Annotated in this window: 102 protein-coding genes, 4 tRNA genes and 1 pseudogene (1 of these 107 cut by a window edge); 62 read left to right on the top strand and 45 right to left on the bottom strand. The window is 72.7% G+C overall.

What is annotated here, in order from left to right; all coding sequences use genetic code 11:
• Positions 1 to 12 precede the first annotated feature (12 nt).
• From ACA361_RS07970 to ACA361_RS07960, 3 genes are all read left to right on the top strand, one after another.
• Positions 13 to 1077, top strand: coding sequence for an MBL fold metallo-hydrolase (locus ACA361_RS07970; RefSeq protein WP_375011163.1), 1065 nt, complete (start codon positions 13 to 15; stop codon positions 1075 to 1077).
• Positions 1078 to 1277: 200 nt separating this feature from the next.
• Positions 1278 to 1694 (top strand): hypothetical protein, encoded by a 417-nt coding sequence (locus ACA361_RS07965; RefSeq protein WP_375011162.1) that lies wholly within the window; start codon positions 1278 to 1280, stop codon positions 1692 to 1694.
• Between the two features lie 75 nt (positions 1695 to 1769).
• On the top strand, positions 1770 to 2660 hold the full coding sequence (locus tag ACA361_RS07960; RefSeq protein ID WP_375011161.1) for a helix-turn-helix domain-containing protein: 891 nt from the start codon (positions 1770 to 1772) through the stop codon (positions 2658 to 2660).
• On the opposite strand, the gene ACA361_RS07955 is transcribed toward ACA361_RS07960, so the two are convergent.
• From ACA361_RS07955 to ACA361_RS07925, 7 genes are all read right to left on the bottom strand, one after another.
• Entirely contained in the window at positions 2657 to 3691 is a 1035-nt protein-coding gene (locus tag ACA361_RS07955; protein ID WP_375011160.1) for an aldo/keto reductase, read from the bottom strand. The two genes, ACA361_RS07960 and ACA361_RS07955, sit on opposite strands and share 4 nt — an antisense overlap.
• Positions 3692 to 3881: 190 nt before the next feature.
• The gene (locus tag ACA361_RS07950) at positions 3882 to 4814 is read right to left on the bottom strand and encodes an SMI1/KNR4 family protein (RefSeq protein ID WP_375011159.1); all 933 of its coding nucleotides are present in this window, start codon (positions 4812 to 4814) and stop codon (positions 3882 to 3884) included.
• A gap of 281 nt (positions 4815 to 5095) precedes the next feature.
• The gene (locus tag ACA361_RS07945) at positions 5096 to 6001 is read right to left on the bottom strand and encodes an MOSC domain-containing protein (RefSeq protein WP_375011158.1); all 906 of its coding nucleotides are present in this window, start codon (positions 5999 to 6001) and stop codon (positions 5096 to 5098) included.
• Positions 6002 to 6019: 18 nt separating this feature from the next.
• The gene (locus ACA361_RS07940; RefSeq protein WP_375011157.1) at positions 6020 to 6277 is read right to left on the bottom strand and encodes a hypothetical protein; all 258 of its coding nucleotides are present in this window, start codon (positions 6275 to 6277) and stop codon (positions 6020 to 6022) included.
• 408 nt (positions 6278 to 6685) lie between these two features.
• Positions 6686 to 7921: an epoxide hydrolase family protein gene (locus ACA361_RS07935; protein ID WP_375011156.1), complete on the bottom strand. Its 1236-nt coding sequence runs from the start codon at positions 7919 to 7921 to the stop codon at positions 6686 to 6688.
• 305 nt (positions 7922 to 8226) lie between these two features.
• Positions 8227 to 8757 (bottom strand): MarR family winged helix-turn-helix transcriptional regulator, encoded by a 531-nt coding sequence (locus ACA361_RS07930; RefSeq protein WP_375011155.1) that lies wholly within the window; start codon positions 8755 to 8757, stop codon positions 8227 to 8229.
• Positions 8747 to 9469 (bottom strand): SDR family NAD(P)-dependent oxidoreductase, encoded by a 723-nt coding sequence (locus tag ACA361_RS07925; protein ID WP_375011154.1) that lies wholly within the window; start codon positions 9467 to 9469, stop codon positions 8747 to 8749. Before ACA361_RS07925 ends, ACA361_RS07930 begins: the two co-directional genes overlap by 11 nt.
• Positions 9470 to 9675: 206 nt before the next feature.
• Here ACA361_RS07925 and ACA361_RS07920 point away from each other — a divergent pair, with 206 nt between their 5' ends.
• The 4 genes from ACA361_RS07920 (at position 9676) to ACA361_RS07905 (ending at position 14337) form a co-directional block, all read left to right on the top strand.
• Positions 9676 to 10779, top strand: a complete 1104-nt coding sequence (locus ACA361_RS07920) for an alpha/beta fold hydrolase (RefSeq protein ID WP_375011153.1) — start codon at positions 9676 to 9678, stop codon at positions 10777 to 10779.
• A 152-nt stretch (positions 10780 to 10931) separates the two neighbouring features.
• Complete coding sequence (locus ACA361_RS07915; protein WP_375011152.1) at positions 10932 to 11702, top strand: helix-turn-helix domain-containing protein; 771 nt, start codon at positions 10932 to 10934, stop codon at positions 11700 to 11702.
• A 423-nt stretch (positions 11703 to 12125) separates the two neighbouring features.
• A complete protein-coding gene (locus ACA361_RS07910; RefSeq protein ID WP_375011151.1) occupies positions 12126 to 13088 on the top strand; it encodes a hypothetical protein in 963 nt (320 codons plus the stop codon).
• Positions 13089 to 13752: 664 nt separating this feature from the next.
• Positions 13753 to 14337, top strand: coding sequence for a dihydrofolate reductase family protein (locus tag ACA361_RS07905; RefSeq protein WP_375011150.1), 585 nt, complete (start codon positions 13753 to 13755; stop codon positions 14335 to 14337).
• Positions 14338 to 14634: 297 nt separating this feature from the next.
• On the opposite strand, the gene ACA361_RS07900 is transcribed toward ACA361_RS07905, so the two are convergent.
• Positions 14635 to 15642 carry an RNA polymerase subunit sigma-70 gene (locus tag ACA361_RS07900; RefSeq protein ID WP_375011149.1) on the bottom strand — a complete coding sequence of 336 codons (1008 nt, stop codon included), beginning with the start codon at positions 15640 to 15642 and terminating at the stop codon, positions 14635 to 14637.
• A 691-nt stretch (positions 15643 to 16333) separates the two neighbouring features.
• Here ACA361_RS07900 and ACA361_RS07895 point away from each other — a divergent pair.
• From ACA361_RS07895 to ACA361_RS07880, 4 genes are all read left to right on the top strand, one after another.
• The gene (locus ACA361_RS07895; RefSeq protein ID WP_375011148.1) at positions 16334 to 16588 is read left to right on the top strand and encodes a hypothetical protein; all 255 of its coding nucleotides are present in this window, start codon (positions 16334 to 16336) and stop codon (positions 16586 to 16588) included.
• Positions 16589 to 17016: 428 nt separating this feature from the next.
• On the top strand, positions 17017 to 17484 hold the full coding sequence (locus ACA361_RS07890) for a CBS domain-containing protein (protein ID WP_375011147.1): 468 nt from the start codon (positions 17017 to 17019) through the stop codon (positions 17482 to 17484).
• A 325-nt stretch (positions 17485 to 17809) separates the two neighbouring features.
• Positions 17810 to 18769 (top strand): ABC transporter ATP-binding protein, encoded by a 960-nt coding sequence (locus ACA361_RS07885; protein ID WP_375011146.1) that lies wholly within the window; start codon positions 17810 to 17812, stop codon positions 18767 to 18769.
• Positions 18766 to 19566, top strand: coding sequence for an ABC transporter permease subunit (locus tag ACA361_RS07880; protein WP_375011145.1), 801 nt, complete (start codon positions 18766 to 18768; stop codon positions 19564 to 19566). Before ACA361_RS07885 ends, ACA361_RS07880 begins: the two co-directional genes overlap by 4 nt.
• A 34-nt stretch (positions 19567 to 19600) precedes the next feature.
• Here the strand turns inward: ACA361_RS07880 and ACA361_RS07875 are convergent, their stop codons facing one another.
• Positions 19601 to 20113 (bottom strand): Na+/H+ antiporter NhaA, encoded by a 513-nt coding sequence (locus ACA361_RS07875; protein ID WP_375011144.1) that lies wholly within the window; start codon positions 20111 to 20113, stop codon positions 19601 to 19603.
• Between the two features lie 195 nt (positions 20114 to 20308).
• Between ACA361_RS07875 and ACA361_RS07870 the strand changes: the two genes are divergently transcribed.
• From ACA361_RS07870 to ACA361_RS07845, 6 genes are all read left to right on the top strand, one after another.
• Positions 20309 to 21295: an ABC transporter substrate-binding protein gene (locus tag ACA361_RS07870; protein ID WP_375011143.1), complete on the top strand. Its 987-nt coding sequence runs from the start codon at positions 20309 to 20311 to the stop codon at positions 21293 to 21295.
• On the top strand, positions 21292 to 22362 hold the full coding sequence (locus ACA361_RS07865; RefSeq protein WP_375011142.1) for a FecCD family ABC transporter permease: 1071 nt from the start codon (positions 21292 to 21294) through the stop codon (positions 22360 to 22362). The genes ACA361_RS07870 and ACA361_RS07865 overlap by 4 nt, the downstream gene beginning before the upstream one ends.
• Before the next feature lie 77 nt (positions 22363 to 22439).
• A complete protein-coding gene (locus tag ACA361_RS07860; protein ID WP_375011141.1) occupies positions 22440 to 23441 on the top strand; it encodes a FecCD family ABC transporter permease in 1002 nt (333 codons plus the stop codon).
• A gap of 61 nt (positions 23442 to 23502) precedes the next feature.
• A complete protein-coding gene (locus ACA361_RS07855) occupies positions 23503 to 24426 on the top strand; it encodes an ABC transporter ATP-binding protein (protein WP_375011140.1) in 924 nt (307 codons plus the stop codon).
• A complete protein-coding gene (locus ACA361_RS07850) occupies positions 24410 to 26131 on the top strand; it encodes an ABC transporter ATP-binding protein/permease (protein WP_375011139.1) in 1722 nt (573 codons plus the stop codon). The genes ACA361_RS07855 and ACA361_RS07850 overlap by 17 nt, the downstream gene beginning before the upstream one ends.
• Positions 26132 to 26148: 17 nt before the next feature.
• On the top strand, positions 26149 to 27891 hold the full coding sequence (locus ACA361_RS07845) for an ABC transporter ATP-binding protein (protein ID WP_375011138.1): 1743 nt from the start codon (positions 26149 to 26151) through the stop codon (positions 27889 to 27891).
• A 290-nt stretch (positions 27892 to 28181) separates the two neighbouring features.
• On the opposite strand, the gene ACA361_RS07840 is transcribed toward ACA361_RS07845, so the two are convergent.
• Positions 28182 to 28601 carry a hypothetical protein gene (locus ACA361_RS07840; protein WP_375012016.1) on the bottom strand — a complete coding sequence of 140 codons (420 nt, stop codon included), beginning with the start codon at positions 28599 to 28601 and terminating at the stop codon, positions 28182 to 28184.
• Here ACA361_RS07840 and ACA361_RS07835 point away from each other — a divergent pair.
• Positions 28516 to 29499 carry an MFS transporter gene (locus ACA361_RS07835; protein ID WP_375011137.1) on the top strand — a complete coding sequence of 328 codons (984 nt, stop codon included), beginning with the start codon at positions 28516 to 28518 and terminating at the stop codon, positions 29497 to 29499. The genes ACA361_RS07840 and ACA361_RS07835 overlap by 86 nt on opposite strands.
• Positions 29500 to 29503: 4 nt before the next feature.
• On the opposite strand, the gene ACA361_RS07830 is transcribed toward ACA361_RS07835, so the two are convergent.
• The 5 genes from ACA361_RS07830 to rpmB form a co-directional block, all read right to left on the bottom strand.
• Positions 29504 to 29719 carry a hypothetical protein gene (locus ACA361_RS07830; protein WP_375011136.1) on the bottom strand — a complete coding sequence of 72 codons (216 nt, stop codon included), beginning with the start codon at positions 29717 to 29719 and terminating at the stop codon, positions 29504 to 29506.
• A gap of 96 nt (positions 29720 to 29815) precedes the next feature.
• Complete coding sequence (gene rpsR / locus ACA361_RS07825) at positions 29816 to 30079, bottom strand: 30S ribosomal protein S18 (protein WP_375011135.1); 264 nt, start codon at positions 30077 to 30079, stop codon at positions 29816 to 29818.
• A 52-nt stretch (positions 30080 to 30131) separates the two neighbouring features.
• Positions 30132 to 30296 (bottom strand): 50S ribosomal protein L32, encoded by a 165-nt coding sequence (gene rpmF / locus ACA361_RS07820; RefSeq protein ID WP_375011134.1) that lies wholly within the window; start codon positions 30294 to 30296, stop codon positions 30132 to 30134.
• A gap of 18 nt (positions 30297 to 30314) precedes the next feature.
• Positions 30315 to 30620: a 30S ribosomal protein S14 gene (gene rpsN, locus ACA361_RS07815; protein WP_375011133.1), complete on the bottom strand. Its 306-nt coding sequence runs from the start codon at positions 30618 to 30620 to the stop codon at positions 30315 to 30317.
• On the bottom strand, positions 30620 to 30856 hold the full coding sequence (gene rpmB, locus ACA361_RS07810; RefSeq protein ID WP_375011132.1) for a 50S ribosomal protein L28: 237 nt from the start codon (positions 30854 to 30856) through the stop codon (positions 30620 to 30622). The genes rpsN and rpmB overlap by 1 nt, the downstream gene beginning before the upstream one ends.
• A 77-nt stretch (positions 30857 to 30933) precedes the next feature.
• On the opposite strand from rpmB, the gene ACA361_RS07805 reads away from it, so the two are divergent.
• Positions 30934 to 32085 carry a CobW family GTP-binding protein gene (locus tag ACA361_RS07805; RefSeq protein WP_375011131.1) on the top strand — a complete coding sequence of 384 codons (1152 nt, stop codon included), beginning with the start codon at positions 30934 to 30936 and terminating at the stop codon, positions 32083 to 32085.
• Between the two features lie 37 nt (positions 32086 to 32122).
• Here the strand turns inward: ACA361_RS07805 and ACA361_RS07800 are convergent, their stop codons facing one another.
• A complete protein-coding gene (locus tag ACA361_RS07800; RefSeq protein ID WP_375011987.1) occupies positions 32123 to 32512 on the bottom strand; it encodes a Fur family transcriptional regulator in 390 nt (129 codons plus the stop codon).
• A 323-nt stretch (positions 32513 to 32835) separates the two neighbouring features.
• Between ACA361_RS07800 and ACA361_RS07795 the strand changes: the two genes are divergently transcribed.
• Positions 32836 to 33324, top strand: a complete 489-nt coding sequence (locus ACA361_RS07795) for a Fur family transcriptional regulator (protein ID WP_375011130.1) — start codon at positions 32836 to 32838, stop codon at positions 33322 to 33324.
• A gap of 69 nt (positions 33325 to 33393) precedes the next feature.
• On the opposite strand, the gene aztA is transcribed toward ACA361_RS07795, so the two are convergent.
• Positions 33394 to 34041 carry a zinc ABC transporter ATP-binding protein AztA gene (aztA, locus tag ACA361_RS07790; RefSeq protein WP_375011986.1) on the bottom strand — a complete coding sequence of 216 codons (648 nt, stop codon included), beginning with the start codon at positions 34039 to 34041 and terminating at the stop codon, positions 33394 to 33396.
• A 72-nt stretch (positions 34042 to 34113) separates the two neighbouring features.
• On the opposite strand from aztA, the gene aztB reads away from it, so the two are divergent.
• The 5 genes from aztB to ACA361_RS07765 all read left to right on the top strand — a co-directional run bounded on the left by aztB (position 34114) and on the right by ACA361_RS07765 (position 38975).
• Entirely contained in the window at positions 34114 to 35028 is a 915-nt protein-coding gene (aztB, locus tag ACA361_RS07785; RefSeq protein ID WP_375011985.1) for a zinc ABC transporter permease AztB, read from the top strand.
• Between the two features lie 38 nt (positions 35029 to 35066).
• Positions 35067 to 36242 carry a hypothetical protein gene (locus ACA361_RS07780; RefSeq protein WP_375011129.1) on the top strand — a complete coding sequence of 392 codons (1176 nt, stop codon included), beginning with the start codon at positions 35067 to 35069 and terminating at the stop codon, positions 36240 to 36242.
• Positions 36236 to 37183 carry a zinc ABC transporter substrate-binding protein AztC gene (gene aztC / locus ACA361_RS07775; RefSeq protein ID WP_375011128.1) on the top strand — a complete coding sequence of 316 codons (948 nt, stop codon included), beginning with the start codon at positions 36236 to 36238 and terminating at the stop codon, positions 37181 to 37183. Before ACA361_RS07780 ends, aztC begins: the two co-directional genes overlap by 7 nt.
• Positions 37184 to 37227: 44 nt before the next feature.
• Positions 37228 to 38415: a zinc metallochaperone AztD gene (aztD, locus tag ACA361_RS07770; protein ID WP_375011127.1), complete on the top strand. Its 1188-nt coding sequence runs from the start codon at positions 37228 to 37230 to the stop codon at positions 38413 to 38415.
• Positions 38416 to 38693: 278 nt separating this feature from the next.
• The gene (locus tag ACA361_RS07765) at positions 38694 to 38975 is read left to right on the top strand and encodes a hypothetical protein (protein WP_375011126.1); all 282 of its coding nucleotides are present in this window, start codon (positions 38694 to 38696) and stop codon (positions 38973 to 38975) included.
• On the opposite strand, the gene ACA361_RS07760 is transcribed toward ACA361_RS07765, so the two are convergent.
• Positions 38972 to 39718 (bottom strand): class I SAM-dependent methyltransferase, encoded by a 747-nt coding sequence (locus ACA361_RS07760; RefSeq protein WP_375011125.1) that lies wholly within the window; start codon positions 39716 to 39718, stop codon positions 38972 to 38974. The two genes, ACA361_RS07765 and ACA361_RS07760, sit on opposite strands and share 4 nt — an antisense overlap.
• A gap of 118 nt (positions 39719 to 39836) precedes the next feature.
• On the opposite strand from ACA361_RS07760, the gene ACA361_RS07755 reads away from it, so the two are divergent.
• Both ACA361_RS07755 and ACA361_RS07750 read left to right on the top strand, forming a co-directional pair.
• Positions 39837 to 40124, top strand: a complete 288-nt coding sequence (locus ACA361_RS07755) for an iron chelate uptake ABC transporter family permease subunit (RefSeq protein ID WP_375011124.1) — start codon at positions 39837 to 39839, stop codon at positions 40122 to 40124.
• 135 nt (positions 40125 to 40259) lie between these two features.
• Entirely contained in the window at positions 40260 to 40610 is a 351-nt protein-coding gene (locus ACA361_RS07750; RefSeq protein WP_375011984.1) for an ATP-binding cassette domain-containing protein, read from the top strand.
• Positions 40611 to 40974: 364 nt separating this feature from the next.
• On the opposite strand, the gene ACA361_RS07745 is transcribed toward ACA361_RS07750, so the two are convergent.
• On the bottom strand, positions 40975 to 42957 hold the full coding sequence (locus tag ACA361_RS07745) for a heavy metal translocating P-type ATPase (RefSeq protein ID WP_375011123.1): 1983 nt from the start codon (positions 42955 to 42957) through the stop codon (positions 40975 to 40977).
• 98 nt (positions 42958 to 43055) lie between these two features.
• Here ACA361_RS07745 and ACA361_RS07740 point away from each other — a divergent pair, with 98 nt between their 5' ends.
• A complete protein-coding gene (locus tag ACA361_RS07740; RefSeq protein WP_375011122.1) occupies positions 43056 to 43418 on the top strand; it encodes an ArsR/SmtB family transcription factor in 363 nt (120 codons plus the stop codon).
• A gap of 61 nt (positions 43419 to 43479) precedes the next feature.
• Here ACA361_RS07740 and ACA361_RS07735 read toward each other — a convergent pair whose 3' ends face one another.
• Positions 43480 to 44382, bottom strand: coding sequence for a TetR/AcrR family transcriptional regulator (locus tag ACA361_RS07735; protein ID WP_375011121.1), 903 nt, complete (start codon positions 44380 to 44382; stop codon positions 43480 to 43482).
• Between the two features lie 10 nt (positions 44383 to 44392).
• On the opposite strand from ACA361_RS07735, the gene ACA361_RS07730 reads away from it, so the two are divergent.
• The 7 genes from ACA361_RS07730 (at position 44393) to ACA361_RS07700 (ending at position 53199) form a co-directional block, all read left to right on the top strand.
• On the top strand, positions 44393 to 45745 hold the full coding sequence (locus ACA361_RS07730) for an ABC transporter substrate-binding protein (protein WP_375011120.1): 1353 nt from the start codon (positions 44393 to 44395) through the stop codon (positions 45743 to 45745).
• 20 nt (positions 45746 to 45765) lie between these two features.
• Positions 45766 to 46701, top strand: coding sequence for an ABC transporter permease (locus tag ACA361_RS07725; RefSeq protein WP_375011119.1), 936 nt, complete (start codon positions 45766 to 45768; stop codon positions 46699 to 46701).
• Positions 46698 to 47531, top strand: coding sequence for an ABC transporter permease (locus tag ACA361_RS07720; RefSeq protein ID WP_375011118.1), 834 nt, complete (start codon positions 46698 to 46700; stop codon positions 47529 to 47531). Before ACA361_RS07725 ends, ACA361_RS07720 begins: the two co-directional genes overlap by 4 nt.
• Complete coding sequence (locus ACA361_RS07715) at positions 47528 to 48928, top strand: ABC transporter ATP-binding protein (protein WP_375011117.1); 1401 nt, start codon at positions 47528 to 47530, stop codon at positions 48926 to 48928. The genes ACA361_RS07720 and ACA361_RS07715 overlap by 4 nt, the downstream gene beginning before the upstream one ends.
• Positions 48925 to 50625 (top strand): ABC transporter ATP-binding protein, encoded by a 1701-nt coding sequence (locus ACA361_RS07710; protein WP_375011116.1) that lies wholly within the window; start codon positions 48925 to 48927, stop codon positions 50623 to 50625. The genes ACA361_RS07715 and ACA361_RS07710 overlap by 4 nt, the downstream gene beginning before the upstream one ends.
• Positions 50625 to 52340 carry an ABC transporter ATP-binding protein gene (locus ACA361_RS07705; RefSeq protein WP_375011115.1) on the top strand — a complete coding sequence of 572 codons (1716 nt, stop codon included), beginning with the start codon at positions 50625 to 50627 and terminating at the stop codon, positions 52338 to 52340. The genes ACA361_RS07710 and ACA361_RS07705 overlap by 1 nt, the downstream gene beginning before the upstream one ends.
• Before the next feature lie 313 nt (positions 52341 to 52653).
• Entirely contained in the window at positions 52654 to 53199 is a 546-nt protein-coding gene (locus ACA361_RS07700) for a hypothetical protein (RefSeq protein WP_375011114.1), read from the top strand.
• 107 nt (positions 53200 to 53306) lie between these two features.
• On the opposite strand, the gene ACA361_RS07695 is transcribed toward ACA361_RS07700, so the two are convergent.
• From ACA361_RS07695 to ACA361_RS07685, 3 genes are all read right to left on the bottom strand, one after another.
• A tRNA-Val gene (locus ACA361_RS07695) sits at positions 53307 to 53381 on the bottom strand.
• 30 nt (positions 53382 to 53411) lie between these two features.
• Positions 53412 to 53482, bottom strand: a tRNA-Cys gene (locus ACA361_RS07690).
• 26 nt (positions 53483 to 53508) lie between these two features.
• Positions 53509 to 53580 (bottom strand) — tRNA-Gly (locus ACA361_RS07685).
• Positions 53581 to 53710: 130 nt separating this feature from the next.
• Here ACA361_RS07685 and ACA361_RS07680 point away from each other — a divergent pair.
• The 9 genes from ACA361_RS07680 (at position 53711) to ACA361_RS07640 (ending at position 64570) form a co-directional block, all read left to right on the top strand.
• Positions 53711 to 54391: an ArsR/SmtB family transcription factor gene (locus ACA361_RS07680; protein ID WP_375011113.1), complete on the top strand. Its 681-nt coding sequence runs from the start codon at positions 53711 to 53713 to the stop codon at positions 54389 to 54391.
• Positions 54388 to 55395: a chorismate-binding protein gene (locus ACA361_RS07675; RefSeq protein WP_375011112.1), complete on the top strand. Its 1008-nt coding sequence runs from the start codon at positions 54388 to 54390 to the stop codon at positions 55393 to 55395. Before ACA361_RS07680 ends, ACA361_RS07675 begins: the two co-directional genes overlap by 4 nt.
• Positions 55358 to 56182: an aminotransferase class IV gene (locus ACA361_RS07670; protein WP_375011111.1), complete on the top strand. Its 825-nt coding sequence runs from the start codon at positions 55358 to 55360 to the stop codon at positions 56180 to 56182. The genes ACA361_RS07675 and ACA361_RS07670 overlap by 38 nt, the downstream gene beginning before the upstream one ends.
• Before the next feature lie 69 nt (positions 56183 to 56251).
• Positions 56252 to 57661 (top strand): extracellular solute-binding protein, encoded by a 1410-nt coding sequence (locus ACA361_RS07665; RefSeq protein WP_375011110.1) that lies wholly within the window; start codon positions 56252 to 56254, stop codon positions 57659 to 57661.
• Positions 57633 to 58574 carry a carbohydrate ABC transporter permease gene (locus tag ACA361_RS07660; protein WP_375011109.1) on the top strand — a complete coding sequence of 314 codons (942 nt, stop codon included), beginning with the start codon at positions 57633 to 57635 and terminating at the stop codon, positions 58572 to 58574. The genes ACA361_RS07665 and ACA361_RS07660 overlap by 29 nt, the downstream gene beginning before the upstream one ends.
• Positions 58571 to 59395: a carbohydrate ABC transporter permease gene (locus ACA361_RS07655; protein ID WP_375011108.1), complete on the top strand. Its 825-nt coding sequence runs from the start codon at positions 58571 to 58573 to the stop codon at positions 59393 to 59395. The genes ACA361_RS07660 and ACA361_RS07655 overlap by 4 nt, the downstream gene beginning before the upstream one ends.
• Entirely contained in the window at positions 59395 to 60525 is a 1131-nt protein-coding gene (locus ACA361_RS07650) for an ABC transporter ATP-binding protein (RefSeq protein ID WP_375011107.1), read from the top strand. Before ACA361_RS07655 ends, ACA361_RS07650 begins: the two co-directional genes overlap by 1 nt.
• Complete coding sequence (locus ACA361_RS07645; RefSeq protein ID WP_375011106.1) at positions 60522 to 61781, top strand: CehA/McbA family metallohydrolase; 1260 nt, start codon at positions 60522 to 60524, stop codon at positions 61779 to 61781. The genes ACA361_RS07650 and ACA361_RS07645 overlap by 4 nt, the downstream gene beginning before the upstream one ends.
• Positions 61772 to 64570 carry an alpha-mannosidase gene (locus tag ACA361_RS07640; RefSeq protein ID WP_375011105.1) on the top strand — a complete coding sequence of 933 codons (2799 nt, stop codon included), beginning with the start codon at positions 61772 to 61774 and terminating at the stop codon, positions 64568 to 64570. The genes ACA361_RS07645 and ACA361_RS07640 overlap by 10 nt, the downstream gene beginning before the upstream one ends.
• On the opposite strand, the gene ACA361_RS07635 is transcribed toward ACA361_RS07640, so the two are convergent.
• Positions 64567 to 64884, bottom strand: coding sequence for a DMT family transporter (locus ACA361_RS07635; protein ID WP_375011104.1), 318 nt, complete (start codon positions 64882 to 64884; stop codon positions 64567 to 64569). The genes ACA361_RS07640 and ACA361_RS07635 overlap by 4 nt on opposite strands.
• Positions 64885 to 64887: 3 nt before the next feature.
• Positions 64888 to 65631, bottom strand: a complete 744-nt coding sequence (locus ACA361_RS07630; protein ID WP_375011103.1) for an SDR family oxidoreductase — start codon at positions 65629 to 65631, stop codon at positions 64888 to 64890.
• A gap of 100 nt (positions 65632 to 65731) precedes the next feature.
• Between ACA361_RS07630 and ACA361_RS07625 the strand changes: the two genes are divergently transcribed.
• Together ACA361_RS07625 and sthA are read left to right on the top strand one after the other, a co-directional pair.
• Complete coding sequence (locus ACA361_RS07625) at positions 65732 to 66349, top strand: TetR/AcrR family transcriptional regulator (protein WP_375011102.1); 618 nt, start codon at positions 65732 to 65734, stop codon at positions 66347 to 66349.
• A 31-nt stretch (positions 66350 to 66380) separates the two neighbouring features.
• On the top strand, positions 66381 to 67784 hold the full coding sequence (sthA, locus tag ACA361_RS07620) for a Si-specific NAD(P)(+) transhydrogenase (protein WP_375011101.1): 1404 nt from the start codon (positions 66381 to 66383) through the stop codon (positions 67782 to 67784).
• Here sthA and ACA361_RS07615 read toward each other — a convergent pair.
• The gene (locus ACA361_RS07615) at positions 67781 to 68197 is read right to left on the bottom strand and encodes an SsgA family sporulation/cell division regulator (RefSeq protein WP_375011100.1); all 417 of its coding nucleotides are present in this window, start codon (positions 68195 to 68197) and stop codon (positions 67781 to 67783) included. The genes sthA and ACA361_RS07615 overlap by 4 nt on opposite strands.
• 369 nt (positions 68198 to 68566) lie before the next feature.
• On the opposite strand from ACA361_RS07615, the gene ACA361_RS07610 reads away from it, so the two are divergent.
• Together ACA361_RS07610 and ACA361_RS07605 are read left to right on the top strand one after the other, a co-directional pair.
• Complete coding sequence (locus ACA361_RS07610; protein ID WP_375011099.1) at positions 68567 to 68941, top strand: PGPGW domain-containing protein; 375 nt, start codon at positions 68567 to 68569, stop codon at positions 68939 to 68941.
• 75 nt (positions 68942 to 69016) lie between these two features.
• Positions 69017 to 69088 (top strand) — tRNA-Val (locus ACA361_RS07605).
• Positions 69089 to 69156: 68 nt separating this feature from the next.
• On the opposite strand, the gene ACA361_RS07600 is transcribed toward ACA361_RS07605, so the two are convergent.
• The 4 genes from ACA361_RS07600 to ACA361_RS07585 form a co-directional block, all read right to left on the bottom strand.
• Complete coding sequence (locus ACA361_RS07600; RefSeq protein ID WP_375011098.1) at positions 69157 to 69330, bottom strand: hypothetical protein; 174 nt, start codon at positions 69328 to 69330, stop codon at positions 69157 to 69159.
• A gap of 250 nt (positions 69331 to 69580) precedes the next feature.
• The gene (locus ACA361_RS07595; protein WP_375011097.1) at positions 69581 to 69739 is read right to left on the bottom strand and encodes a hypothetical protein; all 159 of its coding nucleotides are present in this window, start codon (positions 69737 to 69739) and stop codon (positions 69581 to 69583) included.
• 190 nt (positions 69740 to 69929) lie between these two features.
• Positions 69930 to 70721, bottom strand: a complete 792-nt coding sequence (locus ACA361_RS07590) for an SDR family NAD(P)-dependent oxidoreductase (RefSeq protein ID WP_375011096.1) — start codon at positions 70719 to 70721, stop codon at positions 69930 to 69932.
• Positions 70722 to 71108: 387 nt separating this feature from the next.
• Complete coding sequence (locus ACA361_RS07585) at positions 71109 to 71576, bottom strand: DUF4383 domain-containing protein (RefSeq protein WP_375011095.1); 468 nt, start codon at positions 71574 to 71576, stop codon at positions 71109 to 71111.
• Between the two features lie 512 nt (positions 71577 to 72088).
• Between ACA361_RS07585 and ACA361_RS07580 the strand changes: the two genes are divergently transcribed.
• Together ACA361_RS07580 and ctaD are read left to right on the top strand one after the other, a co-directional pair.
• Positions 72089 to 72217: a DUF3040 domain-containing protein gene (locus ACA361_RS07580; protein ID WP_375011094.1), complete on the top strand. Its 129-nt coding sequence runs from the start codon at positions 72089 to 72091 to the stop codon at positions 72215 to 72217.
• Between the two features lie 166 nt (positions 72218 to 72383).
• Positions 72384 to 74078, top strand: coding sequence for a cytochrome c oxidase subunit I (gene ctaD, locus ACA361_RS07575; RefSeq protein WP_375011093.1), 1695 nt, complete (start codon positions 72384 to 72386; stop codon positions 74076 to 74078).
• A 108-nt stretch (positions 74079 to 74186) separates the two neighbouring features.
• Here ctaD and ACA361_RS07570 read toward each other — a convergent pair whose 3' ends face one another.
• Together ACA361_RS07570 and ACA361_RS07565 are read right to left on the bottom strand one after the other, a co-directional pair.
• Positions 74187 to 74777 carry an NADPH-dependent FMN reductase gene (locus tag ACA361_RS07570; protein ID WP_375011092.1) on the bottom strand — a complete coding sequence of 197 codons (591 nt, stop codon included), beginning with the start codon at positions 74775 to 74777 and terminating at the stop codon, positions 74187 to 74189.
• Positions 74770 to 76269: an MFS transporter gene (locus ACA361_RS07565; protein WP_375011091.1), complete on the bottom strand. Its 1500-nt coding sequence runs from the start codon at positions 76267 to 76269 to the stop codon at positions 74770 to 74772. Before ACA361_RS07565 ends, ACA361_RS07570 begins: the two co-directional genes overlap by 8 nt.
• A 107-nt stretch (positions 76270 to 76376) precedes the next feature.
• Here ACA361_RS07565 and ACA361_RS07560 point away from each other — a divergent pair, with 107 nt between their 5' ends.
• On the top strand, positions 76377 to 79550 hold the full coding sequence (locus ACA361_RS07560; RefSeq protein ID WP_375011090.1) for a BTAD domain-containing putative transcriptional regulator: 3174 nt from the start codon (positions 76377 to 76379) through the stop codon (positions 79548 to 79550).
• A gap of 22 nt (positions 79551 to 79572) precedes the next feature.
• On the opposite strand, the gene ACA361_RS07555 is transcribed toward ACA361_RS07560, so the two are convergent.
• Positions 79573 to 80772, bottom strand: coding sequence for an alpha/beta hydrolase fold domain-containing protein (locus tag ACA361_RS07555; protein WP_375011089.1), 1200 nt, complete (start codon positions 80770 to 80772; stop codon positions 79573 to 79575).
• A 65-nt stretch (positions 80773 to 80837) separates the two neighbouring features.
• On the opposite strand from ACA361_RS07555, the gene ACA361_RS07550 reads away from it, so the two are divergent.
• A complete protein-coding gene (locus ACA361_RS07550; protein WP_375011088.1) occupies positions 80838 to 81545 on the top strand; it encodes a TetR/AcrR family transcriptional regulator in 708 nt (235 codons plus the stop codon).
• Positions 81546 to 81620: 75 nt separating this feature from the next.
• On the opposite strand, the gene ACA361_RS07545 is transcribed toward ACA361_RS07550, so the two are convergent.
• From ACA361_RS07545 to ACA361_RS07535, 3 genes are all read right to left on the bottom strand, one after another.
• Positions 81621 to 83276 (bottom strand): serine/threonine-protein kinase, encoded by a 1656-nt coding sequence (locus ACA361_RS07545; RefSeq protein WP_375011087.1) that lies wholly within the window; start codon positions 83274 to 83276, stop codon positions 81621 to 81623.
• Between the two features lie 72 nt (positions 83277 to 83348).
• On the bottom strand, positions 83349 to 85268 hold the full coding sequence (locus tag ACA361_RS07540) for a serine/threonine-protein kinase (protein ID WP_375011086.1): 1920 nt from the start codon (positions 85266 to 85268) through the stop codon (positions 83349 to 83351).
• A 23-nt stretch (positions 85269 to 85291) separates the two neighbouring features.
• Positions 85292 to 86446 (bottom strand): pyridoxal phosphate-dependent aminotransferase, encoded by a 1155-nt coding sequence (locus ACA361_RS07535; RefSeq protein ID WP_375011983.1) that lies wholly within the window; start codon positions 86444 to 86446, stop codon positions 85292 to 85294.
• 65 nt (positions 86447 to 86511) lie between these two features.
• Between ACA361_RS07535 and ACA361_RS07530 the strand changes: the two genes are divergently transcribed.
• The gene (locus tag ACA361_RS07530) at positions 86512 to 87057 is read left to right on the top strand and encodes a helix-turn-helix domain-containing protein (RefSeq protein ID WP_375011085.1); all 546 of its coding nucleotides are present in this window, start codon (positions 86512 to 86514) and stop codon (positions 87055 to 87057) included.
• A 226-nt stretch (positions 87058 to 87283) separates the two neighbouring features.
• Here the strand turns inward: ACA361_RS07530 and ACA361_RS07525 are convergent, their stop codons facing one another.
• Together ACA361_RS07525 and ACA361_RS07520 are read right to left on the bottom strand one after the other, a co-directional pair.
• The gene (locus tag ACA361_RS07525) at positions 87284 to 87793 is read right to left on the bottom strand and encodes a DUF6789 family protein (RefSeq protein ID WP_375011084.1); all 510 of its coding nucleotides are present in this window, start codon (positions 87791 to 87793) and stop codon (positions 87284 to 87286) included.
• Between the two features lie 174 nt (positions 87794 to 87967).
• A pseudogene (locus ACA361_RS07520) lies at positions 87968 to 88746 on the bottom strand (YqjF family protein).
• A gap of 165 nt (positions 88747 to 88911) precedes the next feature.
• On the opposite strand from ACA361_RS07520, the gene ACA361_RS07515 reads away from it, so the two are divergent.
• The 3 genes from ACA361_RS07515 (at position 88912) to ACA361_RS07505 (ending at position 91080) form a co-directional block, all read left to right on the top strand.
• Complete coding sequence (locus ACA361_RS07515; RefSeq protein WP_375011083.1) at positions 88912 to 89361, top strand: hypothetical protein; 450 nt, start codon at positions 88912 to 88914, stop codon at positions 89359 to 89361.
• Positions 89358 to 90530, top strand: coding sequence for a zinc-dependent alcohol dehydrogenase (locus ACA361_RS07510; RefSeq protein ID WP_375011082.1), 1173 nt, complete (start codon positions 89358 to 89360; stop codon positions 90528 to 90530). The genes ACA361_RS07515 and ACA361_RS07510 overlap by 4 nt, the downstream gene beginning before the upstream one ends.
• A 142-nt stretch (positions 90531 to 90672) precedes the next feature.
• The gene (locus ACA361_RS07505; protein WP_375011081.1) at positions 90673 to 91080 is read left to right on the top strand and encodes a hypothetical protein; all 408 of its coding nucleotides are present in this window, start codon (positions 90673 to 90675) and stop codon (positions 91078 to 91080) included.
• Between the two features lie 82 nt (positions 91081 to 91162).
• Here the strand turns inward: ACA361_RS07505 and ACA361_RS07500 are convergent, their stop codons facing one another.
• Positions 91163 to 92317, bottom strand: a complete 1155-nt coding sequence (locus ACA361_RS07500) for a hypothetical protein (protein ID WP_375011080.1) — start codon at positions 92315 to 92317, stop codon at positions 91163 to 91165.
• A gap of 454 nt (positions 92318 to 92771) precedes the next feature.
• Between ACA361_RS07500 and ACA361_RS07495 the strand changes: the two genes are divergently transcribed.
• The 5 genes from ACA361_RS07495 to ACA361_RS07475 are packed head-to-tail and all read left to right on the top strand — an operon-like array spanning position 92772 to position 98659.
• The gene (locus ACA361_RS07495; protein WP_375011079.1) at positions 92772 to 94097 is read left to right on the top strand and encodes an NAD(P)/FAD-dependent oxidoreductase; all 1326 of its coding nucleotides are present in this window, start codon (positions 92772 to 92774) and stop codon (positions 94095 to 94097) included.
• Positions 94094 to 95215, top strand: coding sequence for a class I SAM-dependent methyltransferase (locus ACA361_RS07490; protein ID WP_375011078.1), 1122 nt, complete (start codon positions 94094 to 94096; stop codon positions 95213 to 95215). The genes ACA361_RS07495 and ACA361_RS07490 overlap by 4 nt, the downstream gene beginning before the upstream one ends.
• Positions 95212 to 97221, top strand: coding sequence for a phosphopantetheine-binding protein (locus tag ACA361_RS07485; RefSeq protein WP_375011077.1), 2010 nt, complete (start codon positions 95212 to 95214; stop codon positions 97219 to 97221). The genes ACA361_RS07490 and ACA361_RS07485 overlap by 4 nt, the downstream gene beginning before the upstream one ends.
• Positions 97218 to 98309 (top strand): saccharopine dehydrogenase NADP-binding domain-containing protein, encoded by a 1092-nt coding sequence (locus ACA361_RS07480; RefSeq protein WP_375011076.1) that lies wholly within the window; start codon positions 97218 to 97220, stop codon positions 98307 to 98309. The genes ACA361_RS07485 and ACA361_RS07480 overlap by 4 nt, the downstream gene beginning before the upstream one ends.
• Before the next feature lie 23 nt (positions 98310 to 98332).
• Positions 98333 to 98659, top strand: a complete 327-nt coding sequence (locus ACA361_RS07475; RefSeq protein ID WP_375011075.1) for a hypothetical protein — start codon at positions 98333 to 98335, stop codon at positions 98657 to 98659.
• A gap of 114 nt (positions 98660 to 98773) precedes the next feature.
• Here the strand turns inward: ACA361_RS07475 and ACA361_RS07470 are convergent, their stop codons facing one another.
• A complete protein-coding gene (locus ACA361_RS07470; protein ID WP_375011074.1) occupies positions 98774 to 99529 on the bottom strand; it encodes a thioesterase II family protein in 756 nt (251 codons plus the stop codon).
• Between the two features lie 50 nt (positions 99530 to 99579).
• Between ACA361_RS07470 and ACA361_RS07465 the strand changes: the two genes are divergently transcribed.
• On the top strand, positions 99580 to 100506 hold the full coding sequence (locus tag ACA361_RS07465; protein ID WP_375011073.1) for an NAD(P)/FAD-dependent oxidoreductase: 927 nt from the start codon (positions 99580 to 99582) through the stop codon (positions 100504 to 100506).
• 56 nt (positions 100507 to 100562) lie between these two features.
• Here the strand turns inward: ACA361_RS07465 and ACA361_RS07460 are convergent, their stop codons facing one another.
• The 5 genes from ACA361_RS07460 to ACA361_RS07440 all read right to left on the bottom strand — a co-directional run.
• A complete protein-coding gene (locus ACA361_RS07460; protein WP_375011072.1) occupies positions 100563 to 103049 on the bottom strand; it encodes a methyltransferase in 2487 nt (828 codons plus the stop codon).
• Entirely contained in the window at positions 103036 to 105363 is a 2328-nt protein-coding gene (locus ACA361_RS07455; RefSeq protein WP_375011071.1) for an ATP-binding cassette domain-containing protein, read from the bottom strand. Before ACA361_RS07455 ends, ACA361_RS07460 begins: the two co-directional genes overlap by 14 nt.
• Positions 105360 to 106307: an ABC transporter permease gene (locus ACA361_RS07450; RefSeq protein WP_375011982.1), complete on the bottom strand. Its 948-nt coding sequence runs from the start codon at positions 106305 to 106307 to the stop codon at positions 105360 to 105362. Before ACA361_RS07450 ends, ACA361_RS07455 begins: the two co-directional genes overlap by 4 nt.
• 68 nt (positions 106308 to 106375) lie before the next feature.
• The gene (locus tag ACA361_RS07445) at positions 106376 to 107893 is read right to left on the bottom strand and encodes an ABC transporter substrate-binding protein (protein ID WP_375011070.1); all 1518 of its coding nucleotides are present in this window, start codon (positions 107891 to 107893) and stop codon (positions 106376 to 106378) included.
• A gap of 46 nt (positions 107894 to 107939) precedes the next feature.
• Positions 107940 to 114002, bottom strand: the 3' portion of a protein-coding gene (locus ACA361_RS07440) for an SDR family NAD(P)-dependent oxidoreductase (RefSeq protein ID WP_375011069.1). 516 nt of this gene lie beyond the right edge of the window; only the last 6063 of its 6579 coding nucleotides appear in the window; its start codon lies off the right edge, out of view; it ends in the stop codon at positions 107940 to 107942.

The raw sequence follows: 114002 nt of genomic DNA, 5'->3' as shown, positions 1-114002 counted from the left end.
AAGGCGTTCATCGTGCACGAATGCGAAAGCGAGTCCCAGGTCCCTGCGGTCAGCCGGCGCTCCCTGCTGGGCGCCGCGGCCCTGCTCGGTGGCGCCGCGGGGGCCACCATGCTGCACGCCGAACCCGCCCATGCGGAGAGGCCCGAGCGGCACGGCACCCAGCTGGTACTACTGGGCACCGCGGGCGGCCCGCCGCCGTTCGGCAACCGGACCGGGATCGCCTCGGCCCTGGTCGTCAACGGCGACACCTACCTCATCGACTGCGGGCGAGGAGCCGTCACCCAATACCTGCGGGCAGGGCTGACGATGCCGTCGCTGAAGGCCGTCTTCATCACCCACCTGCACGCCGACCACATCGTGGACTACTTCTCCTTCCCGCTCCTATGCGCGGGCGTCCAGCCGCCCCAGCCCGGCCTGGGCGGCATGGTGGACGTCTACGGCCCCGGCCCCGGCGGCACCCCGAACGGCCCGATATCCCCCAAAGACCCCGCCCCCGGGCTGGCCGAGACCACCAGGCGCGCCAACGAGACCTTCGCCGCCTCCTCCAACGCCTTCATCACCAGCCGCTTCGGCATCGACCCGGCCTCGATGCTGCGCGTCCACGAGCTGCCCGCCTCCCCGGCCGCGTTCACCGTCATGGAGAACGACGACCTGAAGGTCACCGCGACGCTCGTTCCCCACGGCAACGTGCGCTCCTACGCCTACCGCTTCGACACCGACGCCGGCTCGGTGACCTTCTCCGGCGACACCGCCCTCAGCGAGGGGCTCAACCGGCTCGCCCACCGCACCGACGTGCTCGTTCACGAGGCGGTGGACGTGTCCTGGTTCCGCGCCCAGGGCATGGGCGAACCCCTCATCCAGCACATGACGAGCGTGCACGTCGATGTCGCCGATATCGGCGAGGTCGGGGCCGCCTCCGATGCCCGCGAGATCGTCCTGTCCCACCTGGCTCCGGGGGACCCCGCCGTCCGCGGCGACGCCGCCTGGGCCCGCGCCGCCCGTGCCGGCGCCCGCACCGCCGGCTACACCGGACGCATCATCGCCGGGCACGACCTCATGCGCATCCCAATCGGCTGACCTGACCAGCGGCCGTACCGGCCCCGCTTGGACGGACCGGCAGCCCCGCCTTCGCCGCCAGCGACGGCGGCTGTGACGACTGACCCCGCACCCGGCTCCCCTTGGGTGCGGGGGTTCTCAACCCCCGAGTCGGCCCGCGTCTCCGTGACTTGCTGGCGGTTGGCAGCCCAGACGGCCCTCTGGCGTGTCGTCTCCCGCGGATGGGACTGGCCGAAGTGGGACGTGGGGTTCTGCGCGAATGGATGAACGAGCACGATCTCCGTATGACTCCCAAACGCTGGATCGTCCTCGGTTGGTGCGCGCTGGCCGTTGCGGCTCTGCTGGCGCTGGTGGGTGCGCTGCAGGTCTTCGGCTCCGTCACCTCGCCTTCCTTCAGGACCCTTGAGATCGGGCGCGGCCAAGAGGCGCGGCTGCTCGACCCCGTCGCCTTCCTGCGAGGGCTGGTGTTGGCGGTCCTGGCGGGGGTGGCGTTCTTCTCTGGACTCGCCTGCTTCTTCTGGAGTGCTTCGCGGCGCCGCCAGGAACTGTTCGAGGAGATCCTTCAGCGCCTGCCTCCGCCTTCGCCGAGCGCTCACGAGGGTGCCCATGCTTCTTCGGGCCGTCCGGCCTCTGCTTGAGCCGGCCCAGAGCGGTCTTTATCCAGGCTTTCGCTTCGAGGGGATGGGGTGGCCGCAAGGGATCCGGGAGGTTCGATGGGCAGGCACCCGGCGGTCGTCCATGCGTACGGCGGGCGCGACCTGTGGCGGCGGTCGGCGGACTGGGACGGCCTGGGCGTCGACCACGTTCGCTGGCGGGTCTCCGATGGCACCGAGGGCCTCACCCGGCGCCCCGACCACCTGCTGTTCGTCACGCTGTCCTGCGACGGCGGCCACACCACGGCCGCCGTCGAGGGGGAGCGCCCGGTGGAGAGCGCCGACTTCCCCGGCGCGACGACGTTCATCCCCGCCGGCCGGGCTCGCCGCACCCTCTACCGGGACGCGACGATCACCTATGCCGCGCTGCGGCTCGCCCCGGATCTCCCGGAGGCCCTGGGAGCGCCCGGGGACCTTGCGCGGGTCGAGTTCGTTCCGCACACCAACCGTCCCGACCCGTTCCTCCACCAGATGGCCCTCGCCCTGGTAGAGGGAACGGCGCGGGGGACCGGCAACGGGCCTGCGGATCGGCTGTTCGCCGACAGCGTCGCCACGGCCGTGCTGCTCCACCTCGTGCGGCGCTACTCCGGCCGCGCCGCCCCTCCGGCGGCGACGCCACAGCCCGCGCGCCTGGACGGGCGGACGCTGCGCGCGGTCCTCGACCACATCGAGGACCGGCTCGGCGAGGACCTGCGGCTGGACGCGCTGGCCGGGGTCGCCGGGATGAACCGGTACGGCTTCGCCCGCGCGTTCCGCGCCGCGACCGGCGTACCGCCGCACCGGTACGTGACCGAACGGCGGCTGGAGCGGGCCGCCCGGCTGCTGCGCGAGCGCGCCGATCTGCCCATCGCCGGCATCGCGTACCAGGTCGGGCTGTCCAGCCAGAGCCATCTCACCACCGCGTTCCGCCGCCGGTACGGCGTGACCCCGGCCCGCTACCGCGCCGGCTAGAGCTTCACCTGCCCGCCCGTGAAGGTCTTGCCCGGATACCACGGCCGGCTGTCGATCTCAGCGAACCCGGGGATCGACTCCATGTGCCGCACCATCCGGGCGCGCGTTTCCACGTCGGGCAGCGGGCCGCGCATGGCCGCCGCGTTCTCCTCCGCGTGCGCGGGCACGGTCGTGGCCGGCAGCACGCACGTCACCGCCGGGTGCGACAGGACGTACTTGAGGAAGAACTGCGCCCACGTCGAGCAGCCGATCTCGCGAGCGAACCCGGGCAGTCGCCGCCCCCGGACGAGTTCGGGCAGCCGGGCCTTCTCCAGCGGCATGTTGACCATGACGGCGGTGCCGTGGTCCGCGGCCGCGGCCAGGATGCGCCGCTCCGCCTCCCGCATGAAGATCGAGTACCGGATCTGGACGACGTCCAGGTCGCCGGTCCGGATCCAGCGCTCGACCGCCGCCGCCTGCTCGGGGATCTCGTGGTGGGTGACGCCGAGATACCTGATGCGTCCCTCCTCCTTCAACTCGCGCAGGAACGGCAGCACCATCGCCGTGTTGGTGAGGCTGTGCACCTGGACGGCGTCCAGCCGCCGCCGGTGCAGGCGCCGCAACGACTGCTCGAACTGCCGGCGCGCGTGGGAGACGTCGTTCAGGTATTCGCCGCACACCCAGCTCTTGTCGGTCAGGAACAGCCGGTCGGTGATGCCCAGTTCCCGCGCGAACAGCCCCACGTTCGTCTCGGACATGCCGTAAAGGGCGGAGGTGTCGACGACCCGGCCGCCGGCGGCGTGGAACCGGCGCAGCACCTCGCGCAGGTGGCCGCGCGGAGTGTGCGGCAACCGGTCGAACGTCATGAACGTGCCCATGCCGACAGCCGGGACCCGCTCGCCGGTGCCCGGGAACGGCCGGGTGAGCAGGTCGCGCGCGCCGGCCGAGGCCGCGGCGCCGCTCGTCCCCGCCGCCGTCCAGCCGGCCGTCGCGAGCGCGACACCGCCGGCGCCCTTGATCACTGCCCGCCGCGATGGGTGGTCCGCCGCCATGATGTCTCCTCGCAGGTGAGAACGGCTCTCTTCCGCTCTTGATGCTGCCGAGGAGCCCTCCGGGCGTCTTTCACAACCGTGCGCGTTGCAGGATCGTGCCGCCGCGATGGCCGGTGGCGGACGCGGCGCCCCGCGGGCATGCTTCGCCGGTCACGGCCATCGGACGGCGCGACGGGCCGGCGTTCGAGATTCAGGGCTCGTCCGTGCGCCAGATCAACCGGCCGTCGAGGACGGCCGGACGCTCGGGATGGTCGTCCCAGGAGGGAAAGCCTTCCCGGAAGTGACCGCCCTGCTCCAGGCAGTCGGCCACCTCGGTCAGGAGGGCGCCGATGCTGGGCGCGCAGAGGTCGGATGCCACGTCGAATTCGATGCCGAAGACCGCATCATGCGTTCCGAGGCGCCCGAATCCCGCCCCCGGGGTGCAGTCGACCAGCAGCGCGTCAGCGCTCATGGCATTGGCTGCCAGCCCCACGCATTCCCTGGGCCAGTACCAGTCCTGTTCCGGATCTCCTGCGTCCGCGTCGAGCTTCCGCCGCCTCTCGGTGTACGCGGCCATCTCCTGCGCGCCCAGCAGGACGAAGCCGCGCGGCAGCGGGAGTCCTTGGCCGCCCCGCGCACCGCCGTGGCGGAGCAGCCAGGCGGTCAGGTCGGGCGGGAACTCCGATTCCAGCCTGCGGGCGACTGCGGCGACCTCTTCGGCCGCCGCGGGCGAGCCCAGCGAGGTGAAGGTGACCGGCGCGTTCGTTCGCAGCCACGCCTCGATGCGCCGCCCTGCCTCGTCCAGCGACTCGACGGCCGCCCGTTCCCAGTGCTGCCGCGGGGTCCGCCGTTGCGCGATCCATGTGGCGGCGGCCTCGGCGACGGAGGCGCGCCCGGCCTGGTCCGCGAGTTCGTGCTCTTGCCGAGCGAGGTCGCGGCGCTCGACCTCGAAGGTGTCCCCGTGCCGCAGGGAGATCACCATGTACCAGGACGGGTCGTCCTCGATCGGTTCGATGATCACAAAGGTGTTGTCGGTGGTGTCGAGACCGTCCATCAGTGCACGGATGGCGTCTCCGGCGGGGTTGTCGACGACCTCGCCGTTCTCGGTCGTGGCACGGAACGTGACGGTCTCTGGCCGGGTCATGGGCTGCCGCTCTCCTCATGTCGATCAGCGGTGCCAGCGTCGCATGGGACCCGGACGATTCTGGCCGGCGACCGCAACACATCGGGCTCGTACATCACGAGGCGACCATGGCAGGGCCCCGGCAGTCGGCGGCCGCCTGTGCCTTGTCGATGCGCGTGGCCGGGATGGGGTCGCTCTCGGCGAGAGGTTCGGCAAGGTGCCGCCCGGGGAGGTCAGGCGCGCCGGTCACTCCGCGTACTCAAGCAGCTCGCCCGTCGGCAACCTCCCGCCCGGCCGCCTGGTCAGGTCGGCCCGGGCGGGGCGTCGTGGACGGTAAGGGTGTCTCCGCGCTGGACGGTTCCTGGGCGGACGATGCGGGCGTAGACGCCGGCGTTGTGCGCGGCCTTGGTGTGCACGGTGCGCAGCAGGTGACGGTCGCGGGGACTGTCGGCGACGGGATGGCTGATCATCACGCAGCGAGGCGTCGCCGCGGTGACCTCCAGCAGAACCGTTCCTATGCGCAGTCGGCGTCCGATCCATTGATGCTCGGGGAACGGATCGGGAGCGTCGCCGGGGACGTTGACCAGCAGGTTGGGGCGGAACCGGCGCACGTCGGCGGGGGTGTCGTGGCCGGCGAGTACGCCGAGGGTGCGCAGGGTCCGGTCGGTGATGAGGTGGAGGGGGTAGGCGTCGAAGTAGGTGCCGGGGATGGTGGTGTACTTGGCGACCTCAGGGGGCAGCGCGGACAGGTCGGGGGCGTCGGCGGCGGTCTCGACGTCGAAGAACTCGCGCAGGTAGCGGTCCCAGTCGCCGTCGGCGGGAGGGCGGCGCCGGTAGTGGGCGGTCTGCTCGGCGGGCAGCCGCGGCCACAGCGTGACCGGACGGCCGATCATCTCGGAGAGGCCGCGGTGGACGTCGGAATCGGTGGAGGAGACCGGGGCCGCGCCGGGCGCGTTGATCCGGACCGGCGGGCTCAGCTCGCCGGGACCGGGCGGGACCGGGAAGCGGGCGGTCAGGTTCAGCAGAACGGGAAGCGCGCGGGCGTCGGCGATGACGTCGCGGGTCTGGTCGCGCAGCGCCCAGGCGCGGTCGCCGCGTATGCCGCCGGGGTCGAGATGCGCCCGGGGAAGGGGCTCGGCGGCCATGCTCTTGACCGGGTAGCGCCACAGGCCGACGATGGTCATGGCGGCCGCTGTCGTGGTGGTCATCGTGGTCGTCTCCTGGAGTCAGACGCCGGGGTCGTCGTCGCCAAGGCCGAATTCGGCCCCGCCCCCACCGCCGGCCTCCCGGTCCGAAGCTCCGAACAGCAACTGGACCAGGCCGCCGAGGGCGCCGAGGCCAAGGAAGAACCAGATGATTCCGCCCCAGACGCGTTCGACGGTGTCGCCCGCGTTCTCGTGACCAGTAATGATCATCCACTCTGCTCGGACGGCCAAGCCCAGGAAGGCGACGACGATGACGGCGCCGATCAGCTCGCCGACCACGGCCCCATGATCCGGCCGCCTTCCGCGTCCGCCCATTTCTACCGTCCAGATGCGAGCAGTAATCGACCCGGCGAAACGCTCACCGTCCCGATGATCCCCCACCCAGCAAGATCATCAAAGTCCGGGTTCGGCCAGGACCGCACGAAGCCTCCGCCAAGGGTTTGCCCCTCCAGCTGCACCCGCTCGGCCCAGCCCGGCACTTCGCCGCCCAAACCGCCGCCGCTGCATGCATACCGCCTGTCAATCAAGCCTGTCGAAAGCCAGTATGCGCGCTTTGGCAGGCAGTGGTCGGAGCCCCCGATCGGAGGCTCCGACCGGCCGACGCCCCAGGAGCACTTCAGGCCGGCGATCTACTCATACACACCCGGGGCCGACTGGGCCGATGTCGGACGAGGCGCGCAGGGCCGTTCAGGGCCTGCGATCGTGGAAGGTGCGGCGCAGGTCGTTCACCCAGGCGTCGGGGTTCTCCCAGGGGATGAAGTGGCCGCCGTGGTCATGGGCGTTGACGTTGACATGGTTGAACCAGTCGCCCTGCGGACCGTTCTTGAACGCTTGGACGCGCTCGGTGGCGGTGTGGATGCCGGGCGGGTTCTCGTAGGTGACGAAGGTGAGGCCGACCGGGGCCTGGACGACCGGGGTGCGGTCGTGGGCGGGGGCCCATGGGTAGCGGTTGGCGTTGGCGTAGTAACGCATCGACGTGGCGATGGAGTTGTTCACCCAGTAGATCGTGGCGTGGGTGAGCAGGTCGTCCTTGGTGAAGACGGACTCGACGTCACCGCCGTTGTCGCTCCAGGCCGTCCAGCGCTCCAGCAGCCAGGCGAGCAGTCCGGCGGGCGAGTCGCTCAGCCCGTGAGCCAGGGTGGCGCCGTCGAGCATGTGCACGGCGAGGTGGACCGCCGAGCGGTGGTCCAGTTCGATGATGCGGGCGCGGACGTCGGCGGGCTGGTCGTCGGTGAGAGGGCGGTTGCGGGCGAAGTCCCAGGCGCGGGGGCCGTTGAAGAAGTTCAGCGGCAGCCCGGAGCCGATGTGGATGCCGTACAGCTCGTCGGCGTACTTGTGGCCGAGCTGGCTGGAGACGATCCCACCGATGTCGCAGCCCCCGGCGGCGTACTTCTCGTAGCCCAGCGTCTCGGTCATCAGGGTGTGCCAGAGGTCGGAGACCTTCCAGAAGTTGACGTCCGGGAAGCCGGTGAGCGGGCCGGGGAAGCCGAAACCGGGCAGGGACGGCACGATGACGTCGAAGGCGTCGGCGGGGTCGCCGCCGAACGCGGCCGGGTCGGCGAGCGGGTCGATCACCTTCGACCAGTGCCAGAACGTCCACGGCCAGCCGTGGGTGAGGATCAGCGGGATCGGGCGGGGACCGCGGCCGGGCTTGCGCATGAAGTGCACCGGGACACCGGAGACGCTCACCTGGTAGTGCTCGTAGGTGTTGATGGCGGCCTCGGCCTTGCGCCAGTCGTAGCCGTCCCGCCAGTAGGCGACCAGCTCACGGAGATAGCCGCCGGGGACGCCGTACGACCAGTCCTCGTTCCCCTCGTCCAGCGGCGGACGGGTCAAAGCGAGGCGGGCGCGCAGGTCGTCGAGAACCTCGTCGGGCACATGGATCGGGGCGGGCTCTAGGGGAAAGGCGTGCGCGCTGGTCATGACGTTCCTTACTCGATAGGCGAGCTGGTCATTTTAGAGAGTGTGGGCCGCGGCGCGATGAGTGCCTGCCGGTCCTCCGGCGCCGCGTCGTTCAGGTCGTTCACGCGCACGAGCGGCCCGGCTGAGGTGTCGAACTCTGACATCCGCGACGGCGCCCTCGATGGCTATGAGGCCGCCTCGTAGCGCGGCCAGAGGCGCTCGCCCGGCCGTCCGTCCATGCCGCAGACGGATGTTCGGACGGGCCGGGCTGCCGCTGCTACGCAGACGGGTCCTGCTCATCGCCCAAAGAGGATGAAACGTCAGGGTCAGTCCCCGACCTGCCCGGTCAGGCTCGGACCGTCGAGTCCGGCTAGCAGGTCGCGCAGGAGGTCGGCGAGCTGCTCGCGGCGTTCGGGTCCGAGGTGGCCGATGAGGCGGTCCTCGGCCGCGAGCAGGTCGGCGACCACGCGGTCGAGCAGGGCGTTGCCCGCGTCGGTGAGGGTGACCGCGCGCGCGTGGTAGCCGGACCCGGCGGTGGTTCGTTCGACGAGCCCTGCCTTGACCGCCCGCTCCACACGCTGGGTGATCGCGCCGCGGGTCACCATGCACGCGTCGGCCAACTCGCCAGGGCTCATCCGGTACGGCGGGCCGGAGCGCCGCAGCGTGGACAGCAGGTCCAGGGTGGCCACGTCCACGCCGAGGTTCGCGAGGAGGCGGCGGCGCTGGTCGCCGAATACCTTGGCGGCCCACCAGATCCGGGTGATGACCCCGATCGATTCCACCGGGGCGCCCGGCAGCTCTCGGCGCCAGGCGTCCTGGATGGCGTCGGCGCTGTCGCGCCGCGGCTCAGCGGCCACGCTCGGCCCCGCCGTTCACCTGGACGATCTGCGCGGTGACGTGCCCGCCACCGGGCGAGGCGAGCCAGTGCACGGTCTCGGCGATGTCCTGCGGCGTCCCGGCCCGGCCGGTGTGGGTCTGCGCGACGAGCATCGCGCGGCGTTCGTCGTCCAAGGTGCCGCCGAAGAACTCGGTGTCCTCGATCAGCCCGGGGGCGACCACGTTCACCGTGATGCCGCGCGGCCCCAGGGCGGCGGCGAGGTCGAACGCGTAGGGGTGCAGGGCCGCCTTCATCGGGCCGTAGGAGGTGCCGCCCGAGCCGCGGAACGCCGCGATCGAGCTGATGAACACGATCCGCCCGGACGGGTTGATCAGATCACGGAATGCCTCGGTCGGCAGCACCGCGCTCAGCACGTTGGCCCGGAAGTTGCCCGTCCACCGGGCCGCGAGGTCGCCCGGCCCGCTGTGCCATTCGACGTTGCCGCCTGCGCCGTTGACCAGCACATCGATCGTGCCGAAGCGCTCGGCCAGGTCGGCGCGCGCACGCGCGACCTCGGCGGGCTCGCTCAGGTCGGCCGGCAGCGCCGTGCCGCCGATCTCCTTGGCCGCCTTCTCCAGCACGTCGGCGCGGCGGCCGATGATCAGCACCCGGTCCCCGTCGGCCGCAAAACGTGCCGCCACCGCCTTGCCGATACCGGTGCCGCCACCGCTGACCACGATCGTGCGTCCCATGCCGCCCCCCATTGACTTTAGGTCTAAAGTCAGGCTAGCAGGGGGATACCGGACGGCGTTGGTCCCGAGGGCGGCACTCGCCGCGACGTTCTCCGCGCGGTCGTCGAACGGTATCCACCCGCGGCGCTGTCGACCGCAGTGGCCACCGGTTTCGACACCAGGGGCCTGCACTACAGACCGAGCAGGCGGTCCGCCGGGCCCTGGCGATGCTGGGCGGCGGCCGCACGATCGTCGTCATCGCCCACCGGCTGGAGACGGTCGCCGCCGCCGACACCGTCGTGCTGCTGGAGGACGGAGCGATCGTCGAACGCGGCAGGCCCGCCGACCTGCTGACAGGAGGCGGAACGTTCGCCGCGTTCTGGCGATCCGCCAGGCCCGTGTTCCGGCCTTGGGGACCCTGGTACGGCCGTTATGGTGGCGGCCGCCGGTCTTCGACCCTGCGGGAACATTCGTCCAAGACGGGAGGCCGGCCGCCCGCGCATAGTCTCCTCATGAGTGAATCCGACATCGAACGCTCGCATGGAATGCACGTGGTCCATGACGGCCCGCGGCAGGCGCCGCCGTTGTTGCTCGTCCACGGGTCGGGGGCCTCGGGCGGTTTCTGGGGTCCGGTGGTTCCGGCGCTGGCCGGTCACCATCACGTCATCCGGGTCGACCTCCCGGGTCACGGCCAGTCCCCGCCCGCAGCGTCTTATGACGTGCCCGCGCAGGCGGGTCAGGTGGCGGCGCTGCTGGACGACCTCGGGCTTCGGCACGTCGCCGTGGCCGGGCACTCCAGCGGCGGCTACGTCGCCACCGCGCTGGCCGAGCAGCGTCCCGACCTCGTGGGCTCGCTCGCGTTGATCAGTAGTGGCCCGAGTCCGGATGCGCTCCTCCGGCAGCCGTTCATCCTTCGGGTGCTGCTGGCCCCGCCGTTGGGCCCGCTCATGTGGCCGAGGCGTTCGGATGCGCTGATCCGCAAGGGGATCGGCGCGATGGCCGTTCGCCCCGTGGACCTCCCGGACGACGTGATCGCCGACGTACGGGGAATCACCTACCGCGTGATGAGGACGGTGCTGCGCCGGAACACCGCGTACATCGCCGAGCGGAGCCTGCCTGACCGTCTGGCCGCCCTCGACGTCCCGGTGCAGGTGGTCTTCGGTGCTGCCGACCCCCGCTGGGAGCCGTCGTCGGCGCACCGGTACGACGCGGTGCCGGGCGCGCGGGTCGAGCTGCTGCCCGGCGTCGGGCACCTGCCCATGTTGGAGGCGCCCGAGACGGTCGGCGAACTGCTGCTGACTTTCACGGCGACGGTCGCCGACGACCGGTGATCCCCTGAGCCTAGACTGGCCATGTGTTGCCGACCGGGACGTCGCCTGACCAGGCGTGGGTAGACGTCGCGGTCCCACGTCCGGCGGTTCGGCTGCCGGGGGTCAGTATGGCCGGGTTCCGCCATCGTGCCCCGGCCTCGGTGGACATCTCCATGGTCGTCTACCCGTCCGTCACCCTGCTCGTCGATCTGGGCGAGGGAGCCGGCGTCGTCTACGAAACCCATGGCCGGCGCGAGCGCGGCAGTGTCGTCGCCGGGCTCCTGCCCGGCGATCTCCGGGCGACCGGCCGGGGAACCGGACGGTTGCTCCAGATCCGGCTGGATCCGGTCGCGGCGGCTGCGGTGCTGGGCGCGTCGGCCGAGCTCAGCGGGACGGTGGCGACTCTTGAGGACGTCTGGGGCCGCGACGCCGGGCGGGCCGAGGACAGGCTGCGTGCCGCCGCGTCGTGGGACGAACGCTTCGCGATCGCGGCGGACATCCTGGGCCGGCGGCTGGCCACCCATCCACCGGTCGACCCGCAGGTCGCCCACGTCTGGCGGCGGACGCTGTCCAGCCGGGGGCGGGTGCGGGTCGACGGGCTGGCGGACGAGGTCGGCTGGAGCCGCAAGCGTCTGTGGTCCCGTTTCCGTTCCCAACTCGGCATCACTCCCAAACGCGCCGCCCGGCTGGTGCGCTTCGACCACGCCGCCCACCTGCTCGCGGCGGGTCATGCCGCCGCCCACGTCGCGGCCGAGAGCGGCTACGTCGACCAGTCCCACCTGCACCGGGAGGTCGCGACGTTCGCCGGGCTCACGCCCACGGCGCTGGCCGCCGCGCCGTGGCTCGCGATCGATGGCGTCGCGTGGCCGGCTTCATCGCCCACCGGCGCAAGCGCACTTGGAGCGCCGGCTGGGCGGGAAGAGAGTTCAGTTCGCCGCTCCTGACCGGGCGTTCCTGGCGGCACTGCCGCACCGCTTGTCACCCGAGGTGTTGCGGCGGATGCGGTTGCTGCTGTGTGTGAACTCAGTATCCGGATGCAGGCTCGCAATGTCGTGTTCGATTGCCCTCCAGACCTCGTGCTTGAGCTGTGACCAAGTACTTCCTCCGGCGGACAGTCAGGTGGGACCTCCTCGTTGCTCGGCGTCAAGACCCTGTTCGATTGGAAGATCACGGGCTGGAGGCCAAGGGCATGAGCCTGTTGGGGCCAGTTATCCGATCAGGTCCAGGGCGCGCAGACCGGGGCGTTCCTCTGGGAGGCCGAGGACCTCTCATTCCGCGGCGGCTCAACGTGTCCAGTTGAGGCCTGCACGTGGCCGTCTCCATGAGCGACGCGCCACGATGGTCCTCCGGGTCGCGAGGAGAGCAGCATGGGCAGGGACGACAGGAAAATCGTCTTCTTCGCGGTCATCGTGCTGTTGGTGGTGGCCGTCCTGCCGGCTGGCCTGCTGCTCGGGCCGCTCCACCTCGGAGAGGGGCAGGCTGCGCGGCTTGCGGCCGTGCTCACGTTCATCGGTGTCCTCGTGACCGCATCCGTGTCGCTGATCGGCTTCATGGTGAGCCGCCAGACCGAGCACCGGCTGCAGACAGAGCAGGCCGAACAGAGCCGCCAGCTCAGGCTGGATTCTGCGATGCGCGCGGGGCAACTGATCGCTCCCACTGATGGGGGCTCGTCCGATCCGGCCGCGCTGGCCTCCGGTCTTCTCGCGCTCACCAAGCTCGACAACGCTGATCTCGCCGTGACCCTGCTGGTCGACCTGTGGTCCCTCGAAAATCCACGCGTCTCCCACGAGACCGCCGTGCTCGTCATCGACGCGGCACTACGTTCGCCATCGTCCAACGCACAGCTCATCGCCGCTGAACTGCTGTGCCGCCACGCGACCCGCCTCAACCCTTGTCAGTCCCTGCACTGGCCAAGTGCGGTGGAGGGCTGCTGGATACCAGATCTCAGCCCACGAGCCAAGCTATTGCTGGTCGAGGCGCTGGTGCACATGACACTGGCCGGACCGACCAACGAGAGTGCCCTGCGCGCAGTCGCGGTACGTCTCTACGGCATCTGGCGCGACGATTCCGACGACCGTGTACGGGGCTGCATCGGCAAGCTCGTCGACTCCCTGATCAGCAGGCTTGTCGACCTCGGCTACAAAGACTTCATGCAGGGCACCCAACAGGTCATGCTGAGTGAGTTGCAGACGGCCGCCCGGAGCCGGAACGACAACCCGGACGGCTATCTCGACCGGTTGTCGACTAGATTTGCCGACGACCTCCGCGACTGGGCACAGCGATGCGAAGGACTGCCCGCGGAACGCGGATGCCTCGCCACAGCCGATTGACCAAGTGACTGTAGGGCACCGCTTAACCCTCCAGTTGCACTTCGTTTATGCCGGATGTGTCGCCTGCTGAACTGCGGTTAGGAGTGGTGTGCTCCGATTAAAGCGGTTGCAGCCCGGTCCAGTACGGCCGCACTTCGGTGGACGAGACCAAGCGGGGTCATCGGTAGACAGGGCGGCGGACGCCGTTGTGGTAGGAGCAGGCGCCGCGTCGTCCGCCGGAGGTCTACTCCCAGGCACAGCATCAGCGTCAGCGTTGCGGGCAGTGCGAGTTTGGGGCTACGGGGTCGCGAGGTGCGTACTCGTGGTGTCGGTAAGAGCCTCTTCCAGCCGGGGGAGGTCTTCGGGACGGACGGGCGCAGGAGACTGCGGCTGGTGTGTGCTGTGGGAGGCGATGAGTGTGTCGAGGTGTGCGAGGAACCGCGCGTTCGCCGCGGTGTTCGGCCAGGCCGAGGGTGAAGGCGAAGCGGAAGCCGGCGACATCCGGTGGCGGGAGGGTCAGTCCGGAGGTGCGTTGCCGGTTGCTGACATTGATGAGGGTGCGCCGTGCTGAGTTCGGAACAGCGAGGACTGCCTGCGGACGCAGATCGCGCACCGATTAGGTTTCCGCGCCGCGCCCGTCTGTACGTGCTGTAGGTGCGAGATCGACTCACGGGAGGTTGGCACGATGCGGAAACTGACCTTCGGCATGAACGTGACCCTGGACGGCTACGTCGCCGCGCCTGGCGACGACCTCGGCTGGAGTGGTGGGGAGGGACCGGACTCGTCGTCGAGCGACGAGCTGTTCCAGTGGTGGTCCGACCGGGTGGGGGCGACGAGCCTGGCGCTGTACGGGCGCAAATTGTGGGAGTCGATGAGCTCCCACTGGCCGACCGCCGACAAGCAGCCCGGCGCCACCCCGGCGGAGATCGAGTTCGCACGCCGCTGGCGGGACATGCCGAAGGTGGTGTTCTCATCGACGATCGACAAGGTCGACTGGAACACCCGCCTGGTCACCGGCGACGCGGTCGCCGAGATCGCCCGGCTCAGGGCCGAGGAAGGCGGCCCGATGGACATCGTCGGTGCCACACTCGCCGCGGCGGCCATGCGGGCCGGGCTGATCGACGAGTACGCGATCGTCACCTATCCGGTCCTGGTGGGCGGCGGCACGCCGTTCTTCACCCCGCTGGACAGCTGGGTGAACCTGAACCTGGTCGAGACGCGGACATTTCCCGGCGGCGTGGTGCTGACCCGATACCAGACGAGGCGATGAGCACGGGCCGGACGATCCTGGCGCGCTCACCATGACCCTCGGCCATGACGGAACCTTCCCCGGGCCCGTCCTTGCGTTCCGAGTGAGCCGTTGACCGGCTCGCTGAAGACGAGGACGACGGCGTCGTCGGTCGTGACGATGTTCTTCGGGCATGAGGATGCCCCGCCGGGCAACGCCGGCGGGGCGGTGGTGTTCGCGTTGCCGCGTCGGTGTCAGCCGGTCGGGGTGCTCATTCCGCGGTGACTTCGGTGACGCCGGCCCGCGCGCTGGACTCGTCGACGATGGGGACTTGTCTGATCACAGCGTCGCGGGCAGGCCCAGCCATGGTTTGTCGGTGGCGTCGAATCCGGTGAGCTCGACGATCTTCCCGCCGACGATGTGCAGGACCGCGATGGTGTACAAACGGTGTTCCGGGTCGTCGGGGGCGCGGAGGTACAGCGCGGCGGCAGGCATGCGGTTGACCGTCGTGGCGATGCAGCGCCAGTCGTCGTGGCCGCGCTGGAAGAGCCCGCCGGAGACCCAGCCGTCCACCGCGTCCGTGGCCGTGACGATCAAGGTGCCCGGGTCGGGCAACATCGCGAAGCGCAGGTCGTCGCGCAGCAGGGCCATCAGCCCTTCGAGGTCGTTGCGCTCATGGGCGTCGATATACGACTTCACCACGCCGCGCTCGTCATCCGACAGCTCATGCGTGGCGGGGCTGCGCCAGTCGAGGCGGCGGGCGGGGAGCCGCTCGCGCATCGTCACGCGCGCCCGCTGCAGTGCGCTGGTCACCGATGCGACGGTCAGCTCGAGGGCGTCGGCGGCCTTGGACGCCGGCCAGCCGAGGATGTCGCGCAGGATGAACACCGCCCGCTGCCGCGGTGGCAGGTGCTGGACGGCGACGATGAACGCCAGCTCGATCGTCTCCCGCGCCACCACCGATTCCTGCGGGTCCTCCGGGAGCATCCGGTCCGGGTAGGGCTGCAGGTAGTGCAGTTCCGAGCCCGCGTCCGGCAGCTCGGCGGGCACGGGTGTGCGGTCGTTGCGCTTGTCCAGGAAGTCGAGGCAGGCGTTCGTCGCGATCCGGTACAGCCAGGTCCGCAGCGCAGCGTGGCCCTTGAACGACTCCCGCTTGTTCCACGCCCGCAGGAACGTCTCCTGCGTCATGTCCTGGGCGTCCTCGTAGTTCGCGAGCATCCGGTAGCAGTGCACCTGCAGCTCACGCCGGTAGCGCTCGGTGATGAGAGCGAACTGTGCTGCGTCGTTCGAGCGGGCCGCCGCGATGAACGCGGTCTTGTCGGCGCCTGGCGGTCTGGCGTCGGTCATGGTCGTCAATCCTTCCGCGGGTGGCGAGGGGCTACCAGAACCGACGACGTGGCGGAGGATTTCTGATCGGTGAAGCCGCTGACACCGGGCCGTTCGCCAGGCCGGATCGGCCGGGATCGATTCAGGGGACGTGTTCGGGTCGGGCACACCCTCGACGTTGAGCGCTGTGACCTGCGGCTGGTCGTCCCGCTCGGGTTCGGTCACCTTGGGTGACGGGCGAGAAGGGTAGCGGAGGGGCTCGGTAAGGCAACTCCTGTAGCGCCTCGGTCGGAGCGGGCTGTACTGGGGAGCATGATGCTCTGCGGGAGGCAGAGCCCCGCGCCAACGCGTTCAGAGTCGCCAGCGGCAACGGCGTCTGCCTTCTCGCCCACTGCTGGCTCTGGTTCCGCAATGCATCCGTTGTCAATGGTCCTCCTGCAGCAGGGCACATACGCGGTGTTCTTCGCCCCGCCCAGGCCCGTTCTCATGCTGGGCCCGTTGCCTCCGGAGGCTGGCGCAAACCCTCCGATCCGAGTACGGGAAGTCCAGCATCGCCTGTTCGGAAGCCTTGCCTGATGTGCAACGTCGCCTCGGGAGCCCAGTTGCCGCTGGTAGATGGCTGCGGCCAGTTCAATAGGCGTTTCACGTCATACGACGTTTGAGTGATCACGACGGTTGACGGCGATGGCCAAATGCAGTTGATCACGAGATCGTGATCAAGTCGTTCGCCAGAAATGCGCCGATGGGGATGGTGCCGGTAGTAGGAATATTCTCGTGCTGGGGGTTAGGTGGACTGTTGACGCACGTTGCATACAACTCTTTTGCAGAGTTCTTGGCAACGGCGCTCCTCGCTGGTTCCATAATTCCTATTTTCGTTATGGTGAAGCGTGACATTCGAGGCTATCTGGAACGCCTCAAGCTGGACTGGCTACGCCTTGCCGAGCAGCGTCGAAAGGCGGATCGGTAGTGCCATATTGTCAGCGACCCGACGTGACCTACGGTGAACCGTCAGCGCTGGCGGCGGGGGAGGAGGCCCGCGCATGATCAGCAGTAACGCCGGCAATAATTTGCGCAATGCCGCCGCCGGGATGGCAGCGCCTAGGAAGTAAAGAAGAACTGTAGGTCGTGTGAGGCGAGGGGTCGTTGGGTTGCTCCTGCGTTGAAGACATAGGCGCCGTGCGGGTGTTCACCCGGGAGTGAGGTTCGCGGCTGCGATGGTTGATGGTGAGATTGGTGGCCAGGTCCATTGTCCAATCGGGAAGCGCGGGGGTGGGTGTAGCAGAGAGTCGGTTGCGTAGGTGTCGGCGGATGCCTTCGCCGGGAGTCGAGCCGGAGTCTTGTAGTTGCACGCTCATCGAGCTTGATTTCTCCTGGACCGGATATATATTGGACATTGTGCGTGCTCGAGAACTCGCGGTCGATGTGCCCACGGTCACCCCTGATAGCAGCGCAATGGAGGCTGCTCGGCTGATGGTGGAACATCGGCTGCCGGGACTGATCGTGGTCGATGAACATCGACGTCTTCAGGCGGTGCTGCCAGGCGCCCAGCTCGTTCGATGTGCCATTCCTTACGCTGTCCAGGCCGACCCGATACTCGCGCGCGTGTACGACGAGACCCACGCCGACCGGCTCTGCGCTGAACTCGCAGGAAAGACCATCGCCGAACTGCTCACCACAAAACAGAATCTCAGCCCCATCGTGGACGGTGATGCGACCGCCATGGAGGTCGCCAGCGCCATGGTGCGTGCCAACAGTTCCTTCGCGGTCGTATGCAACAAGAGGCGGCATGAGGACGCCTTCTTCATCGGCGTGGTGACGGTAGCACGACTGTTCGATCGACTACTTCCCGTAGTGCGGGACTGAAGCTCGTACTGAACCGGGGGCCGGCTGTCGCGCTCTCGTGTGACCTTCTCTGATCCTCGGCGCCCCTGCTCCTTCTGGCACTTCAGCCGGACAGCCGCCGTGGGGGGCGTCGCATTCTGCGCACGTCGGCTGCGCGGCGCCGCTGCGGTCCACTTCGCAACCTGCAGGCGGCCCCGGCGGGTCACGGAGGACGAGCCCTTCGGTGCGGGCGATGGCGAACAGCGGTGTCCGCTGGCGGATCGGGTGGTGCGGGTGTACGTTCCAGTCAGGTGTGCCGGGAAGCCTGGTCGGCGGTTCTGACCGCGACGGCTTCCGGAGGACGGCCATGACCGCGCACGCGGCGATCTCCACGAACGCGCTGACGAAGCACTTCGGGCCGGTGCGGGCCCTGCAAGATCTGGATCTGGAAGTGGCCCGCGGGGAGATCTTCGGATATCTGGGGCCTAACGGTGCCGGGAAGACGACGACGATCCGGCTTCTGCTGGACTTCCTGCGTCCCACCGCAGGTCGATCCCAGGTTCTGGGCGGGTCCGGTGCCGATCCGGCGATCCGGGCACGCATCGGCTACCTGCCCGCAGACCTGCGTATCGACCCTGGCTACACCGCGGCCGACCTGATCACCTTCTACGGCCGGCTGCGCGGTGGGCACGAGCGGGGCTGGGTGGCGGGGCTCCTGGAGCGGTTCGGGCTGAATCCGGGGCGTCGGGTGGGCGAGTTGTCGACGGGAAACCGCCGCAAGGTCGGGATCGTCGCGGCGGTGGCGCATCGCCCCGAGCTGCTGATCCTGGACGAGCCGACCTCGGGGCTGGATCCGCTGCTGCAGCATGAGTTCCAGCTGCTGATCCGCGAGTTGGTCGCCGATGGGGCGACGGTGCTGTTGTCCAGCCACACCCTGCCGGAGGTGGAGGCGCTGGCGGACCGGGTCGCGATCCTGCGGAAGGGGAGGCTGGCGGCGGTCGCCACGGTCGGCGAGCTACGGCACCAGGCCCGCCAGCGCATCGATCTCTATGTGGCGCATCGGCCCCGGGGTGCGGATTTCGCGGACGTTCCGGGAATCGTTCAAGCACAGGTGGTTCCTGCCAGGGAGGCGTCCCCGCAGGCCGGGACGCTGCTGCGGTTGGTGGTGCAGGGGTCGGCGGCCGCCGCCATCAGCGCGGCCGCGCCCTTGCAGGTGCTCCGGGTCGTCAGCCACGAGCCCGACCTGGAAGAGGTGTTCCTGCGCTATTACCAGCCCTCCCCGCTGGAGGAGCGGGACGCGGTCACGGAAGCGGGTCCGCGGTCATGACCGTCGCGCTGCGACTGCTGACAGACCGCCGCCGGGCGTTGATGTGGTGGGCGATCGCGGTGACGGGGCTGGTGCTGTTCACGGTGTCGCTGTATCCGTCGTTGAAGCAGCAGGCGTCGATCGACGAGCTGGTGACCGGGCTGCCCGAGGCGTTCCAGACGATGGTGGGATATCAAGCAGGAGTGTCACTGACCTCACCGGCCGGGTTCCTGCATGCGCGGCTGTTCGCCACGGTGCTGCCGGTGCTGCTCCTTGCGCTGGGCATCGGCGCGGGGGCACGGGCGATCGGCGGCGCCGAGGAGGCGGGGACGCTGGAGCCGTTGCTGGCCAACCCGGTCAGCCGCCGCCGGGTCGCCCTGGAACGCTACGCCGCCGTCCTGGTCCAGCTGGTCGGAGTGGTGGGAGTCTTCGCCGCGGCGCTGATGGTCCTGGCGCCGAGGTTCGGTGCTCTGGGGAGCGTCGCGCCCGGGACGTTGGCGGTCGCGTGTACGGCGGTGTTCGGCCTGGTGCTGGTGCACGCCACGCTCGCGTTCGCGGTCGGCGCCGCGACCGGGCGGCACGGTCCTGCGGTCGCGGTGGCCGCCGCCGTCGCGGTCATCGGCTACCTGACGCAGAGTCTTCTCACGGCCGAGGGCGCGGGCGGTTGGGCGCGCGGGCTCAGCCCGTGGTCGTGGTACCTGGACGGCAACATCCTCATCGACGGCCCCAGTCCGGTCGCGTTGTGGGGGCCGATTCCGCTCTGCGCGGTCCTTCTCGCCGCCGGTGTCGCCCGGTTCTGCCGCCGTGACCTGCGCTGATCCACCTCCTCAGCGACCGGTGAGCGCCGAACGGTCACACGGCCGGTTCGGCGGGATGGGCTCCGGCCCGCCTCCGCAGCAGAAGGAGAGCGGCGATGGTGGCGGTGAGGGAGGCGGCCAGCACGGCGGTGGAGGTGTGCTGGGTGGCGGTGGGATCGTCGGTGGCGAGTCGGGCGACCAGGAGGCTGACGGTGTAGCCGATGCCGCCGAGCATGGCGACGGGGAGGACGTCGGCCCAGCCGACCCGGGCCGGCAAGGTGGCCAGGCCCAGCCGTACCGCCAGCCACGCTCCGCCGAAGATCCCGACGACCTTGCCGACCACCAGGCCCGCGTACACGCCTTGTGCGACCGGGTCGGCGGCCGCGTCGCCGACCGAACCGAGCTGGATACCAGCGGCGGCGAGCGCGAACAGCGGCACGATGAACCCGGCCGAGACCGGATGCAGCCGCCGTTCCAGCCGCTCGGCCGGGCACCGCTCCTCACCGGCGGCGCGGGCCACCGGGGTGAGCAGGCCCAGCAGGATGCCGGTGACGGTGGCGTGCACCATCGAGCTTGATGAGCGGACGCGGGGGTGCCGCGATGGATCGGGGTGCGTGACCTGATGTGGGAGGCCGGTGCAGGGGGACCGATCTTGCGTCGACAATGGAAACGGTTATCATCTTGTCTGCCTGGTGGACAGGGCATGCCCCCGGACCTTCGGTCTCTCCGTGTCTGCCCTGTCCCTGACGAGAGAGAACAGACCATGCCTCGCAAGACGAGCCGCCTTCTGCGGCGCACCGCTGCCATCGCCGTTGCCGGCGTACTGCTGGCCGGTTGTGGAGGGACCGCGGACGACGGTGCCCCCGCGGGCGGCGATTCCGCGACCGGCAGCATCGCGAAGCTCCCGCCGATCCAGCCGGTCGCCAACGCCGACAGCATCACCGATGCACGGGGGAAGAAGATCGCACCCAAGCGCAAGCCCGAGCGCGTGGTCTGCCTGGTGGCTCTGTGCGATGACATGCTGATGGAGCTCGGCATGGTGCCGACCGCCACCAATTCCTCGATCCTCGCTCACCGCGGGTTCCTCGGGCCGGAGAAGGCGAAGCAGGTTCCCGTCATCCCGGGCGGGTTCATCAGTCCCGAGGTGGAGGCGATCCTGTCCCACAAGCCCGACCTGGTCATCGGCCTTGAGGACACGCACGGCAAGCTCGCCCCGGCTCTCCAGGGCGCCACCACGTTCTGGGCCGTCCAGCCCAAGAGGTGGCAGGACAGCGTCTCCTACCTGCGCTCCTTCGCCGCGCTCACCCACCGCGGCGACCAGGCGGTGGCCGCCGAGCAGCGGTTGCGGGCCAAGCTGGCCGCCGCCGAGCAGGCCAAGAGCGACAAGACGGCGCTGATCATTTTCGGCAGCGACGAGAACTTCGGCGTGGCCACGCCGGGCATCGATGTGGTGGCCGGGATGTTCCCGCTGTTCAGCGACTACCCGTGGAAGAGCCGGGGCATCGAGGGCACCTACAGCCTGGAGGAGATCCTGGCCAGGGACGTCGACGTGCTGTTCGTGGAGACGATCGCGTTCGGCGCGCCCGGTGAGAAGCTCTCGCAGAAGATGGCGGACAACGCCCTGTGGTCGCAGATACCCGCAGTCAAGAACGGCAAGGTGATCGAGGTGGATGCGGAGGTCTGGGCCAAGGGCCGGGGCACCCGCTCCCTCGGCATCGTCCTGGACGAGGCGACGGCCGCGCTGCGATGAGCCGGGCGGCGGTCCTGGTGGCCGGACTACTGGCCATCGCCACGCTCTGCGCGCTGTGCCTGGGCACGCCCAACATCTCGCCGTCCAGACTCGTCGCTCTCCTGCCTGGTGGGCCGGCGGACGGTCTGGAGGCGGTGGTCGTCCGCGACGTGCGGCTACCGCGGCTGCTTCTGGCCTTGGTCGCCGGCGGCTGCCTGGGAGCCGCCGGGCTCGTCATGCAGGAGGCGCTGCGCAACCCGCTGGCCGTGCCGGAGATGCTCGGGGTCTCGTCCGGGGCCGCTCTGGGCGTGGCGGCCCCGCTGGTGCTCGCGCTCGCCCTTCCCGGCTGGTCGTACCCTCTGCTGGCCCTGCTGGGTGCCTGTCTGGGCGGAGTCGCGACGCTGGTCGCGGCGGGTTTCGGACGGAGCCCGTCCGCGGTGCTGCTCACCGGGGCCGCGGTGGCGGCCGCGCTCCAGGCCGCGCTGCTGGTGCTGATGGTGATGGCGGACCAGCTCGACCTCGCGGTGATCTTCCGCTACCTGCTGGGCAGCCTGTCCGGCCGTACGTGGGACGCGTGGCATGACGTCTGGCCATGGCTGGTGGCGACCGTGCCGCTGCTGGTGCTGTGCGCCCCGATGCTGGCGGTGCTCCGGCTCGGCGACGAGGACGCGGGCGCCCTCGGGCTGCGGGTGCGGCATGCCCGGCTGGGGGCGCTGGCAGTCGCCGTTCTGCTCATCGCGCCGGTCGTCGCGGTCTGCGGCCCGATCGCATGGGTGGGTTTCCTGGCCCCGCACCTGGCCCGGCGGCTGCGTCCGGAGGCCGACGTGCTGCGCTGGCTGCCCTGGACGGTCGCGTGCGGCGCGGTGCTCACCGTGTGGGCCGACCAGGCGGCGCGGCTGGCCCTCAAACCCGTGGAGACCCCGGTCGGCGCCTGGACCGCACTGATCGGCGTGCCCGCGGGGGTGGTGCTGCTGCGCAGCTTGCAGAGCCGGTCTTCGCGTCCCGGCGCCGGATCCCAGGAGGTCCGGGCCGGGGCGGAGACGGTCCGAGCCGGTGCCATGACCGGGCAGGGAGGCGGTGCTCGATGACGGTCACCGAGCGGGCGGAGCCCGTGCCCCGCGCCGTTCCCGACAGGGGCGGCCCGAACCGGCGACGGCGGCGACCCTTGCTCGTTCTCGGCACGCTGCTGCTGGCCGTGCCGCTGGTCGCCGTGCTCGACATGGTCGCGGGGCGTGCCCTGACGGTCGGCGAGGTCTGGCAGGCGCTCACCGGTGGCGCGGCGGACCCGACCGCCCACCACCTGGTGTGGCGGGTACGGATGCCCCGCGTACTCGTCGCGCTCGGCGCCGGAGCCGGGCTCGGGCTCGCCGGACTGATCCTGCAGGCGGCGCTGCGCAATCCGCTGGCGGCACCGGAGGTCACCGGCGTAACGCCAGGAGCGGTGCTCGGCGCGGTGGCCGCGACCGGGGCGGGCCTGGCCGACTGGTCGTCACCGGTCGCCGTCGTGGTCGCCGCGGTGGCCGGCGGGTGCGGGGGCGCGGGCCTGCTGTGGCTGCTGACCGGGCGGGCGCGCTCGGATCCGGCGTCGGTGGCGCTGCACGGCGTGCTGGTCTCCGCGGCGCTGGGCGGATTGACGGCGGTCCTCCTGCTGGTCAATCCGGGCGAGATCGGCAGTGTCGTGCAGTGGATGATCGGTACGACCGAGGCGCGGACGTGGCAGCACTGGACGCTGCTGTGGCCGTGGACGCTGGGCTGGGGCGTCCTGGCCTGCCTGACCGCGGGCGCGTTGATGCTGCTGCGCTGCGGCGAGCAGGTGGCCGAGACCGCGGGTCTTGCGCCGGCGCGGGCGCGCGGGTTCGCGCTGCTGTGCGCGGTCGCGCTGACCGCGGGCGCGGTGGCCTCGGTGGGGGCGCTCGGCTTCGTCGGCCTGGTGATCCCGCATGCCGCGCTCGCCCTCTTCGGTGCCGACCTGCGGATCGCGCTTCCGGGGGCCGCGCTGGCCGGCGGGGTCGCGGTGTGCGGAGCGGACGCCGCCGCGCAGCTGCTGTCGCGTGCGGTCACCGCGTGGGGAGCCGAGCATCTCAGCGTCCCGGTCGGCGCGGTGACCACCTGCGTCGGGGCGGCCGTGCTGCTGGCGGTCGCGCGCCGGCACGCCGTCGAGCCGTGATCCACGGCCCCCAGCGGCCCGCTCGAACCGCGAGCGGCCCGATGAACAAGGAGTGCGGAGCGTGTCCGAACTGATCGACGGCCCCGGTACGGCACCGGCGGACGCGGGGCCGTCACCGACGAAGGACGCCGCCGCCGAGCGCGGAGCCATGCTGAGCGTCGACCGGGTGTCCTTCGGCTATCCGGGGCGGCGCGTGCTCGACGACGTGAGCCTGCGGGTACGGTCCGGCGAACTCGTCGCCCTGGTGGGTCTGAACGGCTGCGGCAAGAGCACGCTGCTGCGTCTGGCGGCGGGCGTGCTGCGTCCCGAGGAGGGACGGGTGTCGGTGGACGGCGCCGACATGGCGCGCGTCTCCCGCCGTGACGCCGCCCGCAAGGTCGCCCTGCTGCACCAGGCCGCCCCGGCCGTCCCGGGCCTGACGGTACGTCAGCTGATCCGGCAGGGCCGCTACGCCACACGCGGCCCGCTGGGCATGCTTCGCGTCGGGGACGACGCGGTGACCATCAGGGCGATGCGGGACGTCGGTGTGCAGCAATGGGCGGACCGGCCCGTGGACGCGCTGTCCGGTGGCGAACGGCAGCGGGTCCGCCTCGCGCTGGCCCTGGCACAGGACGCCCCCGTCCTGCTGCTGGACGAACCGACCACCTACCTGGACCTGCGGCACCAGCTCGAAGTTCTGCAACTGGTGACCCGGCTGCGCGAGGAACGGGGGCTGACGGTGCTGATGGTGCTGCACGACCTCGACCTCGCCTCCCGGTTCGCCGAACGCCTGGTGGCTCTGCGGAACGGACGCGTCGCGGCGGAAGGGCCGCCCGCGCAGGTGGTCACCCGCGAGCTGCTGCGAGAGGTGTTCGGCGTCGACGGCAGGGTCGGCCGGGATCCCGAGCGCGGGTGGCCCGTCTGCTACCCCGACGAACCCGTCTCCGACACCTCGATGACAGCCGATGCGACCGCCGGAGTGGCCGCCGATGATGCTGCATCCTGAGCTGCTCCGCGCCGCTCGTACCGCACCGGGTCCGCTGCTCCGTGCCACGGCCCTGCTCACCGCGGTGACGGCCGGCCACATCGCCCAGGCCGGGCTGCTCGCCGTCGCGCTCGCCGACATCGCCGGCGGCCGCACGCACCGGCTGCCCGTGCTCCTCGGCGCGGTGGCCGGCGTGCTGCTGCTGCGAGCGCTCCTGACCTGGTCGCAGCGGGTCGTCGCCGCCGGCGCCGGAGCCCGGATCCGTGCGGGACTGCGCGATGAACTGATCGTCCAGCTGGGGCGGCTGGGCCCCGCGTACAGCACCACGGCAAGGGCCGGCGCCTTGCGCGCGACGATCGTGGACGGTGTCGAAGGCGTCAACACCTATCTGGCCCGCTACCTGCCGCAGTTCGCCGTGGTGGTCGTGGTCACCCCTGTTCTGCTGGTGTGGATCGCCGTACTGAACGTGTGGGTGGCCGCGCTTCTCACCGTCGCCGTCGTCCTGGCCCTGTTCCTCCCCCGGCTCTGGGATCGGGCACTGGCCGATCGTGGCAAACGACACTGGGACAGCTACGAGGATCTGGCCGCCGACTACCTCGAAGCGCTCCAGCAGATGCCCACCCTGCGCGCGAACGGTGCCGTCCGGCGTAAGCGGGCCGCGCTGGAAGACCGCTCCCACAATCTGCACCGGGCCATCGTCGCCAAACTCCGCGTGTCGCTGATCGACACCGCCCTGACCGATCTCGCCATCCAGGCGGGCACGCTCGGCGCAGTCCTGCTGGCCTGCGCGTCGGCCGCCACCGGGCGCGCGACCGGAACCGCGTCCTACCTGCTGCTGATGCTCGCCTCCGAGAGCTTCAGGCCGCTGCGGGACCTGTCCAGGGAGTGGCACGCTGGATATGTCGGGCTCTCGGCCGCCGACAGCATTACCGAGCTGCGCACCGCCCGCCCTGCCGTGGGCGACACCGGAACCCTCGCGCCCGCGTGGCCTGTCGCGCCCGCCCTCTCCTTCGCAGGCGTCCGCTTCTCCTACTCGGGCGCCGAACGGCCCGCGCTGGACGGCGTCGAGTTCGAATGCCCCGCTGGACGCACCACTGCCCTGGTGGGCCCGTCCGGAGCGGGCAAGTCCACGCTCTTGGCACTGCTGCAACGTCACCACGACCCTGACGCGGGCGCGGTGCTGATCGGCGGCGTCGACGTCCGCGAACTGTCACAGGCAGCCCTCCGCCGCACGATCGCCGTGGTCTCCCAGGACGTCTACCTCTTCGCCGCGTCCATCGCCGACAACCTGCGGCTGGCCGATCCCGACGCCACCGAGGACAGGCTCGTCACCGCCTGCCGGGACGCGGGCATTCACGACGAGATCGCCGCGCTGCCCGATGGCTACGCGACCGTCCTGGGGGAGCGCGGCGCCACCCTGTCCGGCGGTCAGCGGCAGCGGCTGGCACTGGCCCGCGCCCTGCTCTGTGACGCCCCCGTCCTGGTACTCGACGAGGTCACCAGCGCGGTGGACGAGAACCGCGAACACCTCATCACCCAGGCCCTGCGCCGCGCGGCACAGGGCCGGACCTGCCTGGTCATCGCCCATCGACTGGCCTCGGTCCGCCATGCCGACCAGATCGTCGTGCTGGACCGCGGCCGCGTCGACGCCGTCGGCGACCACGAGGCCCTGGCCGTCGCCGGCGGCGTCTATGCCGCGCTGGCCACCGCCGACCGATCCGACTGAATCCGCCGAGGAACGCCATGAGTCCCCGACCGCCGTCCCGGCGCGTCCTGCGCGGCCTGCTCCCCGCGCTGCGGCCGCACCGCCGCACCGTCGCCCGCACGATCGCCGCCTGCCTGACCGACCAGGCCTCGCTCGTCGTCCTGGTCACCTGGACGGCCCACGTCCTCGGACGCGCCGTGATCGACCACACCGCGCCCGGCCCCGCCACCGTCTGCGGGCTCGGCGGGCTGGTGCTGCTCCGGGCCCTGTCCACCTGGCGGCAGATGGATCTGTCGCACGACCTGGCCTACCGCGTCCTCGCCGAAATGCGCGTCCGGATCTACGACGGGCTGGCCCGCAGCGCCCCTGCCCGAATCGCGGGACGGCGCAGCGGCGACCTGGCCGCGACCGCGATGAACGACATCGAGGCGCTGGAGTTCTTCTACGCCCACACCATCGCCCAGTTGCTCGCCTCCGGCCTGGTCTTCACCGCCGGGACGGCCGCGCTCGGCATGCTCGACCCCTGGGCGGCGATCGCCGCCCTGTGCGCCGCCGCCGCACTGGTCACGCATCCGCTGCTCGGCGACCGGGGCCGCGCCGCCCGCGGGGAACGCGTCCGTGACGCCACCGCCCGGCTTTCCGCGGACGCCGTCGACACCACGGACGGGATCCGCGAACTCCTCGCCCACAACGCCCTCGACCGGCGCCGCCGGCACCTCGCCCAAGCCGCGCACCGGCTCGCCGTGGCCCAGCGTGCCGAGGCCCGTCACGACGGCGCCTTCACCGCCGTCCAGGACGCCCTGGTGGTACTGACCCTGATCGCCGTGGTCGCCGTCGTCGCAGGCGCCGGCGAGCGTCCGCCGGGCGCGTGGGCCCCGGCCGCCCTGGCGCTCGCCCTGTCGATCCTGGCCCCGGTGGCCGCGAGTGCCGACGCCCTCCGCCAGGCGGGGACCCTGCGCGCCGCCGCAGCCCGGGTAACGGCGGCGATCGAAGCCCCGCCGACCGCACCACCTCCATTTTCGCCCGCCCCGCTCCCGGCCGGTCCGCTCGGCGTCCGGTTCAGCGACGTCCACTTTTCCTACGGTCGCACCCCTGTCCTGCAGGGGCTGGATCTCTTCATCCCGGCGGGGCGGACCATCGCGCTGGTCGGAGCCTCCGGCGCGGGAAAGACGACCCTGGCCCATCTCCTGGCGCGCTTCTGGGACCCCACCGAGGGCACCATCGAACTGACCGCCGCCGGCCGAGCCGTCGACCTGCGGGCCCTCGCCGACGCGGACCTGCGCTCCGCCGTCGCGCTCGTCGGCCAGGACGCCGCCCTCTTCCACGGCACCCTGCGCGAGAACCTGCTCCTGGCCGCACCCGGCGCCGACGCCGAACGCCTGGACCGGACCATCAGGGAGTGCGGCGTGGATCGGATCGCCGCCACCCTACCCCAAGGCCTGGACAGCACCGTGGGCGAACGCGGTGCGACCCTCTCCGGCGGCCAGCGAGCTCGTGTGGCGCTCGCCCGTGCCCTCCTGGCCGGCGCCAGGATCCTGATCCTCGACGAGGCGACCGCCCACGTGGACGCGGCCGGCGACGCCGAACTGGCCCGTCTGCTCACCGGACGCGACACCACCACGATCGTCATCGCCCACCGCCCGGCCACCATCCGACGCGCCCACCACATCGCCGTCCTCCACGACGGCCGAGTCGCCGAACAAGGCACATGGGACACCCTCACGGCCGCCGGCGGCGCCCTGTCCCGACTACTGACCGTCCAAGAACGACAACTCCCGTAACGGAGGTCGTCCGGCGCAACTCTGATCAAAGAGTCACACTGAGGGCAAGCGAGGTGATGACCGGGGTCGTGGCGATCGAGTCCGGGGAGTCGTCCCATACGGTGGTCGAGGTAGAGCAGGAGCCACTTGGCCGACCGGCCGCCCAGGCCCGTGAGCAGGGTGTGAAGCCAACTGGGCAGGGCGGACCGCTGTAGTAGCTCTGGCCGACCGGGTACTGGAGCCGGCGCTGGAAGGCGAGGACGCCGTCTTCGCACCGCAGACGGCCCGCGATCGGCAGTGGTGCTGGCCGATCATCGCAGGTCTTCACCGCCGTTGGAGTCGTCGAGCCGCAGTTCGGTGAGCCTGGCCTCGATGCCGTCGAGGGTGCGTTCGACGGTGTAGGTGAAGATCTCTTCCCGTTTCCAGTCGCTGGTGAGCGCGGTGGCGAGTGCCGCCGCGCCCGGCCGGGCAGGGTCGTTGCGCAGTTCGGTGAGGCGCCGGCCGATGGTGTCGCGCAGTTTCGGTACGGCGTCGCGCTGGTTCTCGGCGGCGATCTGGTGGACGGCCGCGTTGATGAGGGTGATGTAGGCGGCGGGGGCCTCGTCGCCGAATCCGGCGGCCGAGAGCCTGCCGAGTCCCTCGTCCATGATGTCGGTCGCCGCCGGTACGGCCGGCGCGGCGACGCCCAGCCATCCGGCGACGCCCGGGTGGCGGGCGGTGATGCTGGTCAACGTCCCGATCGTGCTGTTCGGCCTGTACGCGGCCGGAAGGCTGCCCGGTGACCGGCGGCGCCGCGACGTCCGGCCTGACCTGCTCGGCTCCGTGCTGGTCACCGTGGGCATGAGCCTGCTGGTTCTCGGTGTCTCGATGGCCGACTCCGAGGGCTGGACGGCGCCGCTCACCCTGGGCCCGCTGGCCGTGGGGGGCGTGGTGCTCGCGGTGTTCGCGATCGTGGAACGGCGGGTGCCCGATCCGCTCGTCCGGCTCGGGCTTCTCGCGCACCGTGCGGTGCTGGCCGCCAACGTCTTCGGGTTCCTCATCACGGCGGGCCAGCTCGCGAGCTTCTTCTTCGTCTCACTGCACATGCAGCGGGTCCTGGGCTACGACGCCCTGGCCACGGGACTGGCGTTCCTGCCGTTCTGCCTGGGCTCGGTGGCCGGGATGGCGGTCGCGACCCGGACGCTGGCCCGCGTCGGCCCCCGCACGATCCTTGTCGCGGGCGGCCTGGTCGGGGCGCTGGGAATGGCGTGGTTCGGGCTCAGCGGTCCCGGTGGCACCTTCCTGTCCGACATGCTCGGGCCGTCGCTGGTCGCCAGCGTCGGGATCGGCGCGAGCTTCGTCGCGATGGGCTCGGCCGCCACGACCGGCGTTCCGGCCGAAGACGCGGGCATGGTCTCGGGGCTGCTCAACAGCTTCCGGCTTGTGGGCGGGGCGCTGGGGCTGGCCCTGCTGGGCACGCTCGCCTCGACCGTCACCGGCCGAGCGAACGACCCGTCCTCGATTGTGGCCGCCAGCGACGGTTTCAGCGCCGGCCTGCTGGCGGCGGCCGGGCTCCTGGCGGCCGGAGCACTGTTCTGCCTGACGATCCCGGCACGGCGGCCCGCCGGCGAGGTCAGGGACGATCGGTGATCGTTTAATTGAACGTCAGGACCCCGGCTTTCCTCAGCCCTTCCGCGACCGGCTGGGAAACGAGACGCGTGACGTGGTCATGATCGGCGGTGCCGCCGGACGCGGTGTTGCCCCGATATTCGGCCGCCAGCGCCGTACGCGTCGACGTGCTCCAGCGGACGATCGCGCCAGGCGTGGCATGGCCGGTGGCCGGGTCCGCGCACCCGGCCACCAGGGGCATCGCCTCTTGGGGAGCAGCAACCCGATCGGGCGGCGAGCGTACAGGTGATCGCGGGTGCGCCGGCCCCGATGCCCGTTCACGCGCTGCCCTGCTCGCCTACTCGCCCTTCCTGCGCGTCGGCCTTGCCGTTGGACGGGAGGCGTAGGGGAGGAGCGCCATTTCGCGCGCGTTCTTGATCGCTCGGGCGAGTTGTCTCTGCTGCTGGGACGTCACTCCGGTGACCCGGCGGCTGCGGATCTTGCCCCGGTCGGAGATGAACCGGCGCAGGAGGTCGGTGTCCTTGTAGTCGATGTAGGTCATGCCTTGCAGCGGGTCGGCCTTCCGGTGGCGATGGGGCCGCCGGGAAGGAGGCGCGGACATGCGGATCTCCTCGTCGCTGGTCTTCGGATTGCTGCGGGCCGGCTCAAGACGCCTAGGGGCGGAGGAGCCCGCGGCGGTAGGCGGGAACGAGATTGCGCGGCACCATGAGCTGCTGTCCCTCGATGGTGAGGGGCACCAGGTCGGGGCGCTTCGCCTTCCACTGGGCGCGGCGCTTTCGGGTGTTGCTGCGGGACTTCTTCCGCTTGGGGACGGCCATGAGTCTCCCTGCCTTCTCTTACCAGCTCGACTTGGTGACACCGGGCAGTTCGCCCCGGTGGGCGAGTTCACGGAAGCGGACCCGCGACAGGCCGAACTTCCGCAGGTGCCCGCGAGGGCGTCCGTCGACGGAGTCGCGGTTACGGACGCGGGTGGCGCTGGCGTCCCGGGGCTGGCGCCGCAGTTCGGCGACGGCGGCCGCGCGCGTCTCCTCGTCTGTGTGGGGGCTGCGGACGAGCCGCTTGAGTTCGGCCCGGCGCTCGGCGTAGCGGGCGGCGGTGGCCTTGCGCCTCTCGTTGGCGGCGATCTTGCTCTTCTTGGCCATCAGACCTTCTCTCCTCGGGCGCGGATGCGGGCGACGGCGGCCTCGATACCGATCTTGTCGATCGTCTTGATCGCACGGGCGGACAGCCGCAGGCGGACGTACCGGCCCTCGCTCGGCAGCCAGTACCGCTTGCGCTGGATGTTGGGGTCGAACCGGCGCGAGGTGCGCCGGTTCGAGTGCGACACCTTCTTCCCGAAGCCGGGCTCGGCGCCGGTGAGCTGACAACGCGCGGGCATCACCGCTCCTTTCTGTTCGCGACTCGTGGCAGGATATCGATAATCGTTCTCACTTGCATGGTGAAGGGGGCCCCTGGATGTCCGTTCCCGTTGTTCTGGTGGCCGGGCTGCACGGCGCCGCCCGGGCCGCCGTCGTCGACCGGCTGTTGCGCGAGCACTCCGGTGCCCTGGCGATCCACCACGACCTGCGCCAGATCACCGGCGGCCTGGTCGTGCGCACCGTCCGGGACGCCGGCGTGGTCCGCGAGCAGGTCGCCGTCCGGCTGGAGCATGGCTGCGTGACCTGCACCGTCCGCCTCGACCTGATCCCGCAGCTCCTGCGGTACGCAGGTCAGGCGTCCCTGCTGGTGGTGGACCTATGGGACGCCGTCGAGCCGCAGTCGGTCGCCGAAACGGTGGGCCACCCCGAGGCGGATCCCGATCTGCGGCTCACCGGCGTGCTGACCGCCCTGGACGCCGAGCTGATGCCCACCGACATCTGCCGGGGCGAGTTGCTGTCCGAGATCGGCAAGCAGGCCGCCGCCGGCGACGGCCGCTACCTGGCCGAGGTACTGGCCCACCAGATCGAGTACGCCACCGCGCTGGTCGTCCCGGAGACCATGCCGGCCCCGCTGCCCTCGGCCGACGAGGAGGACCTCGAACTGTGCCGTGAGGTGCTCGGGCACCTGGCCCCGATGACTCCGGTCGCCATGCCCGGCGACCCGCTGCCTGCCGTCACGGGGCCGGGGGTATGCGTCCATGAGCTGGCCGCACGCGTCGACCCGGCCAGTGCTCAACTGCCCTGCATGGCCCACACGCCCGCGGTCGACACCGTGGTGTGGCATCGCGCCCGGCCGCTGCATCCGGGGCGGTTCTTCGACGCCATGGACGACCTCGCGACCCGGTCGGTACGCAGCCGCGGGCGGTTCTGGCTGGCCAACCGTCCGGATCGGCTGCTGGCCTGGGATGCGGTCGCCGGCATCGTCAGCATCGAGGACACCGGGCCCTGGCTGGCCGCGCTCCCCGAAACGGCCTGGGAGGACGTCCCGCTCGCGCGCCGCCTGGCCGCCTCGCTGGACTGGACGCCCGAGCACGGCGATCGCGTCCAGCATCTCGTCCTGACCGGCCCCGGGCTCGACCAGGACGAGATTCACGCCCTACTGGACGGCTGCCTGCTGGCCCCTGACGAGCCGGTGACCGTGGTGGAGGACCCGTTCGCCGAACTCCTCGACCGTGATGCCGCCGGCTGAACGGGCGGAAGGCCGTGTGCGGAGTGCGGCGGCGAAATCAGTCGCGCCGGCGGGCGCAGGCGGGGCAGGTGCCGAAGATCTCCATGGTGTGGTCGATGTCGGTGAAGCCCGCCTCGGTGGCGACCTTTTCGGCCCAGCGCTCGATCACAGGTCCTTCGACCTCGACACTGGTGCCGCAGGAGCGGCAGGTCACGTGGTGGTGGTGGCCGCTGCTCTCGCAGCGGCGGTAGAGCGTCTCGCCGTTCTGGTCCTGGATGGCGTCGACCGTGCCGTCCTGCCGCAGGACCTGGAGGTGGCGGTAGACGGTGGCGAGACCGATGCGTTCACCGCGTTGCCGCAGTTCGCCGTGGATGTCCTGGGCGCTGCGGAACTCTGACAGCTCGGCCAGCACCTGACCGATGATCGCTCCCTGCCGGGTGCCCCGGATGCGGGTCCCGCCGCCCGCCGCAGACGTTCTCTGCTCGGAACCGTGGGTTGGACCTGCCGTCATGATGCGCGCCCCCTGGATCAGTCAGTAGCACGGTATCAATCCGCGGGACGCGGCTTCGCCGTCCCGCGCGGACGTCGGCGAGGCACAGCCCGGCGTGCGCCGCCCTGCTGCCCGGCGAGCGACATTACGACCACGCGCTGCATGGACATGGTAATCATTCTCATTCAGGGTGTGATGCGACCCGGTGCCGCGTATGGGGGTGATCCGCTGTGGGCTGCCGGACGACCCTGGAACTGTCCCGCGCTCTGCCCGCCGGCTGGATGACGCGCCAGCGCACGGCTGTCGTACACGTCCTCGCGGACTGCCGTGACTTCGTCTCCGCTCAGGAGTTGCACGCCCTGATGTCGGCGGCAGGGAGGCGGATCGGTCTGACGACCGTGTACCGGACGCTGCGGGAGCTTGAGACGTGGGGGCACGCGGACGTGGTGCGGGACGACACCGGTGAACGGCTGTACCGCCTCCGCATGGCCGAGGGGCACAGTCATTACCTGTTGCGCCGATCATGCGGACGCAGCCGGCCGGTGGACTCGGAGGTGGAGGCGTGGGCCGACCGGGTCGCGACGGAAGCCGGGTTCGCCGCGGTGGAGCACACCCCACTGGACGACTCCTGCATCGACGACCTGCTGACCTGGGTCGCCGCGGGCGGTCCCGGTGCCGCCGAGCCGCCACCGGCCCTGGAGTTGCAGGTCATCCGGCCGCCGGGCGAGGCAAGGCGGCAGGCGCGGCGGCGCGGCCGTGCGAGCCGTTGAGGTGAGCGGCACGGGCGCCGGGGCCGGCGCGCTGGACGACACGCAGGCACCGGCGGCCAAGGGGCTGCGCTAGTTCGGTGCCAGTGCCGCGTCCGGGGCGCCCTGGGCCAGGAGACGGCCTTCCTTGAGGAGGAGGCAGTGGTCGGCGCGCGCGGCGGCGTCGGTGTCGTGCGTCGCGTGGACGACGGTGATGCCGGTCCGGGTGAGCTCGTCGAAGATCTCCAGGATGCGGTCCTGGGCGTCCCGGTCCAGGCCGGCGGCGGGTTCGTCGAGCAGCAGGAGCTCGGACCGCTGGGCGAGGCCCTGGGCGATCAGAGTGCGCTGGTACTGGCCGCCGGACAACTCGGCGAGTTGCGCCCCGGCGAGATCGGCGATGCCGACGCGTTCCATGCACTCGGTGATCACGGCCTTGTCATGCGTGGTGAGGCGTTTCCACCAGCCGCGATGGGCCCAGCGGCCCATCGCCACGGTGTTCCGGACGGTCATGGGAAGCGAGCCCGGGACCGCGGTGCGCTGAAGCACCAGGGCGGGACGTTGTGAGAATGATCGCTCGACCGTACCGCCGGACGGGGCGTGCGTGCCGGCGAGCACGCCGAGCAGGGTCGACTTCCCCGAGCCGTTGTGTCCCACCAGGGCGCTCACGCGTGATCGCGGTATGCGGGCCGTGATGCCGTGCAGCACCGGCGTGGATCCGTATCCCGCCCGCACGTCGCACATCGTGATCGCCGTCTCGCTCACTGCTCTCCTCAACTTGTAAACGGTAACCGTTTTCATTATACGATGCCGGACATGGAGTGGCTTTTCGCCCCGTTTGGGGTGTCTTTTGTCGAGCGGGCGTTGTGGGGAGGGCTCCTGGTCTCGGGCATCTGCGCGCTCGCCGGCACCTGGGTGGTGCTGCGCGGCATGGCCTTCCTCGGCGACGCGATGTCGCACGGCATGCTGCCCGGTGTCGCGGTGGCGGCACTGCTGGACGGAAGCCTCTTCCTCGGCGCCGTGCTGAGCGCGGGCGCGATGGCGGGGGGCGTCACGGCGCTGTCGCGCTCGTCCCGGCTGTCGCAGGACACCAGCATCGGACTGCTGTTCGTCGGGATGCTCGCCACCGGCGTGATCCTGGTGTCGCACTCGCAGAGTTTCGCGGTCGACCTGACCGCCTTCCTGTTCGGTGACGTGCTGGCGGTACGTTCGGGCGACCTGGTGGTGCTCACGGTGGCGCTGTGCGTCGCGGCGGTCATCACGGTGCTGGCGCACCGCTCGTTCGTCGCACTCGCCTTCGACCCGCCCAAGGCGCGCACCCTGGGGATGCGGCCGCGGCTCGCGCACGCGCTGCTGCTGTGCCTGCTGACCCTGGCGATCACCGCGTCCTTCCACGTCGTGGGCACGCTGCTGGTGTTCGGGCTGCTGATCGCGCCGCCCGCGGCGGTGGTGCTGTGGGCCCGCAGCGTCCCCATGGTCATGGCGGGCGCGGCCCTGCTCGGCGCGCTCTCGACCGTCATCGGGCTGCTGGTGTCGTGGCACCTGGGCACCGCGGCCGGGGCGACGATCGCCGCCACCGCCGTGGCCTTCTTCTTCCTGTCCGCGCTGGCCGCCGAACTGCGCGGACGCCGAACACCCGGTGCGTCCCGGTCCACTGACGGCTCCGCTTCACACCGCCCCACACCAGTCCCACACGAATCCGCACGAAAGGAACCCGGGTACACCTCATGATCTGTGCCGGCACAGGACGCGCGCGGACGCGCGCATCGGTGGCCGCCGTCGCCGCGGGAGTCCTGCTCACCCTGCTCGCCGGTTGCGGTGCGTCCGAGGACGCGGGCGGTTCCGCGGGCGGCGACCAGACCCCGCACGGCTATGTCGAAGGAGCCGAGGAGACGGCCGAGGCGCAGTGGCGCCTGATCCTGGCCGACGCGCAGGGCGGCCGGATCCACTCCCTGGACCCCGCCACCGGCAAGAACGTTCCGGTCGCGCAGGCCGCCGGACTCACCGCGATGCGGACCGACGGGCGCCATGCCTACCTGACCATCGGCAACGCCGTGCGCGTCGTCGACACCGGGGTCTGGACGGTCGATCACGGTGATCACGTCCATTACTACCGAGCCCCGGCCCGCACGGTGGGCGACCTGGGCGGCACGGCGGCTCCCGAGGTGGCCGGCGACCTCGCCGTGACCACGTTGTCCGCGGCGGGTGCCGCGCGCGTGCTGGACAGGAAGGTTCTCGACGACGGGAAGATCCAGGAGCTGGCGCGGGTCGAGGCGCCTGTCGCGGTGCCGTACGCGGGGAACCTGCTCGTCGCCTCGAACGGAGCAGGGCATGTCGCCGTCCACGACCGCAAGGGACGCCGGATCTCGCAGTTGCCCGAGCCGTGTCCCGAGCCGAGAGGGCAGGCGATCACCCGGCGCGGCGCCGTTCTCGGCTGCTCGGACGGGGCCCTGCTCGTGACCGGCGAGCAGGGGAAGTTCGCGGCGGAGAAGATCCCCTACCCCGGCGGCGTGCCCGCGGCCGAACGGGCGCGGGACTTCCGCCACCGTCCCGGATCGAACATGCTGGCGGCGACGGCCGGCGACAAGGGCGCCTGGGTGCTCGACGTCGGAGCCAAGAAATGGAAGCGGGTCGGCGACTCGGTCCCCGCGCTCGCGGTGAACGTGGTCGGCGAGGACTCCCCGGTGCTCCTGCTCGGCCGGGACGGCGCCCTCCGCTCCTACGACCCGGCCACGGGGAAGGAGCAGGCCCGCACCGAACTGCTGAAGGACGCCGACGGGGCCCGTCGGCCCGGGCCGGTGATCGAAGTGGACACCGCTCGCGCCTACGTGAACGACCCCGCGGGCAACGCCGTCCACGAGATCGACTACAACGACGACCTGCGCCTGGCCCGCTCGTTCGAGCTGCCGTTCCCGCCCGCGCACATGGTGGAGACGGGATGGTGACCGCCGGTTCGTTCCGCCGGAGCCGGCGGTACATCACCGCGTTCGTGGTCGCGTTCTGCCTGGCCGCGACCGGGTGCTCGGTGCTGGAGTCCGAGCGGTCCGGCGTGGTCGTCACCACCAACATCCTCGGCGACATCACCCGCACCATCGTCGGTGACCAGGCCGGGGTGACGGTGCTGATGAAGCCCAACGCCGACCCGCACTCCTTCGGTGTCTCCGCCCAGCAGGCCGCCCGCATCGAGAACGCCGCGCTGCTCGTGCACAACGGACTGGGCCTGGAGGAAGGTGTGGCGCGCAACGTCCAGGCGGCCCGCGGCCAGGGAGTGCCCACACTCGCCGTAGGGGAGGGCGTCGACCCGATCACCTACACCGAGGGACGGACCGCGCGGCAACCCGACCCGCACTTCTGGACGGACCCCGTCCGGGTACTCAAGGCCATCGACCTCATCACCGCCCAGGTGATCGAGCATGTCGACGGAATCGACGCCGGAAGGGTCCGCGCCAACGCCGCCGGGTACCGCACCCAGGTCGCGGCGCTCGACACCAGGATGCGCGGCGAGTTCACCAAGATCCGGCCCGAGCGCCGCAAGCTGGTCACCAACCACCACGTCTTCGGCTACCTGGCCCAGCGCTACGGCTTCGAGGTGATCGGGGCCGTCATCCCCAGCGGCACCACGCTGGCGTCCCCGAGCGGCTCGGATCTGAAGTCGCTGGCCGACGCCGTGCGGCGGGCCGGAGTGCCGGCGGTGTTCGCCGACTCCTCCCAGCCGGACCGGCTCGCCCAGGTCATGGCCCAGGAGGCGGGGCTGCGCATCGACATCGTCCCGCTCTACTCCGAATCGCTCACCGGCGCCGACGGCGGCGCCCCCACCTACCTGCGGATGATGCGCGCCAACACCGACGCCATCAGCTCCGGCCTCGCCCCCCGGCGAACCCCCTGAGACAACCCCCGCATCTTGCTCCCCATCAGAAACAGAGAGTTGGAATGAGACACTCGACGCACCCGCGGTCGCGCAGCATGGCGGCGGTCCCCGCCGCGATGGTCGCGCTCGGCCTCATGCTCACCGCCTGCGGCCAGGGCGACTCCGAGCCCGGCACGCGGAACGCGGCCTCGGCGCCCGCCGCGGCCAAGGTCCAGGATCCGCTGGTGGCGACCTACGACGGCGGCCTGTACGTCATCGACAGCGCGACGCTCAAGGTCGTCCAGGACATTCCCCTGACCGGGTTCAACCGCGTCAACCCCGCCGGGAACGAACGCCACGTCATGGTCTCCACCTCCAGCGGGTTCCGCGTCCTGGACGCCGTCGGCGCACAGCTCACCAAGGACGAGTTCGCCGCGCCCAAACCCGGCCACGTCGTCCACCACGCGGGCAAGACCGTGCTGTTCTCCGACGGCACGGGCAAGGTCACGACCTTCGACCCCCGTCAGCTCGGCAACGGCCTTCCGGAGGCGTCCACCCACACCACCCAGCACGCCCACCACGGCGTGGCCATCGAACTCACCGACGGCTCCATGGTGGTCACCCTGGGAACCGAGGAGGAGCGCACCGGAGCCCAGGTCCTCGACAAGAACCGCAAGGAGATCGCCCGCAACGAGGACTGCCCGGGTGTGCACGGCGAGGCGACCGCCAAGGACGAGGCCGTCCTCATCGGCTGCGAGAACGGCGCCCTGCTCTACAAGGACGGCAAGTTCACCAAGGTCAAGGCGCCCGACGAGTACGGGCGCATCGGCAACCAGGCAGGCCACGAGGAGTCCCCGATCGTCCTCGGTGACTACAAGACCGACCCCGACGCCGAGTTGGAGCGTCCGGAGCGGGTCTCCCTGATCGACACCCGGACCGGCGGCCTCAAGCTCGTCGACCTGGGTACCAGCTACACCTTCCGGTCCCTGGGCCGTGGCCCGCACGGCGAGGCCCTCGTCCTGGGCACCGACGGCGCGCTGCACGTCATCGACCCCGAGCGCGGCGAGGTCACCAAGAAGGTCGAGATCATGGGCGAGTGGACCGAGCCGCTGGAATGGCAGCAGCCCCGCCCCGCCCTCCACGTTCGTGACCACACCGCCTACGTCACCGACCCCGGCAGCAAGACGCTGTACGCCGTCGACATCGGGTCCGGCGAGGTGAAGACCAAGGCCCAGCTACCGCAGACCCCCAACGAGCTGACCAGTGCCTGACCGTTCCGGCCGCCGGAGCCCGCGATGCGCGGACTCCGGCGGCCGGCCCGTTTCCATTCGTCCGGACGAGGGCCGATCAGTCCGGCCCTTCAGCCCTTCCCGGAATCGAACGGCAGAAGAGTGAGGACGGGGCGGATCGCGAAGGGGCGGACGGTCGCCCAGAGTCCTCAGGAACCGGGAATTCCACCGGCTACGAGCCGGACCGCGAGGTCCTGCACGACATCACCGCGACGTTCGAGCCGGGCAGCGTCACCGGCCACCCCGCGGGCGACCTCCTCATGGCACGGCTCGCGGCCGTCACCAAGCAGAGCCGACACGGCGTCCTTGTACGCACCGGCTGCCTGCTGGACGCGCCGCGCTGCCGGTCGGCCGGGACGCACGACAGCGGCACGTATCTGGCCGTACAGCCCTGCGACGCCAGGCGCAGGCCGGACGGCCCGGCCATCCGGGTCGGGCCGATCCTGTCCCGTGACGATGCCGAGGCCGTGGTGTCATGGCTGGCCGAGGGCGAGCTGGACGCCGGCGCCCTCGTCCCGCGCCTCCATCCCACCACCTACTAGATGCACCGCCGGTAGACGCGCAGACCTTCGGGAGCGTCCGGTACGGGCGCCAGGCCGGCGGCCGACAGCTCCTCGGTGAGCCGCTCGTCCGAGATGACGTGGCAGTCGAACTCGGCGGTCTCCTCGCGGACGAGGCGGTCGCCCTCCCACGTCCGGTAGGTGTTCACCCAGCGGACGATGCTTTCCGCGACCACGTCGGCTCGCGAGACCGTCTCGTAGCGGTGGTGGCCGAGGGTGCGGCCGGGCACCGTCGACGGCGGTACGGGCTCCGTGCGCTGTGGGTACTGGGCCTCCACGATCAGCAGGCCGCCTGTGGCGAGCCGCTCGGCCCAGGTTCGCCACAGCCGCTCGCGCTCGTCCGGGGCGAAGTGCATCACCAGGTTGAGCAGGACGACCGCGTCCAGATCGGTGCCGGGATCGGCGGTCGCGGCATCCTCGGGCAGGACCGTCACCCGCCGCTCCGCCTCCGGTAGCCGTGCCAGCCTCGTGACCAGCGCCGCCCGCATGACCCGCGCGGGCTCGATCGCGAAGATCTCCGCGTCCGGTGGCAGGAATCCCAGCATCGCCTCGGTGTAGTAGCCGGTCCCGGCGCCGATCTCGGCGACCGCGCGCGCGTCCTTGAGGAGCGGGCCCAGCGATTCGGCCACGCCAGCCCAGTGCTCGGCGGGGAGGATCAGCTCGTAGTAGGGCGCGTTGACGGCGTACCCCAGACCCGTGTCCGCCCTCGAAGCCTCGTCGGCCATCGATCCGCCTCTCCTTGTTCGGTCTCCGATGGCCGTGATGATAACGGATTTGAAAACCATTTTCAGTAGTGCCATGATCTGACCTGTTCCGTCCATCGATGTCCAGGCAGGTCACGTCGTGCAGAGCTCCGGCCGCATCCGATCGCGGTTCCGGCCGCTGCTGTTCGGTGCGCTGGCATGCGGGTTGCTGGGTGCTGTGTTCACCCTCGGGCTGGTGTACGCGATCGCCGCGTTCGGCGGGGCCCGCTCGATGGGCACCCTGCTGCTGGCCGGGGTCGCGCTCAACGCCCTCCTGGGAGCCGTGGTGTCGGCGCTGGTCGCCAACGTGCCGGACGAGCAGGCCGTTCGCGGCATCGTGTTCTGGCTGCAGGGCGACCTTGAGGCGCGCACTGGTCGCACGTGCTGATGGCGGCGCCGATCGTGCTGGTGACGGCCCTGCCGTGCCTGTTGGACGCGACCTGATCGCGCTGCTGCTCGGTGAGGAGCAGGCACGCGCGAGCGGGGTCGCGGTCGGGCCCGTCCGGCACCTGCGGACCATGCGATCGCCTCCGAGGCGATGAGCGCGGCCGGGGTCGCGCACCTGGCCGATCGCGCCGTTCCCACCCTGTCTGGTGGCGAGCGGCAGCTGGTGTACGTGGCCAAAGCCCTCGCCCAGCGGACGGACGTGCTGCTCGCCGACGAGCCGGTCTCCGCGCTCGACCTGCGCCACCAGCTCACCGTCCTGGAATTGCTCTGCGAACGGGCGAAGGAGGGCGCCGCGGTCGCGGTCGTCCTGGAAGCCCGACCTCGGCCTGCTCACCGCGCGGCACGAGGGCGAGCAGGACGCCTCGCGGCTGCTGGGGCAGGGCGGCGCTCCCCTGATCACCATTCGCAACGGCTGGGGAACCCTTGACGAGGTCGCCGCGAACCTCACCCTCATCGGCAAGGCGCTCGGCGCCGACGCCAAGGCCGCCGAGCTGGCCCAGTCGGTCCTGAAAAACCCGCCGTCAAGAACCTGGACGCGGTGAAGAACGACCGCGTGCGCCTGTTCCCCGCCGCCGAAGTCTATGGCGGCGGTCTCGGCCTCCTGGACGGCCTCGACAAGATCGCCGCCTGGCTGCACCCGTAGCCGAGCAGACCGCTGCCGGGCGGGCCCCGCTCGACGAGAGGAGGGACCCGCCCGGCGGTTCCGTGGTCGATCAGTTGAGGACGCTCGACGGCCGCCGCAGGGCGGCCGGGGGCGTAACACCGCAGGCGGACGCCCCCCGATCCGATGGTCACCGGTGGTCGACGGCTCGCCGCCAGGCGGAGCCGCTGAGCAGGCGTAGCCCGTTAAGGGCGACGAGGACGGTGGATCCTTCGTGGCCGGCGACGCCGAGGGGGAGCGGCAGGTGGCCGAACAGATCCCAGGCCACCAGCACGGTGATGAAGGAGCCGGCGATGGCCAGGTTGGCGGTGACCAAGCGCCGGGCCCGGCGCGACAGGGCCATGACGGCGGGCACGGCCGACAGTTCGTCCCGGACGATGACGGCGTCGGCGGTCTCCAGCGCCAGGTCGGACCCGACCCGTCCCATCGCCACTCCGGCGTGGGCGGTGGCCAGCGCGGGCGCGTCGTTGACGCCGTCGCCGACCAAGAGCACCTTCTCCCCGCCGGATTGCAGGTTCCGGACCACCGTGACCTTGTCCTGAGGGAGGAGTCCGGCGCGTACGTCTTCGATCCCGGCGTGTTCGGCGATACGGTCGGCGGCGCGAGGATTGTCGCCGGTCAGCAGAAGCGGCCCGGCTCCGGTGAGCGTGGTGATGGCCGCGACGGCGGCGGCCGCGTCGGGGCGCGGACGGTCGGCCAGGCCCAGCACCCCGGCCACCTGCCCGTCGACGCGCACGACCACCGCGGTCTGCCCGCCGCTCTCCAGTTCCTTCACCGCCGTGGCGGCGGCGCCGAGAGCCCGCTCGTCCAAGAGGCGCGCGGGGCTGCCGACCTGTACCCATCGGCCGCCGACGCGGGCGCCGACCCCCTGGCCGGGCGTCGAGGTGAATTCCTCGGCCTCCTCGATGGACAGCCCTGCCCGCCGTGCGCCGTCCACCACCGCGCGGGCGAGCGGATGCTCGGAGGGCGTCTCGGCCGCTGCGGCCAGTGCGAGCAGTTCCTCGGACCGGATGCCGGCCTCCTGCCCGCCCTTGAAGAGGGGCCGGACGGAGCCGAGCTGCGGGGTGCCCTCGGTGAGGGTGCCCGTCTTGTCGAAGGCCACACGGGTGGCCGTGCCGAGCTGTTCCATCGCGACGGCGGACTTGACCAGGACGCCGTGCCGCCCGGCGTTGGCGATGGCGGCCAGCAGCGGCGGCATGGTGGCCAGCACCACCGCGCACGGCGAGGCCACGATCATGAAGGTCATCGCGCGCAGCAGTGCCGCGGACACATCGGAGCCGAACAGCAGCGGCACGACGAAGACGGCGATCGTGGCGATCACCATGCCGGCCGAGTAGCGCTGCTCGATCCTCTCGACGAACAGCTGGGTGCGTGCCTTGGTGGCGCTGGCCTGCTCGACCATGGTGACGATCCGGGCGACGACCGTCTCGTCCGCGGGGCGTTCCACTCGCACCCGCAGGCCACCGGTGCCGTTGAGGGTTCCGGCGAACACCTCGTCTCCCGGCAGCTTGTCCGCGGGAAGCGGCTCGCCCGTGATGGTGGCCTGGTCCACCTCGCTCGCTCCGGCGATCACGCGCCCGTCCGCGCCGACGCGCTCCCCGGGACGGATGACGATCACGTCCCCGACCCGGAGGTCGCGGGTGTGCACCACCTGCTCGGTGCCGTCGGGCTCCAAGCGGGTGGCGGTCTCGGGTGCCAGGTCCAGGAGCCCGCGCACGGAGTCGGCGGTGCGCCGGGTGGCGTAGGCCTCCAGCGCGCCGGAGGTCGCGAAGATGACGATCAGCAGTGCGCCGTCGAAGACCTGCCCGATCGCGGCCGCCCCGATCGCGGCGGCCACCATCAGCAGGTCCACGTCCAGCTTGCGCTCGGCGAGCGCGCGCAGCCCGGCCAGGCCCGGCTCCCACCCTCCGGCCGCGTAACAGGCCAGGTACAGCGTCCACCAGGTCCACGACGGCAGCCCGGTCAACTGGGCGAGGGCTCCGGCCGCGAAGAGCGCCGTCGCGGCCGCCGCCCACCGCGCCTCGGCCAGGCTGAAGAAACCGGTCCGGTACGGCCGGCTCGACTCGCTGTCCGGTGGGTCGAGTCGGCCGGATGTCTGAGCTTCTATCTCCACTACCACCGCAGCAGCATATATGCGTAGTAACGCAGGTAGGCAAGCAAGCAGCAACGGGATACCATTGACGGATGCACGCTTCGATGCCGGATTTTCAGATGCCGAACGAGGAGCAAGTGCACCTGGCCGCGGAGACGTTCCGGCTGCTGGCGGACCCTACGCGGATGAAGATCCTGTGGGCGCTGCTGCAGGGCGAGTCCTCGGTGGCCTGCCTCGCCGAACTGGTCGGCGCCGCTCCCACCGCCGTGAGTCAGCACCTGGCCAAGCTGCGGCTGGCCAGGCTGGTCACCGGCCGCCGGGAGGGCACGTTCGTCTACTACTCCGCCGCCAACGTGCACGTCCGCGCGCTGCTCGGCGAGGCGCTGTTCCATGCCGAGCACACCGACCGCGACCTGCTCGACCATGCGGACGACGACGGCAGCGTCCACGCGGGGACGCCCCGCATGCCCGCGTCGACCTGATCGCGGCGCGATCGTCCGGCGGTTCTCCCGCTCGCTCCTCCGCCCCGGCGCCCTGCCGGCCTCATGTGCTCTCGATACCGGTGATGATCGCGTCGAGGCCGGCCTCGAAGATCTCCTCTCTGGGCAGGGTGAAGAAGCCCACCCCTATCCGTGCCGCCGTGGGATGACGGACCGGGTCGATCCCGGCCAGACCGGCCACGAACGCTTCTGAACGGCTGGGGTGCCGGGCCCGCCGCCGCCGTTCGGCGCCGTCCTCGATGGCCACGCGCGAGAAGGTCCAGCTCATGATGAGCGCGGTGCCGCGCGCGATCCCGGTGTCGTCGAGACCGGCGGCGGCCACCGCCGAGGCGAGCAGGTCGAGGTGCCGGTACGCCTCGGGTCCCGCGGGGCCGTTCTCCAGGAGCCAGGCCGCCACTCCGGGGTGCTGCCGCAGTACCTCGCGCTGAGTGCGGGCCCACGCGCGGACGCGTTCGTCCCACGGGTCCTCGGGCCCGTTCGACGGGCGCACGAGTGTGCCGACGCGGTCGGCGGCGAGGCGCACGAGCTCCTCCCGATCGGTGATGTGCCGGTAGAGGGCCATCGGTGTGACGTCGAAACGGGCGGCGACCGCGCGCATGGTGACCGCGTCGAGGCCGTCGGCGCGGGTGATGGCGAGGACGGCCTCGATGATGCTTTCGCGGTTCAGCGTCGGCGCGGACTTCACCCGGCGGATCCTATCGGTGGCGACCAAAGTGATAACGGTTATCGATCTCATGGTATACGTAGTAAACATCCGGGTCGCGCCGGTATCCGGCGATGGAAGGTGAAGGTGCTGAATGCTGTCCACGACAGGCCGCAGGGCGGGGAGATTGGCCGCAGGAGTGGCCGCGGCCACGCTGGTTACCGGGTGCGCGGCTTCAAGCGGGTCCCAGGGGAACGGGACGTCCGCGGGCGGGACGCTGCGGGCCGCGTTCTCAGGCGGCACGACGGAGACGTTGAACTACCTCCGAGGCCCGACGGCGCTGGACTACGTGCGGGCGAGGCTGGTGCACGCACCGCTGTGCGAGCTGGATCCGTCGTCGCCGGACCGGGTCTCGTACGGCGTGGTGGAATCGATCGAGGTCGCCGACGATCTGTCCGAGTACACCCTGCGCGTGCGCGACGGGGTGCGCTTCACCGACGGATCCGGGCTGACGAGCAAGGACGTGCTGTACTCGCTGCGGGCCCCGGCCCAATTGAACGGTCTCCCGTTCACACTGCTGGCGGCTCGGAGTTTCGACCTGGACGCGGCGTCGGCACCGGATGCGTCCACCGTGGTGCTGCCGACGCGGTCACCGGTCGCCGACGGCCGGGAACTGATCTGCCAGAGCATGCTCGCGATCAAGGACGGCACGAAGGAGTTCACGCCGAAGACCCCTTCGTCAGGGCCGTTCACGATCGCCGCGTTCGAGCCTGGCCGGACCACGCTGCTGAAGCGCAACCCCGGCTACTACGGCACCGCGCCATCCCTGGAGTCGATCGAGCTGCTCTCCATCCCCGACGGGACGGCGAGAGTGAACGCGCTGCGCCAGGGGCAGGTCGACTTCGCCGGCGGCATCGCGCCCACGCAGGCGCAGAGCCTCGGCAAGACCGGCGGGATCACGGTGACGACGAGTGAGCTGCCGTACGCCTCGTATCTGCAGTTCACGATGAACGCCGGGACGGAGCCGTTCGACGACCCGCGGGTACGGGAGGCCTTCAAGCTCGCCGTCGACCGGAAGCGGATCGTGGACAACGTCTACTACGGTCGCGCGTTCGCGGGCAACGACCTGCCCGCACTCGGGTTCCCGAATTACGCCAAGGCCATCGAGCAACGCCCACATGATCCGGAGCGGGCGCGGCGGCTGCTCGCCGACGCGGGTGCCGGCGGGATGAGCGTGGAGCTCACGGCGGGACCGGAACTGCCCGGCATGGTCGAGACGGCGACGCTCATCGTCGAGGACCTGAAGGCCATCGGGGTGAAGGCGGCACTGCGGGAACTGCCCGCGGGGCAGCTGTACGCCGACCACGCGGCCTACCTGAAGCTGCCGTTCAGGGCCGGGTACAACCCGCCCGCGCTGTTCGAGCCGAACCACGATCCCGGTACCTTCCCGAAGGCCGATGCGCTGGTGAAGACCGCGCGCAGTGCCGCCACGGCCGGGGAGAGGCTGGCCGCCTCGCACCAGGCGCAGCGGTTGCTGTGGGAGGAGGGCAATCAGATCGGGGCGGTCTTCGTACCGACGATCAGTGCCGCCCGCGACGGGGTCTCCGGGGTACGGGAGCTGCAGTTCCCCGACCTGTCGACGGCCAAGGTCACCGGCCGGAAATGAGGTCGGCAGGTTGGATCGCGGTGAGGGCGGCCACCTGCGTGGCGACCCTCGCCGCCCTCTCCGTCGTCGTGTTCTGGGCGACCGAGGTACTCCCCGGCGACGCGGTCGGCGTCGTCGCCGGGCCGGACGCGACGGACGCCGAACGGGAGGCGGTCCGGGCCGCACTCGGACTGGACCGGCCTCCGGTGCGGCGCTACGGGGAGTGGGTCGCGGGAATGCTGCACGGGAACCTCGGCGCGTCGCTGGTGTCGGGCCGGGACGTCGCCGGTATCGTCGCGGCCCGGCTCGGGGCGAGCCTTGCGGTGCTGGTGCCGGCCGCGGTGCTCATCCTCATCCTGGCCGGTGTCCTCGGCACCGCGGCCGGACTACGGCCGGGAAGCCGCCTGGACCGCGGCCTGTCCGCGACGACGCTCGGGCTGATCGGCATCCCGGACTTCCTCATCGCCACCGTGCTGCTCCTGGTGTTCACGCTCTGGTGGGCGGTGCTGCCCACCGTCGCGCTGATCCCGCCCGGGGAGACGCTGTGGCGGCATCCGGAGCTGGTCGCGCTACCGGCGCTGGCACTCACGCTGGGCGGGTTCGGATCCACGATGCGGCTGCTGCGCGCCTCGGTCGCGCAGACCACGGCGGCGCCGTTCGCGGAATTCGCCCGGCTGAACGGCGTCCGAGGGCCTCGCTACGTACGGACCATCGTCTCGAACGCGGCCGGCCCGGCGATCCATGCCTTCACGGTCATGATCGCCGGCCTGCTGGGCGGCGGCATCGTGGTGGAGACGCTCTTCAACGTGCCCGGTGTGGGCTACGAGCTCGCCCGCGCGGTCGAGAGCCGCGATGTGCCGCTGGTGCAGGGGTTGAGCCTGGTGCTGGGCGCGGCCACGCTGACCGTACTGCTCGTCGGCGACATCGCCGCCCGGGCGCTGGACCGGCGCACCGCCGATGCCGCGGTGACGTCATGACGGCCCGCCGCGTCAGAACGGGCCGGCGCTGGGTCGCCGTACCGGCGTTCCTCGTTCTCGCCGTCGCCGTGGCGGGACCGTGGCTGGCGGCCGGGAGCGTCACCGCCCCGGTCGGCGTGCCGTTCGAAGAGGCAGGCGCCGGCCGCCCGCTCGGCACGGACGTCCTCGGCCGGGACGTCCTGGCCCGGGTGCTCGCCGGCGGGCGCACGCTCATCCTCCAGGCCGTCGCGGCCACCGTGCTCGGAAGCATGGTCGGGCTCATCGTGGGGGTGTGGACCGGCGCGACCCGCCGTCGCCGGACGGCGCAGGCCGTGCTGCGGGCCGCCGACGCGGTCGCGGCCGTTCCCACCCTGCTGCTGTTGCTGCTGCTGGCCGGCGGGCTGCCCGGCGACGATGCCATCGTGGCCGCCGCGATCGCACTGGTCAGCGCTCCGTTCTCGGTGCGGGTGATCCGGGAGCGCACCGCGCGGCTCGCCACCGCCGAGTACGCCCGCGAGGCCGAGGCGCGCGGCGACCCGCTGCCCGCCCGGATCCGGTACGACATCCTGCCCGGGCTGATGCCGGTCGCCCTCGCCGAGGCGGGGATCCGGTTCGTCGCCGCCACCCAGCTCGCCGCCACCGCCGGGTTCCTCGGCCTCGGCGCCGGAGCCCCCGCCGCGAACTGGGGGAGGATGGTGCGAGAGAACAGCACCGGTATCGCCGCCAACCCGCTCCCGGTCCTCGTCCCGGCCGCACTGCTCGTCGTGCTGGCCGTCGGCGTCACCCTCCTGCTCGACCGGGCCGTCGGCGCACGGCCCGGCGGGCTCGAACCGGCGGGACGGCCGGCATGACGGCGACCGTGTCCGGCCTCACGATCACCACGTCCCGCGGCGCCGTCCTCGATGCGGTCGACCTCGACCTGCGTCCAGGGGAGGTGACCGCGATCGTCGGCGAGTCCGGCGCCGGCAAGACCACACTCGCCCATGCCGTGCTCGGCCACCTCGGAACCGGCCTGCGCCGCACCGCCGGGCGGGTCGAGGTGACCGGGCACGACCCGTTCACGCCGGAGGGACGGGCCGTGCTGCGGGGCCGGGTCACGGGCTACCTGCCCCAGGATCCGGCGAGCGCGCTGGATCCGCGCCGCAGAGTCCTCGCGCAACTGCGCACCGCGGCACGCATCGCCCATCCGGGCGAGTCCCGGCGCGACCACGATGCCCGTATCCGCGCCGCCGCGGACGCGGCGGCCCTCGACACCGCGCTGCTGCGCCGCCATCCCGCCCAACTCTCCGGCGGGCAGGCCCAGCGGGCCCTGCTGGCCTGGACCTTTCTCACCCGGCCCCGCCTGGTGATCCTCGACGAGCCCACCAGCGGGCTCGATCCCGACACCGCCCGGCGGGTGAGCGCCGCCTTCACCCGCCTGCCCTGGGAGCCGGCCGTGCTGCTCATCAGCCATGACCGCGCCCTCGTCGACCGTGCGGCCCACCAGGTGCTCGAACTCGCCGGGGGCCGGCTCCGGGCCGTGACCGCCTCGCCGCCCCCGGTTCCGCCGCCGCCCCGCCGCCGCAGCCCGGACGGGCCCACCGGGAAGAAGGTTCTGGCAGCGGACGGGCTGACGATCCGTCGCGGTGGCGTCCCGCTGCTGCGGAACGCGTCCCTGCACCTCGCGGCGGGGGAGTTCGTCGCCGTGCGAGGGGTGTCGGGCAGCGGCAAGACCTCCCTCGCCCGCGCCCTCTGCGGCCTTGCCCCGCCCGACACCGGACGCCTCCGCGTACGCGCCGCCCCGGTCGACTGGGACGCCGCCGCCCGAGCGCGCACAGGCGGTCCTTTCCTCGCCTATGTCGGGCAGGACGCCCGCGCCGCACTCAACCCGTACGAGACCGTCCGGCGCACGCTCGCCCGCGCCGTCGCCGCGGCGCAATGCCGGGGAATCCCGCCGGGCCCGGGGCCGGAGCCGCTCCTCCACAGCCTCGGGCTCACCGCGGACGTGCTCGATCGCACCCCGGACCGGCTCAGCGGCGGGCAACGCCACCGGGTCGTGCTCGCCCGCGCGCTCGCCGCCGTTCCGGACGTGCTCGTCTGCGACGAGACCCTCGCCGCCCTCGACCGCACCACCACCGGCCTCGTGCTCGGCGCGCTGGACGCCTGGCGCCGGGCCACCGGATCGGCGGTACTGCTGATCACCCACCACGACGAGGTCACCGCACACACCGACCGCGTCCTCACCCTGTCCGGAGAACGCCTCGTATGACCACCCTCGATCTGCTGCGCCCCGTCCGCGGACCCCTCACGGCGGCAGCGGCCCTGCAAGCGCTCGGCAGCCTGCTCGCGCTCCTGCCACTGCTGGTGCTCATCGCGTTCACCAGTGCCTTCGTCGACGGCGACCGCCTCCCCGGCACAATGCTCGTCGTGGTCGCGGCGCTCGGAACGGTCGGCGCCGCCCTCGCCGCCGCCGCCGCGACGTGGATCGCGCACCGCGCCGACGCGAACCTCACCTGGATCCTGCAACGGCGGCTCTCCGACACCATCCGCCACATCCCCGTGCCGACCGTCACCGGACTCGGAACCGGCCGGATCAAGAAGGTGGTGCACGACGACACCGCGGCCATGCACTACCTCGTCGCCCATACCCTGCTCGACGTGACCGCGCTGGTGGTCACGCCGCTGGCAGGGCTCATCGCGCTCGCCCTGGCCGACTGGCGGCTCGCCCTGTGCAGCCTGGTCCCGCTCGCCCTCGGGATCTGGTGGTACGGCCGGGCGATGCGCGGCTCCGGCGCGAACTTCGCCGAGTACGCCACCGCACAGCAGCGCATCAACACGACGATCGTCGACTACGTGAGCGGCCTGCCCACGGCGAAGGTCTACGGAGGCACCGGGAGCGCACGCGCCCGCTACACGGCCGCCGTGCACGCCTTCCACGATTTCTTCCGCGCCTGGTCGAGCGGCACCTCCGCCGTCACGACCGCCTCCTGGCTGGTCGTCGCGCCCGGCGCCACCTCCGCCTTCCTGGCACTGGTCGGCGGAGGCGGCCTCGCCCTGGGGTGGGTGAGCCCGGCCGGCCTCGCCGCCGGGGTGCTGCTCGGTCCGGCGATCAGCGCTCCCGTCGCCGTCGCCGGACCCCGGCTGCAAGCCCTCCGCGCCGGCCTGTCCGCCCTGGGATCCATCCGCGAGCTCCTCGACCGGCCCCGGCTGTCCTGGGGCACGGAGATCCCGGCACGCGGTGCCGTCCGCCTCGACCACGTCGGCCACCGATACGACGACCGGCATGTCCTGCACGATGTCACCTTCGAGCTACCGCACCGCGGGCTGGTCGCGCTCGTCGGCACCTCCGGCAGCGGCAAGAGCACCATCGCCGCCCTGCTCGCCCGCTTCACGGATCCCACCACCGGTCACGTCCTGCTCGGTGGCACCGACCTGCGAGAACTACCGGAGGCGGCGCTGTACGAACGGATCGGATTCGTGTTCCAGGACACCAGACTCCGCCGGGCCAGCGTCCGCGACAACCTGACCGGCGGGCACCCCGTTCCCGAGGAGCGGATCGTCGACGCCGCCCGGCAGGCGGCCGTCCACGACGTCATCCTCGACCTCCCGAGCGGCTACGACACCGTCCTGGGAGACGACACCGACCTGTCCGGCGGGCAGCGCCAGCGCATCGCGCTGGCGAGGGCGCTGCTGCGCGAGCCCGAACTGCTCGTCCTGGACGAGACGCTCTCCGCAGTGGACGCGGCCACCCGCACCGCCCTGCTCGCAAGCCTGCGCGCCCAGGCACGCCAACGCACCGTCCTGCTCATCACCCACCAGCTCCACCTCGTGCGAGACGCCGACCGCGTCCTCGTCCTCGACCACGGCCGCCTCGCCGGAGACGGCACCCACACCGAACTCCTCGCCGGCTGCTCCGCCTACCGCGCCCTCCAGGGGGCCGATACCGTCCCGGGGAAGAATTCCTGATGCTCCGCACACTCGCCCGCATCCTGCCCGCGCCCGACCGACGGCGCCTCGGCGCACTCACGGCCTGGCTCACCGCCGCCGCCATGCTCCACGGCATCGTGCTGGGCCTCGTCGGCCTGGTCGTCGCCTCCTGCCTCGACCCCGATTCCGAGACCACGCCGGCGATGGTCGCCCTCGCAGGGGCGGCGGTCGCGTTCGTCACCGTGCAATGGATCGCGCAGATGGTCGCGTTCCGCGTCGGCAGCACCACCGCCCGCGCCTTGCACGAACGCCTCGGTGAGCACCTGGCCGACCTGCCTCTGGGCTGGTTCACCCCGGCCCGGCAGGCGGACATCATCGACGCGGGCACGACCGGCGTGCCGCAGCTCATGTCCTACCCGGCCATCCTGCTGCGCCCCGCGATCACCGCGCTCATCACACCCCCGGCCGCCGCGTTCACCCTCATGCTCCTGGACTGGCGTTTCACGATCGCGGTGCTCGCCGCCACCGCCATCGCCTGGGCCGCCAGCCGCTACAGCGGCAGGCTGGCACGTGCCGTCGACGCCCGCCGCCACCGCACCACCGCGGAGGCGACCGACCGCGTCCTCGAATACGCCGACCGGCAGCCGCTCGTCCGCACCGACCAGCGTCCCGACGACGCCGAGGACCTCGACCGAGCTCTCCACGAGGTCCGCGCCGCCTCACTGCGCTCGGCCGGCACCGTCATCCCCGGTCTCCTGATGTTCGGCGTCACTCTCAACACCCTCTTCGCCGCCCTTATCGCCTTCGGCGCCGCCTGGATGGCTGGTGCCACCCTTACAGCCCCCGTTCTCGTCGGCGTTCTCGTCGTCATCGCGCGTCTCACCGCCGTGGCCTCCGCCGGCGCCGACCTGGCGGCAGGGTTGCGAATGCAGCAGGGCGTCCTCACCCGGCTCGTACAGACCCTCGATACGCCTGCCCTGCCCGTCCTCGACGAAGAGCCCGAGCAAGTCGTGCCGGCCGCCGCGGACATCGCCCGCGCCGAGCACCTCTCGTTCCGCTACGACGACCGGCCCGTGCTCGAGAACGTCTCCTTCGTCCTTCCCCGCCGAGGACTCACCGCACTGGTCGGTCCCTCGGGCGCCGGAAAGACCACTCTCCTTCGGCTGCTCGCGCGATTCTGGGACCCCACCAGTGGGCGGATCACCCTCGACGGCGCCGATCTCCGCACCCTGCGACCAGAGGATCTCTACGCACGCATCGGCACCGTGCTCCAGGACGACCACCTGCTCGACACCACCATCCGCGAGAACATCCGCACCGCACGCCCCGACGCATCCGACACCGACCTGGCCGCCGCCGTCCGCGCCGCCGGCCTCGAACGCACGATCGCCGCTCTGCCAGACGGAATCGACAGCCCCGTCGGCCCAGGCGGGAGCCGCCTCTCAGGCGGCGAGCGCCAACGTGTGTGCGTCGCCCGCGCCCTGCTCAAAGCCGCTCCGCTCACCCTGATGGACGAGGCCACCGCGGCCCTCGACCCCGAGAACGCCCGTCTCGTCGGCGAAGCCGCCCACCGCCTCGCCGCCGCCGGCAGCGTGCTCGTCATCGCCCACAACCTCGAGACCGTCCGCCGCGCAGACCACATCCTCGTCCTCGACCACGGCCGCATCGTTCAGCGCGGCACCCACGACCAGCTCGCTTCAGAGGACGGCCTGTACCAACAGCTCGTTCTTAGCCAGAAGGACCATGCGATCTGAAATACGCACGCCGTCGCAGAACCCACGTCCGTCCGCGCATGGCATCCAGATCCCTACGAGCGCCCAGGCACAATCCCCAGGGAAGCGCACTCTGTACCGACGTGTCTGGCAGGCTGGCCGGGGGTAGCCCGGGCGGCCGGCGATGGGCTGCGCCCACAGAGATCGCCTACGAGTGCGGCCAATCAGAGGGGTGTGGCGCCGTGACGCTAGACGGTCATCGCGTAGATCTGCGTATCGACCGAACCACAAGCGGTGCGGCGAGATCCTCTGGCAGCCTGGGCCGCTTCAGCAGCGCACGGGCCAGGACCATGTGATGGTGAAATCGCCCGTCAGTACGGCCACTGGCGCCGCTGGTGTCTGGGGTGGTGTCTGGCGAGCGAACATCGAGCAGCGCGACCTGGCAAAACGGCCCTTCAACACAGGGTGGGGCTACAACGAGTACGGCGAACCGACCGGGGAGGTCTACGCCAAGACGCCGGACTTCCCCAACGGCCGGACCGTCTTCCGCACCTATACCGACGGCACCGAAGACGCGCGCGCCGCGCGCCGCACGCCCCGCCATTCGGCCGCCATCAACGCCCGCGGCCGCGAACTCGCCCACCTGGTGGCGGAGCGCTTCCCGCGCTCGGCCGCACACCAGCGCGTACACGCAGAACACGCCTGGGCCCGCCGACCTGAGGCCCGGCGGAATGGGCGCCTGGACGTAGCGGCGGGAGAGAAGCGACCGCAGGTCTACGGCGGGTCAGCCGGTGGCGCGTTTCGAATTGATCATGGCGATCAGCCACGCGGAGCATGCGCCGACGCCAACGCCGCACCTGTAGTGAACGCCATGGCCAGTGACGCACGGGCCAAGGGATGATCTTCGCGCGGTAGCGCTCACCGGCGGATGATCTCCAATATCTCCCCAGTTACAAGATCAGGCCCTGTCTCGGTGGTGTGAGACAGGGCCTTGAACTGGGAAAACAGTGGTGGGCGATACTGGGATTGAACCAGTGACCTCTACCGTGTCAAGGTAGCGCTCTCCCACTGAGCTAATCGCCCGCGATCGAGCCCCGGGGGGCGCGTTCGTTGAGGTGGAGACGGGATTTGAACCCGTGTACACGGCTTTGCAGGCCGTTGCCTCGCCTCTCGGCCACTCCACCAGAGCGAGACTGTTGCCTCACCTCAGAGCGGAAGACGGGATTCGAACCCGCGACCCTCACCTTGGCAAGGTGATGCTCTACCACTGAGCCACTTCCGCTTGTGCTGCTCGGGGGCGTCCCCCCTTGCGGCGACGGGGAAAACATTAGCGCGTTCCGGCCGCTTCCCCAAACTGGGTTTCGCGGACGCTTCCATCGGGGGCGAAGCGTGGGGCGCATAGGGTCGGGGCTATGAGCGGGTTTCAGGCGGATATAGCGCCCGTAGCGGCCCTGATGGCGGACCGGGGGCGGGCGGCGATGCTGACGGCGCTGCTGGACGGGCGACCGCTGGCGGCCGGGGAACTCGCCAGGACGGCGGGCGTGAGCGCGCCGACGGCCAGCGCGCATCTGGGCCGGCTGCTGGACGGCGGGCTCGTGACGGTGGTCAAGCAGGGGCGGCACCGGTACTACCGGCTGGCGGGCGCGGACGTCGCCGAGGTCATCGAGGCGCTGAGCCGGATCAGCGCGCCGGTGGAGGTGCGGAGCCTGCGGCAGTCCCGGCAGGCCAGGAGGCTGCACCGGGCCAGGAGCTGCTACGACCATCTGGCCGGCGAGGCGGGCGTCGCCCTGTACGCGGCGCTGATGGACGGCGGATCGCTCGACGCGGACTTCCAGGCGACCGAGAAGGGCGCGGAGAGGTTCGCCCGGCTGGGGATCGACGTGGGATCGCTGCGGAAGGCGCGGCGGCGGTTCGCGGGGGAGTGCCTGGACTGGACGGAACGGCGCCCCCACCTCAACGGCGCGCTCGGCGCGGCCCTGCTGGCGCGGTTCATCGAGATCGGCTGGGTCGAGCGGGGCGGCGACCGGGAGCTACGGGTGACCGAGGCCGGGTGCGCGGGGCTGGCGGACTCGTTCGGGTGCGTCCTGCCGTGACGTTCGCGTACGCGGGCGGGCTGCTGGCGACCGGGCTGCGGGACGTCACCGGCGATCTCGGGGCGCTGGAGTCGCGGGGCTGGTGGGCCGTGGCCGTCACGTACGAGGGGAAGGTCACGTGCGCGCGGTTCGACCGGGTCCGGCGGGCGCCGCATCCGGGCGGGCGGTGGGTGCCGCCGGGGGAGTGGTCGTCGTCCCTGGACGAGGCGGCGTACGTGCGGGGCGTCGAGCGGATCCGGGCGGCCATCGGCGAGGGGACCGTGTACCAGGCCAACCTGTGCCGGATCCTGTCGGCGCCGCTGGCCCCCGAGGCGGAGATCGGCGGTCTCGGGGCGCGGCTGGCGCGGGGGAACCCGGCGCCGTACGCGATGACGCTGGACGTACCGGGGCTGCGGATCGCCAGCGCCTCCCCGGAGCTCTACCTGGCCAGGGACGGGGCCGCCGTCGAGTCCCGGCCGATCAAGGGGACGGGCCGGACGGAGCGGGACCTGCTGCCCAAGGACCGCGCCGAGAACGTGATGATCGTCGACCTGGTCCGGAACGATCTCGGCCGGGTCGCCGAGGTCGGATCGGTCGAGGTGCCGGAGCTGTGCGCGGTCGAGCGGCACCCGGGGCTGGTGCATCTCGTGTCCACCGTGCGGTCGCGCCTGGACGCGGGCCGCGGCTGGCCGGAGCTGATCGACGCGACGTTTCCTCCCGGTTCGGTGACCGGTGCGCCGAAGTCGAGCGCGCTGGCCTTGCTGGATGAGCTCGAACCGGTTCCCCGGGGCCCGTACTGTGGGGCCATCGGCTGGGTGGACGCGGACTCCCGGCGCGCGGCCCTCGCGGTCGGGATCCGGACGTTCTGGGCGGAGGAGGGCCTGCTCCGGTTCGGTACCGGGGCGGGGATCACCTGGGCGTCCGACCCGGCCGCGGAATGGCGCGAGACCGAGCTCAAGGCGGCTCGGCTATTGGAGGTGGCGTCCGGTGACGATCTGGCTGAACGGCGAGCTGCTCGATCCTGAGAAGGCGACGGTGTCGGTCCTCGACCACGGCATGCTGGTCGGGGACGGGGTCTTCGAGACGGTGAAGGCGACGAACGGGGAGCCGTTCGCGCTCACCCGGCACCTGGTCAGGCTGGCGCGTTCGGCGGCCGGGCTGGGCCTGCCCGAGCCCGACCAGGGCGCGCTGGCGCACGGGGTGCTGGAGGTGCTGGCGGCGGCGCCGAAGTGGCCGCTGGCGCGGATCCGGATCACCTACACCAGCGGTCCCGGCCCGCTCGGCTCCGACCGCGGGGACGCGGGCCCGACGGCGAGCATCATCGTCGCCGAGCAGAAGCCGTTCCCGGCCGCGGCGGACGTGACGGTGGTGCCGTGGCCGCGCAACGAGCGCGGCGCTCTGAGCGGGCTCAAGACGACGTCGTACGCGGAGAACGCCCTGTCGCTCGCCTACGCCAAGGAGCGCGGCGGCGGCGAGGCGATCTTCGGCAACCTGGCCGGCAACCTGTGCGAGGGCACCGGCACCAACATCTTCGTGGTGCGGGGCGGGCGGCTGGTCACGCCGCCGCTGTCGGCGGGCTGCCTGGCGGGCGTGACGCGCGCGCTGGTGCTGGAGTGGTTCGGCGCCGAGGAGGAGGACCTCCCGCTGGAGGACCTCTACCGCGCCGACGAGGCGTTCCTCACCTCGACGACCCGCGACGTCCAGCCGATCCGCGCGGTGGACGGCACCGTGCTGCCCGCAGCGCCGGGCCCGGTCACCGCCAAGGCCATGGAGGTCTTCGCGGCGCGCGGCGCCGAGCTGATGGATCCGTGACGCTCCGCCAGGGGGTCTTTACCTGATCGGCTTCTTGGGTCACGTTAGCGGTGACGCTAGGAGGTCATCGTGGACTTCTCCCGGAGGCGGATCGGGGTTCCGGCGGCGCTCGCGCTGGCGCTGGCGGCGAGCGGCTGCGGGGGCGGTGACGCCCCCGCGGATCCGGATCGGGGCGCGGGTGACAGGAGCTACACCCTGACGATCACCCGGAACGCGATCGAGGGCGGCAAGAACACCGAAGAGGCCGAGTGGATCACCAGGACGGTGATCCCGCGGTTCGTGGCGGCGCAGAAGGCCAAGGGCGTCACCGCCAAGGTGGTGTTCCAGGGGCAGGGCGTCGACGACGAGCCGTACAAGACCAAGCTCGCGCTCGACCTGAAGTCGCGGTCGGGGGCCGACGTCATCGACGTGGACGGGATCTGGGTCGGGGAGTTCGCGCAGGCCGGGTACCTGCGCCCGCTCGGCACGGTCGCCGGCGCGCGGGCCGACACCTGGGACGGCTGGGCGCAGATCCCGCAGTCGGTGCAGCGGCTGGCGACGTTCGAGGGCAAGCGGTACGGGATACCGCCCGCGACCGACGGCCGGGTGCTGTTCTACAACAAGCGGCTGTTCGAGCGGGCGGGCCTGCCCGCGAACTGGCAGCCGAAGAGCTGGGAGGAGATCCTGGCGGCGGGCCGCGCGCTCAAGAAGGTCCCCGGGGTGACGCCCATCCAGCTGAACGCGGGGACGGCCATGGGCGAGGCGACCACGATGCAGGGCGCGCTGCCGCTCCTGGCCGGCACCGGCACGGAGATCTACTCCGGCGGCAAGTGGGCCGGCGGCGGGGCGGCGGTCCAGCAGGTCCTGGGCCTGTACGAGACGATCTACCGGCGCGAGGGGCTGGGCGACCCGCGGCTCCAGCAGGAGGCGCAGGGGCGCGACAAGTCGTTCGCCGAGTTCGCCGCGGGAAGGATCGGCATCCTCGCCGAGGGCGACTACTTCTGGCGGGACGTCATCAACCCGGAGACGGGCGTGGCGAAGATGAAGGACCGCGACCGGGCGGTCGGCTACGCGCTGATCCCGGCGGTCGCGCCCGGGAAGGGCATCAGGGGCCAGTCGTACGTCAGCATGTCCGGCGGCTCGGTGAGCGTGCTCAACCCGAACACCGACCACCCGCAGCAGGCGTTCGAGCTGCTGGCGTTCATGAACTCGTCGGAGATGCACAAGGCGCGGACCGCCGGCACCCCGGAGATCACCGCCCGTACCGACGTCAACCGGGAGATCCTGGCGGGCGACCCGTTCCTGTCGTTCATCTCCGAGAAGGTCCTGCCGGTCACCGCGTACCGCCCCGGCCTGGCCGTCTACCCGCAGGTCTCGACGGCGCTGCAGGAGGCGACCGCGGCCGTGGTGTCGGGCCGGAGCCCGGCCGAGGCGGCCGCCGCGTACGGGAAGAAGGTCGAGGGGATCGTCGGTGGCGCCGGCAACGTCTCCACCGGCTGAGGCGCCGGGCCGGGCCCGCGCGCCGGCGGGCGACGCCGCCGGGCTCGGCCGGGCCCGCGCGGCGGCGTTCGTCGCCCCGGCGGTGGTGCTGGTCGCGGTCTTCCTCGTCTTCCCGGCACTCTGGACGCTCTACCTCGGAACCACCGATTACCGGCTGACCGGCGTCGCCGCGAGCGATCCCCGGTTCGTCGGCCTGGAGAACTACACGAGCGCGCTCGGCGATCCGGAGTTCCACCGGTCGCTGTGGCTGACGCTGCAGTTCGTGCTCGGCTCGGCGATCCTGGGGCAGACCGTGCTCGGCTTCGCGATCGCGTGGGTGATGCGCGACCGTGCCGGACCGGTCCGGCGGCTGGTGGAGGCGCTGGTGCTGCTGGCGTGGATCCTGCCCGCCTCGGTGATCGCGTTCCTGTGGCTGGCGCTGCTGGACCGCGACGCGGGCACGCTGAACGCCCTGCTCGGCACGCCGGGCACGGCCTGGCTGCTGGACCATCCGATGCTGTGCGTCATCGTGTTCAACATCTGGCGCGGCACGGCGTTCTCGATGATGCTGTACGGCGCGGCGCTCGGGAACGTCCCGCCGTCCCATCTGGAGACCGCGCGGCTGGCCGGGGCGTCGACCTGGCAGACGCTGCGGGACGCGGTGTTCCCGAAGATCCGCGGGCATGTGCTCACCAGCCTGCTGCTGGTCAGCCTGTGGACGTTCAACGACTTCACGCCGTTCCTGATCACCGCGGGCGGGCCGGACGGCCGGTCGGAGATCATGTCGGTGTACGTGTACCGGACGGCGCTGGACGACGGCCGGCTCGGCTTCGGCGCCGCGGTCTCGCTGCTGATGATCCTGGTCAATCTGGTGATCGCGCTGGTCTACCTGCGCGCGCTGCGCCGCCGCGCCGCCGAGCAGGCGGCGCGATGAGCGCCGCAGGGGAGGTGCTCCGGCGGATCGGGCTGGCGACGTTCGTGTCGGTGGTGCTCGGGTTCTTCTCGCTCCCACTGCTGTGGCTGGCGTTCGCGCCGTTCGACGCCGAGCCGGAGCTCGCGGCGTCGCTGCCGGAGTTCACGCTGCGCAACTTCGAGGTCCTGCTGGACAACCCCTACGCGCTGGCCTCGCTGCGCAACTCGGTGCTGCTGGCCGCCGGGACGGCCGCGCTGGTGGTGGCGAGCGCGGCGCTGGCGGCGTACGCGCTGAGCCGGGTGCGGGTGCCGGGGCGCGACGCGCTGCTGTACGCGCTGCTCCTGCTGTCGTCGATCATCACGGGCACCGCCGCGATGGTGCCGGTCTTCCTGCTGGCCTTCAACCTCAACCTGATCGACTCCCGGCTGGGGGTGATCCTGGTGCTGACCGGCGGGCTGCTGCCGACGGCGATCTTCATCCTGAAGGACTTCACCGACGCCACGCCGCCCTCGTACGAGGAGGCCGCCCGCGTGTTCGGCGCCTCGCCGTTCCAGGTCCTGCGGCACGTGGTCGCGCCCGTGATCCGGCCCGGCCTGGCGACCGTGACGGTGTGGACGGTGGCGCAGGTGTGGGGCGACTTCCTGATGCCGTTCCTGCTGCTGCGCAATCCGGACAAGGCGCCCGCCTCGGTGATCATGTACACGTTCTACACCGAGGGCGGCCAGCCGAACCTGCCGCTGATCTCGACGTTCTCCCTGCTGTACTCGCTGCCGGTGGTGGCCATGTACCTGCTCGTGAGCCGCCGGTACGGCTTCCGCTTCCACGGAGGGATCAAGCGCTGATGGCGGGCATCACCCTGCGCGGGCTCACCAAGGACTACCCCGGCGGCGTGCGCGCCCTGGACAGCCTCGCGCTGGACGTCGCGGACGGCGAGTTCTTCGCGCTCCTCGGCCCGTCCGGATGCGGCAAGACGACGCTGCTGCGCACGATCGCCGGCCTGGAGAACGCCACGCAGGGCTCCGTCCACATCGGCGGCGCCGACGTGACGCGCCTGCCGCCCGGGCGGCGCGACGTCGGCATGGTGTTCCAGGACTACGCGCTGTTCCCGCACATGACGGTCGCCGACAACATCGCCTACCCGCTCCGCATCAAGAAGCGGGGCCGGGCGGAACGGCACGAGGCGGCGGCGGGCGTCGCCTCCTCGCTCGGGCTCGACGGCCTGCTGCGGCGCCGTCCCGGCGAGCTGTCGGGAGGGCAGCAGCAGCGCGTCGCGCTCGCCCGCGCGATGGCGGCGCGGCCCCGCGTCTTCCTCCTGGACGAGCCGCTGTCCAACCTCGACGCCCGGCTGCGCCTGGAGGCGCGCACGTTCCTCAAGCGCCTCCAGCGGGAGCTCGGCGTCACGACCGTCTTCGTCACCCACGACCAGGCCGAGGCCCTCGCCATGGCCGACCGCATGGCGGTCATGGAGGCGGGACGCGTGCGCCAGGTGGGGACGCCGGCCGAGGTGTTCCGCAGGCCGGCGAGCCTCTTCGTCGCCTCCTTCATCGGCTCAACTCCCATGAACCTGCTTCCCGGACGCGTGCGCGGCGAGCACGCGGTCCTCGGCGACGAGACGGTCCTGCCCCTACCGGACGGAACGCGCGGCAGGGTCGGGGAGGGCGATGAGGTCGTGTACGGGATCCGCCCCGAATACCTGGACTTCCTCCAGGACACGGCCGGTGCGGGCAAAGGGACGTTCACCGGGCGGGTGGCCGTAGTAGAGAACCTGGGTAGCAGTTCGCTCGTGACCCTGGAGGCCGCGGGCGGGCTCGTCCACGTGGTGGTGGGGGAGGGGCGCGAGCCCGCGGCGGGCGACCGCGGCCGGGCCCGTCCCCGCGCCGACCGCGCCCTGCTCTTCAGGAACGGCGGGCTGGTGAACGGTGGCGGAGACGCTACGGCGGAAAGCGCGGCGATGGGGGAACGACCGGGATGAAGGCCGTCGTGCACCGAGGACGGTGGACCCTGGAGGACCGGGTGTCGGCACCACTGCGCGAGCTGCCCGTCGAGCTGCCGCCGGGATGCGCGGCGCTCAGCGTCGAGCTGTCGTACGAGGGCGGCGTCGTCGATCTGGGCTGCCACGGCCCGGACGGCTTCCGCGGCTGGTCGGGCGGCGCCCGGCGGACGTTCACGATCGCGGCCGGGCACGCGACGCCCGGGTACCTGCCCGGCGAGCCGGAGCCGGGCCTGTGGCACGTCTGGCTGGGCCTGCACCGCGTCCCGCCGGAGGGCGTCCCGTACGAGGTGGTCGCCACGCCGTCCGGCACCGCGCCGGCCGCGCCGCCGGAGCCGGCGCCCCCACCCGTACCGGAACGGCCGCCGCGGCCCCGGAGCGACCTGCCCGCGCCGGCCGGCATGCGCTGGCTGGCCGGTGACCTGCACGCCCACACCGTGCACAGCGACGGGACGCTGACCGTCACCGGGCTGGCGTGCCTGGCCGCCGCGCGCGGGCTGGACTTCCTGGCCGTCACCGACCACAACACCGTGAGCCACCACGCCGAGCTGCCGGCGGCCGCCGCGCACGCCGGGGTCGCGCTGCTGCCCGGGCAGGAGGTCACGACCGACCTCGGGCACGCCAACGTGTTCGGCGGCGAGGGGCGGCCGGCCTGGGTGGACTTCCGCCGTACGGCCGCGGAGTGGGCCGCGCTGGCCGCGGCGCGCGGGCAGCTGATGTCGATCAACCATCCGCTGGCCGGCGACTGCGCCTGGCGCCACCCGCTCGGCGGCCCCCCGGCAGGAACCGAGGCGGGTCCCGACGCGCCCGCGCGCCCGCGGCTCGCGGAGATCTGGCACCCGTCGTGGTGTGATCGGCGGTGGGGTGCGCCGCTGTCCTGGGCGCGGCTCTGGCGGCCCGACGCCGTCCCGCTGGGCGGCAGCGACTTCCACGACCCCGCGCAGGCGCAGCGGCTCGGCGAGCCGACCACCTGGGTGCTGGCCGAGGACGGCGACGTGCTCGGCGGCCTGGCGGCGGGCCGTACGGCGGTCGCGGCGGCGCCACCGCAGGAGGGCGCGCCCTTGCTGCTGCGCGTGGAGGACGACCTGTTCGCCCTGGGGGCCGGCGGCACGGTGCTCGTAGGGCCGGACGGGCGGCGCGAGGTCGTGCGCGGCGAACGGGTCCGGTTCCCTTCGGCGGACCCTGGAATGCACCACCTGGAATCCCATGAGAACGAGGTGATGGCGCTGTGCGGGTGACCGGCACCAACGAGTTCGCAGAGACCGGCGGGGCGGCCGATCCCATCGTCGTCGTCCCGCACACCCACTGGGACCGCGAGTGGTACCTGCCGTTCCAGCGCTTCCGGCTGCGCCTGGTGTCGCTCCTGGACGAGGTGCTCGAACGCATGGAGCGCGACCCGCGCTGGTGCTTCACCCTCGACGGCCAGATGGCGGCGGTGGACGACTACCTGGAGGTGCGGCCGGAGCACCGCGAGCGGCTGGCGGCCCTCGTGCGGGAGGGCCGGCTGGCCGTGGGCCCCTGGCAGATCCTGCACGACGAGTTCCTCTGCTCGGGGGAGAACATCGTCCGCAACCTGGAGATGGGCCTGCGCAGGGCGGCGGAGCTGGGCGCGGCCATGGAGGTCGGCTACCTGCCCGACCAGTTCGGCCACTGCGCGCAGATGCCGCAGATCCTGCGGCAGGCCGGGATCGAGCACGCCTGCCTATGGCGCGGCGTGCCGTCCGCTGTGAGCAGCCACGCCTTCGCGTGGGAGGCGCCGGACGGTTCCGTCATCCGCACCACGTACCTGCCAGAGGGCGGGTACGGGAACGCCGCCGGGATGTTCGAGGCGGCCGCCCCGCATGACGACGGCCGCTACCCGGCGCTCTACCGGAACGCGGCCGAGTTCATCGTCCGGATGCGGCCGTGGCGCCCCGAGGGCGGGGCGCTACTGGCGATGTACGGCGCCGACCACACCGCGCCGGCCGCCGACCTCGCCGACCAGATCGCGGCGGCCGGGATGGCGATGCGGCTGGACACCCTCGCGGGCTACTTCGCGCGCGAGGACGCCTCCGCCGACGGCCTGACCCGCGTCCGCGGCGAGCTGCGCTCGCACGCCCGCGCGAACATCCTGCCCGGCGTCATCTCGGCGCGCGTCCACCTCAAGCAGGCGATGAGCCGCGCCGAGCGGCTCGTGGAGCGGCACGCCGAGCCGCTGGCCGCGCTGTGGCACGCCGGGGCCTCCCGGCGCTTCCTGGACATGGCCTGGCGCCGCCTGATCGAGGTCAGCTGCCACGACTCCGTCACCGGCTGCGGCAGCGACGAGACCGCCGCGCAGGTCGCCGCGCGGATGGCCGAGGCCGAGCAGCTCGGCCGGGCCGTGTGCGACCTGGTGACGGCCGAGCGGGCCGCCGCCGTGCCGCTGGACGGGCACCTGATCTTCAACCCCAGTCCGGCGCCCCGCACCGGCCTGGTCACCCTGGACGTGCCCGTGGACGCCGGCGCGGTGGACGTCCGCGGCCATCCCGTCCTCCGCACCGCCGCGGGGCGCCGCATCCCGACCCAGACGCTGGAGACGGCCCCGACGGTGCTGGACGACGCCGTCCACCCCGCGTCCGAGTTGCCGATCGTCCTCGAACGCGTCTACGGGCGCGTGCTGTTCGGGCAGGAGATCCGCGACTGGTCGGTCTCGGAGGAGGACCGCACGCTCACCTTCCACGTCACGCGGCGCGCGGACACGCGCTTCTCCATAGCCGACGTCAAGGAGCGCCTGCGAGGGGCGGAGGGCGACTGGCGCGTACGGATCCTGGCCGATCCGCGCTGCACGGTGGCCGCGCTGGTGGAGACACCACCGCTCGGCTATACGACGGTGGGGCCCGCTGACAGCCTCTCGGACGACGTCGCCGTCCCGTTCGACATGCCCGTCCACGCCGAGACGGAGACCGTCGCCCTGGACAACGGCCTGCTCCGCGTGGAGGTACGGCCGGACGGGACGCTCACCCTGCGCACGCCCCACGGGGAGGTCTTCGAAGGTCTCGGCCGGCTCGTGGACGGCGGCGACCTGGGGGACACCTACAACTACGCGCCCCCGCGGCGCGACCGTCTCGTCGACACCCCGGCGTTCGTCCAGGTGGAGCCGGTATGGCCGGGCCCTCTCGTCGGCGCGTTCGACGTCGTCCGGACCTACCACTGGCCCGCCGCCGGAGACGCCGCCCAAGGGACGCGCTCCAAGGCCGAGGAGGAGGTCATCGTCACGACGCGGGCCGAGCTGAGGGCGGGCGAGCCGTTCCTGCGCCTCTGGGTGACCTTCGACAACCGCTGCGACGACCACCGCGTACGGCTCCATTTCCCGCTGCCGGAGGCCGCGCGGTCGTCGTTCGCGGAAGGGCAGTTCGCCATCGTGGAACGGGGCCTGACGGCGGAGGGCGGTTTCGGCGAGAAGCCGGTGCCGACCTTCCCCGCCACCGGGTTCGTCGCCGCCGGGGGCCTCGCCGTACTGCTGGAGCACGTCAGCGAGTACGAGCTCGCGTCCCAGGGGAGCGAGCTCGCGGTGACGCTGCTGCGCTCGGTCGGGTACCTGTCGCGCGACCGCAACGCCCACCGCGACCAGCCGGCCGGGCCGCAGCTGGCCACGCCGCAGGCCCAGTGCCGCGGCGAGCGCACCGCCGGCCTCGCGGTCATGCCGTACCGGTCGGCGGAGCCCGGCCACGACGTGCTCGCGGCGGCCGAGGCGTACCGCCACGACCTGCTGTCGGCGCCCGGCTACGGCCCCCGCACCGCGCCGCTGCCGCCCGCCCGGACGGGCATCGAGGCGGGCGGCCCCGGCGTGGTGATGACGAGCCTGCGCGAGCGGGACGGCTGGCTGGAGGTGCGGCTGGTGGCCGAGCAGTCCGCGCCGACCACCGCGTTCGTCCGGGGCGGCTTCACCGAGGCCGTCCGGACCGACCTGCGCGGACGGCCCGGGCCGGCGCTCAGCGTCGGCCCGGGCGGCACCGTGACGCTGCCGCTGCGCCCCTGGGAGATCGCCACGGTGCGGATCCGCCGCTAACCCTCGACGATCTTCAATCCGATCACCCCCGCCAGGATCAGGGCCAGGCAGGCCAGCCGCGCGGGCGAGGCGCTCTCGCCCAGCGCGGCGATCCCGGTGACCGCGACGCCGAGCGACCCGAGCCCCACCCACACCGCGTACGCGGTGCCGACCGGGAGATCGCGCAGCGCCACCGTCAGCACCACCACGCTCAGCAGGCAGACCGGGACCCCGATCAGCGTCGGCCACAGCTTCGTGAACCCGTCCGACTGCTTCAGCGCCGTCGCCCACACCAGCTCCATCAGCGCGGCCGCGACCAGCAGCACCCATGCCACGGCTCAGGCCCCGAATCCGCCGTCGACGGCGATCGCCGCCCCGGTCACGTAGGCGCCGCCCGGCCCGGCCAGATGGGCGGCCATCGCGGCGATCTCCTCGGGCCGCCCGTACCGGCCCAGCGCGGCGAAGCCCCGCTCGTGCTCGGCCTCGGGGGAGTCGGCCGGGTTCATCTCGGTGTCGACCGATCCCGGCTGGATCACGTTCGCGGTGATCCCGCGCGGGCCGAGATCGCGCGCCAGCCCGCGGGTGAGGCCCAGCAGCGCCGACTTGCTCATCGCGTACAGCGTCCACCCCGGGTACGGCACCCGCTCGGCCAGCGAGCTGCCGATGCTGATGATCCGCCCGCCTGGGCCGAGGTGCCGGGCCGCCGCGGCCTGGGACGCCACGAAGACCGCCCGGACGTGCACGGCCAGGGTGTGGTCGACCTCCTCCGGCCGGACGTCCTCCAGCGGGCCGTACGGGGCGATCCCGGCGTTGTTGACCAGGACGTCCAGCCGGCCCAGCTCGCCGGCCGCCCGGTCCACGGCGGCCACCACGGCGTCCGGGTCGGCCGCGTCGGCCCGGATCGCCAGCCCGCGCCGGCCCGCCTTCCCGATCTCGCCCACGACCTCCTCGGCCCGGTTTGCTGCCCGCGCGTACGTGATCGCCACGTCGGCGCCCTCGCGGGCCAGCCGCACCGCGATCGCCGCCCCGATGCCGCGGCCGCCTCCGGTCACGAGCGCGGTCCTGCCGTCCAGCTCTCCCATGGCCTGTCCCCTCTAAGTGGAAAATTCTCCGCTTACGTTAAGCGGAAAGTTTTCCGCTTGGCAACCGGGAATCCGGAGAGCACTCCGCTACGCTGGGATCATGAGCGGGAACCGGGAGCTGCCCCTCGCCGGCGGGCAGGCCGGCCCGCCCGCCGAGCGCGCCGACGCGGCCGAGAACCGCCGCCGCATCCTCGCCGCCGCGGCCGGGCTGATCGCCTCGCGCGGGGTCGAGGCGCTCTCCATGGACGAGGTCGCCCGCACGGCCGGAGTCGGCGTCGGCACCGTCTACCGGCGGTTCGGCGACCGGGCGGCCCTGGTCTACGCGGTCCTGGACGACCGCGAGCGCGAATTCCAGGCCGCGTTCCTGAAGGGCCCGCCGCCGCTGGGGCCCGGCGACGCGCCCCACGCGCGCGTCCGCGCGTTCCTGCACGCGCTCGCGGACCGCACGGAAGCCCAGTCGGAACTGCTGGAGATGGCGGAGATGGACTCTCCCGACGCGCGCTTCCGGGAAGGCTCGTACGCCCTCTACCAGCGCCACCTGGCGGCACTCCTGGAACGCATCCGGCCCGGCGCCGACACCGCGTACCTCGCGGACGCCCTCCTGGCGCCGTTCGCCGCCAACCTCTTCCGCTACCAGCGGCGCACCATGTCCCTCGACCGGATCAAATCCGGCCTCGACCACCTGATCGACGGATTGATTCCGCCCAGGGCCTTATGACGGACGCCCCGACACGGTCAGACTGGGCAGCGTGAACGATTTCGATCTTCTCGTGCTCGGCTCCGGGCCCGGCGGCCAGCGGGCGGCCATCGCCGCCGCCAAGCTCGGCCGGAAGGTGGCCATCGTCGACCGCCGCTCCATGATGGGCGGCGTCTGCATCAACACCGGGACGATCCCGTCCAAGACCCTGCGCGAGGCCGTCCTCTACCTGACCGGCCTCAACCAGCGCGAACTGTACGGCCAGAGCTATCGCGTCAAAGACGACATCACGGTCGCCGACCTGGGGATGCGCACCCAGCACGTGATCGGCCGCGAGGTCGACGTGATCCGCAGCCAGCTCGCCCGCAACCGGGTGACCGTCCTGTCCGGAACCGGCCGCTTCCTGGAGCCCAACGCCATCGGCGTGGGCAACGGCCAGGACCGCGAGCAGAAGATCACCGCCGACAAGATCGTCATCGCCACCGGGACGCGCCCGGCGCGTCCCGACACCGTCGAGTTCGACGACCGCACGGTGATCGACTCCGACGGCATCATCAACATGGAGAGCATCCCCGAGACCATGGTCGTCGTCGGCGCCGGCGTGATCGGCATCGAGTACGCGTCCATGTTCGCCGCCCTCGGCACCAAGGTCACGGTGGTCGAGCGCCGCGAGCGCATGCTCGACTTCTGTGACCTGGAGATCGTCGAGGCCCTCAAGTACCACCTGCGCGACCTCGCCGTCACCTTCCGGTTCCGCGAGACGGTGGCCTCCGTCGAACGCATGGCGCACGGCGCGATCACCGTCCTGGAGAGCGGCAAGCGCATCCCCGCCGACACCGTCATGTACTCCGCGGGCCGCCAGGGCATGACCGACGACCTGGGCCTGGAGGCCGCCGGCCTGGCCGCCGACCGGCGCGGCCGGATCAAGGTCGACGAGCACTACCGCACCGAGGTCCCGCACGTCTACGCCGTCGGCGACGTGATCGGCTTCCCCTCGCTCGCGGCCACGTCCATGGAGCAGGGCCGGCTCGCCGCCCACCACGCCTGCGGCGAACCCGTCCACGAGCTGCACGAACTCCAGCCGATCGGGATCTACACCATCCCCGAGATCAGCTTCGTGGGCCGTACCGAGGACGAGCTGACCGAGGCCAAGATCCCGTTCGAGGTCGGGATCTCCCGCTACCGCGAGCTCGCCCGCGGCCAGATCATCGGGGACTCCTACGGGATGCTCAAACTCCTGGTCTCACCCGAGGACCGCCGCCTCCTGGGGGTGCACGTCTTCGGCACGGGGGCCACCGAACTGGTCCACATCGGGCAGACCGTCATGGGCTGCGGCGGAACGGTCGACTACCTGGTCAACGCCGTCTTCAACTACCCCACACTCGCCGAGTCCTACAAGGTCGCGGCGCTGGACGCGATGAACAAGATGCGCCACATCGCCCGCCTGACCGGCTAGCTCTGCCAGAGGAGGTTCTGCAGCTCGGTGTCGATGTCGATGTACTCGGCCTCCCGCCCGGCCGGCACCAGCTCGTGCGTCCGGTGCAGGAACTCGGCCAGCGCCGTGAGGGGGGCCTCGAAGAGCGCGTTGCCGAACGGCGAGGAAAGCGCGAGGTTCAAGGTGTCGTCATCGGTCCCCGATGGCCACACCTCCACATCCCCGTCCCCGACCTTGCGCACGATCCCGACGGTGAGCAGCTCCCGAGCGAAGATCCACTCGACCGGCTCGTCCTCACCGACGTAGAACGCCATGCGGATGGCGTACGGGTCGTCCGCGGTGTACTCCACCCGGGCGAGCAGGGGGACGGTCGTGCGGTCGGGGACGACGAGACGAAGGCCCAGCTCGGCCGAGACGGTGGTGCTGCTGTTCATGCTCGATCCTTCGGTCGTCGGTCCCGCTTGCGCGCGGGCGTTCCGAGGAGCTCTCCCTCCAACGGATGTCCCCGCGATCTATGACGCCTAACTGACGCCGGCCGGACGAACATTCCGTCACCCCCCGTGTATGTGACCCAACTCACTCTCGCAAAAAGGTGATCTGACCTGGGCAAAAACGGATCAACCAGGACGCCACGCCGCCCCTGCCCCCGGACACGGGCCCCTGTCCTATGTGACGATCGGACCGGCCCCGTTGGTTGCCGCCAGGCCCGAAACGGCCACCTCGTGGCCTACAGTAAAGCCGTGGCGATTAAGCATGAAAATGAGTCCTCGCCTCCTCGGGAGGCGAAGGACCCGGGGGTCTTCGTGAGGTTCCGCGAGTACATCCGCCGGAACGCCCTGCTCAACACCACCTGGCGCATCGGCGTCTTCACCGTGGGGGCGACGGTCCTGGTCGGCGGCCTGATCATGATGATCGCCCCCGGCCCCGGCATCCTGGGCATCATCGTCGGCCTGGCCATCCTGGCCACCGAGTTCGCCTGGGCCCAGCGCGCGCTCCACCGCGCCCGCGCCGCCGCCGAGAAGGCCAAGGAGAAGGCCCTCGACCCGCGCACCAAGCGGCGCAACACCATCCTCGCCATCATCGGCGGCCTCCTGGCCGGCGCCGCCGTGATCGCGTACCTGGTCGTCTACGACTTCACGCTCCCCTGGGACGTCAGGGACTACACCCCCTGGAACTGAACACGTTCAATGCACGAACGCCCCCCAGAATGCGCTAGAGTCTTCCACGTCGGAACGCCGCGAGGCGGACCGCCGGGGCGATTAGCTCAGTGGGAGAGCGCTTCGTTCACACCGAAGAGGTCACTGGTTCGAACCCAGTATCGCCCACCCAGCTCAGAGGCCGGTTCCAGATACGGAACCGGCCTTTTTGATCTTCTGAGTGACCAACTGGGTGACTACCCATCGGGGAAGATCCGGTCCATCGCGGTCGCGCCTTCCTGCATGACCGGCCGTAGCTGCATGCGACAGACCTGCTCAGTGACGATCGTCCCGGCATGGCCGACCAGGCGGGAGATGTCCTCCAGCGGCATCCCCGAGTCCGACAGCAGCGACACGAAGCTGTGCCGCATCTCCCGAGGAGTCCACTCGGCCCGTCGGGGCTCAACGCGCTGGTGCGGTTGTGGAAGCGGGCCGCGGCCGCCGGCGGGGAAGCTGGTGCTGGTGGCGCCGCCGGTCCGGCTGGCAGCGGCGCTGAGGCGCATCGGGGTGGACCGCTTCCTGTGTGTCTGCGCCGCCGTCCCCGGCAACGGCGGGGCCGGTGCTTCACCGAACGCGCGGTGAGAGGCCCGGTGCCGCCGGGCGGCCGGGTCCGGGCGTGCGTTAGGTGGGTGCGCTGCGGGGCGGGTCGGTGTCCTGCTGTTGTGGGGAGGTTGTGCGGGGCTCGGTCAGCATGGCGGTGAGGGCCTCGGCCACGGGGATGTGGGCGTCCAGTTGCAGCAGGTCGAACACCCGCATCGCGCGGGGCTGCAGGGCGGCCACCCGCAAGGCGCTGTGGTGGTGGGCGGCGTAGGTGTGGCACGTTGACCAGCACGCCGATGCCGGCGCTGTCGATGAAGGGCACCTCGGCCAGGTTCAGCACCAGCCGGTCGGCGGGACTGCGGTGGGCGTGCTCGGCGCCCAAAGCGTCAAGACCCGGTCCACCGAAGTGAAGACAAGTGGGAGTAGCGCGTCAGCTCTGGTCCGTGTCAGGACGCGGCTCGGACAGTTTCCCGATCATTCTCGCTTTGGTGGTCTCGGGCGCGATCTTGGCGATGCCGGCCTGAACCCTGTTCCGGATCGAGCCCGTGACCACGTGATCCTTGCCGGCCATGAGCGCATCGAAGCCCTGCCGAGCGACGTCGGCGGGGTCGTCCTTGCTCTTCATCTGGCCTAGCCGGGTGTTCTCCAAGCCGGCCCGTTCGAAGAACCCGGTGTCGGTGGGGCCGGGCAGCAGTGCGGTGACGGTCACGCCCGTTCCACGCAGCTCATGCCTCAGCGCTTCGGAGAAGGAGAACAGGAATGCCTTGGAGGCGGCATAGGTGGCTTGGTACGGGCCGGGGCCGGTGGCGGCGATTGAAGAGGTGAACAGGATCCGGCCCCGGCCACGCTCGATCATGGCGGGCAGTATCCGCTTGGCCAGGTGGACCGCCGAGCGCACGTTCAGGTCGATCAGCCGGAGTTCGTCTTCCAGGTCGGTGGAACGGTCGAAGTCGCCGGAAACGCCGACACCGGCGTTGATCGCCAGCGCGTCCACCGGGCGGCGGAGTGCCTGGACCGCCGCGTACAGCGCATCCACGCCTGGGGCGGTCGCCAAGTCGGCCTGTACCGGCTTGGCGGTGCCGACGGTCTCGCCGCTGATCGCGCGTGCGACGCGGTCAACGGCGGCGTCCTCGGCCGCCATGACCACGTCGAACCCCTTACGGGCGAACTCGGCCGCCAGTTCGCGGCCGATGCCGCTGGACGCACCGGTCACCACGGCCATGGGCCGTACCTCATCACCTGGGCCGAGGGCATCGGCCATTCGACCACTCACCTTCCCCCGCACGGGATGCCAGCCCGGCGATGACCGGAGCCACTGGTCTTGCACAGACCTCGTGCCCATCCTCCTGGCTACAAACGTGTGAGCTTCAGGAGCCATGGCATCTGGCGCAGTGGGCGGGGTGCTTCGTCGGCATTGGTGCTTCTGCGCATCGCTCGCCGTGTCCTACGACCAGCGGGGTGACGATGTCACCGAGCCGTTCGGCATCCTGCAGCGCCGCGTGCAGAACCTGCCGGAGCTGACGCCAGGATCGCCCGCCGGCCGGGTCTGCAGCCCGGCCGGCGGGCCCCGCAGGTCATGGAAGGCTCGGTCCTGGCCTGCGCCGTGGTGTCAGGTTCGGGTGCTGCGGGGCCGGGGAGGGGCGAGCAGCCCGAGGGCGATCATGCCGGCGCCCAGGCCGAGGTGGAGCCAGTTGTCGGCGGTGTTGAGCGGGACGAAGTTGGCGCTGCTGTGGTGGTCGACGAGCAGTCCGTACAGCCACAGCAGCAGGTAGACGATGCCGCCGCCGACGAGGAAGCCGCGGGCGCCGGCCACCGTGCGGGCGAGCAGGAGGCCGGCGATCCCGAAGAGTCCGTGGACGAGGTTGTGCAGGATCGACACCTGGAACAGGCCGAGAAGCTTGGCCTCCGACTCGTGCCCGGCGAACTGCAGGGTGTCGTAGCCGGTGGTGATGCCCGGGATGAACCCCAGGACGGCGACCAGCAGGAACACGGCGCCGACCACCAGAGCGGTCAGCTGGACCGGGGTACGGGCGGTCCCGGCCGTACGGCCGAGGCCGGTGCGTGATCGTGCGGACATGGCTGCTCCCGCGTTGCCGTGGCCGCCGCCACGGTGGCGGCGGCGAGGTGCTCCCGCTGTACCCGTGTCGGTGAGGACTACACGAGCTTGGAGCACTGCATGCCTGATCCTGAATCCGGCTGATGGTCCGTCTTGCTGGACCGGACGGGCTGAGACGGTCGATTCCGATCGAGGTCTCCACGTGACGGCCGCACCGCCCTGGGGTAAGACCCCAACGGCAGTTGCATGTCCCCAGCATGCTGGTCCCGTCCGCGTGCCGGCCGGTTGGCTGAGGATCACTCCGGGCACGCCACGCCGAACCATCGCGATCTGGCGAAGGCGTCAGCCCGGTGCCGTTGCCGTGTCGGTCCGGGCGCCTGCTCCCGGCTTTGGTGTCTGCACAGTTTTCGGATGGGGTGCGGGGGTAGGGCCACCGCGGCCTGGGCGTTGAGGTGTCGTATCGCTGGTGAACGCGCAGGCGGGACAGGTCGGGTACAGGTCCGGTGCATGGGCGCCTGTGAGTGGGGGGTGGGATGACGCTGTCGGAGTACGGGCGGACGGTGCTGAGGCGGCTTGAGGCCGATCTCGATCGGCAGGATCCGCGGCTGGCGTGGCAGCTGGCCGGGTTCACTTCCCTGCGACCTGAGACGGAGGTTGCGTGACGGCCATCTCGGTCGGCGGTGGTCGTGCCGTGGTGATGGTGGCGGGGATGGTGTTCATGCTGGAGCCCGTTCGGTTGCGTCCAGCGTTCCCCGCTCGCCTTCACCTGCCACCTGCCGATGCAGCGCGCGTCCCTACGGCCGATCAGGTGACTCGAGGAGCGTTCCCGTGACCGATGTGCAGCGTCCGGCCACCGAGCCGGCGCCGTCGTTGACCGCGCCGGTGCGCGGTTCCCGCGGGCGGGTGGTGGTGGAGTGGCTGGCCACCACCGACCACAAGAAGGTCGGCTACCTGTACCTGATCGCCTCGTTCGGGTTCTTCTCGCTGGCCGGGCTGCTGGCGATGGTGGTCCGCGGCGAGCTGGCGCATCCGGGCCTGCAGGTGGTGAGCAACGAGCAGTACAACCAGGCGTTCACCATGCACGGCACCATCATGATGTTCTTCTTCGCCACGCCGCTGTTCGCGGGCTTCGCCAACGTCATCATGCCGTTGCAGATCGGCGCCCCCGACGTGGCCTTCCCGCGGCTGAACGCTCTGAGCTTCTGGCTGTTCCTGTTCGGTGCGCTGATCACCATCTCGGGCTTCTTGACCAGCGAGGGCGCCGCGAGTTTCGGCTGGACCGGCTACCCGCCGCTGTCGGATGAGGTCCGCTCACCCGAGCAGGGCGGCGACCTGTGGGTGATGGGGCTGATCATGTCCGGGTTCGGCACGATCCTGGGCGCGGTCAACTTCATCACGACCATCATCGCGATGCGCGCGCCCGGCATGACGATGTTCCGGCTGCCGATCTTCACCTGGAACGTGCTGTTCACCTCCGTCCTGGTGCTGCTGGCTTTCCCCGTCCTGGCCGCCGCGCTGGCCGCGCTGGCCGCCGACCGCACGCTCGACACCCACGTCTACGACCCCGCCCACGGCGGGGCGCTGCTGTGGCAGCACCTGTTCTGGTTCTTCGGCCACCCCGAGGTCTACATCGTCGCGCTGCCCTTCTTCGGCATCATCACCGAGGTCATCCCGGTCTTCTCCCGCAAGCCCCTGTTCGGCTATTTCGGCATGGTGGCGGCCAGCATCCTGATCACCGGCCTGTCGATGACGGTGTGGGCGCACCACATGTTCGCCACCGGCCGGGTGCTGCTGCCCTTCTTCTCCTTCCTGTCCTTCCTCATCGCCGTCCCGACCGGCATCAAGTTCTTCAACTGGGTCGGCACCATGTGGCGCGGCCAGATCATGCTGAAATCGCCGATGCTGTGGGCGATCGGGTTCCTGGTGACCTTCCTGTTCGGCGGCCTGACCGGCGTGATCCTGGCCTCGCCCCCGCTGGACTTCCACGTCCACGACTCCTACTTCGTCGTCGCCCACTTCCACTACGTGCTGTTCGGGACCGTGGTGTTCGCCATGTTCGCCGGCTTCTCGTTCTGGTGGCCCAAGATGACCGGCAGGATGCTCGACGAGCGCCTGTCGAAAATCCATTTCTGGATGCTGTTCATCGGCTTCCACACCACCTTCCTCGTCCAGCACCTTCTCGGCGCCGAAGGAATGCCGCGCCGCTACGCCGACTATCCCGACGAGTTCGCCGCCCTCAACCTGGTCTCCTCGGCCGGGGCCGCCCTGCTGGGGCTGTCGACGTTCCCGTTCCTGTTCAACGTCTGGCGCACCGCCCGAGAGGGCCAGGATGTCGACGCCGACGACCCGTGGGGCTCGGGCAACTCCCTGGAATGGGCCACCTCCTGCCCGCCCCCGCGCCACAACTTCGGCGCCATCCCCCGGATCCGGTCGGAACGGCCCGCCTTCGACCTCCACCACCCCTACGCCGAGCAGGTCAAGGTTCCAGCCGGCGACCGGGGGAAGGGCGACGCCGGCGGCTGACATCGCCGTCAGGCGACGGTAACCGCAGCGGCGAATCCCGTACGGGATTCGCCGCTGGTCAGAGCAGGAGTGCCGGCAGAGACTAGAACCCCCGGAATTAAGACGGGGTCAGGTGGTGTACGGCCGCTTGCTGCGGGCGTCCCGGAGGGCGTGGCCCCACCAGGCGAGCCGGTCCAGGAAGGTCTTGGCGGCCTTTTCCGCGCCGCTGGTGTCGACCGGCCGTCCGGTGTCGTCGAACCGGTCCCAGTAGTCGGCGAAGCTGAGGGCTTCGCGGATGGTGGTCGCATGGACCTCGCAGAACACCTGGCGGAGCTGTTCGACGGCGTGCAGGCCGCCGCCCATGCCGCCGTAGGAGACGAAGCCGACGGGCTTGGCGCTCCACTCGTCGAAGAACCAGTCGATGGCGTTCTTCAGCGCGGCCGGGTAGCCGTGGTTGTAGACGGGGGTGACGATCACGAAGGCGTCGGCGGAGGCCAGCCGGGGCGCCAGGGCCCGGACGGGTGCGGGCGGCGGGACGTCGGTGTCGTCGCCGTTGAGCACGTCGGGCAGCCGTTCGCCGGCCAGGTCGATGACGTCCACCTCGTAGCCGCCGTGTTCGCGGGCTCGGCCGGCGATCCAGCCGGCGGGAACGGGGCAGAAGCGGTCCTTGCGGGTGCTGCCGATGATGACGGCCAGGCGCAGGCGGCTCGGTTCAGACATGGTGGTCCTCCTTGCGGATCGTGCGGATCGTGCGGATGGCGAACGCCGCCAGGGCGAAGGCGATGGCGGCGCTGAGGTAGGCCACGGTGGTCAGGCCGGAGACGAACGCGGCGCGGGCGGCCTCCAGCAGGTCGGCGGGCGGTCCGCCGGCGATCGCGGCGGCGAGGCTGTCCCGGGCGGCGGCCGGGCCGCCGGCCATGCGGGTGCGGTAGACGAGCGCGGCCAGCGACCCCAGCACCGCGACGCCCAGTGCGGCGCCGGCCTGCAGGGAGGTCTCGGACATGGCGGCGGCCGATGCGCTGCGTTCCTTCGGCGCGATATCGATGACCAGGTTGTTGACGAGTACCAGCAGGGGGCTCATGCCGGCGTTGACGACGGCGGCCGCGGCGATGGCCGCGATCGTCGGGTGGCCGGCCGACACCTGGGCCAGGAGGGTGAATCCGGCTCCGGCGACCGCGAGCGTGCCCACGGTGGTGGCGCGGTCGCCGAACCGTGCGGCGGCCCGCGGGGTCGCCAGCATCGCCAGGACCGAGACCAGGGCGCCGGGGACCAGCCACGCCCCGGCCTGGGCGGGCGTCAAGCCCTTGACGAGCTGGAGGTACTGGGCGAGCAGCAGGGAGAAGGCGCCCATCGTCATGGACGCGGCCAGCAGCGTCCCCAGGACCGGGGCGAACGCGGGCAGCCGCAGCAGCCGGAGGTCGAGCAGCGGGGCGGCCAGCCGGGACTGGCGGCGGACGAAGAGGTACGCCGAGACGAGTCCGGCGAGCAGGGCGGTCAGCGTCGCGGCGTCCGGGCCGTGCCGCGCCGTCTCCTTGATCGCGTACACCAGCGGCAGCGTCGCCGCCAGGGACAGTGCCACGCTGAGCGGGTCGAGGCGCCCGGGCACCGGGTCGCGGTACTCGGGGAGCAGCGGGCCGGCCGCCAGGACCAGGAGCATGACCGGAACGGCCATCAGGAACACCGCGCCCCACCAGTAGCGGTCCAGCAGCAGGCCGCCGGTCGCCGGGCCGAGCGCCATGCCGCCCATCGTTCCGGCGGTCCAGAACGCGATGGCGAGCCGGCGCTGCCGGTCGTCGGCGAACATGTGCCGGATCAGCGACAGCGTCGCGGGCATGATCGTCGCTCCGGCGATGCCGAGCAGGGCGCGCAGCACGATGAGCATGCCCGGGCCGGTCGACCAGGCCGCCAGGGCCGACAGCAGGGCGAACGCCGCGGCGCTGGCCAGCAGGAGCCGGCGGCGGCCGATCCGGTCGCCGAGGGTGCCCATGGTGACCAGGAATCCGGCGATCATGAAGCCGTAGGCGTCCATGATCCACAACTGCTGGGCGGCGTCGGCGCCCAGCTCCGCCCCCAGTACGGGCAGGGCGAGGAACAGCACGGTGACGTCCATAGACAGCAGCAGCGTCGGCAGGACCAGGGCGGCCAGACCCGCCCACTCGCGCGTGCCCGCACGCGGGCCGGTGCGCTCGGCGGCGCGTGGGATCGCATGCATGCCGGCGCCTCCTTCCGTTCGGTCTCGGTCGGGCTCGTGGCCGTACCGTCGCGAACTCGGGTTCCGGAAAGGCTCCGGTCGGGTGCCGGCTGCGTACTGTGATCACCATGAGGTTCGGAACCCTGGGCGCGCCGGAGGTGTGGGACGCCGCCGGTGCGCCGGTGCGGATTCCGGAGGCCCGGGTGCGGGCGCTGCTGGTCGCGCTGCTGCTGCGGGAGGGCCGTCCCGTTCCGCCGGACCGGCTGGTGGACGAGCTGTGGGGCGACCGGGCGCCGGCCGATCCGCGCCGGGTACTGCGCTCGAAGATCTCCCTGCTGCGCGGCGTGCTGGACCGGGCCGAGCCGGGTGGACGCGACCGGCTCACCCACGGTCCGGGCGGTTACCGGCTGGCGGTCGAGGACGGGGAGGTGGACGCGCACCGGTTCCGAGCGCTGCTGGAACGGGCGCGGCGGACCCGGGACGCGGCCGGGCGGGCGGCGCTGTGCACCCGGGCGCTGGAGCTGTGGCGCGGTCCCGCGTTCGCCGGGTTCGCCGACGGATTCGCCGGCCCGGCGGCGGCGCGGCTGGAGGAGGAGCGGCTGACCGTCCTGGAACTGCGCGCCGAGGCGCGGCTGGAGCTCGGCGAGCACCGGTCGCTGGCCGAGGAGCTGGGCGAGCTGGTGCACCGGCACCCGCTGCGGGAACGGCTGCAGGCCGCCTGGCTTCGCGCGCTGTACGGGGCGGGGCGGCAGGCCGAGGCGCTCCGTTCGTACGAGGCGTCGCGGCGGCGGCTGGCCGAGGAGCTGGGCACCGATCCGGGTCCGGAGCTGTCGGCCGCCTACCAGGAGATCCTGCGGCAGCCGGTGCCGGCGGCGCGGACGGTCACCAACCTGCCCGCCCTCGTGGACGTTCTGGTGGGCCGCGAGGAGGAGGTGGCGGCGGTCCGGAACCTGCTCGCCGCGGACGGGCCGGAACGGCTGGTCACCCTCACTGGGCCGGGCGGCGTCGGCAAGACCCGGCTCGCCATCGAAGCGGCCGGCAGGGAGGCTGCGGACGCGACGGCGCAGGCGTTCCCGGACGGCGTGTGGCTGGTGGAGCTGGCACCGCTCCCGCCGTCGGCGGGCGGGACGCCCCGGGTGGTCGAGACGGTGGCCGACGTGCTCGGCGTCCGGGACGCCGATGCCGGCGGGGACGCCCTGGCCGGCAGGGTCGCCGAGGCGCTGCGCGAGAGCCGCTGCCTGCTGGTGCTGGACAACTGCGAGCACGTCCTGGCCGAGGTGGGCGGCCTGGCCGCCCGGCTGCTGCGCGCCGCGCCCGCGTTGCGGCTGCTGGTGACGAGCCGGGAGCCGCTGGGCATCGCGGGCGAGCGGGTGGTGGAGGTGCCGCCGCTGGCCGTCCCGCCCGCCGGCGCCGAGGCGGGCGCGGCGTCGTTCGGCGCGGTCGAGCTGTTCGCGGCACGGGCGGCGGCGTCGGCGCCGGGGTTCGTCCTGGACGAGCGCACCGCTCCGTTCGCGGCGGCGATCTGCCGGCGGCTGGACGGTCTGCCGCTGGCGCTGGAACTGGCCGCGCGGCGGGTACGGGCGCTGGGTGTGGAGGGGCTGGCCGCCCGGCTCGACGACCGGTTCCGGCTGCTGGGCGGCGGCGGGGCCGGGCGCCCAGACCGGCACCGGACGCTGCGGGCGGCCATCGACTGGAGCTGGGACCTGCTCACCGAACGCGAGCAGGAGGTGCTGCGCCGCCTGGTGGTGCACGCCGACGGGTGCACGCTGGAGGCGGCCGAGGCGACCGGCGGGGACGTCCTCGATCCGCTGGCCCGGCTCGTGGACCGGTCACTGGTCGGCACCGTGGACGGCCCGTCCGGGACGCGCTACCGGCTGCTGGAGTGCATCGCCGCCTACGCCCGCGAACGGCTGGAGGAGGCCGGCGAGACCGAGACCGCCCGCGAACGCCACATGCGCTACTACGCGGACCTGGCCGAACGAGCCGACGCCGGGCTGCGCGGCTCCGGCCAGCGCGACTGGCTGGGACGGCTGGGCCACGAGCACGCCAACTTCCACGCCGCGTTCGACACCGCCGTTGACCACCGGGATGCGGACACCGCGCTGCGGCTGGCGGTGTTCCTGTTCTGGTACCGGTGGTTGCGCGGCCGGCACCGTGAGGCGCACCGGATGCTGGTCCGCGCGCTGGACCTGGCGGGCGGTTCGCGGCGGCTGCGCGCCAGGGCCGGCGCCTTCCGCGCGTACCTGGAGATGGTCGCCCGCGAGTCCGCCGAACCCCTCACCCGGGTGAAGCAGGTCCTGGCCGCCTTCGACGGTGCCGGAGACGAGGAGGGACGGACGTTCGCCCAGTGGCTGTTCGGCCCCGCCCTGGTCGAGTGCGGTGAGCTCGACGCCGCCGAGACGCAGCTCGGCCTCGCCCTGTCGGCGTTCCGCGCCCGCGGTGACCGATGGGGGATCGCGGCCGCTCTGGGGAACCGCGCCTACCTGGCCTACATCCGCGGCGGGCTCCCGCGCTTCGAGACCGACGGGGAGGAGGCGCTGCGGACGTTCACCGAGCTCGGTGACGACTGGGGACGGCTGGAGGCGATGGCGGTGCTGTGGCGGCACGCCGACACCCTCGGTGACCATGCCCAGGCCGCACTGATCGCCTCCGACGCGCTGGAACTGGCCGAACGGCTGGGCATCTGGCTGAACATCTCCTTCTGGACGTGCTGCCTGGGCCGGGCCGCGCTGGTGCGCGGCGACCTGGCCGAGGCCGCGCGGCGTTACCGGCGCGCCCTGAAGATCTCCACCGCGCACGGAGAGGCGTACGGTGCGCGGCTGGCCGAACTGGGGCTGGGCATGGCGCTGCGTCGCGCGGGAAGCACGGAGCAGGCCGTGCGGCACCTGCGCACCTGGCTCGGTGCCGACCCGGGCGACCACCGCTCGGTGGACGTGGTGCTGGCGTTCGCCGAGCTGGGCTTCCTGGCCGAGCAGCGCGGCGGCATCGGCCAGGCGCTGCGCGAGCACCGGCGGGCCTTGGCGGCCGCCCGCGCCACCGGCGCGCCCGGACCGCTGGCGCTGGCGCTGGCCGGCCTGGCCGGCGCGTACGGCGAGAACGATCCGCGCCGCGCGGCACGGCTGCTGGGCGCGGCCGATGGGCTGCTCGCCTCTGCCGGCGCCGCCCTCCCGCTGCATCGCGCCGACATCGAACGCGCCCGGGCCAGGGCCCGCGCCGGCGCGGGTGAGGAGTCGTTCGGCGCCGCCTACGACCGGGGACGAGCGCTCTCTCCAGAAGAAGTGATCGCGGAAGAGGCTCGGTAGGGCGGTTCTCCCACGGCGGTCGTCAGAGCCGTTCGCGCAGGAATCGAGCGATCTCCTGCCGGGTCAGCTGGCTGGCGAAGCCGCCCCAGTTCAGGTCGAACATGTGGTCGGCGTAGCCGATCCCGACCAGCCGGTGCGGCACGCCGGCCCGTGCCAGCCGCGCGGCGAACCGCCGGTTGTCCTGCACCGGTACGAACAGGTCGCGCCCTCCCTGGATCAGCAGGGTGGGCGGCAGGCCAGGGCGTACGTGGGAGATGGGCGAGGCCGCCCGGTACTCGCCGGGACGCTCCTGGGACGTGCCGCCCATCATGGTGCGGGTCGCCTCGGCCAGTTCGTCCCCGATCGGTGAGTGCCGCTGCCGCCAGGGAACCTCGGGCGCGGTCATGTCGGTGATGGAGTACCACGCGGCGACCGCCCTGACGGGCACGGTGCCCGCCGGGCAGCTGGGGGCGATGGGACCGGGGCCGGTGTAGGCCGCGAGCAGGGTGGCCAGCCCTCCGGCGGACTGGCCCATGACCGCGATCCGATCCGGGTCGGCGCCGTACTCGGTGGCGTGCGCGGCGATCCAGCCGAGCGCGCACTTGAGGTCGGCGGCCGGCACGCGCCATCCACCGGGAGGGGCGATCCGGTAGTCGACGTCGAACACCACGTACCCGAGGTCGGCGAGCCAGGCGTCCCAGCGCGGGAGAAGGCTCTGCGGCAGGTCCTCGGCGCCGCCGTGCACGTTGACCACCACCGGCAGGGGCCGCCGGTCGTGGCGACGGGCGGGCTGCCAGACGTCCAGTTCCAGGTCGGTCCCGCCGAGCCGGGCGTACCGGACGGTGGTGGGCTCGCGGTCGGCCCCGGTCGCCAGGCCCGCGAAGTAGCCGCGGAGCGACAGCTCCGTTCCGGATGCGCGCGCGTCCTTCCAAGCGCTCGAAGCGGGCAGCAGCGCACCCGCCAGTACGGCCGCGTTGGCCAGCGCGGCGGCCGTCGCCACCGCCCGGGAACGGCACCGGCGGCGCCGTGCCAGTAGGGAGAGCAGCAGCCCCGTACCGGCCAGAACGGCGACCAGCAGCCCGAACTCCGCCGCGAGGAGAGCGTACTGCCATACCGACCATGACGGCGGCGGGAGCAGGGACGACGCCGACAGCACGGCGCCCGTCACCGCGGCGCTCGCCGCGCCGGCCAGGAGGGACAGGCGGCCGGCGGCCCGTACCGGCCCGGGGAGGGAGGGAGCCACCACGACCTCCGAATACGATCGTATCGATACGAGTGTATTCTAACGTTGTGCGGCAGAATGAACAGGTGCCGAGGTCGGTGAACAAGGAAGCGCGGCGCCGCGACATCGCGGACGCGCTGTTCCGCATCGCCGCGCGCGAGGGCCTGGACGGCGTCAGCATGCGCACCGTCGCCGCGGAGGCCGGGCTGTCGCTGGGCGCGGTGCAGCGCCACTTCCAGACCAAGGACCAGATGCTGCGCTTCGCCTTCGACCAGGCCGTGCACGCCGCCCGGGACCGCTTGGCCGAGATCCGGCCGCAGTCCGGCGGCCAGACGTTTCCCGAGGCTTTGCGGCAGGCGCTGCTGGCCTTCCTGCCGGCCGACGACCGCCGCCTGGCCGAGGCCCGCGTCTGGGCGGCCTTCTACGCCGAGGCCGCCGTACAGCCCTCCTTCGCCGCCTCGCTCGCCGCACTCGACGACGAGGCGCGGGCCAACCTGCGCGCGGCCATCGACCGGGGGATGCGGGACGGCGAGGTCATCGCCGGCCGTTCTCCCGAGGCCCTGGCGGAACTGATCCTGGTCGTCCTGGACGGCCTGTGGTGGAGCGCCGTCCGCCGGCCCGCCGGTTCCTCCCTCGCCCCCCTGGAGGACGTCGTCGACACCGCTGTGGCGATGCTGACTCCGGCGCTCCCGCACGAGCACCGGCGATCCTCCCGTGAGCGTGCGGCCCCGAACCGGAAGGCGGCGCCCGACGATGAGCGACTCGACTCCCACCCGCCCGGCGCCCGGCGCTGAGCCGGTGGCGCCCCGGGCCGTGCCGCCGCCGTTCGCGCCACTGGACGCAGTTCCGGGGAGAAGCGGGTCCGGTCATCAGTCCACGCGGTGCAGGTTGCCGAGGATCTCCCCGTCTCGAACCCACATCACGTTGTCGCTCATCAGCATCGCCGTCAGCGGCAGGCCGGTGCTGGTGCAACTGCCCGAGGGCTTGCTCCGGTTGATGTGAACGTCGAGGGTGAGCCTCGCGGATTCGGCCCGTACCAGCACTCCCGCGCCATGGCACTCGTAGCCCCGGCCGTTGAACCGCACGGTGGCGACGTCGTCTCCGCGCCGCCCCTGCCGGATGACCATGCGGATTCCCCTGCCGCCGTCGGCGGACCCCTGCCAGGTGCCGATGAAGCCCGGACGGAGGTCGCCGGCCGCCGGGGAGCCCGCGGACGCGGGGCCGTCTCCGTCACGATCAGCGGTTCGGGGGCTTCCCTGCGTCCTCGTGCCCGCCTCGGACGGAACCGCGGGCCCGGAGCCCCTCGGTGCGGCACCGTCTCCGCTCCGCGACACGGCGGCGGCCACGATGATCACAGCCGCCACGACCGCCGCGGCCGCCACCGACAGCGCCGCCGCGACGGCCGGAAGGCGCCGGCTCGGGCGTCCTTCAGGGCCGGTGGGCCGCGTCGGCCGGTACTCGGTGCGCCGCGTCCGCGCGGGCGCGCCCGGAGGCGTTCCGGAGGGGAGCGCGAAGGGCGGCGGGCCGGGCGGGGGCGCGACGGCACCCGCCGGCGGGGTGAGCGGCGGCGTGGCGGCCGGCGTGGCCGGCATCTTCTCGGTGGCTCCGCTGCCGGACGTGCTGGGAAACTCTGGACTCTCCAGATCGAGCAGCGCGACCGCGTGCCGGCCGAGCCGGTCCACCACCTCCGCCGGAAGCCACGAGCCGCCGCCGTCATGGCCCGCCCGTTCGACGATCTCCTCTGGGGACGGACGCCGCCGCGGCTCCTTGGCCAGGCACGCCTGGACCAGCTCCAGCAGCGGGCCTTCCAGGCCCGCCAGATCGGGCTCGGCCGAGGTGATCCGCATCATCAGCGCGTGCACGCCGCCCTCGTCGGTGGCGAACGGCAGCCGTCCCGTCGCCGCGAACGCCAGCACCGAGCCCAGCGAGAACACGTCCCCGGCCGGTGTCACCCGCTCGCCCCGCACCTGCTCGGGCGACATGTAGGCGGGCGTGCCGATGACCGCCCCGGTACGGGTGGCGATGGTGGAGTCGACGGCCCGGGCGATACCGAAGTCGATCACGCGCGGCCCGTCCAGGGCCAGCAGCACGTTGGCGGGTTTGAGATCTCGGTGCACCAGCCCGCGGTCGTGCACCGCGCGCAGCGCGTGGCCCAGCCCGGCGGCCAGCCGCCGCAGCGACCGCTCCGGCAGCGGACCGTACCCGCCGTCCACCACCTCGTGCAGGGAGGGACCGGCGACGTACACCGTGGCCAGCCACGGGACCGCGGCGTCGGGATCGGCGTCCAGGACGCGGGCGGTGAACTCCCCGCCCACCTCGCGCGCCGCGTCCACCTCCTGCCGGAACCGGCGGCGGAACTCGGCATCGCGGGCCAGCTCCGGATGCACCAGCTTGACCGCCACGGCCCGGCCGCTCGCCGAACGCCCCAGGAACACCGATCCCATACCGCCCGCGCCCAGCCTGGCCAGCAACCGGTACGGGCCGATGTCGCGCGGATCCTCAGGGCGCAGAGCCTGCGTACTCACGTCCAGATCTCCTCGAACACACGAACGGGGTACGGCGGAACGGGACCAGAGCGCGAACGCGGCTCCGCCGCCTCAGGAGGGGAGCTTGCCGACGATCCCGGGCGCCAGCAGATCGCCCACCTTGCCGTAGGGGGCGGTGAGCGTCTCGCTCCGGCATGCGCTGCCTTCCAATGCGGTGTTCACCTCGATGCGGTCAGGCGCCAGGAAGACGGTCACCCTCGGCGGATCCTGCGCGGGCAGCCCAGGGAGGCCGGCGCTCGCGGTGGGGAAGAAGTCCGCCCGGCGGGGGTATTCGCCCATGCAGCCGCGCGGACCCCACATGCGCCGGCCCTTGACCGCCATCCGGTTCCAGAGGCTCTGAATGCCCGGCGCGGTGAGCGTCTGCGGCCTGAAGATGTCGGTGGCGGTGTAGGCGCGGCCCGTCTTCACATCGATGGTGACGGCCCATCCGGGCGGCGCGCCGTCGGCGGGCCAGCAGAGCGTGCTGGCGTTGGTGTAGAGCGCTGAGACCAGCGACGGCCCGTTGACACCGATGCGGACGCGCATGGCGGCCGCGGAGTTGCCGTTGCAGGCGGCTCGCTGCGCTGCGGTGTGCGGCTGGACACGCTGGATCGTCCAGTCGAGTGGAGCGCGCAGGGCCTGGTCGGCCCGTTCCCGGACGGCCGGATCGACGGGACCGCTCAGCCGCACGTACTGCGCGCGCACATCGACCCTCCGCTCGCCGAGCGTCTGCCGCTGGGTGGCGATCGTTCCCATGACCGGCCGTCCCGCCGCCGTGGGCCGGCCGGACGACGGGGGCCCCGAAGGCAGGGACGCGACCACCACGGCCCCTGCTCCCACCAGGAGCGCGGCTCCGGCCGCACCCGCTGCGACCGCCGTACCCGCACCGCCCTTGGTGCCCGCGATTCCGGCACCGGACGCCTGTCCTCCCGTCCCTCCGGCGCCGGCGATGTCGGCGGGCCCCGCCGCGGCGCCGATGCCCGCGGGCCCACTCGATGCGGAGCCGCCCGCGGCTGAAGCGCTGTTGGCGCCCGCCGCGACGTCCAAGGCGCCATCGTGCAGCGCGGCCGCCCCGGCACCGGCACCACCGTGCGCCGCCCCGCCGCCGAGCGGCAGTACAGCCGCGGCCAGGGGGAACAGCGAAGCCAGCGCGGCCGCCGCGCCCGCCAAGGCACGCACGCCTCGCGTCTCCCAATCAGGCCCGTACGCCGCGACAGCGACACCCTCCAGTTCCCGGACCAGGTCCGCGGCCTGGCCCGGACGCTCCTCCGGCGCCTTGGCCATGCCCCGGGCCACCAGTTCGCGGACGGCTTCGGGCACCTCATCCAGCGGAGGCGCGGCATGCAGGTGCGCTTCCCACAGTTCGGCGGCACCACCGCCGAAGGGGCGCCGCCCGGTCAGGCACTCGAAGAACACGCAGGTGGCCCCGTACACGTCGGTGGCCGGGGTGGCCGGCTCGCCGCGCCACTGCTCGGGAGCCATGTAAGCGGGCGTGCCGGATCTGCCGCCCTCACCCGCGACCACTGCGACACCGAAGTCGATCAGCTTGCTCAGCCCGTCCGCCCGGACCACCACGTTGGCCGGCTTGTAATCGCGATGTACCACGCCGACGCGGTGGGCAGCGGCCAGCCCGAGCAGAGAGCCCTTCATCACCAGCAACGCCGCCTCGGCGGCGAGCGCGCCGTGCCGCTCCAGCACCCGCTTGAGCGAGACGCCGTCAACGGCCTCCATCACGATCGCCGCGCCGTGCGCGCTCTCCACGAGCCGATAGAGCCGCGCGACATGTGGGTCGTCCACCCGGCCGAGCAGCACGGCCTCGCGACGCAGCCGCTCGGCCCGTCCCGCCGCGACGGGCATGTACTTGATCGCGACGGGCGCCCCCGACTCCGCGTGCCGGGCCAGCACCACGCGCCCGTGCGCTCCGGCTCCCAGTTCGCGCACTTCCACGAACCCGGCGACCCGCCATTCCCGTACCGCGCCTCCCGAGGACACGCCCGCGCTCGCTGCCCTTCCCGTCATGGGACGGCCAGGCGGAAGCGGTCGCCGAGGCCGGCGAGGCGTTCGACGGGTTCGTTGGCGAACACGATCCGCAGGTAGTGCTCCCCGCTGGGACCCCAGCCGTCCATGGGGGTGGCGGCGATCTTCGCCCGCTCGAACAGGCGGCGGGACAGCTCGGCGGCGCCCAGCCCCAGCGGCCCGGTGTCGACGAGGAGCGACCACCCGCCGTGCGGGCGGATGACCGGGTAGGCGGCGAGTTGCCGCATGACCGTTTCGCAGCGCCGCCGCCATTCCGCCGTGGCCGCGGCGACATCGGCATCGGCGTCGGGCGCGTCCAGCGCGGCGGCCACGGCGTCCTGCGCCAGGCCGGCCTGGCAGACGACGTTGCTCAACCCGACGAGGCGGACGTCGGCGATGATCTCGGCGGGACCGACGACCCAGCCGACACGCCACCCGATGAGCCGCAGCTCCTTGGAGGCCGAACCCACGGTGATGGTGCGCCGGGCCAGGCCGTCGTGGACCGCCGGGTGGCTGGGAGGGCGGCCGTCGAAGCGGATGCGCTCCATGGCCGCGTCGTAGATCAACCAGGCGTCGTGGCGTTCGCAGGCGTCGGCGAGGGCGCACCAGTGGCGGTCGTCCAGCACGAGACCGGTCGGCATGGCCGGTCCCATCATCAGGACCGCCGCAGTATCGGGGCCTACGGCGGCGGCGAGTCGTTCGGCGTCGACGGTCCAGCCGGCCGCGGTGGGCTGAGCGGGAACGAAGCGGGGGACGCCGCCCGCCAGCCGGACCCGGTTGACCAGCCCGGCGTAGACGGGGTCGCACAGCACGACCTCTTGACCGGGCTCCACGGTGGCCAGCAGTGTGTTCAGAACCCCGTTGAGCCCGCCGGCCACGCCGACGCACTCGGTGTCGGCGTCGTAGGCCCGCCCGCAGATACGCCCGACGTGCGCCGCGGCGGCCGCACGAAGCGAGCGGTGCCCGTGGAAGGGCAGATAGCTGTTGGCCGCGTCGTCGTCGATCGCGGCGCGGGTGGCGGCGATGGCGACGGCGGGCGGCCGCAGGTCGGTGTCGAGGTTCTCCAGGCGCAGGAACTCCGGATCACCCGCGGCGTCGGCTGCGTCACCGACGATGTCCACACCGATGCCCGGGATGTCACGCAGCCGCGTCACCGTCAAGTCGCCCTCCAAGGCTGCGAACACTTCAGTGGTACGTCCATACCACTATGCTGATACGCATGGATCTCACGCAAGTGGTCGGGCAGAACGTGCTCCGGCTGCGCACCGCGGCCGGGACATCGCTGGCCGACCTGGCGTCGGCCAGTGGCATCAGCAAGACCACGCTGCACGGCATCGAGCAGGGACAGGGCAACCCGACCCTGAGCACCTTGTGGGCCCTGGCCACGGCGCTGAAGGCGTCGCTCGGAGAACTGCTGGAATCGCCCGCCTCGACGGTCGAGGTGGTACGCGTCGGCGACGCCCGGCCGCAGGTCGAAGGAGACGCGGTCAGCGCGCGCCTGCTCCACCGCATCAGGCTGCGCGGCACCGTGGAGGTCTACGACATCGCCATCGCCGAGAACACCCAGCATTCCGAGGCTCACCTGCCCGGCGTCGAGGAATGCCTCGTACTCACCCGCGGACAGGTCACGACCGGACCGACCGCCTCGCCCGCCGACCTGGCCGAAGGCGAATCCATCCGGTTCGACGCCGCCCGCCCGCACCTGTACCAAGGCCACGCCGGGCACAATCGCGCCGTTCTCCTCATGGTGCACCCGGAGAGCTGACCAGGGCACCGGCGGGACGCCGACCGAGTGGAGCGCTGCGCGGATCACCGCTATCGACGGCATGGCCCGCGACGCCACCACGCCAGCGCCCGGTCTTCGTCGGCAGCCGCATTGGTCGCGCCCCGGACGAGGCAACGCTCAGGTGGCGGTGCTGCGGCGGCAGGTCGAGCGGCCGCGTCCTTCATGGCGGATCGAGCTGTGCTCTCAGCGCTGTTCAGGGGCCCTGTCAGCTTGCGCTGGCCGTGGTTTCGCCCTCTGCCGCCGGGAGGGGCGCGGCGGGCCGCATGCGGCGCAGGGTGAATGCCAGCGTGGCGCCGTACGGTAGATGAGCGACGAGCATGGACACTCTGCGGTCCGGCCGGTCGGCGTGGGCGGGCGGGAGGATTCCCGCGGCGCCGATCCAGCCTTCGTAGCTCACGGCCCACACCCCCAGGCCATAGACCACTCCGGCCAGCACGGACGGTCGGCGGCGCGCGCTGAGCAGTCCGAACACCGCGCCCATGCTCGCCCCGAAGCCGAAATGGGCCAGTTGGCCTACCAGGCCGTCACCAGGTTTACGGCGATCGGCGTTTCCGGGGAGGAGCGTCGCCCGGACGATCCGCCGCTGAGGCTGTTCGGGCATGAGGCCCGCGTGACTGGCGGCCCACATCCACGCCGTCATCACCGCGGTCGCCGCGGTCCCGGCGACCGCGCCTTCTGCCAGTGACCGTCCCAGGGAGCTCGATTTCCCCGGCATTTGGCCTCTCCTCTCTTAGTCCCCCGCCACGCGCTGGCCCGCAGCACAGCGCGCTGCGAGGATCCTGGGGTCCTGGACCGGCGCGCCGGCCTTTCAAGGACGGATCGGGCGGAACGGCTGCGTTGCGGCGTGGCGTCTGGTGTGTCCGCCGCCCTACCCCGACGCCGCCACTCCTCACCTCTTTGTGCCGTCCCCTTGCCCGCCCCTGGCCAGGAGAGGGAGACCGCTGCGCGGGCGTACCTCGGGGGCGTACAGCACGCTGGCGGGTGGTCCTTCGGGCGCCGGCACGCCGACGGCGGCGAACAGGCCCTCGTCGGCATGGTCGAGGAGTTCGGCCGAGTACAGCGGCCACGGTTCGTGGGCGAACGGCAGGTACAGCGGCATCCCGTACCAGGGAGTGTGCAGGCCCCAGCGGGCGGTGACGAAGTTCTCCGTGGAGCCGGCCTGCTGGGGCTGCCGGATGCGCACCGTGAAGCCGATGCCCGCGCCGGCCGGCCCGGGCATCCGCCGCGTGGAGCGGTAACCGACGATGTCGCCGTGGCGATGGCGGGCCACCGTCGACCAGCGGTAGGGAGGCGGAGCAGCGTGCGCGCGGCGGTGACCACGGGAAGCCGCCCCGCCTCCATCGTCAGGAAGACGGTGCTGCGCCGGCCGTCGTCTCCGACGGTGTAGAGCCGCACGTTGAGCTCGTCGAAGTCACCGAGGTAGGGCATCGGCAGCAGGCCGCCGATGCGGACACCCGTCAGCCGCAGCCCCACCACCCCGACCCAGGTCTTCCCGTCCTGGACGTCCAGTCTCGTGCCCGCCGGCACCAGGTGTTCCAGGTCGGCCGGGTCATAGGGCCAGTGCAGGAAGACCACGTCCCGCCAGGTCTGGGTCGACACCGCGGGCGAGATTTCTCTGGGGGGAGTGGCGGTCACCGGTTCGGCGCCTGAAGCGGGGTCGGAATCCATGGGCACGGCCTACCCGATGAAATGGCGGGGATTCGGCGGAGGCGCGGCTCCCCAGGTCGGTGATGGCAGGCGGATAGCGACCGGAGGGCCGGGTAGAGCGCTGGGCGACGCGCGGCTCGGGCCGCCTCCTGTGCCCGTTCAGGCGCGACCGTGAAGGGGAGAGATATGAAGTGTGCATCCGTGATGGTGGCGATCCTCGCGGGAGTCGGCGCGGGCCTGATCCAGCGGCTGCTGAGCCGGTCCCGGCGGACGAACGCCGAGGCCGGCCGGTGGCTGGTGGTCACGGTGGCCTGCCCGCCCGAGCGTTTGGCGCAATCGCCCGGGCCGCTGGCCCGGCTCGGCGCCGGCGTGGAGACGCGTATCGAGGCGGCACCTGGGGGGCGCGGCACCGAGCTGGCCGCCCGGGTTCGCGAGCCCGGGCCGTCCGGCTTCGCGGCACGCCTGGCCGGCCGCGATCCCCGTCAGGAGGTGCGGGCGGCGCTGCGGAACTCCAAGTCCCTGCTGGAGACGGGCGAGGTCCTGCGTCCCGATTCGCCGCCCACGACGCGGCCCACGCTGCGAGGCAAGGTCATGGAGGCGGCGACCCGGCGCGCGGGCGGGGAGGGGCGGCTGTGAAGGCGCTGTGCTGGGAAGGCGTCAACGATCTCGCGGTCCGGGACGTCCCCGACCCGCGGATCGAGAACGACCAGGACATGATCGTCAAAGTGCTGTCGAGCACGACGTGCGGGTCGGACCTGCACCTGATCGGCGGCTACCTGCCGGCCATGCGCGCCGGCGATGTCATCGGCCACGAGTTCCTCGGCGAGGTCGTGGAGACGGGCCCGGCGGTACGCGAGCGCAGGGTGGGTGAACGGGTCGTGGTCTGCTCGTTCATCGGCTGCGGCCGCTGCTGGTACTGCGCCAACGACATGTGGTCCCTGTGCGACAACGCCAACACCAATCCCGGGCTGGGGCAGCTGGCGTTCGGATACGAGCCCGGCGCGGTGTTCGGCTACTCCCATGCCATGGGCGGGTTCAAGGGCAGCCACGCCGAGTACGTGCGGGTGCCGTTCGCCGACTACGGCGCCTTCCCCGTACCCGAGGCGGTGGACGACGTCAGCGCGACTTTCGTGTCCGACGCGGCACCGACCGGCTGGATGGGCGCGCACCTGGGCGGCGTACGGCCGGGTGACGTGGTGGCGGTGTGGGGCTGCGGCGCGGTCGGCCAGATGGCCGCCCGGGCGGCGATGCTGCTGGGCGCCGAACGGGTGATCTCCATCGACCGCATCCCCGAGCGGCTGGCCATGACGCGCGAGCACATCGGCTCGGAGACCATCGACTACACCGCCACCGACGTGGGCGCCGAACTACGCGAACGCACCGGCGGCCGGGGCCCCGACGTCTGCATCGAGGCGGTGGGGATGGAGGCGCACACCGCCGGCCCGCAGCACTGGTACGACCAGGCCAAGCAGCAGCTGAGGATGCAGACCGACCGGTCCTCGGCCGTACGGGAGGCGATCTACGCCTGCCGCAAGGGCGGATCGGTGTTCGTCCTGGGCGTCTTCGCGGGGGCGGCCGACAAGTTCCCGCTGGGTGCCCTGATGAACAAGGGCCTGACCCTGCGCGGTGCCCAGATGCACGGGCAGCGCTACATTCCCATGCTGCTGGACCGCGTCGCCGCCGGCGAGCTCAGCACCCGCCACCTGGCCACCCACCAGCTGTCCCTGGACCAGGCGCCCCGTGGCTACGACCTGTTCAAGCACAAGAAGGACGGCTGCGTACGCGCGATCTTCCGCCCCGCGTGACCGCCGGCCGGCCACGTTCGCTCACAGCCTTTCGGTCTTGCACGGCCCTCGTCGGCGAGGTGCTTCAGGGCGGAAGCCGTCAGGGACCCGAACCCCGAACCCGCAGATCATGAGGGAATTCCGCTGGCCGGTATCAACGGCTATGGACCGATCGGCTGATCGCGAGACCCAGCTCGCCGCCCTTGCCCACCGCCACGGCTGGAGCCTGCGCAGCACCGCCGGCCACCCCGGCTACACCCGCACCAACCTGCAGAGCGCCGGACCGAGCCTCGGCCGCGACCGGCCCAAGCGCTCGTTCCTCAACAGCCTGACCTTCCTGCCCAGCCAGAACCCCGACACCGGCGCCGAACCCCTCCTGTACGCAGCCACCGGCCCCGGCGCCGCCAACGGCGGCTACTACGGGCCCAGCGGCCGGTTCAAGCTGGTCGGGCCCACCGGCCCCGCTCGGCTGCCCCGCCGCGCCCAGGACGCCGACGCCACCGTCCGGCTCTGGACCCTCGCCCAGGACCTCACCGGAACCCACCTCGCCCAAGACCTGCACCGGCCCTGAACAGCAGACCACCCGGCGCCGGGCGCACGCCGAGCCGGCCATGGAGCGTGACGTGCCCGATCGCTCGCAGGATGTTGACGAGCTACCCCCCGGAGTATCGGCGTACTTTGGCGCTGGGGTCCATGCGGAGCTCGTCGAGCCGGGCGGCCAGCGCTGAGGGGTCGATGATGGCGACTGCGCGGCAGGCCTCCGCCCGCACTCGTGCAGTGGGATGAGTGAGGAACGGCAGGAGGCGTTCCAGGTCGCGTGACGTGCCGATATCGGACAGTCCGGCCAGGGCCCCGATGATCGCGTCGATACCGGTGGGATTCTCCAGCGCATCGGTGTACACCTGGCGTGATGGCGGCCGGCCGAGCGCGCGGAGCGTACTGCGCGCGAGATAGCGGACCCGGGCGTCCGGATCGAGCACGGCCCGCCGGAGGTGGGCCTCGGCGTCGGGGTGCTTGACGCGGGCGCGCAGGCCGCAGAGCCGGATCCGCGGGTTCGGGTCGCTTTCCAGCAGGGGCAGCAGCGCGCGTTGCTGATCATTGGGCAACCGGCGGGAGACCGCGACCCTGGCCGCCCAGCGTCGCAGCGCCGGATCCCCGAGCGTGAACGCGTACCGGACCGTCTCGACGGGCTCCGCCGTGGACAGCAGTCGCAGACTGCTGGCGCGAACCGTCGCCTCAGCCGTACGCGCGGCCGACCACAGCGCGGCCCGGGTGACGTCCCCGCCGCTTGCCAGGGCGTCATGCATGATCCTTGCGGCGGGGCCGGCGCGGCGCCGTGTGTTCAACCCATCGATCAGCGGCAGCATCCGGACGAGAAGGGCGACATGCTCCGGCTCCAGCCAGCGGCGGCAGCCCTCAGCCGCTAGCAGGCGTACCGGGTCCACGACATCGTTCAGCCGCAGCAGCAGGAACGGCAGAACCAGATCGTCGTCACGTACTCGGGCCAGCTCGCGGACCGCCGCCTCGCGGAGATGGCCCGAGCGGTCGAGGCTCGCCAGCGCGAGGACGGCGGTGCGCGTGCCGTCCGCGGGCAGCTCCAGATCGTCGACGTTCAGCGGCATCTCGTGCACATGCGGCGGCACCAGTAGCCGCCGCAGGGACAGATGCCGAGAACGGTAGTCGTTCTCCAGTCGCATCAACTCGGTCGCGGTCGCACCGCGAAGCAGCAGGTCGATCTCCGCGGCCCATGTCTGATCGTGCGCGATGCCCGTCCTGACGGAGTAGACCACCGCCAGGATTCCCGTCACCGGCCCGCCGATTCGGCTGGAACACACCTCATCATGATCGATCCAGAAGCACGGTCGTGCCTACCCCCCGGCGCCATCCGCTGCTCGGTGAGCATGGTGAGGTCGTGCCACGCGCTCGGGCTGCCGCATGAGCCCCGTCACCGTCTGCGGGCTCGGCGGGCTGGTGCTGCTCCGGGCCCGTTCACCTGTCGGCAGAATGCATCGACCGGCATCGGACCGCTACGGCCGCGCCGACCGCTAGTAGTCGCCGGACGGATTCGGTGCCGCGATGTTGACGATCGTCAGGTCCCGGCAACGCGCTGCCGCTCTTCTCGCTTCCTCTCTCCGTCCGCGGCTCGGAGCGACCGTGGAAGCTCGAGTCGGCTGAGCGCCAGCGGTGCGCGGGCGGATTCCCTTCGGGGTGAAGGCGTGATATTGGTAGTGATAACGGTTTTCATTCCAGATTGGGAGTGGCGTGGAGAAGCGGGAGCATGCCGTCGTCATCGGTGCGGGGATCGCGGGGCTGGCGGCGGCCGCGGCGCTGGCCGGGCACTTCGAGCGCGTCACGGTGCTGGAGCGGGACGCGCTCCCCGCTGATCCGGCGTTCCGGCCGGGCGTTCCGCAGAGCCGCCACCTGCACTCCCTGATGGGAGCCGGGCAGCGTGCCCTGGACGAACTGCTGCCCGGCTTCACCGACCGGCTGTACGAGGCGGGCGCCGTTCCGCTGCGGACGCCGTACGACCACCTGTGGCTGAGCCCGGCGGGATGGTGCCACCGCTTCGCGCCGTCGCACACGGTGCCGTCCGCCACGCGCGAACTGTTCGAGCACGTCGTGCGGAACTCGGTGGCAGAGATCGGCGGTGTGAGCCTCCGCGACCGTACCGAGACCGTAGGGCTGGCCGGGGACGCGGAGCGCGTCACGGGCGTGCGGGTGCGGGGCCGGGACGATGACCGGGCGGAAGTGATCTCGGCCGGCCTGGTCGTGGACGCCTCCGGGCGCCGGTCGGGTGGCCGCCGGTGGCTGCGCGAACTGGGGCTCGGCGAACCGGAGGCCGAACGCGTCGACTCCCGGCCGGGGTACGGCAGCCGGCTGTACGCGATGCCGGACGACTTCGCCGACGAGTGGCGGATCATCTCGATCCAGCCCGGCGAGGGGCAGCCGCTGCGGGGCGGGGCGCTGGTCCCGGTCGAGGGCGGCAGGTGGCTGGTCTCGCTGTACGGCTATCTCGACGATCACCCCCCGGTCGATGAGGCGGGATTCCTGGAGTTCGCGCGCAGCCTGCGCCATCCGGTGCTCTACGACGTGGTGCGCGATGCCGTCCCGGCCGGTCCCGTCCACGGGTTCCGGCACATGGCCAACGAGCGGTACCGGTATGAGGAACTACCGGCATGGCCGGAGGGCCTGCTGCTCGTGGGAGACGCGGTCTGCGCGGTCAATCCGGTGTACGCCCAGGGCATGTCGATGGCCGCGATGACGGCCGTGCTGCTGCGCCGCCTGCTGGGCGAGGGAGCCGGCTGCCGCGCGACGCAGAAGGAGATCGCCGCGGGGAACGAGCGGGCCTGGCAGGTCGCCACCGGCGCGGATCTGGCCTACCTCGGCGACACCGGGGACGACGCCGCCCGCGACGCGGGGGAGTACATGCGGCGGCTGATGGAGCTGGCGCTGGTGGACGCCGAGGTCAACCGGACCTTCTTCGACGTGATGATGATGCTCACCGAACCGGACGCCCTGTCGTCCCCCGAGCTGGCGGCACGGGTCGCGCAGGGCCCGGCGCGCCCGCCCGCCGGCCGGGCGCGATGACCGGTCCGGCGCACCGGGCGGGCCTGGCGGCGCTCGGTCGGGTCGAGCCCGGGGACTTCCCGAGCTTCGTGCGGCGCCTCGATCTGGCGGTGCTGAACGGCATCGCCGCCTTCCTCGGTGAGGCGCTGGAGGGGAACGGGCCGCGGACGGCGGAGGAGATCGCGGCCGATCTCGGCGCGGCCGAGCGGCACGCCTGGATCGTGGGGCACTGGCTCGACGCACTGGCCGGCGAGTCGCTGATCGTGCGTTCGTCCTCCGGCCGCCACAGCGGGTTCCGGCGGTGGCGGCGATCCGAACTGATCGCGTTGCGCCGCGACCTGGACGAGGCCCGCCGCGGGCTCGGATACCCCGAGCACCTGACCCGGTACCTGCTGGACTCGCTGCGCTCCCTTCCCGACCTTCTCGCCGACCGGACGAGCGCGCAGGCCATGCTGTTCCCCGCGGGGGAGCTGGGCACCGCCGCCGCGATCTACCGCGACAACCCCGTCAACCGCTACCTCAACGCCGCGGCCGTCGACGTCGTCCGCGGCCTGCCGGCCAAGCGGATCCTGGAGCTGGGCGCGGGCACGGGATCGCTGACCTCCGACCTGCTGCCCGTCCTGGCCGGACACACCACCGAGTACCTGTTCACGGACCTGTCGCCGTTCTTCCTGGAGGCGGCGCGGCGGCGGTTCGACGCCCATCCGTTCCTGCGCACGGCGGTCGCCGACTTCAGCGCCGATCTCGCCGCGCAGTGCGGGTCCGGGCCGTTCGATCTGGTGATCGCGGTGAACGCGGCGCACAACGCCCCGCACGCGGGCGAACTGCTCGGCCGGATCCGCGCGGTGCTGGCGCCCGGCGGCGCGCTGCTGCTCATCGAGACCTGCCACGAGCACCACCAGTCGCTGGTCTCGATGCCCTTCCTGCTCTCGGCCCCGCCCGGCGAAGCCTTCCCCGAGCGCCTGGACCGGCGCGCCGGGACCCGCCGCACCTACCTCACGCGCGAGGAATGGGCCGCCGAGCTCGGCGCCGCCGGGCTGGCGCCGCTCCTCGAACTTCCCCGTCCCGACCATCCGATGGCGGCGTTCTCCCAGCACCTCCTGGTCGCCGCGCCCGACTCCCGAGGGAGAGTCCGTTGACCGTTCACGCCTCCGCCGGATCCCGGCCCGACACCGTACGGGAGCTCGCCGGGATCTGGAGCGAGCTGCTCGACCTGGACCCGGACGCGATCGATCCGGACGCGAGCTTCCTGCGGCTGGGCGGCGACTCCGTCCTGGCCGTCCGCATGTCGGCACTGGTGCGCCGGCGCCTGCTGGTCGAGCTGGCCCTGTCCGACGTCACCGTGGAGATCACGCTGGCGGCGCTCGCGGACCTGGTCGCGCGCCGGTCCGCCGGGGACGGCCATGCCGGGCGAGCCCTTCCGGTGGAGATCGAACGCCGTGCCGACCCGGCGGCCCCGTTCCCCCTGATGCCGCTCCAGCAGGGGTACTTCGTCGGCCAGCACGACGGCTGGGAGCTGTCGTACGCCTCCGCGCACTTCTACAGCGATGTCGGCCTGAGCGACATGGACGCCGACGAGGCCGAGGAGACCCTGGCCGACGCGCTGCACCGGCTGGCGCTGCACCAGCCCACCCTGCGGGCGCGGCTCACCCCCGAAGGGGAGCAGTACGTGCTGCCGCCGGACGCGCCCGGCGCGATCCCGCGGCCCCGCGTGTACGACCTGCGCGGGGCGGGGGAGGAGGAGGCCGCCGCCACGCTGGAGGAGATGCGGCGGGAGATGGGGACCACCGGTCCCGACCCGCTGACCGGGCCGGGCCTGGACGTACGGCTGACCCTGCTTCCCGGCGGGCGGGGGCGGCTGCACACCGCGATGAGCCTGATCTCGATGGACGGCTGGTCGGCGACCGTCCTGAACCGCGAGCTGCTCACGCTGGCGGCCGACTGGAACGCGGTACCGGCGCCGCTGGAGGTCGACTTCGGCGACTACGTCCACTCGATCGGGCGGCTGCGGCGGACCGGCGCCTGGGCCGCCGACCGCGACTGGTGGTGGGAGCGGCTCGACGCCGCGCCGCCGCCCCCGGCCCTGCCGCTGCGCGCCGACCCGCGCGAGGTGGCACCCGAGCTGATGGACACCCGGGAGGCCCGGCTCGCGCCCGAGCGCTGGGAGGCGCTGCGGGCCCGGTGCGCCGAACGGGAGGTCACCCCCTCGGCGGCGATGCTGACCGCGTTCGCCGTGGTGCTGGCGCGCTGGGCCGGGCACCGCCGCATGCTGCTGAACACCCTCCAGCTCAACCGGCTGCCGCTGCATCCCGACATCCACCGCACGATCGGCGCGTTCGCCGCGACCATGCTGGTGCCGGTCGACCTGGCGGCCGGACGCACGTTCAGCGAGCTGGCGGCCGACCGGCAGCGCGGCTTCGCCGACCATGCCGCGCACAACCTCATCACGGGCGTGGAGGTGTCGCGGGAGCTGGCGCGGCGGCGCGGGACCACCCGCCCGGTCGCTCCCATCGTCTTCCAGAGCACGCTCGGCATGGACGCGGCGATCGGCGAGCGGCAGGCGACGTCCGCCGGGCCGCTCGGCGATCTGGACTTCGACGACTTCTTCCACCAGCTCCGCACCCCGCAGGTCGCGCTGGAGGCCCGCTTCTGGGAGATGAACGGCGCGATGGCGGTGGCGTTCTCACTGGTCGGTGAGCTGTTCGAGCCGTCCGGGGTGGACGCCGCCTTCGCCGACCTGGTGGAGCTGATCGGCGCGCTGGCTGACGGGCCCGGCTGGGACCGGGTCGTCGACCTCCCCGAGGCGGCCGAACCCGCCGCCGGCGCCGGCGCGGGCGGGCTCCGGATCGGTGCTGGAACGGTGCCCCAAGGTGGCGAGCAGGCCGGGCCTCCGGCCGACGAGCTGGAACAGCGGATCGCGCTGCTGTGGGAGGACGTCCTGGAGGTGCCCGTCCTGGACCGCGCCACGTCCTTCTTCACCCTCGGCGGTGACTCGCTGCTGGCCGTCCGTACCGTGGCCAGGCTGGCGAAGGCCACCGGCGCCCGCGTGGGAGTCCGCCGCTTCCTGGACGCGCCGACCGTCGCCGGGCTGGCCGCGGCCGTCCGCGAGGGCCGCGACGCCGAGCTTCCGGGCGCGGGGCGATGACACGCGTCGGTGTGCTGGGCGGGTCCGGAACGGTGGGCCGCGTCGTGGTCGAACGGCTGGCCGGGTGGGAGATCGGCCCGCTGCGCGTCGGCGGGCGCGACCGGGACCGCGCGGCGGAGGCGTGCGAGGCGGCGTCCGGCGTGCCGGCCGAGCCGTTCCGCGTGGACCTGGACGATGACGCCGCCTTGCGGGACTTCTGCACGGGCTGCGACATCGTGGTCAACTGCGCGGGCCCCTCGTACCGCGTGCTCGACCGCGTGGCCCGCGCCGCGCTCGCCGGCGGCGCGCATTACGTCGACGCGGCGGGAGACCTGGTGGCGATCGACGCGCTGACCGGAGGCGGCGCCACCGGGCTCGACCACCTCGGCCTCGACCGCCGGGCCGCCGTGTTCTCGGCCGGCCTGATGCCGGGCCTGTCGGGGCTCCTGCCCCGGTTGCTCGCCGCGGACGGGCCGCTCGCCCGGCTGGACGTCTACGTCGGCGGGGCCGCCGCCATCGGCCCGCTGTCGGCGGTGGACGCGCTGCTGACGCGCGGGCCGCGCTTCGGTACCGCGCTGGCGGCCTGGCGGGCCGGCCGGATCGTGCCGGGGGCGCTGAGGCCGCTGCGGTCGGTGGCGCTGCCCGGGTTCCGGGACCGGGTGCACGCGTGGCCGTTCCTGTCGACGGAGATGTCCCGGCTCGCCGCCGAACTGGGCGTGGGGGAACTGCGGAACTACACGGTGTACGTCACCGAGGCCATCCCCGAGGCGCTCGCCCGCGCGTGGGCCGACGACGAGGCGGCCCTGGACGAGCACGTTCCCGCGGTCGTCACCGCCGCCGACACCGACCTCGCGGCGACCGGCCCGTACTACGCGATGCTCTTCCAGGCCGTGCCCCGCGACCCCGCCCCCGGACGGCCGCGCCGCGTGCTTCTGCGGACGCCCGACTCGTACGCGCTCAGCGGTGCCGTCGCGGCGCTCACCGCCCGCGAGCTGAGCGCGGGCGCGATCCCGCCCGGCGCCCATCTGGCCTGCGACGTGCTGTCCCCGTCCCGGACCCTGGCGGCGATGCGCGGCGACCCGCTGGTCACCGGCGTGGAACTGACCTGACCCCAGAGAGAAGGGTGCCGACCATGACCGATACCGCCGTTGGCGAGGCCGCGCGGGCGGAACGCGGGGAGGGCTACGCGGTCAACGCCCCGTACTACGACCTGATCATTCCCAGGGAGCACTGGTCGGCGGTGGCCGGGGCGCGCTCGCGCGCCGAGGTCGTCGGCGACGGGATGATCCGCTGGATCAACACCTACCGCACCCTGGCAGGCGACCGCCTCGTCCGCGAGGAGACCGCCGAGTTCGACTGCCACGTCATCCCCGACGAGACCCTCGCCGCCGAACTGACGGCCGCCGGCCTGGAGCCCGCGCCGGCCGCCCCGCCCGGCCTGCACGTCTGGCGACGCTAGGCCGTGTTCCTCAGGCCCGGCACAGGACCCCCGCCTGGCGCCTCGCATCCTGATCGTGCCCGTACGGGCGCGCGCTCGCGCGACGGCCGGGGTCTCTGCGAGACGGACCTCCGGTCAGCGGGTGCCGTGCCCGGACAGGATCCGCCGCAGAGCCGCCAGCACGGCGGCCCGCTGCGGCACCAGGTAGAAGTGGCCGCCGGGGAACAGCCGCAGCTCCGCCCGGGCGCGGGTGGCCCGCCGCCAGCCCAGGGCCTCGGCGGGCGCCAGGTCGGGGTCCCGGTCTCCCAGGAACATCGTGACCGGGCAGTCCAGCGGCGGCAGCGGCCGTGCCCGGTACGTCTCGATGATCCGGTAGTCGGCCCGGACGTACCCGAAGATCATCGTCCGGAGCGCCGGGTCGCGCAGCACCTCGGGCGGCGTGGCGCCCAGCCGCGCCAGCTCGGCGCGCAGGTCCTCGTCGTCCCCGCGGTGCACGTCGCCGCCCCGCTCGTCGTGCGGCGCCTCCCGCGCGGAGGCCACCAGGTGCGCCGGCGGGCGGGCGCCCCGGGCCCGGAGACGCTGGGCGACCTCGTAGGCGACGGTGGCGCCCATGCTGTGCCCGAACAGCGCGTACGGGCGGCCGGTGAAGGGCGCGATGTCGTCGGCGAGCGCGCCGGCCAGCCCGTCCATGTCCGGCGGTACGGGCTCGCCCAGCCGGTCCTCGCGGCCGGGGTACTGCACCGCGACCGGCTCGACGGTCGGCGGCAGCGCCCCGGCCCAGTCCGCGTAGGCGCTCGCCCCGCCCCCGCCGTGCGGGAAGCAGAACAGCCGCAGCGCGGCGCCCGGTCGCGGCTCGAAGCGGCGCAGCGCGCCGCCGCCTTCCTCGATCACCTTCGATCCCTTCTTTGGACACGACCCGGCACGACCGACTGGAGACGCAGATGCATGACGTGATCGTGATCGGCGGCGGGCCCGCCGGACTCAGCGCCGCCCTGGTGTTCGGGCGCCAGCGCCGCAAGGTGCTGGTCGTCGACGGCGGGAAGGTCCGCAACGCGCCCGCCTCGGAGATGCACATGTACCTGAGCCGGGACGGCTTCCCGCCGCACCGGCTGCTGGAACTCGGCAGGGAGGAGCTGGCCGCGTACCCCTCGGTGGAGATCCGCCCCGGAAGCGTCCTGGACGCGCGCGGAACCAAGGGCGACTTCACCGTCGAACTCGCCGACGGGACCACGGAACGGGCCCGGCGGCTGGTGCTGGCCACCGGGCAGGTCGACGAGCCGTACGACATCCCCGGCCTGCCGGAGCGGTTCGGCCGCAGCGTCTTCCACTGCCCGTTCTGCCACGGCTGGGAGACCGGCGGGAAGACCCTGGCCGTCGTCACCTCCGTGCCGCAGGAGGCGATGCTCGCCCTCTACGTCGCCGACCGCTTCAGCGACGACGTCGTCCTGTGCACGCACGGCCCGCTCGACCTCCCCGAGGAGATCGCCGGACGGCTCGCCGAGCGCGGCATCGAGGTGATCTCCGAGCCGATCACCGAGATCGCCGGGGAGCTGGACGGCCTGCGGCTGCACTTCGCCGGCGGACGGGTGCTGGAACGCCAGGCGATCTACCACCGGGCCCCGACCCGGCAGCACTCCGAGCTGGCGGCGCGGCTCGGCTGCGAGATCCTCGACGACGGCACCGTCCGCGTCAACGAGCTGCAGGAGACGACCGTGCCGGGCGTCGCCGCTGCGGGGGACACCGCCAAGCTCCCGGCCGTGCCGGACGCCGCGACGCTGGTCTCGCTGGGCGCGGCCGACGGCGTGCGCGCGGCGCTGTGGATGGACGGCGACCTGTTCCGCTCCGGCCTGGAGGATTCCGGAGCCTGAGGCCATGGGCCGGTGGCCGGGTCCGCGCACCCGGCCACCGGCGTCTCCGGCGTCCCTCACCGGAGCTCGCGGCGGGCAGCGAACAGGCGCAGCCCCGCACCGGCCAAAAGGTGATCCTCGGCGGGGAGCCGGAACCAGGGGCGCAGCCCGCTTCGCGCCAGCAGCCCCTCCCATTCGGCGGCGGTGAGGAAGACGCGGTCCCCGGCGGCTCGGGGGTCGGCGGGATCGAGCCGCCCGGCCCCCGGCGCGGCCGACATGAGGAACTGCATCGACGCCAGGATCGCCGGCATCTCCCGCACGGTCTCGACGAACACGAACAGCCCGCCCGGCCTGAGGAGCCGTCCCAGGCCGGCGAGCATTTCCGCGGCATGGCGGGCGTTGTGCAGCACGTTCGCCGACAGCACCACGTCCAGCGATCCGGCGTCCACGCCCTGCCGCGCGGGATCGCCGTTGATGTCGAACATCGCGAACCGCACCCCGGACTTGTCGCCGAACCGCTCGCGCCCCAGCGACAGGAAGTAGCGCGAGACGTCGGTGAACAGGTAGTCGATCTCCGCGCCGGCCAGTGCGGCCAGCGCCCCGGTCGTGGTGCCGCCGACGCCCGCGCCCAGCTCCAGCACCCGCAGCGGGCCGCCGTCGCGCCCCCGTTCGCCGGCCGTCCACCGCAGCACCTCGCCCACCGCGGCGTTGAGGTGGCGGTTCACGCCGTTCTCGCGGTACGCGCCGTCGGCGGCCGTGGCGCCGTCCCCGCCGAACAGCAACTGCTGCACCTGTACCTCGTCGCGGAGGAGTTCGGGGAGGCGGGCCATCGCCGAGAGCATGAACGCCGTCGTCTCCGCCGGGTAGCCGGCCCGCTCGCCCTCGTCCGCCAGCCCGCGGGCGGCGGTGGCGACCCGCGCCCGGGTCACGTGCCGCAGCCGGCCGTACCGTTCGCCGCCGAGCGGTGCGAGGTGCCCTGCCCGGACCAGGGCGGCGAGCCATCGGCGCAGGAGCCAGCGATGCCGCGCGGCGACGCGGAGATCGGCGGCGATCTCCGCCGCCGTGAATCCTCCGGGCCCGTCCTGCCGCGCCGAGGCCGCCGGGCGCAGCGCGGCGCACATCGCCATGAGCGCGACCTCGTCGAGCCGCCGCAGGAAGGCCGTCAACCCGACCGCGTCCGTCCCCGCCGCGGCGGCGGCTCCGGCCGCGCGCGCCGGCAGGCCCGTCTCCGCGGGCTCCGGCCGGTCGACGATCACGGTCGCCCTGGTACCGGCCCTGCGAAGGATCGCTCCTGCGGCCTCGGTGAGGCGGCGGTCGACGAAGGCGGCGAACGGCTCGTGCGCGGTGGCCGGGTGCGGCGCGACCTCCTCGACGGGGACGGCGGCCGAAGCGGCGGGGGACACCACCGCGAGGCGCGCCGGGTCGTGCGGATCGGCGACGATCGCGGCGTCCGTGGCGATGATGTCCCGGAGCCGGGCGGCGGTGACCGCGCCGGGATCGTCCGACAGGGGCGCGAACGGGATGCCGTGCACGCGCACCGGGCCGCGCTTGAGCAGGCCGGGCAAGGCGCCGATGCGGTCCGCGGCGAGGCCGTCCCAGCTCACCTGCTCGGGCTCGGGCGCGGCGGGGGCGTCCACGCGGAGGATCGCGTCGAACCGGTAGCGGGTGAGCTCGGTGTCGGCGCGCATGGTCTTGGGATGGACGCTCATCCGCACCCGCCGCCCGGTCTCCGCGCCGGCGCGTGCGGCCAGGCCGGCCAGGAGCGGCGGATCGAACAGGAACTCGGCCTCGCGCCCGGCGCGTTCGGCCGCCCGGAGGTCCAGTTCCTCCGGGGCCGCCTCCGGCGCCGACCGCTCCTCGATCCAGCGGCAGAACGCGGGGAGCAGCCGGGAGTCACGCACGTCACCGATCAGGATCGTCCCGCCCGGGGCGACGGTCGCGAGCGCGTCGCGCAGGACGGTCTCCAGGTACGCGGCGTTCGGGAAGCACTGGGTCACCGAGTTGAGCACGACGAAGTCGGGCCGCGCGCCGGGGAACCGGAGACGCTCCATGGCCGCGCGGACCTGCGGTGCCGCGAGCTGGTGCGCGGCCGCCCGTACGAAGGCGGTGTGCGGGCTAGCGCCGGTGCCCAACCGGTCCACCGCGGCCTCGGCGACATCGGTGCCCACGTACCCGGCCACGTGGCCGCGCAGCCGGTGCATGAGCAGGCCGGTGCCGCAGCCCGGCTCCAGGACGTGGCGCGGGGCATGAGCGAGGATCAGCTCGGCGGTGTGCCCGGCCCATTCGCGCATGTGGTCCGGCGGGAACGGCTCGCCGCCGCCGGAGGCGCGCCAGCCGGACAGGTCCAGGTCGTCGGCGTGGCGGGCCTCGCCCTTGGTGTACGTCCAGTCGTAGACCTCGCTCCAGTGGTCGAGGAACTCCCCGACCAGCCCGCCGGGCGCGGGCCGTACGGCGAGCGCGGACGGGGCCGGGCGGATCCGTACCGTCCGGCCGTCGCCGTCGAGCCGGGCGCCTTCGATCCAGGGGTGCGCGTCGAGCAGGGCGGGGACGTCAGGCACGGTCATTGCTCTCCAATCGGGACGGGATGCGTTCGTGCGGGTCGCTGCCGTGCAGGGTGCCGTCATGCAGGCGCAGGACGCGGTCCGCGCTCGCGGCCACGGTCGCGTCGTGCGTCACCAGCAGCACCGCCAGGCCCTCGGCCCGCAGCGCGGCCAGCAACCGCAGGACGCCGGCGGCGGACGCGGCGTCCAGCGCGGAGGTGATCTCGTCGGCGAGCAGCAGCGCGGGCCGGGTGGCGAGCGCGCGGGCGATCGCGATCCGCTGGCGCTGGCCGCCGGACAGCTCGCCGGGCCGCCGGGCGGCCAGGGCCGGATCGAGGCCCACCCTGCGGAGCAGCCCGGGGACCTCCGCGCGGGCCTGCTCCCGAGTCGTTCCGCCCGCGCGGACCAGCGCGCGGGCGAGGGCCGTGCCCGCGCGGTGCGCTGGATTCAGCGCTCCGGCCGGGTCCTGCGCGACGAGCTGGACCGCGCCCAGAGCGCCGCGGTCCCGGTCGGCCAGCCGCCAGGGCAGGGGACGGCCGTTCAGGCATGCCCGGCCGCCGGCCGGCGGGCCCAGGCCCGCGAGCGCGCGCAGCAGCGTGGTCTTGCCGCAGCCGGAGGCACCCGTGACCGCGACCAGCTCGCCGCGCGCCACGTCGAGTTCCCCGCCGGCCAGCAGGAGGTCGGGCCCACGGCGCAGGACGAGCCCGCTCGCCTCCAGCACCGGATCGCCGGACCGCCCCGTGTGATCGGCGGCGTGGAAGGGCGCGACGGCCGGCGCTCCCAGGTCGTGCACCCGGTCGGCGACGCGGTCGACGAAGGCGCGGTCGTGGGAGATGACGAGGGTGACCGAGCCGCCGCCGGCGCGGCGCCGCGCGAGCGCCTCCTCGACGCGGTCGAGAGCCGCCGGGTCCAGCCCGCTGGTGGGCTCGTCAAGGACGAGCAGCGCCGGTTCGCCCAGGAGCGCGCGGGCGAGCGCCACCCGCTGGGCCTGGCCGCCGGAGAGCCGGTGCGCGCGCCTGTTCCAGAGCCGTTCGGCGTCCAGCCCGAGCGAGGCCAGCAGCGTCCGGGCGCTCGCCTCGGGGAGCCGCCGCCCGTCGAGGACGGCCGCTCCCACCGTCTGCAGCGGATCCAGCGTGCCCGCCGGGTCCTGCTCGACGACGGCCACGTGCCTACGCCGCCAGCGCCGCCCGGCGCGGCCGCGAGGGACCGGCTCGCTCTGCCAGAGCAGGTCGCCGCCGGCCTGCCGGAGTCCCGCGGGCAGCAGGCCGAGCACGGCGCGGACGAGCGTCGTCTTGCCCCCGCCGGACGGCCCGACGAGCGCGACCACCTCGCCTGGCCGGGCGTGCAGCGTCAGCGGACCGACGATCGGCGTGCCGGAGGCGTCCCGGACGGCCAGCCCGTTCACCGACAGCCCGCCGGTCGCGTGCGCGGGGCCGGGTTCGGGTCCCTGCCCGCTTCCGGACGGTGCCGGGAGGCGTCCCGCGCGGTCGCCGGTCGCGGGCCTGGTCACGGTGCGGGCCAGCAGCGCGGCGGTCACGGCGAGCAGGGCCAGCGCGGTGGCCGGTGCGGCCAGGGCCGCCGGATTGAGGACGGTGCCGGGGAGGTTCTGCCGCAGCATCACGCCCCAGTCGGGGGCCTGCGGCTCGGCGCCGAAGCCGAGCGCGGCGAACGCGGTGGAGATCTGGAGCGCCATGACGAACCGCATGACCAGATCGGCGGTCGCGGCCCCGGCGATCGACGGCAGGACCTCCCGGACCAGGATCGAGGGGACCCGTTCGCCGCGTCCCAGGGCGGCCTCGACGTAGCCGGAGCCGCGAACGTTCCGGACCAGGTCGCCGATCACCCGCAGGCCGAGCGGCGCGCCGCCGCAGACGGTCGCGGCGAGCACCGCCGCGCCCGGCGGCAGCGCGACGGCCAGCACCAGCGCCAGCAGCAGGAACGGCACGGCCAGCAGCAGGTCGGCCGCGCCGGTCAGGATCCGGCCGACTCGTCCGCTCGACCAGCCGGCGGCCAGGCCGCCCGCCGTTCCGACCACGGCGGCGGCCAGTGCCGCCGCGAGCGCCGACAGCGTGAGGTCCCGGCCGCCGGCCAGCAGCCGGGACAGCACGTCGCGCCCGGCGTCGTCGGTCCCCAGCGGCGCCCCGGGGGCGGGCGGGCTCCATGGCGCGCCGATCGACGCGGCGGGATCGTGCGGCGCGAGCGCGCCCCCGAACAACGCGGCGCCCAGCACCACGGTCCCCAGCACCACGGTCCCCAGCACCACGGGACCGAACGGCGCGAACCGCGACAGCACGAGGACCGTCCGCGCCGCCGCCGGCCGAGCGGGCGGCACCCTCATCGGGCCTCCCCGGCACCGGTGACGGCGGCCAGCGCGTCGGCGAGCAGGAGGCCGCCGACCACCGTCACCGCCGCAAGCATCGCCACCGCCTGGACGACGGGCACGTCCCGGGTGCCGATCGAGCCGGCCAGCAGCTCACCGAGCCCGCCGTACCCGAAGATCGTCTCCACGACGGCGGTGGAGGCCAGCAGCCCGCCCGCCACCAGCGCCAGGACCCGGGCGGCGGGCGCGACCAGATGCGGCAGGACGTGCCGTACGGCCACGCGGGGGCGGGGCACGCCGCGCGCCACGGCGGCGGTCACGTGGGGGCGGCGCAGCGTGTCCGCCACGCCTCCGCCGAGGAGCACCGCGCCGTACGCGGCGGCCGGGACGGCGAGCGCGAGCGCGGGCAGGACCAGGATCTCCGGCGCGGCCAGGGGCGACCCGGCCGCGGGCAGCAGCGAGACCGGCGGCAGCCAGCGCAGCAGGCCGGCGAAGAGGACGGCGAGCACCGCCGCGAACACGACCTGCGGTACCGCCGCCAGCCCGGTGATCAGCCCGCCGCTCAGGGCGGCGGTGCGGGAGTCCCGGTGCGCCGCCGTTCCGGCGAGCCAGGCGAGCGCGAGCAGGAGCGGCACCGTCATGGCCAGCGCGCAGCCCCCCAGCGCGAGGGTGGCGGGCAGGCGCTCGGCGAGGATGTCGCTCACCGGCCGTTCCGTGACCAGGGAACGGCCGGCGTCGCCGCGCAGCAGCCCGCCCGCCCAGCTCGCGTAGCGCTCCCAGGCGGGCCTGTCCAGGCCGAGCTCGGCGCGCAGCGCCGCCTCCTGGGCCGCGGAGGCCCTCCCGCCGGAGCGCGCCTGCGCCGCGTCCGACGGGAGGAGTTCGGTGGCCCCGAACACCGCGACCGAGACCAGGAAGAGGACCGCCACTGGCCGCAGCACGAGCCTCACCATGTGCCTCAACACGGGCCGCAGCGCGGGCCGCAGTGTGCGAGCCGGTACGGGACGGCGCGGCGGCCGGGCCACCGGTGCGCTCACGAGGTCAGCCGGGTCCGCTCGATGAACTGGCTCTCGAAGCCGGGGCCGGTCGGCAGGTCCGCGACACGGGAGGAGGTGAGGTCGAGCCCGTCGCCGGTGGCCCAGACGACGTAGCCGCCCTCGTCGCGGATCTGTTTCTGGAGGTCGCCGAGCGCGGCCTTGCGGCGGCCGGCGTCGGCGGTGGCGAGGGCCTCGGCGTACGCCTCGTCCCAGGCGGGGCGCTTCCACGCCGTCTCGTTGGTGGGCGCCGAGCTGAGCAGCGACACGCGGGCCACGTCCAGGAACGGGATGCCGCCGAAATAGCCGGTGTAGAAGTCGCGCTTGGCGAACACCTTGGTCCAGTAGGTGTCGGGCGGCTCGTTGACGACCTTGACCTTGATGCCCGCTGGTTCGAGCTGCTTGGCGAACAGCGTGGCGGCGGTGTCCATCCCGGGGTAGGAGGTGGTCGTGGCCAGTGTGAGGTTCAGGCCGCCGCCGTGCCCGGCCTGCCGGAGCAGCTCCCTGGCCCTGGCGATGTCGCGGGTGCGCGGCGGGATGCCGGTGGGGCTGGTGGGGTCGTTCGGGGTGAGCAGGTCGTCGCCGACCTTGCCGTAGCCGAGGAAGACCTTGTCCAGCAGCTCCTGCCGGTCGGTGGCGAGCTTGATCGCCTCGCGTACGCGGGGGTCGTCGAACGGCTCGCGGTCCAGCCGCATCACGAACGGGTACATCACGACGCCCGAGCGGTGCACCACCTTCACGGCTTTGTTGCCCTGCGCCTGCCTGGCGGTGGCCGGGTTGACGCTGGAGGCGACGTCGGCCTGCCCGGACAGGACGGCCTGCGCGCGGGCCTGCGGGTCGATCACGGCGCGGATCTCGACGCGCTCGGTGGGCGGGCGGCCGCCCCACCACCTGTCCTTGCGCTCCAGCACGGTGTTCTGGAGGTTGCCGCCGGCCATCGCGTACGGGCCGGACCCGGCGGGCGGCCTGTCGAAGCTCGTGGTGCCCTCCGGCACGACGAACGTGATCGACTCCAGGGCCCGGGGGACCTCCGCGTACGGAGCGGTGGTCCTCAGCTCCAGCGTGTGATCGTCGACCGCCTTGGAGGCGGCGACGTCGAACATCGTGAAGCGGCCGAAGTTCTCGGCGGACTTGGCGTGGATGCGGCGCAGCGAGAACAGCACGTCGGCGGCGCGGACCGGGCGGCCGTCGCTGAACGCGGCGTCCGAGCGCAGCTTGACCGTCCAGGTGGTCAGCCTCTCGTCGGGAGTGATGGAGGTGGCCAGCCGCGGCTCGGTGGTGCCGTCCGCGCGGGGCTTGGCCAGCACGTCGTACATCAGCGCGAAGCGGACCAGGTCGGACTGGTTGGGGATGCCGCCGTGCGGATCGTTGGTCGCGGCCGCGGCGGCGCCGACGGTGACGTAGCGCAGCGTCTTCCCGGCGGACGGGGTGGTGGCGTCGCCGCTTCCGCAGGCGGACAGGGCGGACACGGCGAGGCCCAGCGCGAACACGCCGGCTCCGGCGCGAAGGCGTTTCATGGTCGTGGGATCCGTTCTTGTCGTTGGACCGGGGGAGGGGCCGGGCTCAGGAGCGGGGCAGAGCGCGGTCGATCAGGGCGGCCAGTCCCGGCAGTGCGGGCGGGCGCAGCAGGCCGTAGTGGTCGGTGTCGAGGCCGTGGACGTCGAGCGGCCCGGCCAGATGGCGGCTCCAGCCGAGGTCGGGCAGGCCGGGCGGGGTGTCGTCCACGCCCATGCCGATGCCGGAGTTGCGGGCGGCGGGGCGGTCGGCACGGACGAGCAGCGTCCGGACGCGGGGGTCGCCGATCCGGCCGGGCGCGTGCGCGGCCAGGCCGCGAAGGTGCCGGGCGAACACGGCGATCCGGTCCCGGACGTCCTCGCGGCGGCCCAGCAGCCGGTGCCCGCGCAGGCGCCGGGCGATCTCGGCGTACCGGGCGTCCGGATCCAGCGCGCGCAGCCTCGCCCGGTCCGCCTCGGTCCCGGCGCCGAGGTCGGCGCCGCCGAACGCCTCGTACGCGCCCAGCAGCCGTACGGCCGCCTCGGCCTCGGCGGCGTCCGGCGTGGGCGCGTCGATGGGGGTGATGTAGGTCGGGTCGTTGGCGTCGAACATCAGCAGCAGCTCGACCCGCTGCCCGTCCTCGGCCAGCAGCCGCGCCGCCTCCTGCCCGAGACTGCCGCCCATCGACCAGCCGCCCAGCACGTACGGCCCGCCGGAACGCCGCCGGATGGCGGCGATGTAGGCGCGGGCCAGGCCGGTGAGGTCGCCGGGCGCGGCGTCGCCGAGCAGGCCGGGATCGGTGACCGCGACGACGGAGTACCGCTCGTCGACCAGCCCGGACAGGTCGACGTAGCACATGACGTCGCCGCCGGACGGGTGCAGCAGGTAGAGCGTGCGGTCGCCGGTCCCGTCCCGCAGTGGTACGAGGACGCCGTCGTTCACGGAGACGGCGCCGGTGGCGGCCGTGGCGCTCGGGGCCCCGCCGGGCGGCTCGTCCCAGGCGGCGGGATCGGTGGCCAGGGCCCGCACCCGGTCGGCGTAGGCGGCGAACGCCCGGTCGACCTGGCCGGCGGGCAGCAGCCCGTCGACGGCGTCCCATTGCAGCAGCAGCTCGCCGCGCTGGACGAGCGCCTGGTGGTCGAGCCAGACCTGCGGTGTCTGGCTCAGCGCGTGCACCTGCTCCCCGACCCATTGCAGGTCGGGCTCGCCCCCTACCAGGTCCTCCAGGCCGAGTGCGCTGGTGAAGACGACCGGGATCGAGGCGACCTCGCCGGTACGGGCGGCGCGTTCGGACAGCAGGTCCAGCGCGGAGTACTCCCGGTGGTCCAGGTCGGCGAAGAGGCGCTCGTGGACGGCCCGTACCCGGCCGGCGAACGTGGCCGGCTCGCGGTGGTCCACCTCGTGGACCAGCAGCGAGGTGAAGTCGCCGACGACCGCGTCCACGTCGGGATGGATCGGCGGCCGGTCGAACAGCGTGAGCGTCAGCGCGAAGTGGGAGCCGCCGGACCAGCCGGCGAGGGCCTCGGCGTACGCGGCCAGCAGCACGGCGGTCGGCGTCGTGCCCCGCCGGGCGGCCTCGGCGCGCAGCCCGTCCCACTCCTCGGGGACGAGCCGGGCGGTACGGCGCGCGAACACCGGGGGGCCGTCCAGGGAGCCGACCGGAAGGGGCGGCGGGCCGGGGATCGTGTCCAGCCGGTCCCGCCAGTACCCGGCGGCCCGGCGCCATGCCTCACCGCCTCGCCGCGCCTCCATCGTCCGGGCGCAGGCGGCGAAGTCGACCCCGATCCCGGGAAGCGCCGCGTCCGGGTCCTCGTAGAGGCGCCGGACCTCGCGGTCGATGATCCAGTAGCTTCCGGCGTCGCAGACCAGCACGTCCACGCCGATGAACAGCCGTGTCCTGCCGCCGGGCAGCCGCGCCGCCTCCACGTGCACCAGCGGCCAGCGGTCGGACGGGCCGGGGTCGCGGGAGAGCCGGGAGCGCAGCCGGGCCAGCCGCGCCTCCCGCCCGGCCTCGTCCAGGCGGGTCAGGTCGTGCACGCGGATCCGGTACGGGGGAACGTGGTCGAGCGTCTTCAGCCGTCCCCGTGGAGTGGTGACGGTGCGGAGCATCGGATGGCGCTCGATCACCGTGCGCCAGGCGTGCTCGTACCTGGCGACGTCCAGGTCCGGGCAGTCGTACTCCAGGTAGAAGTGGCAGGCGACGTCGCCGAGCGCGTAGCCGCCGCCGCGCCCCACCCAGTAGGCGTGCTGGACGCGGGTCATCGGGAACGTGCCGCCGTCCTCGTCCCTGTCCCCGTCCTCCTCGGATACGGTCTCGCCGCCGGTCCTGTGAGGGCGGGCGGTCGCCTCGGTGTCCGGTGCCGCCGCTCCGTTCCCCGCGAGCAGCTCGGTGATGCCGCCGAGCGTGGGCCGGGCGAGCAGGTCCCGCAGTCTCAGCTCGACGCCGAACGCCCGGCGCAGCGTGGTCAGCATCCGGGTGGCCAGCAGCGAGTGGCCGCCGAGGGCGAAGAAGTCGGCCTCGGGAGAGGCCACGGGGACGCCGAGCAGGTCGGACCACACCTCGGCCACCGCGCGCTGGCCGGCGGTCAGTCCCGCGGCTTCGCCGGCGTCACCTGGGGCGGCCGGTTCGGTGTACGCGGCGGTCGCGGCGCGTTCGCGCAGGTCGGTGGTCGAGACCGCCACCACCGGAGGCGCGCCGGGTCCGCCGGACGCCAGGATGCGGTCGAGGGCGGCCATGCCGGTCGCGGCGCCGAGGGCGAACGTCAGCCGCACCTGGCGCTCGCCGCCCATCGGCCCGACCTTCCAGGCGTCCCAGACGGCGCTGACCCAGCGCGGGCCGCCGTCCCGTTCCGCCGGCAGGGACTCGGCGAGCGCGTCCAGGTAGCGGTTGGCGGCGCAGTACGGGCCCATGCCGATGCCGCCGAGCAGCGTGCCCGCCGAGGACATCAGCACCACCGTCTCCGGGCGCCGTTCCGGCGGCAGCGCGCCGAGTGCCGCGTGCAGGGCGATGGCGCCCTCGACCTTGGCGGCGACGTGCCCGGTGACGTGCTCGGCGGTGACGTTCCGCAGCGGCCGCAGTTCGGCGGAGGCGACGACCCCCGCGGCGTGCACGACCAGATCGATCGGGGCGCGTCCGGCCAGTTCGGTGACCAGGGCCGCGGTCGCCGCCGTGTCGGCCGCGTCCACCTGCCGCACCTCGATGTCCAGGCCCTCTTCGGCCAGCAGCCGCAGCCAGCCGGCCCTGTCCCCGTCCGCCGGCGGGCCGTTCCGCGAGGTGATCACTACGCGCATGCCCTGGCGGGCCAGATGCGCGGCGGTGGTGAGGCCGACGTCGCCGAGCCCGCCCGTGATGAGGGCGACGCCGCCGCGCCGGACCGGGGTCTCGTCCGGGACTCCGGGCCTCCAGGGCCGGAGCCCGCGCACCCACCGGACGCCGCTGCGCACGGCCGCCTCGATCCCGGGTTCCCGTCTGGCGGCCAGATCGCCCAGTTCGTTCAGCACGGCGACCGTGTCGCCGGAGCGCTCGTCCAGGTCGAGGGCGCGCCACCGCAGGCCGGGGTGCTCCTGGGCGAGGACGCGCGGCAGCGCCAGCGCGGCCGCCGTCCCCGGCTCCGGCCGGTCGGCGCCTTCGACGCGCTGCGCCGCCCGGGTGATCAGCAGCAGGAGGCCGGGAGTGCTTTCCGCGTCGGCGAAGGCCCGGGCCAGGCCGGCGTGCCGCAGCACGTCCCCGGTCACGCCTCCGGCGTCCCCGGCGAGCACGACCGCGCCGGTCCAGTCGCCGAGAGCACGGTCGGGTGCCTCCTCCGTCCCGGTCAGGACGGTGGTGTCCGCACCGGCCTTCGCGAGCGCGGCGGCGAGCCGTTCCGTCGCGGCACCGGCCGGACCGGCGACGAGCCAGCGGCCGTCGAGCGTGCCGCGCGAGGGGAGCGGGGCGGTCTGGTGCCACACCGGGATCTGGAGCGGTTCGGTCTCGTCGGGCGTCTCTCCGGCCGCCGGCCCGGCCGAGCGGCGCGGCGGGTCGATCCAGAAGCGGCGCCGCTGGAAGGCGTATCCGGGCGCCGCGACCCTGTGCCGGCCCGGCCGGTGCATCGCCGCGAAGTCGACCTCCACACCGCGGGCCCAGAGTCGCCCGGCCGCGGCGTGCGCGGCCGCGAGATCGTCGCCACCGGCCTCCACGGCCAGCGCGGGAACGGCGGCGAGCAGCGACTCCATCCGGTGGGCAAGAGCGAGCGTGGCCAGAGCCGCGCCCGGCCCCACCTGGAGCAGTACCGCGGGCCCCGCCGCGCCCTCGCCCTCGATCGCAGTGCGGACGGCGTCGGAGAAGCGCACCGGCTGCCGCAGCTGGCGCACCCAGTGGCCGGCCGTGCCGAGTTCGGTGCTCACCGCCTGCCCGGTCACCGAGCTGATCGTCCGGACGGCGGGGGAGCGACCGGCCAGTCCGGCCGCGGCGGCCCGCATCGCGGGCAGCGCGCCGTCGATCAGGCGCGAGTGGGCGGCGCCGTCGAAACGGAGCCGGGACGGCTCCAGCCCGGCCGCGCGGAGTTCGGCCTCCAGCACCGCCACCGGGGCGCGCGGCCCGGACACCACGCACGCGTCCGGCGCGTTGACCACGGCGAGATCGACGTCGGGATGCCGATCCAGCAGGTCCCGCGCCGCGTCCTCGGGCAGCGGTACGGCCAGCATCGCGCCGTCCCCGGCGGCCTCGGCCATCGCGGTCGAGCGGGCGGCGATGAGCCGGGCGGCGTCCTCGGGGCGCAGCGCGCCGCCGGCGACCGCCGCGGTGTACTCGCCGAGGCTGTGCCCAAGCACCGTGTCCGGGACGATGCCCCACGACTCCAGCAGCCTCGCGGTCGCCAGTGACACCGCGTACAGGGCGGGCAGCCCGTGTACGGGCCCGTGAGCGCGTTCGGCGTCCCCGGCCCGCACGATCTCGCGGATGTCGTGCCCGAGGAGGTCGCCGAACAGTCCGGCGCACTCGTCCACGCAGGCGGCGAAGACCGGTTCGGCGTCGTACAGCGCGGCGCCCATGCCGGGCCTGGCGCTGCCGCCGCCCGGGAAGGCGAACACCACGCGCGGCGCCTCCGTCACCGGGCCGGCCGGCGCCGCCGTGGCGAGCTCGCCGTACGAGACCGCCGACAGCCGGTACGGCAGGTGCGCGCGCCCGGCCTGCAGCGTGTGCGCCAGGTCGGCGCGGTCGGATTCGCCTGCCCGGGCGGCGAGCCCGGCGGCGGCTTCGCGGAGCGCGGCGGGATCGTGCGCCGACAGGACGATCGGATGCGGGCGCGGGTCCGGGGGAGCGGGTGCGCGCTCGGGCGCCGGGCCGACGATCGCGTGCGCGTTGGTGCCGCCGATCCCGAACGAGCTGATCCCGGCCAGCGGCGGGCCGTCCCACGGCCGCGTCTCGGTCACCACCTCGAACGGCGACCCGGTGAGCCCGAGCAGCTCGTTGACCGGCCGCGCGTGCAGCGAGGCGGGCAGCGTCCGCTCGCGCACCGCCAGCACGGTCTTGATGAACGAGGCGATCCCGGCGGCGGCGTTGGCGTGCCCGATGTTGGACTTGACCGAGCCCAGCCCGCACCAGGCCGGGCCGGTCTCGCCGAACACCTTGCGCAGCGCCGCGACCTCGATCGGATCGCCGATCCTGGTGGCGGTGCCGTGCGCCTCCACGTACCCGATCCGCCGCGGCCCGATCCCGGCGACGGCCTGCGCCTCGGCCAGCACCCGCGCCTGGCCCCGCACGGACGGCGCGGTGAACCCGGCCTTGGCCGCGCCGTCGTTGTTCACCGCCGTTCCGTGCACGACGGCGAGCACGGGATCGCCGTCCTCCAGCGCCTCCCGGAGGCGGCGCAGCACGACGACGCCGACGCCCTGGCTGTAGACGATGCCGGTGCCCTCGGCCGAGAACGCGCGGACGCGCCCGTCGGCGGAGTAGATGCCGTCCGGGGTGGACAGATAGCCGCGCCCCTGCGGGACGATCAGCGACACCCCGCCCGCCAGCGCCGTGTCGCACTCGCCCGACAGCAGCGACTGGACGGCCATGTGCACGGCCACCAGCGAGGTGGAGCAGGTGGTGTTGACCGCCACCGCCGGGCCCGTGAGGTTCAGCCGGTAGGCGGTCTGCAAGGGCAGGTA

Source organism: Actinomadura sp. 21ATH (genome assembly GCF_041951345.1).
GTDB lineage: Bacteria > Actinomycetota > Actinomycetes > Streptosporangiales > Streptosporangiaceae > Spirillospora.
This window is presented reverse-complemented; position numbering and strand designations above follow the sequence as displayed.

Coding starts and splice junctions, on each gene's coding strand:
- rpsR (WP_375011135.1), bottom strand. CDS start 30,079: ATGTCCGCGCCTCCTTCCCGGCGGCCCCATCGCCACCGGAAGGCCGAC.
- ACA361_RS07905 (WP_375011150.1), top strand. CDS start 13,753: ATGCGGAAACTGACCTTCGGCATGAACGTGACCCTGGACGGCTACGTC.
- ACA361_RS07715 (WP_375011117.1), top strand. CDS start 47,528: ATGACGGCGACCGTGTCCGGCCTCACGATCACCACGTCCCGCGGCGCC.
- ACA361_RS07560 (WP_375011090.1), top strand. CDS start 76,377: ATGAGGTTCGGAACCCTGGGCGCGCCGGAGGTGTGGGACGCCGCCGGT.
- ACA361_RS07910 (WP_375011151.1), top strand. CDS start 12,126: ATGGGCAGGGACGACAGGAAAATCGTCTTCTTCGCGGTCATCGTGCTG.
- ACA361_RS07505 (WP_375011081.1), top strand. CDS start 90,673: ATGGACCGATCGGCTGATCGCGAGACCCAGCTCGCCGCCCTTGCCCAC.
- ACA361_RS07455 (WP_375011071.1), bottom strand. CDS start 105,363: ATGAGGGTGCCGCCCGCTCGGCCGGCGGCGGCGCGGACGGTCCTCGTG.
- ACA361_RS07705 (WP_375011115.1), top strand. CDS start 50,625: ATGCTCCGCACACTCGCCCGCATCCTGCCCGCGCCCGACCGACGGCGC.
- ACA361_RS07515 (WP_375011083.1), top strand. CDS start 88,912: ATGAAGTGTGCATCCGTGATGGTGGCGATCCTCGCGGGAGTCGGCGCG.
- ACA361_RS07475 (WP_375011075.1), top strand. CDS start 98,333: ATGACCGATACCGCCGTTGGCGAGGCCGCGCGGGCGGAACGCGGGGAG.
- ACA361_RS07625 (WP_375011102.1), top strand. CDS start 65,732: ATGAGCGGGAACCGGGAGCTGCCCCTCGCCGGCGGGCAGGCCGGCCCG.
- ACA361_RS07875 (WP_375011144.1), bottom strand. CDS start 20,113: ATGGTGCACGCCACCGTCACCGGCATCCTGCTGGGCCTGCTCACCCCG.
- ACA361_RS07935 (WP_375011156.1), bottom strand. CDS start 7,921: ATGACCAGCGCGCACGCCTTTCCCCTAGAGCCCGCCCCGATCCATGTG.
- ACA361_RS07650 (WP_375011107.1), top strand. CDS start 59,395: ATGGCGGGCATCACCCTGCGCGGGCTCACCAAGGACTACCCCGGCGGC.
- ACA361_RS07740 (WP_375011122.1), top strand. CDS start 43,056: ATGCCGAACGAGGAGCAAGTGCACCTGGCCGCGGAGACGTTCCGGCTG.
- ACA361_RS07580 (WP_375011094.1), top strand. CDS start 72,089: ATGACGCTGTCGGAGTACGGGCGGACGGTGCTGAGGCGGCTTGAGGCC.
- ACA361_RS07570 (WP_375011092.1), bottom strand. CDS start 74,777: ATGTCTGAACCGAGCCGCCTGCGCCTGGCCGTCATCATCGGCAGCACC.
- ACA361_RS07615 (WP_375011100.1), bottom strand. CDS start 68,197: ATGAACAGCAGCACCACCGTCTCGGCCGAGCTGGGCCTTCGTCTCGTC.
- ACA361_RS07915 (WP_375011152.1), top strand. CDS start 10,932: ATGGTCGTCTACCCGTCCGTCACCCTGCTCGTCGATCTGGGCGAGGGA.
- ACA361_RS07830 (WP_375011136.1), bottom strand. CDS start 29,719: ATGCCCCTGGTGGCCGGGTGCGCGGACCCGGCCACCGGCCATGCCACG.
- ACA361_RS07950 (WP_375011159.1), bottom strand. CDS start 4,814: ATGACCCGGCCAGAGACCGTCACGTTCCGTGCCACGACCGAGAACGGC.
- ACA361_RS07955 (WP_375011160.1), bottom strand. CDS start 3,691: ATGGCGGCGGACCACCCATCGCGGCGGGCAGTGATCAAGGGCGCCGGC.
- ACA361_RS07765 (WP_375011126.1), top strand. CDS start 38,694: ATGGCACGGCTCGCGGCCGTCACCAAGCAGAGCCGACACGGCGTCCTT.
- ACA361_RS07645 (WP_375011106.1), top strand. CDS start 60,522: ATGAAGGCCGTCGTGCACCGAGGACGGTGGACCCTGGAGGACCGGGTG.
- ACA361_RS07880 (WP_375011145.1), top strand. CDS start 18,766: ATGACCGTCGCGCTGCGACTGCTGACAGACCGCCGCCGGGCGTTGATG.
- ACA361_RS07710 (WP_375011116.1), top strand. CDS start 48,925: ATGACCACCCTCGATCTGCTGCGCCCCGTCCGCGGACCCCTCACGGCG.
- ACA361_RS07460 (WP_375011072.1), bottom strand. CDS start 103,049: ATGACCGTGCCTGACGTCCCCGCCCTGCTCGACGCGCACCCCTGGATC.
- ACA361_RS07805 (WP_375011131.1), top strand. CDS start 30,934: ATGTCCGTTCCCGTTGTTCTGGTGGCCGGGCTGCACGGCGCCGCCCGG.
- ACA361_RS07465 (WP_375011073.1), top strand. CDS start 99,580: ATGCATGACGTGATCGTGATCGGCGGCGGGCCCGCCGGACTCAGCGCC.
- ACA361_RS07870 (WP_375011143.1), top strand. CDS start 20,309: ATGCCTCGCAAGACGAGCCGCCTTCTGCGGCGCACCGCTGCCATCGCC.
- ACA361_RS07630 (WP_375011103.1), bottom strand. CDS start 65,631: ATGGGAGAGCTGGACGGCAGGACCGCGCTCGTGACCGGAGGCGGCCGC.
- ACA361_RS07960 (WP_375011161.1), top strand. CDS start 1,770: ATGGGCAGGCACCCGGCGGTCGTCCATGCGTACGGCGGGCGCGACCTG.
- ACA361_RS07965 (WP_375011162.1), top strand. CDS start 1,278: ATGGGACTGGCCGAAGTGGGACGTGGGGTTCTGCGCGAATGGATGAAC.
- ACA361_RS07795 (WP_375011130.1), top strand. CDS start 32,836: ATGACGCGCCAGCGCACGGCTGTCGTACACGTCCTCGCGGACTGCCGT.
- ACA361_RS07720 (WP_375011118.1), top strand. CDS start 46,698: ATGACGGCCCGCCGCGTCAGAACGGGCCGGCGCTGGGTCGCCGTACCG.
- ACA361_RS07565 (WP_375011091.1), bottom strand. CDS start 76,269: ATGCATGCGATCCCACGCGCCGCCGAGCGCACCGGCCCGCGTGCGGGC.
- ACA361_RS07760 (WP_375011125.1), bottom strand. CDS start 39,718: ATGGCCGACGAGGCTTCGAGGGCGGACACGGGTCTGGGGTACGCCGTC.
- ACA361_RS07655 (WP_375011108.1), top strand. CDS start 58,571: ATGAGCGCCGCAGGGGAGGTGCTCCGGCGGATCGGGCTGGCGACGTTC.
- ACA361_RS07530 (WP_375011085.1), top strand. CDS start 86,512: ATGGATCTCACGCAAGTGGTCGGGCAGAACGTGCTCCGGCTGCGCACC.
- ACA361_RS07925 (WP_375011154.1), bottom strand. CDS start 9,469: ATGGGACGCACGATCGTGGTCAGCGGTGGCGGCACCGGTATCGGCAAG.
- rpmF (WP_375011134.1), bottom strand. CDS start 30,296: ATGGCCGTCCCCAAGCGGAAGAAGTCCCGCAGCAACACCCGAAAGCGC.
- ACA361_RS07680 (WP_375011113.1), top strand. CDS start 53,711: ATGAGCGGGTTTCAGGCGGATATAGCGCCCGTAGCGGCCCTGATGGCG.
- ACA361_RS07590 (WP_375011096.1), bottom strand. CDS start 70,721: ATGGCCGTGGTGACCGGTGCGTCCAGCGGCATCGGCCGCGAACTGGCG.
- ACA361_RS07885 (WP_375011146.1), top strand. CDS start 17,810: ATGACCGCGCACGCGGCGATCTCCACGAACGCGCTGACGAAGCACTTC.
- ACA361_RS07835 (WP_375011137.1), top strand. CDS start 28,516: ATGATGTCGGTCGCCGCCGGTACGGCCGGCGCGGCGACGCCCAGCCAT.
- aztD (WP_375011127.1), top strand. CDS start 37,228: ATGAGACACTCGACGCACCCGCGGTCGCGCAGCATGGCGGCGGTCCCC.
- aztB (WP_375011985.1), top strand. CDS start 34,114: ATGGAGTGGCTTTTCGCCCCGTTTGGGGTGTCTTTTGTCGAGCGGGCG.
- aztC (WP_375011128.1), top strand. CDS start 36,236: ATGGTGACCGCCGGTTCGTTCCGCCGGAGCCGGCGGTACATCACCGCG.
- rpmB (WP_375011132.1), bottom strand. CDS start 30,856: ATGCCCGCGCGTTGTCAGCTCACCGGCGCCGAGCCCGGCTTCGGGAAG.
- ACA361_RS07865 (WP_375011142.1), top strand. CDS start 21,292: ATGAGCCGGGCGGCGGTCCTGGTGGCCGGACTACTGGCCATCGCCACG.
- ACA361_RS07525 (WP_375011084.1), bottom strand. CDS start 87,793: ATGCCGGGGAAATCGAGCTCCCTGGGACGGTCACTGGCAGAAGGCGCG.
- ACA361_RS07920 (WP_375011153.1), top strand. CDS start 9,676: ATGCTGGGCGGCGGCCGCACGATCGTCGTCATCGCCCACCGGCTGGAG.
- ACA361_RS07600 (WP_375011098.1), bottom strand. CDS start 69,330: ATGCGGCACAGCTTCGTGTCGCTGCTGTCGGACTCGGGGATGCCGCTG.
- ACA361_RS07490 (WP_375011078.1), top strand. CDS start 94,094: ATGACCGGTCCGGCGCACCGGGCGGGCCTGGCGGCGCTCGGTCGGGTC.
- rpsN (WP_375011133.1), bottom strand. CDS start 30,620: ATGGCCAAGAAGAGCAAGATCGCCGCCAACGAGAGGCGCAAGGCCACC.
- ACA361_RS07480 (WP_375011076.1), top strand. CDS start 97,218: ATGACACGCGTCGGTGTGCTGGGCGGGTCCGGAACGGTGGGCCGCGTC.
- ACA361_RS07700 (WP_375011114.1), top strand. CDS start 52,654: ATGGTGAAATCGCCCGTCAGTACGGCCACTGGCGCCGCTGGTGTCTGG.
- ACA361_RS07445 (WP_375011070.1), bottom strand. CDS start 107,893: ATGAAACGCCTTCGCGCCGGAGCCGGCGTGTTCGCGCTGGGCCTCGCC.
- aztA (WP_375011986.1), bottom strand. CDS start 34,041: ATGTGCGACGTGCGGGCGGGATACGGATCCACGCCGGTGCTGCACGGC.
- ACA361_RS07850 (WP_375011139.1), top strand. CDS start 24,410: ATGATGCTGCATCCTGAGCTGCTCCGCGCCGCTCGTACCGCACCGGGT.
- ACA361_RS07900 (WP_375011149.1), bottom strand. CDS start 15,642: ATGACCGACGCCAGACCGCCAGGCGCCGACAAGACCGCGTTCATCGCG.
- ACA361_RS07845 (WP_375011138.1), top strand. CDS start 26,149: ATGAGTCCCCGACCGCCGTCCCGGCGCGTCCTGCGCGGCCTGCTCCCC.
- ACA361_RS07945 (WP_375011158.1), bottom strand. CDS start 6,001: ATGACCACCACGACAGCGGCCGCCATGACCATCGTCGGCCTGTGGCGC.
- ACA361_RS07585 (WP_375011095.1), bottom strand. CDS start 71,576: ATGTCCGCACGATCACGCACCGGCCTCGGCCGTACGGCCGGGACCGCC.